Raw genomic sequence first — 115343 nt, 5'->3', positions numbered from 1 at the left:
TCGCGCTGCTGGCCGACCGCTCGATCACCCGCGCCGAGGCGATGGCCCGGGTCGGGCGGATGGCCCTGGACGCCGAGACCGGCGAGGAGGACGAGCACGTACGGCGGCTGGGCGCCCAGCTGCCGGTGGCCGAGTGGCCGGAGCGCGACCTGCGCATCACCGCCGTGGACACGGCCGGCGGCGAGCCGGCGGTGTTCGACCGGGCTTCGGGTGTACCGCTGGCGCTGGCTGTTGCGGCGAGTTGCGCGGTGCCGTGCGTCTTCCCGCCGGTGACCATCGACGGACGGCGGTTCATGGACGGCGGCGTGCGCTCCGGCACCAACGCCGACCTGGCCGCGGGCGCCGAGGCGATCGTGGTGATCGCCCCGATGGGCGCGCTGCTGCGCCCGGTGATCGAGCGCGAGATCGCCACCGTGGGCGCCGCGCGCAGCCTGGTGATCGAGCCCGACGACGGCGCGGTGGAGGCGATCGGGCCCAACGTGCTGGACCCGTCGCGGCGGGCCGCGGCGGCCGACGCCGGCCTGCGCCAGGGCGAGGCCCTCGCCGCCGCGGTCCGCGAGATCTGGAGTCAATAACCGATGCGGAAGGTGGCGTCCTGCTTGTCGGTCGCCGAGGAGCTCGACGAGATCGGGTCGATGCGCAGGACGTAGTTGGAGTGGCGGACGTAGCGGGTCGGGTAGTTGTACGACCGCAGCGAGGTCCATGCCGAGTCGGCGAAGCCCGCCGCCTTGTAGAACGTGGCGTCGGCGGCGAACGTGCTCGTTTCGTCGTTGGCGTTGAGGACCAGCGCGTAGTTGGAGTGGCGCAGGTAGCGGTCGGGGTAGTTGACCGAGCGCAGCGACACGCCCGCGGCGTCGGCCAGGCCCGGCACCACGGTCCACAGCTGGTCCTGGTACGGGTCGAACGGGTAGGCGTCGATGCGCCCGACGTTGTTGGAGTGCCGCACGTAGCGGTCCGGGAAGTTGTACGACTTGATCCGGTTCCAGGCCGGCGCGCCCCACTTCGACGTCATCGCCGACATCTCCGCCGAGGTGATCGGCGTGATGCCCGGGTGCTTGGAGTTGAGCGGCTGCGTGTAGGCGCGGTCGCCCAGCAGGCTCCACGAGCCGCCGGCCACGTCCGAGGTCTGCCAGCAGAAGAAGCGGCCGTTGGGGCTCCAGGTGTCGCCCCACATGTACCACGTGTTCGCGGTGTTGGACTTGACGATCTGCGGCGCCTCGACGCCGCGGCCGGGGCCGATCGCGCCGGTGTAGATCGAGAAGCTGCCCGGGTTGAGCGAGCTCGACCGGGTGCCGAGCAGCGTGCTGTTGGTGTTGTTCTTGAAGTACAGGTAGTTGACGCCGTTGACGCTGACGAAGTCGCCGTCGATGGCGTCGTATCCGGGGTCGAAGAACGTCTGCGGCGCCGAGGCGGTCACGAAGTCGCTGGTGTAGTTGACCATCAGCACGTTGTGGCCGCCGGTGACGGCCGAGTAGACGACCGCGTACTGCCCGCGTGAGGCGTCCCAGTAGGCCTCCGGCGCCCACGCGTGCGTCGCGAGGGAGTGCACCTTGAGCAGCCGGTAGCCGGTGAAGGTGCGCAGGTCGGCGGAGTCCCACACGTGGATGTACTGGCTCTGGTACGACCAGTCGGTGCCGTTGAGGTCGGTGGCGAGCACGACGAAGCCGCCGGCCTGCTTGCGCAGGATGAACGGGTCGCGCAGGCCCTTGCTGCCCAGCGTGGGCGTGGCGACGGCATTGTTCTGGTTGAGCGGGGTCCAGTTGAGCCCGTCGGCGCTCACCGCCAGGTGCAGGCCGTAGTTGGCGGCGGCCATCGTCGGGGACTCGGTGAAGTACGCCATGGCGTAGCCGTTGTAGGTGGCCGCGGCGGCGGTGCCGGGCCGGACGAGCGCTGCGCCGATGCCGGCCGCGCCGACAGCGGACAGGAGAGTGCGACGCTTCAAGAGGTCACCTCAGGCGTGTTATCGCTCACATAGCCGTCCCGCGGGGTCGCTGCCGATCCCTGTGAGGCTGAGCGGCGAGCTTTGGCGGAGATAATGCTGCCGGAGAGATGAGCGGGTGTTGGCGATGTTATCGCTCACATCGACGATGTCAAGAGTCCACCAGGCGGCGAACGGAGTCGAACATTCCCGGTCGGCGCACCAGGGACATCGACGAGCGGCGGACCACCAGCTCGGGCGCGACGAGCACTCGCTGGGACGGGCGGCGCTCGCCGTCGATCAGGCGGGAGACCATGAGCTCGACCGCGAGCCGGCCGACGTGGTGCTTCGGCGGGCGCACCGCGGTCAGCGCGGGCTCGGCCAGGTGCGCGACCTCGTCGTCGTAGGAGACCAGCGCCAGGTCGTCGGGCACGGCCACGCCGTGCTCGGCGCAGTACTGCGCGACCGACATGGCGTCGGGGTCGCTGTGCACGATCAGCGCGGTGACCCCCGAGCGGCGGCACTCGGCCAGGACGTCGCGGATGATCCGCCGGTGCCCGCGCGGCGCCAGCGCGACGGACTCGCGCACCACCGTCGCGTCGGAGATGCCCAGCTCCGCGCAGGCGCCGCGCCAGCCCTGCAGCAGGTGGGCCGAGGTCGGGCTGCCGCGCGACAGCACCAGCCCGATGCGGCGGTGGCCCTGCTGGTGCAGGTGGTGTACGGCGATCTCGCAGCCCAGCGCGTGGTCGCTGCGCACGCACTCGATCGGCCGCGGCGCCGCGGTCCACCGCGGCGGCTGGCGCTCGACGAGGATCGTCGGCACCGGCAGCCGGCCGATCCAGTCGATCATCTCGGCGCCGCGCTCCCCGTCGAGGCTCGGCGCGAGCAGCAGCCCCTGGACCTGGTTGGCCTCCACGAGCCGGCCGATCTGGCGGCGGTCCTCGTCGGGGTCGTAGGAGGAGCCGCGCAGCTGCAGCGTCACCCCGAGCGCCGCGGCGGCGGCCCGCGCGCCGGCCACGATCGGCGGCCAGTAGAAGTCCAGCGACGGCACGACGATGCCGATCGTGAACCGCCCGGCGCCGGCCGGCCGGGCGGGTGCGGCGCGTCGCGGCGCCGCGGCCGGACCGCCCTGGCTGGGCAGCGTGGCGCCGCCGTGCACGCGGGTGACGAGGTTGCGCTCGGCGAGCGCGGCGATGTCGCGGCGGATCGTCAGCTCGCTCACGCCGAGCTCGCGGGCCAGATCGCTGACCCGCACGGCGCCGCTGCGGCGCAGCTCGCTCAGCACGCGCTCGTGCCGCTGCACGCCGAACATGCGCCGCGTCATGGGCATTTCCGATCACACCGATGTTTCGTGTCCGTAAACATAGGCGGGTGACGATGGGTCGTCAACCGGGTGCGCCGCTCGTCAGCGCGGCGGCGCCGACGAGCCGCGCACCCGCAGGGCCGGGCTGATGACGACCCGGTGCGCGGGCCGGTCGGGGTCGGCGAGCCGGTCGGCGACGAGGCGCACGGCGGCCCGGCCGATGGAGCGCCGGGGCGGGCGCACCGCGGTCAGCGCCGGGCTGAACAGGCCCGCCACCTCGTCGTCGTAGGCGACCACCGACAGGTCGCCCGGCACCGCCAGGCCGCGCTCCTCGCACCGCTGCACCAGCGCGATCGCCTCGGCGTCGGCGTGCACGAGCATCGCCGTGGTGCCGGTGGACAGGCACCGGTCGAGGACGGCCCGCGAGCCCGGCTCCAACGCCCTGCTGCTGCACGGCGTCTACGACAAGCCGAAGGGCGTCGGCGTGGACGAGGGCAACCTGTGGGGCGACTACTTCTACCTCGAGGCCCTGACCCGCGCCGCCCGCCCAGGCTGGACGGCACCCTGGCTTCCTTGAGGTCGCCCCGGTCGCGCCTGGCCGATAACATCGACGCTGCGGATCATGCTTACGAAATTCCTCGAAAATCTCGGCAGAGCGTGTCGGATCGAGGCAGGGTCGCTCGTAGGAGGGGTGAACGGCGGCCCGAGGGGCCGGCCACACGACGACTGGAGATGATTCCGATGGCGCAGTACCTGATGTCCGTGCTCTTCGACACCGCGCCCTACTCCGCCACCGCGGAGGAGATGGCCGCGATCGACGCCTTCAACGAGCAGATGCAGGCCGACGGCCAGTGGGTCTTCGCCGGCGGCCTCGGGGCGCCCAGCACCGCCACCGTCGTGGACGGCCGGGACGGTGAGGCGGTGTTCACCGACGGGCCCTACGTGGAGTCGAAGGAGTTCGCCGGCGGCCTCTGGATCATCGAGGCCCCCGACCTCGACGTGGCGCTCCGGCTCGCCGCCCAGGGTTCGAAGGCCTGCAACCGCAAGATCGAGCTCCGGCCGTTCCTGAGCGAATGACCGACGCCGGCGAAGCGATCACCCGGGCCCACCGCGAGGAGTGGGCCCAGGTGGTCGCCACCCTGGCCAGGCGCGTCGGCGACCTCGACATCGCCGAGGAGATGACCGCCGAGGCGTTCGCGACCGCCGTCGAGCGCTGGCCGGCCGACGGCGTGCCTCCCAACCCCGGCGCGTGGCTCACCACCACCGCGTACCGCAAGGCCATCGACCGCCACCGGCGCGAGGCCAGGCGCGAGAAGAAGCACAAGGAGGCGCTGATGCTGTCCGACCCCCCGGAGCCGCTCGGCGCCATCGACGACGACCGGCTCCGCCTCGTCTTCACCTGCTGCCACCCAGCCCTGGCCATGGAGGCGCGCATCGCGCTGACCCTGCGGATGGTCGGCGGCCTCACCGTGCCCGAGATCGCCCGCGCGTTCCTGGTGCAGGAGACCGCGATGGGCCAGCGCATCACCCGCGCGAAGGGCAAGATCAAGGCGGCGAAGATCCCCTATCGCGTGCCGTCACGCGAGGACCTCCCCGCCCGCGTCACCGGCGTGCTCGCCGTCCTCTACCTGATCTTCAACGAGGGCTACCTGCCCTCGGACCCCGAGAAGGAGGCGCTCCGCAGCGACCTGACCGCCGAGGCGATCCGGCTGACCCGCCTGGTCCGCGCCTTGATGCCGGCGGACGGCGAGGTCGCCGGACTCCTGGCGCTGATGCTCCTGACGGAGGCCCGCCGCGCCGCCCGGGTGTCGGCGAGCGGTGAGCTCGTCGCCCTCGACGAGCAGGACCGCGGCGCCTGGAACCGCGAACTGATCGCCGAGGGCCACGCCTTGGTCCGCGCGCGCCTCGCCTCCGGCCAGGCTCCGGGCCGCTACCAGATCCTGGCCGCGATCAACGCCGTGCACACCGACGCCCGCGACATCCGCGACACCGACTGGTCGCAGGTCCTTGCGCTGTACAACCAGCTGCTCCGCCTCGACCCGTCGCCGATCGTGCGCCTCAACCGGGCGATCGCGGTCGCCGAGATCGACGGGCCGGAGGTCGCGCTGGCGGAGGTCGAGCGCCTCCCGCTGGAGGGCTACCACGCCTTCCACGCCACCCACGCCGACCTGTTGCGCCGGTTGGGCCGCAGCGAGGAGTCGCGGGCGGCGTACGACCGGGCCATCGCGCTGGCCGGCAACACCGCCGAGACGGCATACCTGACTCGTCGCCGCGACCAGTTGGCCCGCCCCTGAACCCGCACCACCCACCCCCGCCACCTCAGCCACATCCCCCAGCGCGGACCTTCCCTTACGCGAGGCCCGCCGCACGCCGCTCGCCCGTCGGTCCGCGTTCGCGACGAACATGTTCGCCAGCTCGCCCGCGCGGCCCGTCCAGCCGCGTTCGTAACGAACATGTTCGCCAGCGTCATCGCCTCCACCGCCCGGCCGCGTTCGTCGCGAACGTGTTCGCTAGCGCCCTGGGGGGCGCTCGCCCGGCCGCGTTCGTAACGAACATGTTCGCTAGCGCCCGGGATCGCTCGTCCGGCCGTGTTCGTGACGAACGTGTTCGGCAGTGCGGTGGCGTCGTCCGTCGGGTCGTGTTCGTGACGAACGTGTTCGCTAGCGCGCTCGTGTCGTGCGTCCGGCCGTGTTCGTGACGAACGTGTTCGGCAGCGCGGCGGCGTCATCCGTCGGGTCGTGTTCGTGACGAACGTGTTCGCTAGCGCGCTCGCGTCGCCTGTCCGGCCGTGTTCGTAGCGAACGTGTTCGGCAGCGCGGGCGGGTCTGTTGTTGGGCCGTGTTCGTGACGAACGTGTTCGGCAGTGCGTGCCGGGGGCGGCGCTGGTGAGGGCGGGGCTTGGTCGAAAGCGATGGTGCCGGCCGTCAAGCGGCGAGCAGGGCGGCGCCGGTCAGGACCGCGGCCTGGCCGAAAGCGGTGGTGTGCAGTGGGACGTCGGGCGCGCCGGGCAGAGAGGCGGCTCGCATGGCCGCGGTGACCGAGGCGACGAACGGCTCGCCCAGGCCGAGTACGCCGCCGCCGAGCACGACGACGTCGGGGTCCAGCAACGTCGCGGCCGCGGCGAGGCACGCGCCCAGGACCCGGGCGGCGAGGGCGATTGCCTCCCGCGCGGCCGCGTCGCCGCTGCGGGCCGCGGTTGCCGTTGCCTCCAGCGTCGGTACTTCGCCCAGGCCCGCCGCCCGCGCATACAGCGCCGCGATCGCGGGGCCCGCGGCGTAGGACTCGACGTGGTCGACGGCGCCGCAGCCGCAGGGACGGCCGAGGGCGGCCGCTGCGGGCAGGTGGCCGACGCTGCCGGCCAGGCCGTGGCGGCCGCGGACGAGGGCGCCGGACGCGACTACGGCCCCGCCGATGCCGGTGCCGGCGGCGACGACCAGCGCGTCGCGGGCGCCGGCGGCGGCGCCGTGCCGGGTCTCGGCGACCGCCATCGCGTGGACGTCGTTGTGGACGGTGACCGGCATGAAGAGGGCGGCCTCGAGCGCCGCGCGGACGTCGGTGCCCCGCCAGCCGGGCAGCGAACCCGTGGCATGTGTGACACGGCCGTCGGCGTCGACCGCGCCTGCTGTGCCGACACCGCAGGCGACCGGCGTGGCGCCGGGGGAAGACGAGGCCGCGCGGCGGGCGAGGTCGGCCGCGGCCTGCAGGACCGCGGCCGGGCCCTCGGCGGCCGGCGTCGGGCAGCGCAGCACCGGCCCGGCAAGGGCGCCGTCCGCCGCGACGAGCGCCGCCGCGATCTTCGTCCCGCCGATGTCGACCCCGACGACGCTCATCGCGCGACCGCCGCGACGGCAGCGACGGCCGGATCAGAGGCGACCCCGAGGACGCTCATCGCACGACCGCCACAACGGAAGCGACGGCCGGCCGAGGGGTGACCCCGACGGCGGTCATCGCGCGACCGGCGACGGCCGGCCCTGGGGCGAGGACGACGGCGTTCATCGCGCGGACGCCGCGACGGAAGCGACGGCCGGCCCAGGGGCGAGGACGACGAGCGTCATCGCGCGGACGCCGGGGTGGCGGCGTAAAGGCGGCGGGTCAGGGCGAGCGGGTCGGTGATGGCGGTGCCGACCACGACCGCGTGCGCGCCGGCCGCGAACGCGGCCCGCACGTGCGAGTCGGTGGCCAGGCGCCCCTCGGCGACCGTGCGCACCCCGGCAAGAGCCAGCCGGGCCACCAGATCCAGGTCGGGCTCGGTCGATTGTGGACTGTCCATCGTGTACCCGGAAAGCGTCGTCGCCACCAGGTCCGCGCCCGCCGACCAGGCGGCCGTCCCCTGCTCGAAGGTGGCGACGTCGGCCATGAGCGGCAGGCCGAGCTCGTCGTGCACGCGAGCGGCGAGCTCGGCGATCGGGAGGTCGCCGCGGCCGGTGGCCTCGGCGGCGATGACGTCGGCGCCGGCGTCGGCCAGGGCGGCGGCGAGGTCCCAGGCGGGCGTGATGAGGTAGCGGTCGGCGGCGCGGACCTTGTGCAGGCCGATCACCGGCAGGTCGACCGCCGAACGAGCCGCGCGCACGTCCTCGGGGGAGTTCACCCGCACCGCGACCGCGCCGCCCAGGGCCGCGCACTCGGCGAGCCGCGCGATGGCGTCCGGTGAGCGCAACGGGTGCCCCTCGGGGGCCTGGCACGACACCACCAGGCCGCCGGCCGTTGCCTCCAGCACCGATCCCATGCCGCCTCCACGTTTACGATTGGTCTAGACCACCGTAGCATCCAAGTGGTCTAGACCAAAGAGACCAAAGAAAGAGACCAAAGAAGGACCGAGGTGGCATGACCGAGACCAAGCACGAGGTGCTGCGCGCGCATCTCGAAGGGCTCATCGACGCCGAGCTCGGGCCGGACGAGAGGCTGCCAGCGGAGCGGGACCTCGCGCTGCAGTTCGGCGTGAGCCGGATGACGGTGCGGCAGGCGCTCGACCGGCTCGAGCGGGAGCGGCGGGTGTACCGGGTGCGCGGCGCCGGCACGTTCGTGGCCCGGCCGCCGATCACCAAGGGGATCGAGCTCACCTCGTTCAGTGAGGACATGCGCCGGCGCGGGCTGCGGCCGGGGTCGCTGCTGCGGGCGGCCGAGGCGGTCGCGGCGGGTGCCGAGGTCGGGGTGGCGCTGGGGTTGAGGCCGGGCGACGAGGTGTACCACGTGGCGCGGGTGCGCACCGCGGACGGGGCGCCGATGTGCATCGAGGACGTCTACCTGCCGGCGGGCGCGGTGCCCGGGCTACTGGAGCTGCCGTTGGACGGTTCGCTGTATGAGGCGCTGTATCTGCGGTACCACATCCGCCTGATCCGCGCCGACCAGTCCATCCGCGCCGTGGTGCTCGACCGCGACGCCGCCGCACTGCTGGACGTGCCCGCGTTCAGCCCGGCCCTGCTGGTGGAGCGGACGGCGTTCGACCAGCGCGACCGGGCCGTCGAGCGGGCGGTGTCGACGTACCGCGCCGACCGCTACGCCTTCGAGGCCGAGATCGTGCGGCCAGCGGAGCGCGGCTAAGGCCCGAGCGAGCCGAGGATCGCCACGCCGACCGCGGTGAGGTGGTCCACCAGGGGCTCCGTCGGGTCGGTCATGCCGCGCGACACCCAGTCGATGACGACCTCGGTGACGCCGGCGACGAGGGTGAGCAGCGTGCGCTCGTAGCGCATCGGGTCCTGCGGGCCCAGCACCACCGGCCGCACCAGGCGGCCGAACAGCTCGGCGTCCTTGCGCAGCAGGCCCCGGCGGCGCAGCTCCATCCGCGGCGCGTTGATGTAGATGACCCGGGCGCGCTGCGGATGTTCGGCGAGCAGGCGCACCAGGGTTTCGAGCATCGGGCGCAGCACCTCCTCGGCGCTGGCCGGGCGGCGGGGCGCGGCCGCGGCGACGCCGTCGAGGAGCCAGTCGTTGAGCTCGCGGTGCACCGACAGCAGCAGGGCCTCGCGGTCGGCGAAGTCGTCGTAGAAGTACCGCTTCGAGACCCGCGCGAGGGTGCAGACGTCGGCGACGGTGACGTCGTCGTAGCTGCGGGCGGCGAAGAGCTCGACGGCGGCGGCGACGAGGCGCTCGCGGCGGTCGGCCGCGCGCTCCTGGCGGGACTGCCCGCCGTAGGTCTCGCCGCGCCGGGAGCCGACGGACGCGACATCGGTCATCGTCCACCCCCCGCCCCGACGCGAATGCCGACACGGTACCGCGAAAAAAGTTTCGAAAGACCCCGGCAAGATTTCCGGCCGTGGAAGTTTCACGCCGGCGGGGGTGCGGTGCTGTCCCGGACGACCAGCGAGGTGACCAGTTCGACCCGGGCCGGCTCGACCGGCTGGCCGGCGGCGAGGGCGAGCACCATCTGGGCCGCGGCGTTGCCCATGCCGGCGAACGGCTGGCGGACCGTGGTCAGCGGCGGGCCGCACCAGCGGGCCGGCTCGATGTCGTCGAAGCCCACCACGCTGAGCTCGTCGGGGATGCGCAGGCCGGCCCGGCGCGCGGCCTCGTACACGCCGAAGGCCTGCAGGTCGTTGCCGCACAGCACCGCCGTCGGGCGTTTCGGCAGGCCGAGCAGCTGCCGGCCGAGCTCGAGGCCGTCGTCGAAGGAGAACGCGCCGCTGCGCACGAGCGCCGGGTCCAGGGTGAGCCCGGCCGTCTCCAGCGCGGCGCGGGCGGCCTCCAGGCGGGCCCGCACGCACATGAACCCGGGCGGCCCGGTGATGACCCCGATCCGCCGGTGGCCGAGGTCGAGCAGGTGGCGGGCGGCGGCGATCCCGCCGCTCCAGTTCGTGGTGCCCACCGACGGGGTGTCGTGCACCGGCTCGCCGGTCGGGTCGAGCACGACGAGCGGTACGCCGCTGGCCGTGAGCTGCTGGTAGTACGTGCCGCGGTACGCCGAGTGGACCGCGATGACGCCGGTCGGGCGGCGGCTGAGCAGCAGGTCGGCGGTGCGCCGCCCGGCCCGCGGCGCGCGGCCCTGCAGGTCGGTGAAGCCGACGGTCAGGCCGCGGTCGCGCACGACCTCCTCGACCCCGCGCATGATCTCGATCGCCAGGTGGCTCTCCAGGCCGGAGAACGCGACCTCGACGATCGGCGTCGCGCTGGTGTTGTCGGTGCGGCGGTACCCGTGCTCGCGCAGCAGCGCCTCGACCCGCTCGCGGGTGTCGACGGCGATCCCGGACCGACCGTTCAGAACTTTCGAAACGGTCGGCGACGAGACCCCGGCGAGGCGGGCGATGGTCGCCACGGTCACCGTCCCGCGGGGTCGCCGACCTGCCTTCTCATCCGGTTTCGCATCGGTCACCAGCGCATTCTAGGCAGATCGTCGATGCGACCAGGAGCCTCGAACGGCGTCGACGGGCTCGCCGGAGGGCATTGACGAAGTTCGGTGGCGATCGTAGCCTCAGGAAACATTTCCGAATGAGTTCGGAATGTTTCGAAACGTCTCCCCGACGGTCGACCGCCGGACCAGATGGAGTGCACGGTGTCCAATCCGGACGAGATCACCAGGAACTGGCGCTCACCGGTGCGTGTGGCGATCGTCGGCACCGGCGGCATCGCCCGCATCCACCTGGAGGCGCTGCGTGAGCTGAACGACCGGGCGCTGGTCGTGGCGGCCGTCGACATCGACGGAGACCGCGCCCGGTCGTTCGCAAACCGCCACGGCATCGCGCACGCGGGCACCGACCTGCGCCGCGCGATGGCGCAGACCGCGCCGGACCTGGTCCACGTGTGTACCCCGCCGGGTGCGCACGCGGACCCGGCGCGGGAGGCCCTGGCCGCGGGCGCGCACGTGCTCGTCGAGAAGCCGCCGGCGCTGAGCCTGCGTGAGCTCGACGAGCTCGCCACGGCCGGCGCCTTCGGCACCGTGTTCCAGCACCGCTTCGGCTCAGGCGCCCGACGGCTGCGGGCGCTGCTGGCCGCCGGCGTGCTCGGCCGCCCGCTGCTCGCCGTGTGCGAGACCAGCTGGTACCGCACGCAGGAGTACTACGACGTGCCCTGGCGCGGCCGCTGGGACACCGAGGGCGGCGGCCCGACGATGGGGCACGGCATCCACCAGATGGACCTGATGCTCGCGGTGCTCGGCGACTGGGCCGAGGTCCGCGCGGTCGCCCGCCGCCAGGCCCGCCGCGTCGACACCGAGGACGTGTCCCTGGCACACGTCACCTTCGACAGCGGCGCCGTGGCCACCGTCGTCAACAGCGTCGTCTCGCCGCGGGAGGAGAGCCGGCTGCGCTTCGACTTCGAGCACGCCACGGTCGAGGTGACGCACCTGTACGGCTACGGCGACGACGACTGGCGCATCGCGCCCGCGCCCGGCCACGAGGAGCGCGTCGCCCTCGCCTGGAAGGCCGGCGCTGCCGGCGTCGCCAGCGGCCACCGCGCCCAGTTCGACGAGGTCCTCGCCGCCGTCGCCGGCGGCGCGCCGCCGCCCGTCGAGGTCGCCGAGGCGCGCCGCACCCTGAGCCTCGTCGCCGGGATCTACGCCTCCGCGTTCACCGGCCGGCCCGTCACGCCGGCCGACCTCGGCCCCGGATCCGTTTTCTACGACCGCATGCAGGGCTCCGGCCCGCCCTGGGAGATGGCATGAGCAACGCACCCGGCACCGTGACCGCGCCCGCCGGCCTCGACTTCGCGCTGCAGCAGGACTCCTCGCTGCGCGTGACGTGGCGGGGCCGCGAGCTGTTCCGCTACGTCTACCGGCCGCGGGAGTCGCAGGTGGAGTCGCCGCGGCCGTACCTGCACCCGATCCGCACCATCGGCGGGCGCCTGGTGACCATCTACCGGCCGCACGACCACGTCTGGCACAAGGGCCTGTCGCTGGCGCTGAGCAACGCCGGCCCCGACAACTTCTGGGGCGGCCCGACGTACCTGCGGGCCCTCGGCGGCTACGCGCAGCTGCCCAACAACGGCAGCCAGCGCCACGAGCGCTTCGAGGTGCTCAACGCCGGCGACAGCAGCCTGCGCTGCGTCCAGCGGCTGCGCTGGCTGGCACAGGACGGCCGGGAGGTCTTCACCGAGCGGCGCGGGCTTTCGGTGACGGTGCTGCCGCACCGATCGGCCTGGCGCCTCGACTTCGCCACCGACCTGCGCAACACCGGCGGCGAAGCGGTCGAGATCGGCAGCCCGCAGACCGAGGGCCGCGAGGGCGCCGCCTACAGTGGACTGTTCTGGCGCGGCCCGCGCAGCTTCAGCGGCGGCGTCGTGCGGGTCCCCGACGCCACCGGCGCCGACGACCTCAACAACGCCCGCGCGCCCTGGCTCGCGTTCGTCGGCCGCCACGACGGGGACGGCAGCGCCTCGACCGTGCTGTTCGTCGACGACGGCGCCAACCCCACCCACCCGACGAGCTGGTTCGTGCGCAGCGAGGCCTACGCGGTGGTGTGCCCGGCGGTCTTTTCGCAGCAGGTGTACACCCTGAGCTCCGGCGACGAGCTCCAGCTGCGCTACGGCGTCGTCATCGCCGACGGCGACCTCGACACCGCGGCGTGCGCCGAACTGGCGGCGTCGTGACACCCGGCTTAGCGTGCACCGGCCACGTCGCCCTGACCTTCGACGACGGCCCGGTCCCGTCGGGCACGGCCGCCCTGCTCGACGCCCTGCGTTCCTGCGACGCGCGCGCCACGCTGTTCAACATCGGCCGCAACGCGCGCGACGAACCGGGCCTGGTGCTCGCACAGCGGGCCGCCGGCATGTGGCTGGGCAACCACAGCTGGAGCCACCCGCGCCCGACCACGCTGCCGGAGGGCGAGGCCGAGGACGAACTGCGCCGCACCGGCCGGATGCTGCGACGCATCACCGGCACCGCGCCACGCCTGTTCCGCCCGCCGTACGGCGACACCAGCCCTTCGGTGCACGCCCTCGCGAGCCGCCTGGGCCTGACCGAGGTCCTGTGGGACGTCGACGCGCGCGACTGGGCCGGCGCGACCACAGACGAGATCGTGGCCGCAGCCGATTCCCTGACCGCCGGCCAGGTGATGCTGATGCACGACGGCTACCCGTCGACGGTGGCAGCGGTACCGCACATCGTGGCCCGCCTGCGCGAGCGCGGCCTGTGCCCGGGCATGATCTCGCCCTCCACCGGAAGGGCGGTCGCTCCGCGGGGTTGAGGGCGGTTCGCCCCGGCGCCTCAGTTCGTGAGGAAGGTCCGGCTGTCCGGACTCAGCAGCGCCGCCCGCCCGCGCCGCGTCAGCGTGATCTCCTCCCGCACGTGCTCGCTGCCGGCGTACCGCCACAGCACGAGCCGGTTGTGCTCCAGCACCTGCACGGCCTCGTAGAGGATCTCCCGCACCGGCGCCGCGTGCGGCGAGGCCTGCAGCAACGAGATCCGCTGCAGCTCCGGAACCCCTTGCGCAATCTGGCGGTACACGCTGTCGACCGACAACAGCGACGGATGCAGGTGGTAGTTCTTCGCACACCCGACCCACAACACCGCAGCCGCGATGTCGCGCAGGTCCGACTCGTAGATCGCACGAAGCCCCGCGATGCACGCGAGGCCGGGCTGCCGGGGAGCGGTCATGGCGCACAGCGTAGGTCGTCGCGTCAGCCCTGCCTTTCCGGATGGCGGAAGGATTGCGCCCGCGGTCGACCCATCGCCGCGCATCCATAGATCCTTGACGCACCCGGCGGGGGTGCCTAACGTTGGGGAAAGGGCCGGGGGGACGCCGCCATGACCACCGGAAACGCCGCCCGGACCGTCACCAGCCGGGTGCTGAGCGTCCTCGACGCATTCAACGGCGAGCACCGCCGCCTCACACTTTCCGAGATCAGCCGCCGCGCCGGCATGCCCCTGGCCACCGCACACCGCCTGGTCGGCGAGCTCGCGACGTGGGGCGCTCTGGAGCGCGACGCCGACGGCCGCTACCAGATCGGCCTGCATCTCTGGGAGGTCGCGGCTCTCGCCCCACGGGGCCTGGGCCTGCGCGAGGCCGCGATGCCCTACCTGGAGGACCTGTACGAGGCCACGCACCAGCACGTCCAGCTGGCGGTCTTGGATGGCGTCGACGTCGTCTACGTGGAGCGCCTGTCGGCCCGCGGCGCCGTGCTGGTCCGCAGCCGCGTGGGCGGCCGCCTCCCCGCCCACACCACCGGCGTCGGCCTGGTGCTGCTGGCCCACTGCCCGGTGGACGTGCTTGAGCAGTACCTGTCGCGCCCGTTGGTCGCTTTCACGCCGCTGACGATCGCCGACCCTTTACGCCTGCGCGCAACTCTGGACAAGGTGCGGCGATCGGGCCACGCGGTGAGCGACCGCCAGGTCCAGATGGACGCGGTCTCGGTAGCCGCCCCGGTACGCGACGTCGAGGGCCGCGTGACGGCCGCCCTGTCGGTGATCGTCCCCTTCGACGGCATGCAGCCGGCGGCCCTCGTCCCCGCCGTGGTGGCAGCGGCACACGGCATCTCCCGCTCGCTACTGCGCCGAGCAGCCGCCGCGTAACACACCAGCCACAGCCCATCTCGTCCTCCATCTATCCGCCCACCGAACGCGTCCGCGACGAACGCGTCGGGCGGCGTTCGTGCGCGGGCTTGCCGGATGTGTTCGTGACGAATGTGGTCAGAGGGCGGGTGGGTTGGTGCTGCCGAACGTGTTCGTGACGAACGCGTTGGGCGGTGTTGGTGCGCGGGGTTGGCGAACGTGTTCGTGACGAATGTGGTCGGACGGCGGGTGGGGCGGTGCTGCCGAACGTGTTCGTGACGAACGTGTCCAAGTGGTTGTCGGTGTGCCGTCTGCGAACGTGATCGTGACGAACGTGTTCGTTACGAATGTGATCGGGGACGCAGGTGCTGGAGGTTGGGGGTTAACGAACGCGTTCGTTACGATCGTGTTCATGAGTCCTCGTCGGGTTCCTGTTAGTCGGCGTGATCGGCCTGCCAAGGCGCCGTTGAGTCGGGACGGTGTTGTTGCGGTGGCGTTTGCGATCATGCGGGAGGAGGGGGTTGAGAAGGTCACCATGCGGCGGCTGGCCAATGAGCTTGATACCGGGCCGGCCTCGATTTACGTGTACGTGCAGAACACGGCTGAGCTGCATGGGGCGTTGCTCGACGAGTTGCTGTTCGGGCTGGTGTTGCCGGCCGAAGGGGCCGATGCGCAGTGGCGGGAGCGGCTCATCGAGCTGCTCGAGAGTTACACCTCGCTGTTGTTCAGGTATCCCAGCCTTGCCCGGTCCGTGTTGACGTTGCGGCCTTCGGGGGCGAACTACCTGCGGCTCATCGAGACCGTGTTGCAGCTGCTCCAGGTCGGCGGCGTGACCGGGCGGCGGGCCGCCTGGGGAGTCGATCTGCTGCTGCAGCATGCGACCGCCATGGCCGCCGAGCAGGGGACCCGCAGCGAAGAGGGGGACCTCGACGACGGGCCGCAGTTGCAGGTCATGGCGATCCGGGAAGCCGACGCTGAGGGCTATCCGGGCATCGATCAGGTGCGGGACGAACTGTTCTCCGGGACTGGGGAGCAGCGCATGCGATGGGCGTTCGACGCGATCATCGAGGGCGTCGCGGCCGTCGAACCGGCTGCGTAAAGCGGCTGCCGCTCGACCGCGGTCCTGCGACGCGCCACCGCTCGGAGCGTCCGGCTGGCTGGTGAAGGGTGTTGGTGTCCTGGTTGACGTAAGTGAGCCGGCCAAAGTATGGCCTCGACGAACGCGTTCGTGACGAACACGTTCGTTAAGGTGAGAAGAATTCACAACCTGCCGCCTCCGGTGAGGGGCGAGGAGAGGGGATCGTCGTGAAGGAACGTACCGAGATTGCGATTGTCGGGGGTGGGCTCGGAGGGCTCACGCTCGCGCGGGTGCTGCATGTTCATGGGATTCGTGCCGTTGTGTACGAAGGCGACGCGTCGCGTGAAGCCCGTGGGCAAGGGGGGATGCTCGACATCCACGACTACAACGGGCAGGTTGCGCTGCGTGATGCCGAGCTGTACGAGGAGTTTCGGCGCATCGTGCATCCCGGTGGGGAGAGCATGCGGGTGCTCGACCGGCACGGGAACGTGCTCATGGAGGAGCGCGACGACGGCGCCGGCGGGCGGCCCGAAGTCGACCGCGGGGATCTGCGGCGCATGCTGCTCGACTCGCTGCCCGACGGAACCGTGCGGTGGGGGAGCAAGGTGACCGGGGTGCGTGCGCTGGGCGACGGGCGGCACGAGATTGCGCTGGGTGACGGGGAGACGACCACCGCGGACCTGGTCGTGGGGGCCGATGGGGCCTGGTCGCGGGTGCGAGGGCTGCTCACCGATGCGCTGCCGGCCTACGCGGGCGTGACCTTCTTCGAGCTCGACCTGCACGACGCGGACCGGCGGCATCCCGAAGCCGCGCGGGTCGTGGGTGAAGGGATGCTGTTCGCGCTCGGGTCGGGGAAGGGGTTCCTGGCGCACCGGGAGACCGACGGTAGCCTCCACGTGTACGTTGCGCTACGCGTTGCCGAGGGCTGGGCGGCCGAGGCGGGGGTGTGGGCCGAAGGCGGAGCGGCCGGCTCGGGGAGTCCCGACAAGAAGGGCTCGGGGCGTCGCGACAAGAAGGGCTCGGGGCGTCCCGGCCTCGAGATGGGCTCGGGGCGTACCGATGAGGAGAAGTCGGCGCTGTTGGAGCATTTCGGCGGGTGGGCGCCCGAGCTGCGCGCGCTCATTGCCGAGGCGGATGGTGGGCTCGTGCCGCGCGCGATCAACGTGCTGCCCGTCGGGCTGCGTTGGGAGCGGGTGCCAGGAGTGACGCTGCTCGGGGACGCTGCCCACCTCATGTCGCCGTTCGCGGGGGAAGGGGCCAACCTCGCGATGTTCGATGGGGGCGAGTTGGGCAAGAGCATCGCCGCGCATCCGGGGGACGTCGAGGCGGCGCTGCGGGAGTACGAGGCGGCGTTGTTCCCGCGCAGTGAGCAGGCCGCCGCCGAAGCCGCGGCCAACCTGGAGCTGTGTTTCCGCGATGACGCTCCGCAAGGGCTGGTCGACCAGTTCGCGACCTATGCCGCGGCGGGCTGACCACGGTCACGGGGAGTTACTGCGCACGTTGCCGCGGGTCGGGCGTGCTGGCGGGAGAGGTTGACGTGCACGCTGCGGCGGGCTCGCCGCGCTGGCGGGGAGGTTGCCGCGCACGTTGCCGCGGGCCGGCCCGCTGGCGGGGAGGTCGCCGGGGACGCGCTGACAGGGTGACAGGGCGGCGCGGGCTGACAGGGGTGGCGCAGCGAACTGTCAGGGTTTGTCACAGGTGCGTCGCTAGCGTCGCGAGACATGCGGGTTCTGCTGCTTGTGCTGGTCGCGCTGGGGCTCCTCGGGGCGTCCGCGGAGCCCCAGTCGCGGTTCGACAACGGGCTTGCGCTGGCGCCGCCGATGGGGTGGAACGACTACAACGCGTACGGGCTGCAGGTCAACGAGCAAGTCATCCGGGACGCGGCCGACCGGCTCGTGGGCTCTGGGCTGCGCGACGCCGGATACGTGTACGTCAACATCGACGACGCCTGGATGGCCGCCGACCGGGACGCGAACGGGAACCTGCAGGCGGATCCCGACAGGTTCCCGCATGGCATCCGGGCGCTCGCCGACTACGTGCACGCCCGAAGGCTGCGGCTCGGCATCTACGAAGACGCCGGCGTGAAGACCTGTGCAGGGCTGCCGGGCAGTCTCGGGCACGAGCGGCAGGACGCGCGGCAGTTCGCGGCGTGGGGCGTCGACTACCTCAAGTACGACTCCTGCTACGCCGGGGAAGGGTGCGGGCAGACGACATGTGCACCCGTCCGTGAGCACTACGCTGCGATGCGTGACGCGCTGACGGCGACCGGGCGGCCGATCGTGTTCAGCATCTGCAGTTGGGGTGCGGACCGTGTGTGGGCGTGGGGCGCCGGGTACGGCAACCTGTGGCGCACCACGCCCGACATCGCGCCGACGTTCGCGAGCCTGCTCTCCGTGTTCCATGCGAACGTCGGGCTCGCCGGGTACGCCAGGCCCGGCGGATGGAACGACCCGGACATGCTCGAGGTCGGCAACGGCATGACCGAGACCGAGGACCGCGCGGAGCTCAGCCTGTGGGCGGCGATGGCGGCACCGCTCATCGCCGGTGCCGATCTGACCACGGCGAGTCAGCAGACGATCGCCGACCTCGCCAACCGGGACGTCATCGCCGTCGACCAGGACCCGCTCGGCCGGCCCGCCCGCCTGCTGTCCGCGGATGGCGGGCTCGACGTGCTGGTGCGGCCGCTCACGAACGGTGACGTCGCCGTGGTGCTGTTCAACGAGACCGACGCCGCGGCGGACGTCTCGACTACCGTCGGGCACGGAAGGTACACCATGCGCAATCTGTGGGAAGGAACCACGGCCGTCACCGATGGGACGGTCGGCGCGCACCTGCCCGCGCACGGCGCTGCGATGTTCCGTCTTGCGAAGGGGTAGAGGACATCCCACGTTCTACGTAGGATGTCCGGCATGCGACGACGCATCGAAGGTGTTCTCCTCCTGGCCGCCGCGCTAGCCGCCGCGGCGCCACCACAAGCAGCGCACGCCGCGGCGGCACCGCAATCAGCGCAGGCTCAAGCAGCGCACGCTCAAACAGCGCACGCCGCGGCGCCACCGCTAGCGGCGCAGGCTCAAGCGGCGCAGGCTCAAGCAGGGCACGCTCAAACAGCGAACGCGCGAACAGGGCAGGCGCAGACGGCGCTCGCGCAAACGACGCAATCCGGCGCGGTGCCGTTCGTCGACGAGCAGGTGCTCTTCAAGCAGCAGACGAACGGGTACGCCTGCTTCCGCATCCCGGCCGTGGTCCGCGCGGTCGACGGCACGGTCCTCGCGTTCGCCGAGGGCCGCGTCGCCGACTGCGGCGACGACGGCGACATCGACCTGGTCGTGCGCCGCTCCGCCGACGGCGGCCGCACCTGGGGGCCACTGCAGGTCGTCGCCGAGGGCAACGGCGACACGCTCGGCAACCCCTCGCCCGTGGTGGACGGGCGCACCGGGCGGATCGTGGTCGTCGGCACCCGCAACGGGCCGGCGCCCTGCCCGAACGGGTGCGACCGCGACCCGTACGTCGTGACCAGCGACGACGACGGCGCGACCTGGACCGCGCCGCGCGAGCTCACCGACGCCAAGCGGCCCGACTGGAACTTCTGGTACGCCACCGGGCCCATGCACGGCATCCAGCTGCAGCGCGGGCCGCACGCCGGCCGGCTGGTCGTCGGCGCCAACTTCGAGCACTACGACGGCGTCGGCGCGCACGTCTACGGCACGCACCTGCTCTACAGCGACGACGCCGGCGAGACCTGGCACATCGGCGCCGAGACCGCGCGCGACGACGGCACGATCATCGCCCAGGAGGTGACGGTGCTCGAGCGGCTCGACGGGTCGATCTACGCGCTCGCCCGGGAGCGCGGCACCGACCCGGGGCACCGCGCGTTCGCCGTCAGCCGCGACGGCGGCGAGAGCTTCGCGGCGCCGTTCCGGGCGATCCCGGAGCTGGAGGTGCCCGACGTCGAGGGTTCGCTGCTGCGGTACTCCGACCGCCGCATCCTCTTCTCCGCACCCGCGCACCCGGTGGCCCGCGAGGCGATGGCCGTGCGCTCCTCGTTCGACGACGCGCGCACCTTCGGCCCGTGGCAGCAGGGCAAGGTCTTCAACTGGGGCCCGAGCGGCTACTCCGACCTGGTCCGCCTCGAGGGCGACGAGGCCGGGTTGCTGTACGAGAACGGTGTGACCTCGCCGTACGAGTCGATCCGGTGGGCGCGGTTCAACGAGGCCTACCTGTCGACCCCGAACGGCTCGCCGCCGAACGTCCCGCCGCCCCCCGCGCCGGGGCCGCTCACGCCGGACCGCTCGCCGGCGCACAACCCGGCGTACGTGCGCGGCGGCGCGCAGGCCGCGCCCGGGCGGTTCGGCGAAGGGCTGGCGCTCGACGGCGTCGACGACCGCGTCGAGGTGCCGTTCGACCGCTCGATCGACGTCGCCGGCGGCGACTTCACGATGGCGGCCTGGATCAACTACACGGCCACGACCGGATCGCACGCGATCCTGTGGGCGTACCGCACCGGCTCCGGCACCACGCCGCAGGTCTGGCTGCGCGCCGAGCCCGCGAGCAACCGCATCCGGGCGCTCATCATGGTCGACCGGTTCAACATCACGGTGCAGTCGGCGAGCGCGTACAACGACGGGCAGTGGCACCACGTGGTGCTGCAGCGCGACGGCGGCACGCTGCGGCTGGCGGTCGACGGCGGCACGGTCGCCGAGGCGGCGGCGCCGCCCGGGTCGGTCACGGCGGGCAAGGAGTTCGGCGTGTACGGCATCCACATCGGACAGCGCGTCGACGGCGCGGACCGGTTCGTGGGCACGGTCGACGACGTGCGCGTCTACCGCCGCGCCCTGTCGGCGGCCGAGCTGACGCTGGTCCGCGAGCGCAATCTACCGATCGGCGGCGAGCTCGGGCTGCGGCTGACGTTCGACTGACGAGGACAGCCCGCGGGCGATGCGCTGCTTGACATCCCGGAAGTGCAGCCGCATCGCCTCGCGGGCCGTGTCGCGGTCCCTGGACCGCAGCGCGTCGACGATGCGCCGATGGTTGGCCACCGTCTGCGCGGTGCGGTCCTCGGGCGGGGCGAGGACGCCGCCGACCTCGTGGTACACGTCCCAGAACATCCCGATCAGCTGCAGGACCAGCTCGTTGCCGCAGCCCTCGTACAACAGCGCGTGGAAGGCCCGGTCCGCGCCCGGGTCGTGCGCCATGCCGTTGACGAGCGCGTCGAGGGCGGCGAAGCGGGCCTCGCTCACGGTGCCGACGACGTCGCCGATGAGCCCGGTCTCCAGCAGCTCGCGCACCTCGACGAGGTCGTGCAGGGCCCGGATCCCGCCGCCGGGGCCGGTGCGCACCCGGAAGGTGAGGGAGGGGGTGAGCACGTCGAGGGAGGCGCGGCCGACGAAGGTGCCGTAGCCGTGGCGGATCTCGACGATGCCCAGCGCCTGCAGCGCCCGGATCGCCTCGCGGACGCTGTTGCGGCTGGCGCCGAGCAGGTCCATCAGCTGCGGCTCGGTCGGCATCGGCGCGCCCGGCAACAGCTCACGGTCGTGGATCAGCTCGACGATGCGGTCCTGCACCGTCGTACCCGCGCGCCTGGCCATGCTCAACTCCCTTGACGGTACTGACCCGCCGAACATCCCACGTCCGCACTGACGCTGGTACCGGCTTTCTGACGAATTTACGTGTCCGACACACTTGACGCCCTCCGGCCGCCCTCCTACGGTTCCGAAAGGCATAGGACGTCCCACGTCCTACGATGGGAAGAGGGAACGATGACGATGCCCGGGCTCATGTTCGGCGGCGACTACAACCCTGAGCAATGGCCCGAACCGGTATGGGACGACGACGTGCGGCTCATGGGCGAGGCCGGCGTGACGCTCGTATCGGTCGGCATCTTCTCGTGGGCGTCGGTGGAGCCGCGGCCGGGGGAGTACGACTTCGGCTGGTTCGACCGCGTCATGGACCGCCTCGCCGCGGCCGGCGTGGGCGCGAGCCTGGCCACGATGACCGCCTCGCCGCCGCCGTGGCTGGCTGCGCGGCACCCGGAGACGCTGCCGCAGCGCGCCGACGGGGTGCGGCTGTGGCCGGGCGGGCGGCAGCAGTACTGCCCGTCGAGCCCGGTGTACCGCGACCACGCCGCCCGGCTCGTCGAGCGCCTCGCCGAGCGCTACGCCGAGCACCCGGCGCTGCGGCTGTGGCACATCGGCAACGAGTTCGGCTGCCACGTGCGGCAGTGCTTCTGCGACGTGTCCGCGGCCGACTTCCGCCGCTGGCTGCGCGAGCGCTACGGCGACCTCGACGCGCTCAACGCCGCCTGGTCGACCACCTTCTGGTCGCAGCGCTACGGCGACTGGGACGAGATCCTGCCGCCGCGCACCGCCCCGACGTTCGCCAACCCGGCGCAGAAGCTGGACTTCGCCCGGTTCAGCAACGACGCGATCCTGGCCTGCTACGCCATGGAGCGCGACATCGTGCGCCGGCACACCCCGCAGGTGCCGGTCACCACGAACTTCATCGGCCTGGTGCACAAGCCGATCGACTCCTTCCGCTGGGCCCGCGAGCAGGACGTCGTGAGCCTCGACAGCTACCCCGACCCGTACGACCCGCGCGCGCACGTCGAGGCCGCGTTCGGCTACGACCTGGTGCGCGCCGCCCGCGGCGGGCAGCCGTGGCTGCTCATGGAGCAGGCGCCGGGCGCGGTGAACTGGCGGGAGCGCAACGCGCCGAAGCCGGCGGGGGTGATGCGGCTGTGGACGTGGCAGGCGATCGCGCAGGGCGCCGACGCCGCGCTGTTCTTCCAGTGGCGGCAGTCCGCGGGCGGCGCGGAGAAGTTCCACTCGGCGATGGTCCCGCACGCCGGCCCCGAGTCCCGCGGCTTCCGCGACGTGCGGGCCCTGGGCGCCGAACTCGGCCGCCTCGGCGAGATCGCCGGCACGCGGGTGGACGCCGACGTGGCGATCGTGCACGACTGGGACAGCTGGTGGGCGCTGGAGTCCGACGCCCACCCGGCGGTGCTCGACCTGCTCGAGACGCACCGCGCCCACTATGCGCCGCTGTTCGACGCGCACGTGAGTGTGGATGTGGTACCCCCGGACGCCGACCTGCGGCGCTACAAGCTCGTCGTGGTCCCGAACCTGTACCTCATGACGCAGGCGACCGCCGAGCGCCTGACCCGCTACGTGGAGGCCGGCGGCCACCTCGTCGTGTCGTTCTTCACCGGCATCGTCGACGACTGCGACCGGGTGCACCTGGGCGGGTACCCGGCGCCGCTGCGGCGCCTACTCGGCCTCACCGTCGAGGAGTTCCATCCCCTTGCGCCGGGCGGCTCGGCCGGCTTCGACGGCGGGCGCGGCACGGTGTGGTCGGAGTGGGTGTCGCTCGAGGGCGCCGAGACCGTCGCGGCGTTTCGCGGCGGCGCGCTCGACGGCCGCCCCGCCGTGACCCGGCACGCGTTCGGCGCGGGCGTGGCCTGGTACCTCGCGACCCGGCCCGACCCGCCCGCGATGCGCGCCCTGTTCGACCGCGTCCGGTCCGAGGCCGGCGCGGGTGCGGTGCTCGAGGGCCTGCCGGGTGGCGTGCAGGCCGTCGTGCGCCGGGGCGGCGCCCGCCGCTACCTGTTCCTGCTCAACCACGCCGCCGAGCCGGCAACGGTGACGTTGCCCGAGCCCGGCCCCGACCTCCTGTCCGAAGCAGACAGTCCACTGTCGACGGTCGTGCTGCCGCCGCGCGGCGTTGCCGTCATCCGCACGCAAGAAGTAGACAGTCCATTGTCGACGGTTGCGCTGCCGCCGCGCGGCGTTGCCGTCAACCGCACGGAAGAGGTGACCCCTTGAAACACCGCAATCTCGCCCTGGCCGCGACCGGCGTGGGCCTGCTGGGCCTGCTCGGCGCCGCGCCGGCCGGCGCCGACGCGCAGCAGGGCCGGCCCGGCGGCTGCGAATCGTCCGTCCCGTACCGCGCGAACACCGAGGGCTACTCCGCGTTCCGCATCCCGGCGGTCGTGGCGGCCCGCTCCGGGGTGCTGCTCGCCTTCGCCGAGGGGCGCAAGGGCGGGCTGTCCGACGCCGGCGACATCGACCTGGTGCTGAAGCGCTCGACCGACGGCGGGTGCACGTGGGGGCCGCTGCAAGTGGTGTACGACAGCGGGCCGAACACGTCGGGCAACCCGGCGCCGGTGGTGACCGCGTCGGGGCGTGTGGTGCTGCTGTCGACGTACAACGCGGGCACCTCGACGGAGGCGCAGATCATGCGCGGCGAGGTGCCGGCCGAGCAGAGCCGCCGCGTGTTCGTGCAGCACAGCGACGACGCGGGCGTCACGTGGAGCGCGCCGGCGGAGATCACGGCGGACGCGAAGCGGGCGGACTGGCGCTGGTACGCCACCGGGCCCGGGCACGCGCTGCGTCTCACGCGCGGGGCGCACAAGGACCGGCTGGTCGTGCCGGCCAACCACTCCGCCGCGCCGCCGGCCGGGTCAGCCGACGTGGGGACCGAGGCGAAGTACTACGGCGCGCACGATCTCATCAGCGACGACGGCGGCGCGACGTGGCGCATCGGGTTCGTCGACGGGACCTATGACGGCTACCTGAACTCCAACGAGTCCACGGCGGCCGAGCTTCCCGACGGGCGGGTGTACTTCAACGCGCGCGAGCACAACGGTACCGCGCCCGGGAATCGGGCCGATGCCTACAGCGCGGACGGCGGGGAGACGCTCGTCGGCGGGCACTACCGGCCGCAGGCCACCATCGCCGGGCCGGTGGTCGAGGGCAGTGTCCTGCAGGTGGGAGCGGCGCTGGTCTACTGCGGGCCGGCCGACCCGGCCGCGCGGGCGGCGATGACGCTGCGGGTCAGTTTCGACGGCGGGGCGACGTTCACGCCGGGGGCGGCGCTGTCGGGGCTTCCGGCCGCGTACTCCGATCTCGTGCAGGTCGACGGCGGGACCCTCGGCGTCCTCTACGAGACGGGCGACCTCGGGGCCAATGAGACGATCACGTTCCGACGGGTGTCGCTGGCGGCGGTACCGATCTATCCATCACGGTAGCACACCTGACCTAATTGTCGGCGGACCCGCTTGCGGAGCGTAGTTTTACGCTACTCATTGTACTGTGCTCTGCAGGCGGGCCAGGCGGGACCGGACGCCGGCGAAGTGGGCGCGCATCGCGGTTGCCGCGGCGGTCTTGTCGCCGGCGACGACCGCGTTGCGGATGTCGCGGTGCTTGCGCGCCACGTCGGCGGGGGCCTCGTCCGGCTCGCCGAGCTCGTCGCGCAGCTGGTGGTACACGTCCCAGAACGCCCCGAGCAGCTGGCCCACGAGCGGGTTGTTCAGCGGGTGGTACAGCACGTCGTGGAACAGCTTGTCGGTCTCCGGCGACACCATGCCGACCGCGGCCTCGGCCTCCATCCGGGCCATCACCTCGTCGACCGCGGCCGTGCCCTGGCTCGAAGGGCCGTCGATGAGCAGCTGCACCAGGCCGCTCTCGAGGGCCTCGCGGATCTCGATGAGGTAGCCGAGGTGGCTGCGCTCGTCGAACATCGTGATCCGGCTGTGGAAGGCCAGCTCGTCGACGAGGCCGTTGAGCGACATCCGGCCGACGAACATGCCGAAGCCGTGGCGGATGTCGACGATGCCGACGGCCTGCAGCGCCTTCAGGGCCTCGCGGATCGCGTTGCGCCCGACGCCGAGCTCCTCGACCAGCTCCGACTCGGTCGGCAGGGGGTCGCCGGCCACGAGCCGCCGGCGCAGGATCAGCTCCTTGACCTCGTCCTGCACCTCGTGCGCCCGGCTGCGGCGCCGGTTTGCCGGTCGGTCACTGCGCGCCGTGGTCATGCCGCTCCCCAGGGTTGTTGTTGGTGGGACATCCTATGACGAGAGGACCCACTCTTGTGAAGGCCCTTGACCGACGTGCGACTCGGGACCTAGCCTCCACCCTACGACAGGACATGGGATGTGGGACGTCCAATGATACCGACCCCACAGCCACTGACATTGGAGGCACCGTGCACACCCCGGCTACACGGCACGCGTTCAGCCGCCGCGACTTCCTGCGGTACAGCGGCGCGCTCGGCGCCGCCGCGACCATCAGCTCCACGCTCGCCGCCTGTGGCGGCCCGGCCTCCACCTCCTCCACGGGCGGGGGTGGCGACAAGGATCTCATCACGGCCGTCATCGGCTACGGCAACGACCAGAGCTGGGACCCGACGATGACGGCCTCGGCGTTCTCGATGGCCGCCAACGTCCACATCTACGAGGGTCTGCTCGACACCGACCCGATCACCCGCCAGCCCTACCCGGCCCTGGCGACCGCGCTGCCCGCCGACGTCAACGCGACCACGTGGCGCTTCACGCTGCGCGAGGGCGCCAAGTGGCACGACGACCAGCCGGTCACCGTCGACGACGTGCTCTTCACCTACGAGCGGGTGCTCGACCCGAAGGCCAACGTGCTCATCGGCTCGTTCTTCCGCTCCTGGCTCGACACCGTGCGCAAGGTCGACGAGCGCACCGTCGAGCTGGTGTTCAAGTTCCCGTTCCCCGACGCCGTGCAGCGGCTCACCATCGCCAAGATCATGCCGAAGCACATCTTCGGCGTCGCCGGCGGCTGGGACGCGGCCAAGGGCGGCAAGGCCGTCGGGTCCGGGCCCTACAAGCAGACCTCGCACCAGCCGAAGTCGAACACGACCCTCGAGGCCTACGCCGGGTACAACGGGCCCCGCCCCGCCACGGTCAAGAAGATGAACTGGCTGAGCATCGTCGACGCCTCCGCCCGCGTCGCGAAGATCTCCGGCAGCGCCGCCGAGGCGCAGATCGCCGACAACGTGCCCTACGCCAACATCGACCAGCTCACCAAGTCCGGGCTGCAGGTCGAGGGCGGCAAGGGCATGAACCACATGTTCATCATGTTCAACACCGCCCAGAAGCCGTTCGACGACGTGCGGGTGCGCCAGGCCCTGCTGTACGCCATCGACACCCGCAAGATGATCGACGTCGCGCTCAAGGGCCACGGCGCCGCCTCGACGAGCTTCCTCAACCAGGACAACCCGTCCTACCAGCGGGCCGCCACCGTGTACGAGTACAACGTGGACAAGGCCAAGCAGCTGCTCGCCCAGGCCGGCGTCACCGGGCTCACCATCACCCTGATGGCGGTCAACGTCAGCTGGATCGCCGACTGCCTGCCCACGATCGCCAACTCGTGGGAGGCCATCGGCATCAAGACGACGCTGCAGCCGCAGGACACCAGCGCCCTGTTCACGAAGATGGACCAGTCGCAGGGCTACCAGGTGGTGGCGGCGGCGTCCAACCCCAACCAGTTCGGCCTCGACGCCGACCTGATCATGCGGTACAACTACACGTCCGGCGGCACCTGGATGAAGTACACCAAGTGGGACTCCAGCCCCGCGGCCAAGGACCTCTTCGCGAAGATGGACGCGGCCACCGCCGAGCCCGACGCGAAGAAGAAGCTCGAGCTCACCCACGCCTACCTCGACATCATCGCCGAGCAGGCCGTGCTCTACCCCGTGGTACACACCGAGCTCATGACGGCGTGGGACGCCAAGAAGCTCACCGGGGTCCGCGCGCAGGGCTACCCGGGCATCAACCTGCTGCAGGCCAAGCGGACCTGATCCAAAAGGGGGAACCACCGTGGGCATGGTCGTGCGAATGCTGGTCCGCCGGCTGCTGATCCTGGTGCCGCTGCTGCTGGGCGTCATCGCCTTCGTGTTCGTCGTCATGCGCTTCTCCGACAACAAGCCGGAGTACGCGTACTTCCAGGGCGCCAACCCGACCCCGGAGCAGATCCACCAGTTCCAGGTCGACAACGGCCTGCTGGACCCGCTGCCGGTGCGCTACGTGCGCTTCGTCGGCGAGCTGCTGCACGGCGACATGGGCACGAGCGTGCTGACGAAGGCGCCGGTCGTCGACTCGGTCTCGACGGCGCTGCCGCTGACCGTGCAGCTGACGCTGCTCGGGCTGCTCATCGCGGTGGTGCTGGCGCTGCTGTTCGGCGTCACCGCGGCGATCTTCCGGGACCGCTGGCCCGACCAGCTGATCCGGCTGGTCTCGCTGATCGGCGTGGCCGCGCCCGCCTTCTGGCTGGCGCTGCTGATGATCCAGTACCTCGCCGTCGACCGCGGCTGGTTCCCCACCGGCGGGTACATCAACCCCGCCGACTCGTTCTCCGGCTGGCTGCGCTCGATGACGCTGCCCGCGCTGTCGCTGTCGCTGCCGGTCGCCGCGCAGCTCACCCGCATCATCCGCACCTCGATGGTCGAGGAGCTCGACAAGGACTACGTGCGCACCGCGATCGGCAGCGGCCTGCCGCCGGTCGTGGTCGTCGGGCGCAATGTGCTGCGCAACGCCCTCATCAACCCGCTCACCGTTCTCGGCCTGCGGGTCGGCTACCTGCTCGGCGGCGCCGTCGTCATCGAACAGATCTACTCGCTGCCCGGCATGGGCCAGCTGATGATCAACGCGGTGCGCGACGGCGACCCCGCCGTGGTGCAGGGCGTCGTGCTCACCATCGCCGTCGGCTTCGTCGTGGTGAACCTCGTCGTCGACGTGCTCTACCTGCTCGTCAACCCCCGCTTGAGGAGCGCCGCCTGATGGGCCGCCTACGGGCCTCCGCCTGGTTCTGCATCGCCGTGCTGGCCGTCGTCATCGTCGCGGCACTGGCGGCGCCGATCGTCGCGCCGCACTCGCCCTTCGTGCAGGAGGCCGCCGGCGGCGGGCCGTCCGGCTCGCACTGGATGGGCCTGGACAGCGCCAACCGCGACATCCTGAGCCGGCTCATGTACGGCGCCCGCTGGTCGCTGCTCATCGGGCTCGGCGCCACCGCGCTCGCCCTGCTGGCGGGCGCGCTCATCGGCGCCGTGGCGGCCACCTCCCGCCGCGGCGTCGACGAGACCCTCATGCGGGTCCTCGACGTCGTCATGGCGTTCCCGGGCATCGCCCTGGCCGCGGTGCTCGTCGCGGTCTTCGGCGGCAGCGTGCTCGTGCTGGTGCTCGCCATCGCCTTCCTCTACATGCCGTCCGTCGCCCGGGTGGTGCGGGCCAACGTCCTGGCGCAGTACGAGGAGGACTACGTCGCGGCCGAGCGCACCATCGGCGCCCGCACCGCGTTCATCCTCGTGCGCCACGTCGCGGTGAACTGCGCCGCGCCGGTGCTCGTCTTCTGTACCGTCATGGTCGCCGACGCGATCGTGTTCGAGGCGTCGCTGTCGTTCATCGGCGCCGGCGTCCGCCCGCCGAACCCGTCCTGGGGCAGCGTCATCGCCGACGGCCGCAACATGGTGCTGCTCGGCGGCTGGTGGGCGACGGTCTTCCCCGGACTGCTCATCCTCGTCACCGTCCTCGCCCTGAACATCCTCGCCGAGCGCGTCGCCGACGCCTGGGCGGCGCCCGCCGCACGGCCGGCGCCGAAGACCGCCGAGGCCGACCGGATCGAGCAGGCCCACCCGGGCTCGGGTGAGATCACCGAGCTGCCGGGCCTGGCCGAGGCGGCCCGCCGCATCGGCGAGCGCGCCCGGCCGCTGCCAAGCGGCGAGCCGGTCCTGCGGGTCGCGGGCCTGGCCATCGGCTTCCCCGGCCGCCACGACGACGTCGACATCGTCGACGGCATCTCCTTCGACGTCCGGCCCGGCGAGGTCCTCGGCCTCGTCGGCGAGTCCGGATGCGGCAAGTCGCTGACCGCGCTCACCGTCATGGGCCTGCAGCCGCGCGGCGCCCGCATCCGCGGCACCGTCGAGTTCGCCGGCCGCGACCTGCTGAAGCTGCGGGCGAAGGAGCGGCGGCGGCTGCTCGGCCACGACATGGCGATGATCTACCAGGACGCACTGTCCTCGCTCAACCCGGCGATGACGATCCGCGCGCAGCTCAAGCAGCTGGTGCGCCGCGGCGGCAAGCGCAGCGCCGCCGAGCTGCTCGAGCTCGTCGGGCTCGACCCGGCGCGGACCCTGTCCGCGTACCCGCACGAGCTGTCCGGCGGCCAGCGCCAGCGCGTCCTCATCGCCATGGCGCTGTCGCGAGACCCGAAGCTCATCGTCGCCGACGAGCCCACCACCGCCCTCGACGTGACGGTGCAGGCGCAGGTGATCGAGCTGCTGCTGCGGCTGCGCGCCGAGCTCGGCTTCGCGCTCATCCTCGTCTCGCACGACCTGGCGCTCGTCTCCGACGTGACCGACCGGATCGTCGTGATGTACGGCGGCCAGATCGTCGAGTCCGGGGTCACCGCCGCCCTCATCGGCGAACCCGCGCACCACTACACCCGCGGCCTGCTCGGCTCGGTGCTGTCCCTCGAGGCCGGCGCCGAGCGGCTCACCCAGATCCGCGGCGTCGTGCCCTCGCCCGCCGACTTCCCGGCCGGCTGCCGCTTCGCCGACCGCTGCCCGATGGCCGACGAGCTGTGCCGCAGCACCGCGCCGGAGCTGGGCGGCGAACGGCACGCCGTCGCCTGCCACCATCCCGCCCTCGACCTCGCCGAGGTGGCCCGATGAGCGACCTGCTCGACCTGCTCGACCTGCGCGACGTCCACGTCGTGCACAAGGCCCGCACCGGCGGGCTGCTGCGCCGCGACCGCGTCTACGCCCTCACCGGCGCCGACCTGACCGTCCGGGCCGGCGAGACCGTCGGCGTCGTCGGCGAGTCCGGCTGCGGCAAGTCCACCCTGGCCCGCGTCCTCGTCGGGCTGCAGCGCCCGACCGCAGGCACCGTGCGCTTCCGCGGCGAGGACCTCTGGACGCTGCCGCCGAACCGCCGCCGCGCGATGGTCGGCTCCAGCACCGGCATGGTGTTCCAGGACCCGTCGACTGCCCTGAACCGCCGCCTGCCCGTGCGGCGCATCCTGCGCGACCCCCTCGACGTCCACCGCCGCGGCACGGCCCACGAACGCGATGCCCGCGTCCGCGAGCTGCTCGGCCTCGTCGGCCTGCCGGCCAGCGCCCTCGACGTGCTGCCCGGCCAGCTCTCCGGCGGCCAGCGGCAGCGGGTCGCGATCGCCCGCGCCCTGGCGCTCGGCCCCGACCTGCTCATCGCCGACGAGCCGACCAGCGCACTGGACGTCTCCGTGCGGGCCCAGATCCTCAACCTGCTGCTCGACCTGAAGGCGCAGCTCGGCCTGGCCCTGGTGTTCGTGTCGCACGACATCCAGACGGTACGCCGGATGAGCGACCGGGTCGTCACGATGTACCTCGGCCGGATCGTCGAACAGGCGCCCGCCGCCGCGGTGCCCACCGGCGCCCGCCACCCCTACACCCGGGCGCTGTTCTCGGCCACGCCGGGCCTGCTCGACCCCATCGACCCGATCCCGCTCGCCGGCCCGGTGCCATCCGCGACGCGGCCGCCGAGCGGCTGCCCGTTCCGCACCCGCTGCTGGAAGGCCGACGACGTCTGCGCCACCGAGATGCCTCTCGCGCAGGACGACGGCGACGGGCACTTGTTCCGCTGTTACCACCCGGTGCGCGACGGCGCCACCGACCGAGAACTGATCAGCCAAGCACAGGAGCGCGCATGACCACCGCCACCGCACTGACCGGCGTCATTCCCCCGGTGTGTACCCCGCTCACGCCGGACTTCGAGGTCGACACCGCGTCCCTGGTCCGGCTGGTGGACCACCTGATGGCCGGCGGCGTCGACGGCCTGTTCGTCCTCGGCTCCACCTCCGAGGCGGCGTTCCTGCCCGACGGGCACCGCCGGGTCGTCCTCGACACCGTCGTCGGCCACGTCGCCGGCCAGGTGCCCGTCCTCGCCGGCGCCATCGACATGACCACCCTGCGCGTGCTCGACCACGCCCTCGCCGCCGTCGTCGCCGGCGTCGACGGCCTCGTCGCGACTGCGCCCTTCTACGCCCGCACCCACCCGGCCGAGATCGACCTGCACTTCCGCACCATCGCGGCCCGCACCGGTGTCCCGTTGTACGCCTACGACCTGCCCGTCTCCGTGCACAGCAAGCTCCCCGCGGACCTGCTGCTCGACCTGGCCGCCGACGGCGTGCTGGCCGGGCTCAAGGACTCCAGCGGCGACGACGCCGGGCTGCGCAACGTCCTGCTCGGCCGCCGCGACCGCACCGGCCTCGACGGCTTCGCGGTGCTCACCGGCTCCGAGCTGACCGTCGACTCGGCGCTGTGGATGGGGGCCGACGGCGTCGTGCCGGGGCTGGGCAACGTCGACCCGCACGGCTACGCGCGGCTCTACCGCGCCGCCCGCGACGGCGACTGGGCCGCCGCCCGCACCGAGCAGGAGCGCCTGGTGCGCCTGTTCGAGCTCATCGTCGTCGGCCGGTCCCGGATGGGGCACGGCTCTTCGGCCCTCGGCGCGTTCAAGGCCGCCCTGTACCTGCGCGGCGTCATCGCGCACCCGACGACGGCGGTGCCGCAGATCCCCCTCGACGAGTCGGAGATCGCCGCGGTGGGCAAGTACCTCGCCGCCGCCGACCTGCTCTGAGGAGAGACCCGCTACGGTCGAGGCATGATCGAGGTCGATGAGCACGGCGCCGTGCGCGTCGTGCGGCTGCACCACGGCAAGGTCAACGCGCTGGACCTGGAGCTGCTGCTGGCGCTGCGGGACACGTTCGCCGGGCTGCGCGACGCGCCCGTCGTGCTCACCGGCGCCGGCCGCTGCTTCAGCGCCGGCGTCGACCTGCGCCGCGTGCTGCAGGAGGGTGAGAACCCGGCCTATGCCGCGGCGTTCCTGGCGGCGCTCGGCGGCGCCTGCCGGGCCGTGTTCGAGCACCCCCGCCCGGTCGTCGCCGCCGTCAACGGGCACGCCATCGCCGGCGGCTGCATCCTCGCCCTCGCCTGCGACCGGCGGTTCATGGCCGGCGGGACGATCGGCGTCACCGAGCTCGCCGTCGGCGTGCCGTATCCGGCCGTGCCGATGGAGGTCCTGCGCTTCGCCGCCGGGCCCGCCGCGAGCGACCTCGCCCTGTCGGCGCGCACCATGGGCCCCGAGGAGGCGGCCCGCATCGGGCTCGTCGACGCCGTCGTGCCCGCCGGGGAGCTGCTCGACCGGGCGCTCGGCGAGGCCGGGCGGCTGGCACGAGTACCGGCGGCAACCTATGCGCTGACCAAGCGGCAGCTGCGGCGCGATGCGGTCGCCCGGATGGACGCCGGCGCCGCCGACGACGCGCAGGTGCTCGCCGGCTGGGCCACCCCCGAGGCGCGGGCCGCGATCGCCGCGTTCTTCGAGGCGCTCTAGCCTCGCGGCAGCCAGGGCGGCTGCCACGGCGGATGCCCGGACAACAACGCATCGGCCCCGGGCGGTCCCCACGACCCGACCGGGTACCGGTGGACGGGGGGCGGATAGGCCACCAGCGGTTGCAAGATCCGCCAGCTCTCCCGCGCTGCGTCCTGCCGGGCGAACAGCCGGTCGTCGCCGGTCAGCGCGTCGTACAGCAGCCGTTCGTAGGGTGCCTGCGGCACCCCGAGCTCCTGCGCGAACAGCGAGTCCAGGCGCACCGGGCGCCACGCGTGGTGCTCGTCCAGCGCCGCCAGCTGCAGCCGCAGCCCGGGTTCGGGGGTGATGCGCAGTACGACCTGGTTGGCCTCCACCCTGGCCGCGTTGGGCAGGAACCGCAGGCGGGGGGTGTTCCGCAGCACCAGCCGCACCTCGGTTGCCCGCACCGGCAGCTGCTTGCCGGCCCGTATGAAGATCGGCACCCCGGCCCACCGCCAGCTGTCGATCCCCAACCGAAGCGCGACGAACGTCTCGGTGTCCGACTCCGGGTCTACCCCGGGCAGCTGTGTGTAGCCGTCGTACTGGCCCCGGACGCAGTGCCGTGCGTCCGCCGGTGGCATCGCCTTGAGCACCTCGGCCTTCTTGTCTCGCAGGTCATCGGCCGAGGCTCCGATCGGCGGGTCCATCGCGACCAGCGCGAGCACCTGCAGCAGATGGTTCTGCACAACGTCGCGAAGCGTCCCCACCGCGTCGTAGAACGGGCCGCGACCCTCAACCCCGAAGTTCTCCGCCATCGTGATCTGCACGACCTCGACGCTGTCGCGGTCCCACAACTGCGCCATGGCGAAGTTCGCGAACCGCAGATACTCGATCTCGATCACCGGTTCCTTGCCCAGGAAGTGATCCACGAGCAGGAGCTGCCGATCGTCGAGCACCTGGTGCAGGCGATCGCTGAGCTCCCGCGCCGAGGCCAGGTCGTGCCCGAACGGCTTCTCCACCGCCACGCGCCCGTCCCCGACGAGGCCGGCCGCATCCAACCTGTCCACGATCGGCGCAGCCAGTGATGGCGGCATTTCGAGGTAGTACAGCGGCCGGCGGGCCCTGGCCAGCTGCGCCGCCAACACCTTGTACAGCTGCGGGTCGGTCACGTCGCCGGCCAGGTAGGTCAACCGCCGGGCCAGCCGGGCGAACACCGCCTCGTCCACCGGTTCGCCGGACTCCTCGATCGCCGTGCGCGCCCGCACCAGCAACTCCTGTGTGCTCAGCGCCGTGGCCGCGACGCCGACCACCGGGCAGGTCAGCGCGCCGCGCCGTTCCAGCCGGTACAGCGCCGGGAAGGTCATCTTCCGCGCCAGGTCGCCGGTGATCCCGAAGATCACCAATGCGTCCGCGATCCATCCGGCCACCGTCAGACCACCGCGCTCCCGACCTTGCCGACCCTCACTCCAGGACCCTCCCCACGCAGCCCGCCGGGCATCACTGTTCGCCGGGCTTCTCGTTACCCGGCATTGCGAGCCCAAACAACGGCGACGACTCGCCGGACTCGGGTGGCCAGGCGCGACAGACAACAGCCGGAAAGCCATACAGCATGGCGGGAAGGCTGTCCGGGCAGGTCGTGCCCCCTGACGAGGAGCTAGGACAGCGCCTGCGCCAGGACCGCGGTGTGGGCGTGCTCGAGGTCGCGGGTGGCGGTCAGCAGGGTGAGCGTCCCCGCCTCGGCCTGCTCCCGCAGCTCCCGCAGCGCCTCGGCGTGCTCGGCGTCACCCAGCTCGGCCCGGTAGCGCTGCGCGAACTCGGCGAAGCGGTCCGGGTCGTGCCCGTACCACTTGCGCAGCGGCGCCGACGGTGCGACCGCGCGCAGCCACTCGTCGACCGCGGCGGCCTCCTTCCTGAGCCCTCGCGGCCACAGCCGGTCGACCAGCACCCGCCGGCCGTCGTCCGCGTCGGGCGGGTCGTATGCCCGCTTCACGTGTACCACCCCTCAACCCTGCCACGCCATGAAACGCGAGGTCATCGACAGCCGGGCCGGCGGCGGGGGATCGTGCGGGGTATGACCGAGACGACCGGCGCCGCCGCCAACCGGCGGCGCTTCCTGGACGCCTTCTCCCGCTTCGCGGGTGGCGACGTCGATGTCCTGTACTCCGTGCTGCGCGAGGACTTCGTCGAGCACAGCCCCGGCAACCCGTCCGGCCGCGACGCGTTCGTCGACTTCATCCGCACCGCACCCGTCGCGGGCGCCCGGCTGGACCTCAAGCGGGTGGTCGCCGACGACGAGTACGTCGTCGCGCACTACCTCATGACCGAGCCGGGCGGCGCCGGCACGGCCGTCGTGGACATCTGGCGCTTCGAGGCCGGTCTGATCGCCGAGCACTGGGATGTGGTACAGCCCGTGGCCGACGGCATGTTCTGAACGCCCGCCGCCGGGTATCACCGCCCACTGTCCGATGCGCGTCGCGTCGGATCGCCGACGGCGGGAACATCCGCACGGCGACGGCGCGGGCGGCCCGGCGGGGCGAGACTCGGCGACCATGACCATGCCCAACCCGCCCTTCCAGGGCGTTCCACATAGTCCGGTACCGAAGAAGAAGTCCCGTCTCGGCCTCGTGCTCGGCATCGCCGGCGGCGTGCTCGCGCTCTGCTGCGGCGGCGGGATCGTCGCGGCGCTGACCGTCGACACCGGCAAGAAGGCCGACACCGGCAAGAAGGCGGCCGCACCCGCGGCCGTCTCCACCTACAAACAGCCCGGCGACCCCTGCGCGCTGGGCGACCTGAAGCTGCTCGGCCCCCGCGTCGGCGAGGGCAAGGGGGAGTCGACGCAGGAGACGGGCGACCTGCCGCTCACCGGCTGCGACTACTTCCTCGCCGCCGACGACGGCGCACAGGAGGTCAAGGCCTTCGCCGCCGCCGACGACAAGACCGCCGCGCGCTACGAGCAGGCGTGGAAGCTGTACCCCAACATGACCGGCTTCAGCGGCGAGAAGGTCGGCGGCTGCGGCGCGCAGGCGTTCTTCACCAAGCGGCTGAGCTACGGCGACAAGCGCATCGAGGCGCAGCTGGTGTGCTCGCAGGACAACCTCTACGTCGAGGTGCGCTTCAACGCCGGCGGCAACGAGCCGTGGGACGCCGCGGCCATGCGGGGCAATCTGGTCGCATTCGCCAACGCGATGATCGCCGCGACGCCGAAGGCCTGATGCCACAACGGTTTTCGAAAACCCAGGATATGGGCCGGCGGCCGTGCCGGCCCTTACCATCGGGCGGTGAACCTGACCCGCGGCCCCGGTCCGGCGCCGGTCCTGCTGTCCTACGCGGCGTTCGTCCTCGTCGGGCTCGGCGCCGGCGTCGGCGGCATCCTCATCCCGGCGCAGATCGCGGACTACGGGGTCGACGAGGCCACCATCGGCATCACGTTCTTCACGTCCTCGGCCGGGTTCATGGTCGCCGGCGCCACCGCCGGCGCGCTGCTGCACCGGGTCAGCATCCGCGTCGCCCTCGCCATCGGCGGCGTCGCGTACATCGCGGCCGCGTTCGCGATGGCGGCCCGCCCGCCGTTCGCGGTGCTGGTCGCCGTGCAGCTGCTCGCCGGGTACGGCACCGGCATCCTCGAGTCGATCCTCAACGTGTACCTGACGCAACTGCCGCGCCCGGCCACCCTGCTCAACCGGCTGCACGCCTTCTTCGGCGTCGGCGCGCTGCTCGGCCCGCTGCTGGCCGCCGGCCTGCTGCAGTACCTGCCGTGGACCGCCGTCTGGCTCGTCCTCGGCGCCGTCGCCGTGCCGCTGACGGCGGGCTTCCTCATCGTGTACCCCCGGACGACCCCGCCGGCGGCGCACCCGGACACGCCGCGGCCCAGCGGCGTGCTCGGCGAGGCGCTGCGCCGGCCCGTGATCGTGCTCGCCTCGGTGTTCCTGTCGGTGTACGTCGGGCTGGAGATCGGCGTCGGCAACTGGGGCTTCACGTTCCTCGTGCAGGAGCACGGCGAGCCGTCGCTGGTTGCCGGGTACACCATCAGCGGCTACTGGCTGGGCCTGACCCTCGGCCGGTTCCTCATCAGCCCGGCCGCGACCCGCGCCGGGATGTCCCCGGCGGCGATGGCCACGGCGTGCCTGGCCGGGGTCACGGCCGGCGCCGCGCTCATCTGGGCCGCCCCGATCGCCGCGGTCGCCACGGCGGGTTTCGTGCTCCTGGGCTTCTTCCTCGCGCCGCTGTTCCCGACCGCGATGGCCGTCGTGCCGGACCTCGTCGAGCCGCGCCTGGTCGCCACCGCCATCGGCGTCATGAACGGCGTGTCCGTCATCGGCGGCGCCGGCCTGCCCTGGCTGGCCGGCTGGCTCGCGCAGCACGTCGGCATCTGGACGCTGATGCCGTTCGCGCTGACCCTGTCGGTGCTGCAGCTCATCGTGTGGCGCCTCATGGTCGCCCGCGGCGGCCGGCCCGCCGCCCTGGAGGTCACCGGCCCACGTGCGTGAAGCCGGCCCACGACGCGGTGCCGAACACCGTCCCCGGTGCGCAGTGCCGCCGCAGCTCGGCCGGCATCCGCTCCGGCAGTGCCCGGCCCGGGTCGAGCATCCACAGCTGCGCGCGGTGCAGCGCGTCGGCCGGCCGGCAGCCGCCGGCGCGCAGGAAGTGATGCACCATGTACATCAGCACCGACGTGTCGCCGTCCAGCACCGGCCACAGCGAGCCGAACACCGTGCGCGCCCCCGCCGCGAGGAACGACGTGGCCAGGCTGAGCGCCTCGTCGTGGTCGTCGCCGGTGACCCCGGTGGTGCAGGCGGCCAGGAACACCTCCCCGATGTCGAGCTCCTGCCGCCGGGCCCGGTCCAGCAGGTCGTTCGCCGCCAGCGGCGCCCCGCCGGCGAGCACCAGGTGCGCCAGCGCCGGCCGCGCCGGGTCGATCGCGCCGTGGCAGGCGAAGTGCAGCATCAGCGGGCCGGCCGGCGCCGCGTCGATCCAGCCGAGCACGCCCTGCGGCGTGCCCTCGGCCCGCCCGAGGTACGTGCCGCCCGGGTAGAACTGCCGGTGTATCGCCCCCGCCTCGACGCCGGCGAAGTACAGGTCGCCGCCCGGGTCCCCGACGACGAGCGCGGCGCCGACGCCCGCGGCCGGCGCGGCGCCCGCGCTCGCGCACAGGTGCCGCGCCGACGGCGTGTACGAGAAGACCGCCTCGCGCACGGCGTGCCCTGACCCGCGGGCCGCGTGCCATGGCACGACCCCGAGGACACCCAGCGGCGCGAGCACCAGGCGGGCCGGGCGGCCGAGGCACCAGCCCGCGGCGACGTCGAGGAGGTCGGCCATCGCGGCCCGCCACGCCCAGGCGCACACCTCGTCGAGCTCGTCGCCCGCCGGTGCCGCCGCGGCGGACGGGCTCGGCCCAGCGTCGCGCGCCTGCGCCCGGCGCCGGGCGTAGCGGCGCACCGGGGCGTCGTCGCCGACGTGCAGGCGCGGCAGCCAGCGCACCGTCGCCGGTCCGTGCGCGGGCACGATCACCGCGGCGCCGGGCTCGCCGTCGTCGCCGGCCCGCAGGTACACCAGCGCGTCGGCCTCCAGCCCGGCGAGGGCCGCCCGGATCGCCGCCGGGGCGACCGGCTCGAAGCCCGCGACCCCCGCGCCGCCGTCGCCGAGCGCCCGCAGCGCCGTCAGCCGCAGCTCGTCCGGCACCGCTCGGTCCTCGTCGGCCTCGGACAGCGGTCGACCGCTGACGAGGTCGTGCCCGTCGCCGGCGGTCCGGCGCCAGTGCGCGGCCAGGACGCCCTGACCGGCGAGCTCGAGGCGGTCCGCGATCTGCCGGGCGCTCGCCGCGGCCTGCAGCACCAGCGCCCGCCCGGCGTCGAGGGCCGCGATGAGCTCGTCGTCGACGCCGTCCTCGCGCTCCCGGTCCGCCAGGCACCAGCCCGCCACCGTCCGCGCGATGCCGGCGGCGGTGCGGGCCGCGGCGATGGCGTAGTCCGTGCCGGCCTTCACGGCCACCTGCCAGGCGACGCCCTGCAGCGCGGACATGCCGATCGAGCGCGCCGCGGCCGCGTCGCCGCAGATCCGCACCGCCTCCGCGCGCCCGACGGCGAGGGACGACCACATCGGATACTCGCGGCCCCCGGCGAGTCGCATCGCCGCCGCGTAGTGCTCGCCGGCGGCCCGCGCCTGAGCCACGTCCTCTCCCCACTGGGCGAGCCGCAGCCGCGCGGCACCGGCGACGAGGTGGGTGACGATGGCCAGCCGCGGCTCGTCGGGGCCGATGAGGCCCAGCGCGGACTCCGCGTATGCGGCCGCCCGCCGCAGGACGGCCGCGTCCCGCTCTGCGGTGCCCTGGTCGACCAGGGCACCGCAGAGCGTGATGTCGTGCGCGATCTCCATGTCGCCGGCCAGGCCGGGCTCGCGGCGCAGCGGCCGCAGCTCGATCGGCGGCGCCGCCGGCGGATCGGCCAGCAGATGCACCATCCGCAGCGTCCGAGCCATGGCTGTGTAGCCGAGGTGCGGCGCGTCCTGCGCCTCGAGGGCCGGGGCGTACCGCTCGGCGAGCGCGAGCAGGCCGGCCCGGTCGTTGCGCGCGTTCAGCTCGACGAACTCGTGGTAGGCAGCCACCGAGGCGTCGGAGGGCCCGGTGAAGCGCAGCCCGCCGGGGCGGCGGAACCCGGTGTACTCCGATCGGTGGTCCATGACGAGGCGCAGTACGGCGCCGATGGGTGAGCTTGCGGCGTCGGGGTGCGCGGCCGCCGCCCGGGCCAACCGGCCTATGCCGCCGTCCGAGGCCGCATGGGGGTCGGCCAGGTACTCGCGGTACTCCAGCGCGCCCAGCCCCAGGTCCACGTAGGCCGCCCACTCCGGCCTCGCGCTGCGCGCCGTGGCGGCGACGGCGAACAGGCCGCGGATACGTGCGGAGTCGGCCGGCCGGAGGCCGTGCGGTGTGAGTACCAACTCCGCCAGGCCGAGGAGGGCGCAGGACATGGCCACCTGGTCGGCGCCGGCCCGCTCGGCGCGCAGCAGGGCCTGGTGGCCGCGATCGATCAGCTCGCGCCACGCCGCGGCGACGCCGGGCAGCGCGGGATCGTCCTCCAGCGCGCTCTGCACCGTGAGGCGCTCCCGCATGGTCGCCAGCAGCTCGTCGTGGTCGGGGATGTCGCAGGCGAGCGCGGCGTCGAAGTGGCGGGCCGCGGCGCGCAGGGCGTCCTGGTCGCCTTCGAGCTCGCCGGCGAGAGCCTCGGCGCGGGCCAGGCCGCGGTACTCGTCCCACGGCTGCGGATCGGCCGACTCCCGCACCACCCGCTCGAGCAGCTCGACCGCCCGGCGGGCCTGTGGCGCGGACGCGTCCTGCTCGGCCCGGACCCGCAGCATCTCGGCCAGGAGGGCGGCGGTCCACGGGTCCCATCTGCGGTCGAGGAGCTCGGTGCGCGCCGCGATCGCCGCGTCGAGGTCGGCGCGGGCCCCTACGTCGTCGCCGGCGTCCGCGCGGGCGAGGCAGCGGCCCAGGTGCCCGTCGGCGAGCTGTCCCACGAGGTCGTCCGGCAGCGGCGCCTCCGGGTCGCCCGCACGGAAGAGCTCCTGCGCCGTGCGCGCCGCCGAGACCGCCCGGTCGTGGTCGTCCCGGCTGTCGTGTGCCAGGGACAGCAGGCCGGCGACGTAGGCGAGCCGGCCGTCGCCGACCCAGTCGGCGACCTCGTCCGGAAGGGTCGCGCGGACCGCCAGCAGGGAGGTCATCGCCGGATCCGCGGCCGCCAGCCCGGCGTCGAGGTGAGCCCGGTCGGGCGGGTCGTCGACGTAGGCGGACGCCTCGATGTGTGCCGCGCCGGACAGCAGCCGCACGTAGTGCGTCGCCACCGGGTTCGCGCCGCTGAGCCGCAACGCCTCGAGGGCCGCGATGAGGCGACCGGACTCGGCCGCCGCCTCCTCGATGCCGGGCGAGTCCGCGCCGCGGTAGCGCACCGTCCGGGAGCGGCTCCACAGGCAGTCGGCGAGCGCGACGGCGATCTCGTCGCGGCCGGGGTGGTCGGCGGGCATGTCGGCGTAGAGCCATCGCAGCCACCGCGCCGCCTCGTCGTAGTCGGGCACGCTGTCGTCGAGGCCGGCTCGCTCGTCGTGGAGGCGGCCGAGCCACCATCGCCAGACGAGGGCATCGGGGTGATCGGGCTCGCCTCCGTGTGCGATGCCGAGCAACACGATTGCGGACTCCAGGTCCGCGCGGTGCTGCGTCTCGCCGTAGCGCTCGGTGTAGGCGCGGCCGAGATCGCCGAACGCCGTCGGTCCGTCCAGGCCGGCGTCGTTGCGTTCCAACATTGCCTCCAAGGCGACGATGCGCTCTGCGGCGGTGGTCATGGCAGCACCGCCGTGACGACCGGGATCACGGTGGCGGACCATTCGTGCGCACCCCAGCCGGCGGCGGGCCGGGTGTCGCGGTTCGGCGACGGGCCGCCGAGGCGGGGCAGTTCGAAGGCGCGGGCGTCGAACTCGTCCTCGGCGACGATCAGGACCAGCCAGTCGCGCGCCGATCGGCCGGGCGCCGGATCTCGCCCCGCGGGCAGGCTGAACGCGACCGGGCGGCCGTCCAGCGCCGCTCCCGCGCGGCCCGGAGCGATCACGGCGCCGGGGAACAGGCCGGCGTGGATGCGGAACGTGTCGGTGAGGTCGAGCAGGGCGCAGTACAGGGGGCGCGGCGAGCGGTTGTGCAGCCGGATGAAGACCTCGGGCGGCGCCGGGCAGTAGCGCAGCTCGAAGCCGCCGCCGGCGTCCGGGGTCAGGCCCGGGCGGTCCGCCGGCGCGCTCGCCTCGCCCGGATGCGGCTCCACCAGCTCGACGCTGACCGCGCCGGCGAGGCGGGACAGCGGGTTGCGCAGGTCGCGGACCTGTCGCCAGCGCGCGATGTGCTCCAGCGCCGCCACCACGCGGCACGGGTCGGTCTCGCGGTGCAGCGGCCGGCCCTCGGCGTCGAGGATGCCGAGCGCGCCGTCCGCGAGGGGGCGGACCCGCAGCTCGGCCGGCTCCGCCGCGCGGACGAAGCGGATGTGGGCCGACGGGCCGGCCGGCAGCGCGGGGACGCCGTCGTCCACGGCGACGGTCGTGGCGGGGGCCGGCACCCGGCTCAGCGCCGCGCGGTAGGTCCGGCCGGGGTCGGGTGCCCAGCCCAGCGGCGTGACCACGGTGCGGCCGGTCAGCACGCGGCGCGCCTCGGCCTCGCGCACGGGCGGCGGCCCGTCCACCGCGAACCGGGCCGGGTCGCCGGCAACGGCGGGCACGCCGTGGCAGAGGCCGGCGTTGACCTCCCAGCCGTCGCGGCCCTCGCGCATGGTCAGGCCGGCGGCGGGAGCGATCCGGCCGCCCAGGAACGGCTGGTCGGCCGGGCCGGGGCCGGTCGGGATCAGCTCGGGGCGCTGCGCGACCGACCAGCGCTCCACCTCGCCCCGCGCGACGGCAAGGAGGTCCCGGTAGGTCGTCGCCGGCGGGCAACGGCGCAGTGCGGCCGTCAGCGACCAGCTGAACAGGCCGCGGTCCCGGCCGTCGAGGCGGCGCTCGCGGGCCTGCTCGGTGGCGCGGCACGCGGCCAGCGTGAGCGCGCGCGGTTCGGGGACGCCCTGGCGGTACCGCTGCCAGAGACCGGGCAGCAGGAAACGCTCGTGCGGCAGGGTGCGCGGCGCGGCGGTGCGCAGGCGGAGGCCCTCGGGGCCGCGGCTCGCGCCGCCGGAGTGGCAGCAGTCGAGGACCGCGACGACGTGTGCGCCGCGCTCGGCCACCTCGTCGAGGAGCACGGCCAGCTCCTTGTCGAGCAGGTCGGGGTGGTCGTCCGTGCGGCTGTCCGCGCAGACCAGGGTCTGCAGGAGGCCGGTCGGCTCCAGGTGCCACAGGGCGTCGGGGACAGGGACCGCCGAGCCATGGCCGCTGAACCAGAACAGGGCGGTGTCGCCGGCGCGGGCCCGGGCCAGGTGGGTCCGGAAGCCGGCGACGATCGCCGAACGGGTCGCCTCGTCGTTGAGCAGGCGGCGGACGTGCAGGTCGGTGCCGGGCGCGCGGCGGTGCTCCAGCAGGGATCGGGCGTCGGCCACGTCGTTGGCGCAGCCGGCCAGGGCGGGCACCGACGGCGACCGGTAGCGGTCGATGCCGACCAGCAGGGCGTACAGCGTGCTCACACTGCTTCCTGACGGACGGCGCCCGGGTACGGTGTGATCAACGGCGGCGACGGACCAGGACGAGGAGCGGATCATGCGGCCCGCAGAACCGGCATCGGCCGCCGCGCTCGGCGTGCGGCGGCGCGCCTGGGCGGGGCCTGCGGTGGCCGCGCCGATGCCGGCGGCCCGCGACGCGCGGGCGGGGCTGGCGCTCACCGACCGGCACCTACTGCGCGACGGGCGGCCGTGGGTCCCGGTCTCCGGCGAGCTGCACTACAGCCGGGTGCCGCGGGAGCGCTGGGCCGAGCGCCTCGAGCTGATGCGCTCGGGCGGGGTGACGGTCGTGTCGACGTACGTGCCGTGGATCCACCACGAGGCCGAACGGGGCGCCGTGCGTTTCGACGGGCGGCTCGACCTGGGGGCCTTCCTCGACGGCTGCCGGGCGGCGGGGCTCGAGGTCGTGCTGCGCATCGGGCCGTGGGTGCACGGTGAGCTGCGGGGCGGCGGCTTCCCGGACTGGGTGCGGGCGGCGCCGGTGGTGCACCGAAGCGACGATCCGGGCTACCTCGCGCTCGTGCGCGCCTGGTTCGGGCGGATCGGCGCGGCCGTCGGCGGGCGGAAGCTGCTCGCCGTCCAGCTCGAGAACGAGCTGCTCGACCGGCCCGGGCACCTGGTCACCCTCAAGGGGCTCGCCCGCGCGGCCGGGCTCGCGGCGCCGCTGTGGACGGCGACCGCCTGGGACGGCGCGGTGCTGCCGCCGCGCGAGGTCATGCCGGTGTACAGCGGCTACGCCGACGGCTTCTGGACCGACGCCGACGCGCCGTGGGACCCCGCGTTCCGGGCACACTTCTTCTTCTCCGACGCCTGGGACCCGCCCCGCCCGGCCGCCGCGCCGGGGCCGTTCCCGCCGGCCACGTGCGAGCTCGGCGGCGGGATGGCGACCGCGTACCACCGCCGGCCGCGCCCGAGCGGACGGGACGTGGCCGCGGTCGCGCTATGCAAGATCGGCAGCGGGTCGGTCTGGCAGGGGTTCTACATGTACGCCGGCGGCACCAACCCGCCCGGTCCCGGCGGCACGCAGGAGTCGCACGCCACCGGCTACCCCAACGACGTGCCCCGGCTCGGGTACGACTTCCACGCGCCGATCGGCGAGGCCGGCACGCTCTCGCCCGGCCACGCCGAGCTGCGCCGGCAGCACGCGTTCCTGGCCGCGTTCGGCGCCGACCTCGCGGCCGCGCCGGCGAGCCTGCCCGACGAGCGGCCGGACGGGGTCGAGGACGGCGCGACGCTGCGCTGGGCGGTGCGCGGGCCGTTCCTGTTCCTCGCCTGGCACCAGCCGCACGTGCCCCTCGCCCCCTATCGCGGCGCCCGCTTCGCCGTCGACGGCGCGCTGCTGCCCTCGCGGCCCGTCGACATCCCGCCCGGCACCCTCGCCGCCTGGCCGGTCGGGCTCGACGTGCACGGCGTGCGCCTGGACTGGGCGACCGCCTCCGCGCTCACCGTCCTGCCCGGGCCGGGCGGGCCGACGCTCGTGCTGTGCGCCGAGGAGGGCGTGCCGGTGGAGGTGGCGGCCGGGGGAGCGGTCCTCGCCGCCGAGCCGGGGCGGGCCCCGCTGCGGCTGCTCGACCGGCTCGACGTGCTGGTGCTGACGCCCCGCGACGCCGCGACCGCCTGGGTGTGCGACGGGCGGCTGCTGCTGTCCGCGGCCGACCTGCGGTGGGGAGCCGACAGGCGGGTCGTGGCGAGCGGGCCCGATGTGTACGTGTACGACCCGGCGCTGCGGGCGTTCCGGCGACTGGCGCTGCGCCCGGACGGCGACGGCGGGGCCGGCGAGGCCGAGGATGTCGAGGTCCGGTTGGTGCGGGCCGCGGGGGAGGTGCCGGCGCAGTACGGGCGGCGCGACGGCAGGCCGTCGGCGCCGTCGCCGGAGGTGTTCGACGAGCTGGCCGCCGTGTACGAGGTCGCGCTCCCGGCGTGGGCGGTTGCGCCGGATGCCGACGCGCTGCTGCACATCGACTGGGCCGGGGACGTCGCCGAGCTGCGCGTGGACGGCCGGGCCGCCACCGACCGGTTCTGGGACGGGTCGCGCTGGGTGGTGAGCCTCCGCGACGCCGGGTGCGCGCCGGGCTCGGCGGTGACGCTGCACGTGCTGCCGCTCGCGGCCGGCTCACCGGTGCACCTGCCGGCCGACGCCCGCCGGCGCGCCGATGCCGCGACCGGGCCGCTGCTGGCCGTCGACCGCGTCCTGGCGCAGTGGCGGCGGGCCTGGCGCGAGGTCGCATAGAGGCACATGGAACCGGCCGCCGGGGCCGCCGAGGCCCGCGGCCGCGACCGCGCCGGAATGGGTACGCTTGCCGCGTCCCTGCCGGTCGGGACCGAACTCCACGCGGCCCCGACCGGCGGGGACGCCTCAGTCGGTGACGGGTTCCTTGGCCGGCAGTCCGGTCAGGTGGCTGACCCGCCCGCCGGTCACGTGCAGCTCGTACGCGCTCTCCGCGTGCACCACCAGATCGAGCCCGGCCCGCTCGTCCTCGGCGCGCACCCGGAAGCCCACGAGCCGCTCGACACCCTTGGCCAGCAGCCAGGTGACCCCGAACGCGTAGCCGCCGACGACCACGGCCGCGAGCGCCTGCCGGCTGAGCAGGTCCACGCCGCCGCCGAAGAACAGGCCGCGCTGGCCGCCGGTGACCGCCGCGGTGGCGAGCAGGCCGATGAGCAGCGTGCCGAGCAGGCCGCCGACGCCGTGCACGCCGGCCACGTCGAGCGAGTCGTCGTAGCCGAGGCGGTACTTGAGCCCGACCGCGAAGGCGCACGCCACGCCGGCCAGGGCGCCGATCGCGAGCGCGCCGAGCGGGTTCACCGAGCCGCACGCCGGCGTGATCGCGACCAGCCCGGCCACCGCGCCGGACGCGGCGCCCAGCGTGGTCGGGTGCCCGTCGCGGAAGCGCTCGACGAGCAGCCAGCCGCAGACCGCGGCCGCGCCGGCGACCTGGGTGTTGAGGAACGCCATCGCGGCGCCGCCGCCGGCCGTCAGCGCCGAGCCGGCGTTGAAGCCGAACCAGCCGAACCACAGCAGGCCGGCGCCGAGCACCACCAGCGGCAGGCTGTGCGGGCGCATCGGGTCGGCCCGGAAGCCCAGCCGCGGTCCGAGCACGAGCGCGAGGGCCAGGCCCGAGGCGCCCGAGTTGATCTCGACGACCGTGCCGCCGGCGAGGTCGAGGATGTGCAGGTGGGTGGCGATCCAGCCGCCGCCGAAGACCCAGTGCGCGATCGGCACGTAGACGACGAGCACCCACAGCGCCACGAAGCCGATCCACGAACCGAACTTCGCCCGGTCGGCGATCGCGCCGCTGAGCAGTGCGGCGGTGATGACGGCGAACATCAGCTGGAAGGACGCGAAGGCCGCGGTCGGCACCGAGCCGGTCAGGTCCTGCAGCCCGACGCCGGCCATGCCGACGTGGCTCAGGTCGCCGATGAGGCCGCCGCCGGCGTCCGGGCCGAACGCGAGGCTGTACCCGGCGAGCACCCACACGACGGTGACCACGGCCAGGCAGGCGAAGGACATCATGAGCATGTTGAGCGCGCTCTTCACGCGGACCATGCCGCCGTAGAACAGCGCCAGGCCGGGCACCATGAGCAGCACCAGCGCGGCGCTGACGAGCAGCCACGCGGTGTCCCCGGCGCTGAACCCCTCCGGCATGCGTCCCCCTGTCGGTCCGTCGGCCACGTGGCCGTCCCTCGCGGCGATGGGCAAGCCTGACCGGCCGCGATTTCACCGGAGGTACCGGCGCGTTTCCGACTTGTTACGCACGACGCAGGCCGGTTACCGGCCGGACATCGGGGCACGTGGTGAGTCCGGCCGAATCGCGACACGCGGGAGGTATGCGACATGTGTGGAATCGCCGGCTGGGTCGACCTGCGCCGTGACCTGCTCGTCGAGAGCGCCGGGGCGCGGGCCATGACCGGCACGATGGTGCTGCGCGGCCCGGACGCGGAGGGCCTGTGGGTGCGCGAGCATGTGGCGTTCGGCCATCGGCGCCTGGCGATCATCGACCTCGCCGGCGGCGAGCAGCCGATGGTCGCCGACGACGACGGTCGCGAGATCGCCGCGCTGACCTACAGCGGGGAGCTGTACAACTACCGGGAGCTGCGCCGCGAGCTGATCTCGCGCGGTCACCGCTTCCGCACCGAGAGCGACACCGAGGTGGTGCTGCGGGCGTACGTCGAGTGGGGTGAGGACTTCGTCGACCGGCTCAACGGGATGTACGCCTTCGGGATCTGGGACGTGCGCCGCGAACGGCTGGTGCTGGTGCGCGACCGGATGGGGGTCAAGCCGCTGTTCTACTACACCGGCGAGCCCGGCTCGGTGCTCTTCGCCTCGGAGCCCAAGGCCATCTTCGCCCACCCCCTCGCCGAGGCCGTCGTGGACCTCGACGGGCTGCGGGAGCTCTTCGCCTTCGTCAAGACGCCCGGGCACGCGATCTACCGCGACCTGTACGAGGTCGTCCCCGGCGAGGTGGTGAGCGTCGACCGCGACGGGCTGCGCCGCCGGCAGTACTGGGCGCCCGGCTACGTCGAGCACCGCGACGACGTCGAGACCACCGTGCGCACCGTGCGCGGGCTGCTCGAGGACATCGTGGATCGCCAGACCGTCGCCGACGTGCCGATGTGTGCGCTGCTGTCCGGCGGGCTGGACTCCTCGGCGGTCACCGCCCTGGCGCACGCCGCGCTGATGCGCCGCCACGAGGGCCCGCTGCGCTCCTTCGCCGTGGACTTCGTCGGCCAGGCCGAGCACTTCCGGCCCGACGCGCTGCGGCCCACCCCGGACGCGCCGTTCGTGCACGACGTGGTCAAGCACGTCGGCGTGCACCACGAGGACATCGTGCTCGACGCGGCGTCGCTCATCGACCCGCTCGCCCGCACCGCCGTTGTGGCCGCGGCCGACCAGCCGCCGTTCGGCGGCGACATCTACACGTCGCTGTACCTGCTGTTCCGGGCGGTGCGCGAGTACTCGACGGTGGCCCTGTCCGGCGAGGCGGCCGACGAGGTGTTCGGCGGCTACCTGTGGTTCCACCAGCCGGAGGTGGTCCGGGCCGACACGTTCCCGTGGATGGTCGTCGGCGGTCCCGGCACCGGCGCCCTGGACCCCGGCCTGCTGTCGTCGCTGCGCCTTGCCGACTACCGGGCGGCGGCCTACCGCGAAGCCCTCGCCGAGGTCGAGCACGGCGACGACGCCGACCCGTACAACCGGCGCATGCGCGAGATCAGCTACCTGCACCTGACCCGCTTCGTGCGGATCCTGCTCGACCGCAAGGACCGCATGAGCATGGCGCACGGCCTCGAGGTGCGGGTGCCGTTCTGCGACCACCGGCTCGTCGAGTACGTCTACAACACGCCGTGGGCGATGAAGACCTTCGACGGGCGCGAGAAGAGCCTGCTGCGCGCGGCCGCCGCCGACGTGCTGCCCACCTCGGTCGTGGAGCGGACCAAGAGCCCCTACCCGGCGACGCAGGACCCGCAGTACGAACGCGTGCTGCGCGACACCCTCGCCCGGATCGCCGCCGACTCGCCGGCCGCGCCGCTGCTCGACCCGCGCCGGGTGTCCGAGCTCGTCGAGTCGCCCTACGAGAACGACGGCTTCGGCGAGGCCCGGCGCTCCATCGAGCAGGCGCTGAGCCTCGACACCTGGCTGCGCCACACACCCGCGCGCCTGGTCTAGCGCTGTCGCCCGAACAGCGGGTGAGGGCTAACCTTCACCCGCGGGGCGGCGCCGGCGAACCACGGCGCGTCGCGGATCGCGCGCATCGCGGCCCGCCGGCGCCCGGTGTCCATGCGATCGATGAACAGCACGCCGTCGAGGTGGTCGGTCTCGTGCTGCAGGCACCGGGCCAGCTCGCCGTCGCCGACCACCTGGACCGGGTCGCCGCGGTCGGTGTAGCCCTTCGCCACCACGTGCCGGCGGCGCACCGTGTCGAAGTAGAGGCCCGGCATCGACAGGCAGCCCTCCGGGCCGTCCTGCGTCTGCTCGTCCGGGAAGCTCAGCACCGGGTTGACCAGGTGCCCGGCGACGCCGTCGACGTGGAACACGAACGCGCGCAGGCCCACGCCGAGCTGCGGCGCGGCCAGCCCCGCGCCCTGCTCGGAGCGCAGCGTGTCGGTCAGGTCGCGCACCAGCCGGCGCAGCTGCGCGTCGAAGGTCGTCACCTCCTCCGCCGGGGTCGCCAGCACGGGGTCCCCGAACACGCGGACGGGAAGCACGGTCATCGCGTCCTCCTTGCAAAGCACTTTGCAAACCACCATACTTTGCAAAGTGATCGAGCAACAGTCCGCCGCCGCGCTGGGACACCCCGTCCGGGCCGCCCTGCTGGAGCTGCTGCGCGCCCGCGGCACGGTGACCTCCACCGAGGCGGCCCGCGAGCTCGGCGGCTCGTCCGGGCTGCACTCGTTCCACCTGCGGCAGCTGGCGCGCTACGGCCTGGTCGAGGAGGCGCCGGCGCGCGGCCGTGCGAAGCCGTGGCGGCTGACCGGCGCGGAGCCGCCCGCCGAGCCGGGTGCACCGGACCTCGACGCGCTCGCCCGGGGCCTGGAGGACGAGAGCTACCAGCGCTGGCTCGCCATGCGTGACGCCGCACCCGCGCGGTGGCGGCGTGACGACGCGTTCAGCCAGGTCGTGTACCTCACGCCGAAGGAGATGGCCGAGCTGGCCGGCGCCGTGCGGGCACTCATCGCCGGCTTCCAGCACCGTGCGGACCGGCCCGGCACCGGCCCGGTCGCCGCCGTTGCCCGGTTCTTCCCGCTGATCGGTCCCGACCAGCACGGCTAGCAGCGGGGCAGCGGGCGCGCGATCAATCCGTCACAATCATCGATGGATGGGGGAGGGCCCGACATGACGCGACCGGACTGGGCGCCGGACGAGGTGGACATCGACGTGCCCAACGCCGCCCGGATGTACGACTACTCGCTCGGCGGGTTCCACAACTTCGCGGTCGACCGCGAGATGGTCGAGCGCATCGTCGCGATGGCGCCGGATGCCCGCCAGATCGCCGTGGCCAACCGCGCGTTCCTCGGCCGGCTGGTGCGCCGGCTGGTGTCGGACGGGGTGCGCCAGTTCCTCGACGTCGGCTCCGGGATCCCCGCCCTGGCCAGCACGCACGAGGTGGCGCAGCAGGCCGACCCGGGCGCCCGGGTCGTCTACGTCGACGTCGACCCGGTCGCGGTGGCGCACGGCCGCGCGATCCTGGCCGGCAACCCGCGCGCCGAGGCCGTGCTCGGCGACGCCCGCCGCCCGCACGACATCCTGCGCGACACCGCGGTGACCGGGCTGATCGACCTCGCCGAGCCGGTCGCGGTGCTGCTCATCGCGGTGCTGCACTTCGTGCCGGACGCCGACGACCCGCCCGGGATCGTGCGCCGCTTCCGCGATGCGGTCGCACCGGGCAGCGTGATCGCGATCTCGCACGGCTCGCCACCGCCGCGGCGCGAGCGCGACGCCGAGGCGGTCACCGGGGTCTATCAGCGCACCTCGACGCCGCTGCACCTGCGTAGCGCGGCGCAGATCGCCGGCCTGCTCGACGGCCTCGACCTGCTCGAGCCGGGCGTCGTGCCGGTCACCGGCTGGCATCCCGACCCGCAGGACGCCGAGACCGAGCCCCGCCCCGAGGTCCTCGCCGCCGTCGGCCGCAAGCCCGCCACCCGGTAGGAGGCGTTCGGGCGCTCAGCGGCGGATGCCCTCCATGAGGGCGCACTGCAGGCGGTTGGTCGCCTCGACGTCGGGCGGCGAGCACGTCGGCGTAGCGCCGCCGCGCCGGCCTTCAGTGTGAGCCGCGCGCCACGCGGTCGCCGCTGGCGCCGAGCAGGAAGTCCTGGTCGGCGCCGGTGTTCGCCTGCTGCACCGTGTCGACGTAGAGCCGCTCCCAGCCCCGGCTCGGCCGGGCCAGCGCGGCCAGGAACTCCGGCGACGGCTCCCGCGCGTCGAGGTCCGCGTCCACGTGCAGGGTGCGGGCCTCGATGTCGAGGGTGACCAGGTCACCGGTGCGCACCCGGGCGAGCGGGCCGCCGGCGGCGGCCTCCGGCGCGACGTGCAGGACCACGGTGCCGTAGGCGGTGCCGCTCATCCGCCCGTCGCAGACCCGCACCATGTCGCGCACGCCCTGCGCCAGCAGCTTGGCCGGCAGCGGCATGTTCGACACCTCGGGCATGCCCGGGTACCCCTTCGGGCCGCACCCGCGCAGCACGAGCACCGAGTCGGCGGTCACGTCCAGGTCCGGGTCGTCGAGGCGGGCGTGCAGGTCCTCGACGGAGTCGAAGACGACGGCCGGGCCGCGGTGGCGCAGCAGGTGCGCGGACGCGGCGGCCGGTTTGATGACGGCGCCGTCGGGCGCCAGGTTGCCGCGCAGCACGGCGATGCCCGCGCGCGGCTGCAGCGGCATCTCGCGGGGGCGGATCACCTCGCGGTCGTAGACGGCCGCGGCGTCGAGGTGCTCGGCGAGCGGCCGGCCCGTGACCGTCGGCGCCAGCGGGTCGAGCAGGTCGCGCACCTCGGCGAGGACGGCGTGCAGGCCGCCGGCGCGGTGCAGGTCCTCCATGAGGTACCGCCCGGCGGGCTGCAGGTCGACCAGCAGCGGCACGTCGGCGCCGATGCGGTCGAAGTCGTCGAGGCTCAGCTCGATCCCGGCCCGGCCGGCGATCGCCAGCAGGTGCACGACGGCGTTGGTGGAGCCGCCGAGCGCGGCCAGGGCGACGATCGCGTTGCGGAACGAGCCCGGGCCGAGCACCGTGCTCGGCCGTCGGCCCGCGTCGACCAGCTCGACGGCGAGGGCGCCGGTGGCGTGCGCGGCCTCCAGCAGCCGGCTGTCGGCGGCCGGGATGCCGGCAACGCCCGGCAGGGTCATGCCGAGCGCCTCGGCGAGCAGGCCCATCGTCGAGGCGGTGCCCATCGTGTTGCAGTGCCCGCGGCTGCGGATCATCGAGGACTCGGAGCGGGCGAAGTCGGCGGCGCTGAGCGTGCCGGCCCGCACCTCCTCCGACAGCTTCCACACGTCGGTGCCGCAGCCGAGCGGCACGCCGCGGAACGTGCCGGTGAGCATCGGCCCGCCGGGCACGACCACGGCCGGCAGGTCGACCGAGCAGGCGGCCATGAGCAGCGCCGGGATGGTCTTGTCGCAGCCGCCAAGCAGCACCACGCCGTCGATCGGGTTGGCCCGCAGCATCTCCTCGGTGGCCATCGCCGCCATGTTGCGCCACAGCATCGCCGTCGGGCGCACCTGCGTCTCGCCGAGCGACACCACCGGCAGGTCCAGCGGGATGCCGCCGGCCTCGTACACGCCGTTGGCCACGCTGCGCGCCACCTCGCCGAGGTGCGCGTTGCAGGGGGTCAGGTCGGAGGCGCTGTTGGCGATCGCGATGTGCGGCCGGCCCTCGAACGCATCCGACGGCAGGCCCCGGCGCATCCAGGCGCGGTGGATGTAGCTGTTGCGGTCGTCGCCCGCATACCACTGCGCGCTGCGTCGCGGTGCCATCGCGCCTCCTCGAGGACGGGTTCCGACACCGTACCGCCGGGCCGCCGGTCGATCTACCATCCGGACATGACACCTCCGGCGCGGTACACCGCCCGACCGGCCGCCGCCGGCGTGCACGCTCTCGGCGAGGGACCGGTCTGGGACCCGGCCCGCGAGCGGCTGCTCTGGGTCGACATCGTCGCCCACGCCGTGCACGAGGGCCGCCTCGACACCGCGACCGGCGCGATCGCCCGCACCGCGACCACCACCTTCGACACCACCGTCGGCGCAGTCGCCGTCGCCGCGGGCGGCGACCTGCTCGTCGCCGAGCGGCAGACCCTGACCCGGGTCGGCACCGGCGGCGAGCGCACCCCGGTCGCCCGGGTCCTGCCGGAGAGCCGGGCCAGCCGCCTCAACGACGGCGCCGTCGACCCGGCCGGGCGCTTCCTCGTCGGCAGCCTCGCGCAGGACCGCCGCCGCGGCGGGGAGATCCTCGCCCGCCTCGACGCCGGCGGCGTCACCGTGCTGGACCGCGACCTGGACCTGTCCAACGGCCTCGCCTGGAGCCCGGCCGGCGACCTGATGTACAGCGTCGACACCATCCCCGGCCTCGTCCGCGTCCGCGACTACGACCCGGACACCGGCGCCGTCGGCGAGCGGCGCGACTGGCTCGAGATCGGCGACGGCCACCCCGACGGCATGTGCGCCGACGCCGAGGGCAACCTGTGGATCGCCGTCTGGGGCGGCTCGCGGGTCGAGTGCCGCGGCCCCGACGGCGAGCTGCTCGCCGTCGTCGACGTCGATGCGCCGCACACCTCCAGCGTCGCCTTCGCCGGGCCGGACCTCGACGTCCTCGTCATCACCACCGCCACCCGCGACCTGTCGCCGGCCGACCTGGCCCGCCATCCGGACTCCGGCCGGCTGTTCACCGCCCGGGTCGGCGTCGCCGGGCTGCCCGTCGCCTACTGGGACCCGGCGTGCGCGCCCTCGTCCTGACCGGCCCGGGCCGGGCCGAGGTCCGCGAGGTGCCCGAGCCCGCGCCCGCCGCCGGGCAGGTCGTCGTCGACGTCGAGCGGGCCGGGATCTGCGGCACCGACGTCGAGCTGTTCACCGGCGAGCTGTCCTACCTGCAGACCGGGGTCACGGCGTACCCGGTGCGGCCGGGACACGAATGGTGCGGCGTCGTCACCGCCGTCGCGCCCGACGTCGACCGGGCGTGGCTGGGCCGGCGGGTCACCGGCGACACGATGGTCGGCTGCGGCGCCTGCCCGCGCTGCCGGGCCGGGCGTCACCACGTCTGCGCCGACCGGCACGAGATCGGCATCGTGGGCGCGCTGCCCGGCGCCCTCGCCGAGCGGGTCGCGGTGCCCGCCCGGGCCCTGCACGCGCTGCCGCCGGCCGCCGACGCCGCGCTCGGCGCCCTCGTCGAGCCCGGCGGCAACGCCCTGCGCTGCGTCGAGGCCGCCGCCCTGGCGCCCGGCGAGCGGCTGCTGGTGCTCGGCACCGGCACCATCGGGCTGCTCGCCGCCCTCTTCGCCCGCGCGCGGGGCGCCGAGGTGCACCTGCTCGGGCTGCAGCAGGAGCAGCTGTACCTCGCCCGCACGCTCGGCCTCCAGCACGCCTGGACCCGCGAGACCCTGCCGGAGCGCCCCTGGGACGCGGTCGTCGACGCCACCAATGACCCGGCGATGCCCGCCCTCGCCGCGCGGCTCGTCGAGCCGGGGCGCCGCATCGTCTTGATCGGCCTGTCCGGCACCCCGAGCGGCGTCGACACCCGCGAGATCGCCCTCAAGGACGTCACCGCCGTCGGCATCCTCGGCGCCTCGGCCGGGCTGCCCGGCGCGATCGCCGCCTACGCCGACGGCTCCGTCGACCCGCGCCCCCTGGTCGCCGCCACCATCGGCCTCGCCGACGTCGCCGGCGCCCTCGCCGGTGAACGCCCGCCCGGCGCCGGCCCCGGGCCGAAGCTGCTCGTCGACCCCCGCGTGTGAGTCTTGCCCGCCGCGGCGCGGGCTGCCGATAATGCGCCGATGACCACCGTGCTGGCGATCGACCAGGGCACTTCCGGCACGAAGGCGGTCGTGGTCGACGGCGACGGGCGGGTGCGTGGCCTCGCCGAGCGCCCGGTGCACCCCGAGTACCTGCCCGGCGGCGGGGTCGAGCAGGACCCGGCCGAGCTGCTCGGCTCGGTGCTCGGCGCCGGCCGCGCCGCGGTCGCGCAGGCCGGGGTGCCCGTCGACGTGGTCACGCTCGCCAACCAGGGCGAGACCGTCCTCGCCTGGGACCCCGGCGACGGGCGGCCGTTGTCGAGCCTCGTCGTGTGGCAGGACCGGCGCGCGCAGGCGCTCTGCGACGGCCTCGACGCGCACCGCGACCTCTTCGCCGAGCGCACCGGCCTGGTGCTCGACCCGTACTTCTCGGCGCCGAAGCTCGCGTGGCTGCGCCGCAACGTCACCGGCGACGGGGTCGTCACCACCTCCGACAGCTGGCTCGTGCACCACCTCACCGGTGCCTTCGTCACCGACGCCAGCACCGCGAGCCGCTCCCTCGTCGCGGGCCTCGACACCGGCGCCTGGGACCCGCGGCTGCTCGAACTGTTCGGCCTCGGCGGCGAGCCGCTGCCGCGGATCGTGGCCTGCGACGAGATCGTGGGCTCCACCCGCGCGTTCGGCGCCGCCGCGGCCGTCGGCGGGCTCGTCGTCGACCAGCAGGCGGCACTGGCCGGCGAGGGCTGCCTGCGCCCCGGCGAGGCCAAGTGCACGTTCGGCACCGGCGCCTTCCTGCTCGCCAACACCGGCACCGCCGCCGCGCGCTCGGCCGCCGGGCTGTCCACCTCCGTCGCGTGGCGGCTGCGCGAGCGGACCAGCTACTGCCTCGACGGCCAGGTGTACACGGCCGCCTCCGCGGTGCGCTGGATGGAGAACCTCGGCTGGATCCGCGGCGCCGCCGACCTCGACGAGGTCGCCGACCCCGGCGGCGTCGGCGGCGTCCTCGCCGTGCCCGCCCTCGCCGGCCTCGGCGCGCCCCGGTGGCGGCCGGACGCGCGGGCGCTGCTGTCCGGCATGACCCTGGCCACCACGACCGGGCACCTCGTCGCCGCCGTCCTGCAGGGCATCGCCGCGCAGGTCGCCGAGCTCGGCGCGGCCGCCGAGCGCGACCTCGGCGCGCCCCTGACCCGGCTGCGCGTCGACGGCGGCCTCACCCGCTGCCGGACCCTCATGCAGGCCGTGGCCGACCTGATGCAGGTCCCGATCGAGGTGTACCCCTCGGAGCACGCCACCGCCCTCGGCGCCGTCGCGCTCGCCCGCGTCGCCGCCGACACCGGGCTGAGCCTCGCCGACGCCGTCGTCGGCTGGGCGCCCGGCCCCGTCTACGAGCCGGCCTGGCCGGCCGACCGGGCCACGGAGTTCCGCGCCCGCTGGTCGGCCGCCGCGGGGACGGCCTGACATGAGCGGGACCTTCGACGTGGCGGTGGTCGGCGCCGGGCTGGTCGGGTCGGCGATCGCGCGGGCGCTGTCGGGCCACCGGCTGTCGGTGGCGCTCGTCGAGGGCCGCGACGACGTCGGCGACGGCACCAGCAAGGCCAACACCGCGATCCTGCACACCGGCTTCGACGCCACGCCCGGCACGCTCGAGTCGCGGCTGGTGCGGCGCGGATACGAGCTGCTGTCACGCTACGCCGCGGACACCGGCATCCCGGTCGAGCGCGTCGGCGCCATCCTGGTCGCGTGGGACGACGAGCAACTGTCGGCGCTGCCCGGGCTGCTGGACAAGGCGGGGCGCAACGGCTACGAGCAGGCCTCGATCGTCGATTCTTCGCAGGTGTACCGCATGATGCCCCACATCGGCCCCGGCGCGCTCGGCGGCCTGGTCGTGCCCGGCGAGGCCGTCACGTGCACGTGGAGCACCAACCTGGCCCTCGCCACCGACGCGGTGCGCCGCGGCGCCGCGCTGCTGCTCGGCCGCCGGGTCGAGCGGGTCACCGCCGGCGCGGACGCGACCGTGCTGCACACCAGCGGCGGCGACGTGCGCGCCAGGTGGGTCGTCAACGCGGCCGGGCTCGGCGGCGACGTCCTCGACCGGCTGTTCGGCTACGAACGGTTCGCACTCACCCCGCGCCGCGGCGAGCTCATCGTCTTCGACAAGCAGGCCCGGCCGCTCGCCGGGCACATCCTGCTGCCCGTGCCCACCGCCCGCGGCAAGGGCGTGCTCATCAGCCCCACCGTCTACGGCAACGTGATGCTCGGCCCGACCGCCGAGGACCTGACCGACCGTGTCGACACCGCCACGTCCGAGGACGGGCTGGCGGGCCTGCTCGCGCAGGGCCGGCGGCTCTGCCCGGCGCTGCTGGACGAGGAGGTCACCGCCACCTACGCGGGGCTGCGCGCCGCCGCCGACCGCTCCGACTACCTCATCGAGGCCGACGCCGCACGGCGCTACCTGCTGGCCGGCGGCATCCGCTCCACCGGGCTGTCCGCCTGCCTGGCCATCGCCGAGCACGCCGAAGGGCTGCTGCGCGATGCCGGGCTGACGCTGGAGCCGCGCGCCGACCTGCCCGATCCGCCCCGGATGCCGAACCTCGGCGAGGCGTTCCCGCGGCCGTATCAGGACGCGGCGCTGATCGCGGCCGACCCGCAGTACGGCCGCATCGTCTGCTTCTGCGAGCGCGTCACCGCCGGCGAGATCCGCGACGCCCTCGCCACCCCGATCCCGCCGGCAACCCTGGAGGGCCTGCGCCGGCGGACCCGTGCCATGAACGGCCGGTGCCAGGGCTTCTACTGCGGCGCCGAGGTCGCGGCCCGCTTCGCCGCAGGGGGTGGCGCGTGACGCGGCCGGACGTCGTCATCGTCGGCGCCGGGCCGGCCGGGCTGCGCGCGGCCGCGGACCTGGCCGGTGCCGCCGAGGTGCTCGTGCTGGAGCGCGAGGCCGAGGCGGGCGGCATACCCCGGCACAGCGACCACACCGGCTACGGCGTGCGCGACCTGCGCCGCGTGCTCACCGGCCCGAAGTACGCGCGGCTCCTGCGCGAGCGGGCCGAGGCGGCGGGCGCCACCATCCTCACCGGCGCGACCGTGACCGGCTGGGCGGGGGAGCGCGCCCTGGAGGTCACGGCGCCGTCGGGCCGCATCACCGTCGAGGCCCGCGCCGTTGTGCTGGCGACCGGCGCCCGCGAGCGGCCGCGCCCGGCTCGGCTCATCCCCGGCGACCGGCCGTCCGGGGTGTTCACCACCGGGCAGCTGCAGCAGATCGTCCACGGTGGACAGCCGGGCGTGGGGGAGCGGGCGGTGGTGGTCGGGGGCGAGGCGGTGAGCTGGTCGGCGGTCCTCACGCTGCGCCACGCCGGGTGCCGGACCGTGCTGATGACGACCGAGTACCCGCGGCCGGACGCGTACCTGCTCTTCCATGGGCTCGGGCGGATCGCATTGCGTACGCGGGTCGCGACCCGCACGCGCGTGACCCGGATCGTGGGCCGCGGGCGGGTCGAGGCGGTCGAGGTGGAGGACCTTCGGACGGGGCGGCGGCGGACGGTCGGGTGCGACACCGTTGTCCTCACCGGTGACTGGATCCCCGACAACGAACTCGCCCGTGCGGCCGGGCTGCCGATCGACCCGGCCAGCCGCAGCCCCCTCGTCGACACCGCGCTGCGCACCCCGCGGCCCGGCGTGTTCGCGGCCGGCAACCTCGTGCACCCGGTCGACACCGCGGACGTCGCCGCGCTCGACGGCGCCGCGGTGGCCGGACACGTCCGCGCCTACCTCGACGGGCAGCCGTCTCCCGGCGAGGCGTTGCCGTTGCGGGCCGAGGCGCCCTTCCGGTGGGTGTCGCCGCAGCTGCTGCGGCCGGGCGATCCCGCGCCGGCCGGCGGCGGGCGACTGCTGCTGTGGAGCGACGAGCACGTCGCGGTGCCGTGCGTGGTGGTGCGCCAGGACGGCCGCACCGTCGCCGAACGCCGGCTGTGGTGGCCGGCCGCACCGGGCCGCGTGTTCCGTGTGCCGTCGGGCGTTCTGGACGGCGTGGACGCCACGGGCGGCCCGGTGACGATCGGGATCAGGCGGTGACGGGGGCCCAGGGGAGCGGGTCGCCCGCGTACTTCGCGGCGCGGACGTCGCCGGAGCGCGCGTGGCCCTCGAACAGCTCGACGCGGGCCGCGCGGCCGCACAGGCGGCCGAGCTCGGCGCTGGCCTCCGTCGAGGTCACCTCCTGGTAGGTGACGGTCTTGAGGTACTTGCCGACCCAGAGACCGCCCGTGTGCCGCGCCGCGCCCCGTGTCGGCAGGGTGTGGTTGGTACCGATGACCTTGTCGCCGTAGGAGACGCAGGTGCCCTCGCCCAGGAACAGGGCGCCGTAGTCGTGCATGAGGTCCAGTGCGCGGCGCGGTTCGGCGGTGAGGACCTGGACGTGCTCGCTGGCGAAGCCGTCGGCGACCGCAAACGCCTCCTGCGTCGTCTCGGTGACGATGACCTGGCCGTGGTCGCGCCAGGCCGGGCCGGCGTAGTCGGCGGTCGGCATGCCGGGCAGCAGCGCCTCCACGTGGGCCAGGGCCTCGCGGGCGACCCGCTCGGAGGAGCAGACGAGCACGGCGGGGGAGTCCGGGCCGTGCTCGGCCTGGCTGAGCAGGTCGACGGCGACGACGAACGGGTCGGCGGTGTCGTCGGCCACGATCAGGATCTCCGTCGGGCCGGCGAACAGGTCGATGCCGACCCGCCCGAAGAGCTGCCGCTTCGCCTCGGCGACGTAGTCGTTGCCCGGCCCGGCGAGCAGGTCGACCGCCGCGATGCTGGCCGTGCCGACCGCCATCGCGGCGACCGCCTGGACCCCGCCGAGCAGGTAGATCTCGTCGGCGCCGGCCAGGGACATCGCGGCGACGGTCGCCGCCGGGATCTCGCCGCGGATCGGCGGCGTGCACGCGGCCACCCGGGGCACGCCGGCCACCTTCGCCGTCACGACCGTCATGTGGGCGGAGGCGACGAGCGGGTAGCGGCCGCCGGGCACGTAGGCGCCGGCCGCGGAGACCGGGATGGAGCGCTGCCCGAGGTACACCCCGGGCATGGTCTCCACCTCGAAGTCGTGCAGCGACTCGAGCTGGCGCCGGGCGAAGTAGCCGACGTTGCGCTGCACGGTGCGGATGTCGTCGAGGACCTGCGCGTCGACGCCGGCGACGATGCGCTCGACGTCCTCTTCGGACAGCCGGAAGCTCGGCGGGGACCAGTGGTCGAAGCGCTCGGAGTACTCCCGCACCGCCTCGTCGCCGCGCTCCTGCACGTCGGCGATGACGGCCGCGACGGTCGCGGCGACGGCGGGATCGGTGCGGTGCCGTTCGACGGCCACGGCCGGGGCCTTGAGCTGCACGGGCATGTCAGTCTCCCAGGGTCGGGCGCAGCCCGGCGAGCACCTCGCGGGCCGCCTCCAGGGTGGCGTCGATCTCCTGCTCGGTGTGCGCGCCGCTGACGTGGTTGCGCTTGAGCGCCATCGGCAGCATCAGGAAGCCGCGCTCGGTCATGCCGCGGTGGAAGGCGACGTAGGCGGCGTCGTTGTTGCGCATCAGGTCGCGGTAGCCCAGCACCGGCGCCTTGGCGAAGTACAGCGCGAACACGCCGCCGAAGCCGGCGACGGTCGCCTCGATGCCCAGCTCCGCGGCGATGGCGGCGAGGCCGTCGCGCATCCGGGCGCCCAGCGCGTGGGTGCGGGTGTAGAAGTCCGGGTTGGCCTGCAGGTGGCCGATCGTGGCGAGCGCGGCGGCGCACCCGACCGGGTTGCCGTTGAACGTGCCGGCGAGCAGCACGTCGCCGGTGCGGCCGTTGAAGCGCTCCATGAGCTCGCGCCGCCCGGCCACGCCGCCGATCGGGAAGCCGTTGGCCATGCCCTTGCCGAACGTGGTCAGGTCCGGCGTGACGCCGACGACCTGCTGGTAGCCGCCGAGTGCGTGCCGGAAGCCGGTGATGACCTCGTCGAAGATGAGCACGGCGCCGCGCTCGCGGGTCAGCGCCCGCAGCCCCTCGACGAACTCCTGGGTGGGCAGCAGCGCGCCGACGTTGTGCGGGATCGGCTCCAGGATGACCGCGGCGACGCGCTCCGGGTGGCGGTCGAAGAGCTCGGCGACGGAGCCGAGGTCGTTGAACTCGGCGATGAGCGTGGCGTCGATCGCCTGGGCGAGGATGCCCTCGGAGAGCGGGTCGCGGCCGTAGGCCTTGTCCGGTGCGGAGATGACGTTGCGGGCGACGGCGTCGTGCCAGCCGTGGAAGCCGCCCTGGAACTTGACGATGAGCTCGCGGCCGGTCGCGGCGCGGGCCAGGCGGATCGCCTGCGCGGTCGCCTCCGAGCCGCTCATCGTGGCGATCATCGACTCGGCCGACGGGATGATGTCCACGATCCGCTCGGCGAGCTCGACCTCGGGCTCGGTGACGCCGATGCCGACGAGGTCGAGCCCGCCGAGGGCGGCCCGGACGGCGTCGTTGACGACCGGGGCGTTGTGGCCGAGCAGGATGGCGCCGAAGGCGGCGTGGTAGTCGAGGTAGCGGCGGCCGTCGGCGTCGGTGACGTACGCGCCGTCGGCGCCGGTGAAGGCGTAGGGCTCCCCGATGTACCGCGTTGAGGAGTTGACACCGCCGGGGATGACTCGGGCGGCCCGCTCCGCGATCGCCTGTCCGCGTGGGGCCTCGCGCCGTTGTGCAGATGGCATGCCGGGGACGCTAGAACACACCGCCGCAACATGGCAAGACGTTCCATGTTGTTCGCCGAGTGGCGTTGTGGACCTTGACAGCGTCCTCCGGTCGACCCACGATGGGGCAACATGAAACCGCGTTCCAAACGCAGTGTCTCGGAGGGAGGCCACGTGGCGACCGACACGATCGGCATCCTGCTGGTTGGCGCCGGCTTCATCGCCGACGCGCACAGCGCCGCGGTGTCGGCCACGCCGGGCGCCCGCATCGCCGGGATCGTCGACACCGACGCCGGCCGGGCGGCCGCGTTCGCCCGCTCGCAGGGCGGCATCCCGCACACCGGCGACCTCGCCGCCGCCCTGGCCTGGCCGGGCGTCGACGCGGTCATCGTGTGCACCCCCAACCACACGCACGCCGGGATCGGCGCCGCGATCGCCGCCGCCGGCAAGCACCTGCTCATCGAGAAGCCCCTGGCCACCACGGTGGCCGACGCGCGGGCGCTGCAGGCCGCGTTCGACGACAACGGCCTGGTCCTCGCGGCCGCGCACACCCACCGCGCCTACGACTACGGCCGCGCCGTCAAGGACGCCGTGGCCGGCATCGGCACCCCGTTCCTGGTTCGCCTGGCCATCCTCGGCGGCTGGATCTGGCCCGACTGGAGCGCCTGGGTCGCCGACCCGGCCCGCTCCGGCGGCCACGCCCTGCACAACGGCGTCCACCTGCTCGACCTCGCCACCTGGTGGCTGGGCGCCGAGCCGGTCGAGGTCCGCGCCCGCGGCCGCAAGCAGACCGCCGCCGAGCTGGGCATCTACGACTACCTGGAGATGGTGGTGACCTACGAGGGCGGCGCCACGGCCGTGTGCGAGATGAGCCGGGCGCACCGGCCCGGCTCGTTCAACCAGCGGGAGCTGTTCGTCGCCGGCACCGGCGGCGTCGTGCGCCAGGACTGGGACGGCGAGTCGGCCGTCCTCTTCGCCGAGGGCGGTCCCGCGCTCGTGCCCGCGGCCGGCGGCAACGGCTTCGCCGTGCAGCTGCGCGCGTGGCTGGACACCATAGCCGGCGCGCCGCCGCTCATGCCCGTCTCCGACGCCGTGCGCGCGGTCGCGATGGGCGTGGCCGCCGAGCGCTCCATCGCCACCGGCGAGGCCGTCCGCATCGAGGAGGTCCTGGCATGATCCGGGTCCGGCTCGTGGGCAACGCCGGCATCGGCACCCAGGACCACCAGCGCGACATGTACCGGCCGGCGTTCGAGCGCCACCCGGAGTTCACGGTCGTGGAGGACGACGACGCCGAGGTCGCCGCCGTCGCCGTCGCGCTCGAGGAGCGCGCCGATGCCATCGAGCGCGAGATCAAGGCCGGCCGGCACGTGCTGGCCGACAAGCCGCTGGCCGCGACGGCCGCCGAATGTGAGCGCATCGCGCAGCTCGCCGAGGAGCACGGCGTCGTCGTCGTGCCCGCGCACCACCAGCGCCTCGGCGGCGCCCTGCGCTCGGCGAAGGCGGCGATCCGGGCCGGCCGGGTCGGGCTGCCCTGGAACGTGCAGTGCGACTTCATCGTGGCCGGCGGCGACCCGGCGCCGAGCGGCTTGGAACTGCTGAACCTGGGCCTGTACCCGATCGACATCGTCTGCGACCTGCTCGGCCTGGCCGTGACCCGGGTGCAGGCGACCGGGCGCCCAGTCTGGCCCGACGCGCATTCGCAGGGTCGGCCCAGACCAGGCGCCGGCCCGCTCGACACGCTGCTGCTCGACCACGAGCACGGCGTCACCAGCACCATCGTCTGCGGCCGCGTGCCCGCACTGCGCGACGTGCCGCCCGGCGGTCTCGCCCTGCACCGGTACCGCATCAGCGGCTCGCACGGCGTGCTCGTCGTGGACGCCACGCGCCCGGCACTGCAGGTGCGCACCGCCGATCGTGCCGGACCCGCGTGGACCGGATCGGGCACCGTCGATGCGCTGCTCGACGTCCTCGCGGCCGGGGTGCGCACCGGGCGCGCCGAGCTCGGGCCGCGCGACGCGGCCCGCGCGCAGCGGGTGGTCGAGGCCGCCCTGCAGTCCATGACCGAGGGCCGGGGAGTGATGCTCGATGCGGTTCGTTAGCTACCTGCGCGACGGCGCCGTGCGCCACGGCCGGCTCGGGGAAGCCGGCGAAGGCGACGAGATCGCCGAGCTCGGCGACGGCGACCTGCACGCGCTCGTCCAACGTGGACTGTCCACGGCGGACGGAGCCGAGCCGGTGGCGCGGGTGCCGCTCGCGGGCGTGACGCTCCTGGCACCGCTGACCCGGCCCGGCAAGCTCCTCGCCGCTGCCGCGAACTACCAGGACCACGTCACCGAGACCGGCGGCGCACCCCTGGACAAGTCCCGCCTCTCGCCGCGGCTGTTCCTCAAGCCGCCGACGTCGATCGTCGGCCCCGGCGCCGTCATCCCGCTGCCGGACGTGAGCCGCGAGATCGACTGGGAGGCGGAGCTGGCCGTCGTCATCGGCCGGCCCGCCCGCAACGTGGCCGTCGCCGGCGCCCTGGACCACGTCGCGGGCTACATGGCGAGCAATGACGTGTCCGCCCGCAGCATGGACTACGGCTTCGAGCGCGACACCGACGACAAGGCCGTCTGGTTCTTCGACTGGCTCGCCGGCAAGTGGTGCGACGGCTTCGCCCCGCTCGGGCCGTGGCTGCTCTCCGCGGCTGCGGCCGGCGACCCCCAGGCGATCCCGGTGCGCCTCGACGTCAACGGCGTCACGAAGCAGCGCGGCTCGACCAAGGACATGATCTTCACCGTGGCCGAGCTGGTCGCACACGCGTCGCGGCTGATGACCCTGGAACCCGGTGACGTCATCCTCACCGGCACCCCCTCCGGGGTCGGCGCCGCGACGGGCGAGTACCTCAAGGCCGGCGACGAGATGACCGTCGACCTCGGCCCGTTGGGAATCCTGCGCAACACGGTGGCCTGAGGCCACGCCCCACCCCCCAACCGCAACTCTCGGCCTGTTTCTTGACCGAAAGAGGTTCCCCCATGAGACGGGTGTTCCTGGCCGGCGCCGCGGCGATGGCGTTGCTCGCCGTCGGCGCCTGCACCGGACCGAAGACGGACAACACCAACGCGCCCGGCAAGACCTCCCTCAACGTGTACCTCTACCAGGAGCCCGCCGGCGTCTTCAGCCCGCTCGCGCCGCTCAACGGCGCCGATTCGCAGGTGATGTCCTTCGTCTACGAGGGCCTGCTCGCCGTCGACCCCGACTACAAGCTCCAGCCGCGCCTGGCCGAGAGCTACCAGGTCTCCCCGGACGCGACCACGTTCACCTTCAAGCTGCGCCAGGGCCTGAAGTGGAGCGACGGGCAGCCCTTCACCTCCAAGGACGTGCTGTTCACCTACAACCTGCTGGCCAACCCGAAGACGACCAGCGCGACCGCCGGCAGCTACACCGGCGTCGCCGGGGTCGCCGACTTCGCGGCCGGCAAGGCGCAGACCATCAGCGGCTTCTCCGCGCCCGACGACAACACGTTCGTCATCAAGGCCGCCAAGCCCAACTTCGGCCTGCTCGCCCTCATCGGCAACCCGTGGATCCTGCCCGAGCACGTCCTGTCCAAGGACTCGCCGGAGACGGTGGCCAAGGACGAGTTCTTCCGCAAGCCGACGGTCGGCATGGGCCCGTACACGTTCGTGGAGTACAAGACCAACCAGTACGTCCACGTCACCGCGAACCCGAACTACCGCAACCCGGCGAAGATCAAGGACGTCTACCTCAAGCCGATGACCTCCGACGTCGCCACCGCCCAGCTGGGCAACGGCGGCATCGACATCGCCTCCTACTCGCCGACCGACCAGCAGACGGTCGCCGGGTTCTCGAACGTGGCGACGCAGGAGAAGCCGGGCGCCGGCTTCGTGCGCATCGCGCTCAACCAGTCCAAGCCGTACTTCTCCGACCCGCGGGTGCGCCAGGCGTTCCTCTACGCCGTGGACCGCCAGCAGATCGTCAAGACGGTGCTGTTCGGCAAGGCCGAGGTGCGCCTGTCGGACTTCGCCAAGGCCAACGAGCCGTCCGGGCTCAACGACTACGCCAAGAACGTCGACAAGGCCAAGCAGCTGCTCACCGAGGCCGGCTGGGACCCCAACCGGACCGTCAACCTGCAGTGGGTGCACGGCCAGCGCGACCGCGACGCCACCGCGACGATCGTGCAGAGCGAGCTCGCCGCGGTCGGCGTGAAGGTGAACCTGGTGAACATCCAGGCCGCCCAGATCGCCGGCACGTACAAGGACAAGTCCTACGACATGACCCTGTACGGCGGCGGCAACTACGCGGTCGACTCGTCCACGATCAACGTCATCACCGCGTGCGCGCAGCAGTATCCCGCGGGCGGCAACATCAACTTCTTCTGCGACGCGAAGCTCGACGAGCTGATGACCAAGGCCAACGAGACCGCGGACGACTCGGCGCGCAAGTCCCTCTACGACCAGGCGGCCGCCGAGGCCAACGCGCAGGCCGACCTGATGTGGCTGTACAACCCCTACGGCCTGTGGGCCGTGAACAAGAAGGTGCAGGGCTTCCGCGCACCCGGCTCCCAGGACGCGAACTTCTGGGACCCGGCGAGCTGGACCATCACCGGCTGACAACCACCCGGGCGGGCGGCGGCGACCCCGCCGCCCGCGCGGCCGTTCGTCCACGATGGGAGCGTGAGCACTTGGGGGCATACCTCGTCCGCCGGCTGCTGGTCAACGTGCTGGTCTTCTTCCTGATCACCGTCGCGATCTTCGGCCTGGTGCACAAGTCGCCGGGCGACCCGATCGCCATGCAGGTCCCGGCCGACCAGCTCAACTCCGGCAGCGCCGAGTTCATCGCGCAGAAGCGCCACGAGCTCGGCCTCGACCAGTCGGTGTTCGTGCAGTACTGGCACTGGCTCAGCGGCGCCGTGCGCGGCGACCTCGGCTACTCGCTGCTCAACGGCCGCCCGGTCACCGAGGTGCTCGGCGAGCGGATCGGGCCCACGATCGAGCTGATGGGCGTCGCGCTGGTCATCTCGCTGCTCGTGGCGATCCCGCTGGGCATCGTGGCGGCGCGCCGGCGCAACTCCCTCGTGGACTACTCCGCGACCGTGGTCAGCCTCGGCTCGGTGTCGATCCCGGTCTTCTTCGTGGCGCTCATCGCCATCTACCTGTTCACGCTGCAGCTGCAGTGGCTGCCCTCGTCGGGCATCTCCGACCCGTCCGCGCCGGGCCTGCTCGACTCGATCCGGCACCTGGTCCTGCCGGCGCTGATCCTCGGCTTCGGCAACTCGGGGCCGTTCATGCGGTATGTGCGCAGCTCGATGATCACCGAGCTGCAGGCCGACTACGTGCGCACCGCCGAGGCCAAGGGCGCGCCGCCGCGGCGGGTGGTGCTGCGCCACGCGTTCCGCAACTCCCTGATCCCGCTGCTGACGGTCATCGCCTCCAGCGTGCCGCAGCTGCTGGCCGGCGCCGTGGTCATCGAGCAGGTCTTCGCCTGGCCCGGCATGGGCCAGCTGGCGGTCAGCTCGGTCAACCAGCACGACTACTCGGTCATCATCGGCTTCGCGCTGCTCATCGCGATCCTGGTGCTGCTGTCGAACCTGGTGGCCGATGTCCTCTACACCCTCGTCGACCCCCGGGTGAGGCTGCATTGACAACCCTGGAGAGTCCCCGGCGCGGTGCGCTGCGGCGCTTCCGGCGCCACCCGGTCGCCGTCGGCAGCGTCGTGTTCCTGCTCCTCGTGGTGCTCGCCGCGCTGTTCGCCCGCCCGCTGGCCGGCCACGACCCCAACCAGATCGACCTGCTCGCCGCACGGCAGTCGCCCTCCGGCGCGCACTGGCTCGGCACCGACTCCACCGGCCGCGACGTGTTCTCCCGGCTGCTGTTCGCCGGGCGGGTCTCGCTCGGCGTCGGCATCGCCTCGGCCGCGCTCGCCGTCATCGTCGGCACCGTCTTCGGCGGCATCGCCGGGCTGCTCGGCGGCTGGGTCGACGGGCTCGTGATGCGCCTCGCCGACGTGTTCATGTCGTTCCCGTCGCTGGTCGTCATCGTCGTCATCGCCGGCATCCTCGGCCCGAGCGTGGTCACGATGGTCATCGCGATCGGGCTCTTCCAGTGGCCGGTGTGCGGGCGGATCGTGCGCGGCGTGACGCTGTCGCTGCGCGAGCAGGAGTACGTGCTCGCCTCCCGGGCCACCGGCGCCGGGCCGATGTGGCTGCTGCGCCGGCACATCATCCCGGCCGCGCTGCCGCCGGTCAGCGTCGCCGCCACCCTTGCCGTGGCGCAGGCGATCGCGCTGGAGGCGACGCTGTCCTTCCTCGGCCTCGGCGTGCAGCCGCCCGCGGCCAGCTGGGGCAACATGCTCACCGACGCGCAGAGCCTTACCGTCATCCGCACCGAGCCCTGGCTGTGGCTCTCGCCGGGCATCGCGGTCGCGCTCACGGTGCTTGCCGTCAACTTCATCGGCGACGGGCTGCGCGACGCCGTGGATCCGAGGCAGACATGAGCGAGCCGTTGCTGAAGATCGAGGACCTCAGCGTCGACTTCCACACCGACGGCGCCGTGGTGCACGCCGTCGCCGGGGTCGACCTGGAGGTACACCCGGGCGAGATCGTCGCCGTGGTCGGCGAGTCCGGCTCCGGCAAGACCGTCACCGCGATGTCGATCCTGCGCCTGCTGCGCGAGCCGCCGGCCCGGGTCGGCGCCGCGGCCCTGGCCTTCCGCGGCCAGGACCTGCGCGGGCTGTCCCCGCGGCAGCTGCGCGCGATCCGCGGCGGCCCGGTCGGCATGATCTTCCAGGACCCGATGACCGCGCTCAACCCGGTGCTCAGCGTCGGCGACCAGGTCGCCGAGGCCGTCCTGCTGCACCAGCCGAAGCGGGACCGGCGGGCCGCCCGCGCCCGCGCGATCGAGCTGCTGACGATGGTCGGCGTGCCCGACCCGGCGCACCGGGCCCGGCAGTACCCGCACGAGTTCTCCGGCGGCATGCGCCAGCGCGCGATGATCGCGATGGCGATCGCCAACGACCCGGACCTGATCATCGCCGACGAGCCGACCACCGCCCTGGACGTCACCATCCAGGCCCAGGTGCTGCAGCTCATCCAGCGCGCGCAGCGCGAGACCGGCGCCGCCACCGTGCTCATCACCCACGACCTCGGCATCGTCGCGGAGCTCGCCGACCGGGTCGTCGTCATGTACGCCGGGCGGGTCGTGGAGACCGCCGGCGTGCTCGAGCTGTTCGACCGGCCTCGGCATCCGTACACCCTCGGCCTGCTCGCGAGCCTGCCGCGGATGGACGCCGACACGGACCGGCTGGACCCCATCCCGGGCAACCCGCCCAACATGGCCGACCCGCCGCCCGGGTGCCCGTTCCACCCACGCTGCGCCATCGCCCGGGACCGCTGCCGGACCGAGCGCCCGGCGCTGCTGGAGATCGGCGACGGGCGCCGCAGCGCCTGTCACTTCCAGGAGGAGCTGGCATGAGCGAGCCGTTGCTCAAGGTGGAGGGGCTGAGCAAGCACTTCCCGATCCGCCGGGGCGTGCTGCGCCGCCAGGTCGGCGCCGTGCGGGCCGTCGACGACGTCGACCTGGAGCTGGCGGCGGGGGAGACGCTGAGCCTCGTCGGGGAGTCCGGCTGCGGCAAGTCGACCGCCGGCCGGCTGCTCGTGCGGCTGCTCGAGCCGACCGCCGGGCGGATCCTGTTCGAGGGCGAGGACCTGGCCCGGCTGCCGCAGTCGCGGCTGCGCCACATGCGCCGCGACATCCAGATCATGTTCCAGGACCCCTACGCGTCGCTGTCGCCGCGGATGACCGTCCACGAGATCGTCGCCGAGCCGCTGCGGGTGCAGGGCCGCTACCGCGACGGCGGGCCGGACCGCGTTGCCGAGCTGCTCGCGCTCGTCGGGCTGCGCCCCGAGCACGCCCGCCGCTACGCGCACGAGTTCTCCGGCGGCCAGCGCCAGCGCGTCGGCCTGGCCCGGGCCCTGGCCCTGCAGCCGCGGCTGCTGGTGCTCGACGAGCCGGTCAGCGCCCTGGACGTGTCCGTGCAGGCGCAGGTCGTCAACCAGCTGCGGGACCTGCAAGACCGGCTGGGGCTGGCGTACCTGTTCATCTCGCACAACCTGTCGGTGGTGCGCCACATCTCGCACCGCGTCGCGGTCATGTACCTCGGCACGATCGTGGAGACCGGCACCCGCGCCGACATCTTCACGCGCCCCAACCACCCCTACACGCAGGCGCTGCTGTCGGCGATCCCGGTGCCGACGCCGGTGGGGCGCAAGGGGCGTGAGCGCATCACGCTCACCGGCGATGTGCCGAGCCCGGCGGACCCGCCGTCGGGCTGCCGCTTCCGTACCCGATGCTGGAAGGCTCAGGATGTCTGTGCGCAGGAAGCACCGGCCCTGATCGACCGGATCGGATCCGGACACCCCAGCGCCTGCCACTTTCCCGAGTAGGAGTCCGCCATGGCCCGTGTCACCCGCCCGGTGCCCGTCGACGACGCCCGGCCCGCGTCGGCCAACTACCACGCCGCCGCGCTGGCGCGGGGCCTGGCGCTGCTGGAGATGCTCGCCGCGGAGCCGGAGCCGCTCACGGTCAACGACTTCAGCGAGAGCACCTCGCTGCCCAAGAGCACGCTGGTGCGGCTGCTGGCGGTGCTCGCCGAGATGGAGTACGTGGTGCGGGTCGACGACCGGCCCTCGTACCGCCTCGGCCACAAGGTGCAGCGCCTCGCCAGCGCCTACGTCTCCGCGCTCGACCTGACCGTCGTCGCCGAGGCGTACCTCGGGCCGGTCGCCCAGCGCACCGGCCAGACCGCCAACCTCGGCGTGCTCGACGGCGACCAGGTGCTGCACATCTGCGTCGCCGAGCCGGACCGCCCGCTGCGCTTCACCACCGCCCTCGGGGCCCGCGACCACACGTACTGCACGGGCCTGGGCAAGATGCTGCTCTCGGAGCTGCCGGAGGAGCGGGTGGCGGACATCCTGCCGGCCGAGCCGTTCCCGTCGTTCGCCGAGAACACCCTCACCACCCTCGCCGACCTGCGCAAGGACCTGCGGCGCACCGCCAAGCGCGGCTACGCTCTCGACGACAACGAGCGCAGCACCGGCCTGCGTTGCGTCGCCGTCGGCGTGCGCCTCGGCGGCGACCTCCTGGCCGCGGTGAGCGTCTCGGGGCCGGCGGGGGAGTTCACGGCCGGGCGGCAGCAGGAGTACGTGGCCGCGCTGGACGAGGTCGCCAAGGCCATGCCCGACGACCCCGACTTCGCCGCGGCGCTGCGCATCGTGCACCGCTCGCTGCGCGCCGCCGGGAAGACCGGCGGCGGCGCATGAGCGGGTGGCTACTCGCCGACGTAGGCGATGGCCTCGACCTCGACGCGCACGTCGGCGCGGCCGAAGTCGACCACCACGGTGGTGCGGGCCGGCGGCGCGGCGCCGAAGCGGCGGGCGTACACCTCGTTGAACTGCGCGAACAGGGTGGCGTTGGACAGGAACGCGCCGACCCTGACGATCTGGTCCACGCGGGCGCCGGCCGCGGCGAGGACCGTCTCGACGTTGTCGAGCGTCAGGTTGACCTCGTCGGCGAAGTCGCCGAGGCGGATGTTGCCCTCGGCGTCGGTGGCGACCTGGCCGGAGACGAAGACGAAGCCGCCGGCCTTCGTGGCGTGTGACAGCGGCACGGCGACGGGCGCGAAGGAGGCGGGATGGAAACGTTCGATCATGTCAGCATGGAACCACATTCCACGTTGCTGCTCCAGGGTGGCACGGTGCTCGACGGCACCGGCGCGCCCGGCGTCGTCGCCGACGTGCTGGTCCGTGACGGCGTCGTGGCCGCGATCGGGCCCGGGCTGCGCGCCGACGGCCCGGTCTTCGACGCCACCGGCCGGGTGGTGTGCCCCGGCTTCGTCGACATCCACACCCACTCCGACCTCACCCTGCTGTCCGACCCGCGGGCGCTGAGCAAGGTGCACCAGGGCGTCACCACCGAGGTCGTCGGCAACTGCGGCCTCGGCGTCGCGCCGCTGCCGCCCGGCGCCGACGTCGCCGCCATCCGGCAGGCCGTGAGCTACCTCGACCTCGACCTCGACCCCGCCGTCGCGCTGGACTGGCACGACCTGCCCGGCTACCTCGCCGCCGTCGCCGCGGCCCGCCCCTCGCTCAACGTCGCCGCGCTCGTCGGCCACGTCGCGCTGCACGCCGCCGTGTGCGGCTTCGACGACCGCCCGGCCGGATCCGACGAGCTCGACCGGATGTGCGGGCTGCTCGCCGACGCCCTCGACGCGGGCGCCCTGGGCCTGTCCACCGGCCTGGTGTACGCCCCGCTGACGTACGTGCGCGAGGAGGAGCTCACGGCGCTCGCCGGGGTGATCGCCGCCGCCGGCGCGGTGTTCACCTGGCACGTGCGCAGCTACGACGACGGCCTGCTCGACTCCGTCGCGCAGGCGCTGCGGGTCGCGCGCGCCACCGGCTGCCGCACCCAGATCTCGCACCTGGCCGCCGTCGGCCGGCGCAACTGGGGCACCGTGCGCCGCGCCCTCGACCTCGTCGAGGCGGCCAACGCCGACGGGCTGCGCGTCGGCGTGGACATCTACCCGTACCTGCACGGCAACGCGCCCCTGTCCCAGCTGCTGCCCGCCTGGGCGCAGGAGGGCGGCGCCTCGGCGTGGGCGCCCCGCCTGCGCGACGCCGGCGTGCGCGAGCGCATCGTGGCCGGCTGGGCCGACCGGCCCACCGGCTGGGAGGAGATCACCGTCAGCTGGACCAGCCGCGGCGACGCCGACCCGGTCGTCGGGCGCACGGTGGCCGACCTCGGCGGCGCGGGCGCGGCGTTGGACCTGCTGGCCGAGCTCGGCGCCGGCGTCATGATGACCGCGGGCGGGCGCAGCGAGGACGACCTGCGGGCGGTGCTCACCCACCCCGACGCCGTCGTCGCCTCCGACGGGCTGGCCCTCGACCCGGGCGGGGTCACCGGTGCCGGGATGCCGCACCCCCGTAGCTACGGGTGTTTCCCGCGGTACCTCGAGCGCTACGCCACAGACCTGCCCGACGCGATCCGCCGCTGCACCTCGGCACCGGCGAGCCTCATCGGCCTGCCCGACCGCGGCGTGCTGCGCACCGGCGCACCCGCCGACGTCGTCGTCTTCGACCCGGCCGCCATCGCCGGGCCCGCCACGTTCACCGCACCGCACCAGCTGGCCGCCGGCATCGACCTCGTGCTCGTCGGCGGCGCGCCGACCGTCGAGCGCGGCGCGCACACCGGCCGGCGGGCGGGCCGGGTTCTGCACCGCACGAGAGGAACCACTGGATGATCGACGTACACACTCACTGCCACCTGTCGGAGCACTGGGGCTGCGAGTGGCACCGCAACTGGCAGCCCGTCTACGGGCATGAGTACGCCGACCGCAGCCCCGAGCAGTACGACGAGGCGATGGCCGCGGCCGGCGTGGACCTCGCCTTCGTCTTCGGCATGCGCGCCACCCGCGCCGGCGTCATCACCCCGAACGAGTACGTGCAGCGCTTCTGCGAGCAGACCAGCACGAACACGGTCGGCTTCATGGCCCTGGACCTCTCGGACCCCGACGTCATGGACCAGCTCGCCGACGGCATCGCCCGCGGCCTGCGTGGCGTGAAGCTCTACCCGATCCTCGCCCACTTCGACCCGCGCGACGAGGCACACGACCCGTTCTTCACCGCCGCCGCCGAGGCCGGCCTCATCGTGCTGTGGCACATGGGCACCACCCCGAGCCCCGAGGGCCGCCTGGAGCTGTCCAACCCGCTGCTCGTCGACGACGTCGCCCGCCGCCACCCCGCCCTGCGCCAGATCATCGCCCACCTCGGCCACCCGTGGCAGCGCGAGACGATCGTCGTGCTGCGCAAGAACCGCAACGTCTTCGGCGACGTCTCCGCCAGCTGGGCCCGCCCGCTGGACGGCTTCATGGCCCTGGTCCGCGCGCAGGAATGGGGCGTGGTCCCGAAGCTGCTGTTCGGCTCCGACTATCCGATGTGGACGCCCGCCGACGCGGTGGCCGGCCTGCGCGCCCTCGGCGCCATGAACCCCGGCGGCCTGCCGCGCATCGAGCCCGCCACCATCGAGTGGCTGATCGACGGCGACCCCCGCGAGGCACTGGGGCTGACGGCATGACGTCCCTGCACGAGCTGCCCACCCCAGCCCTGGTCGTCGACCTCGACCGCCTGGAGCGCAACATCGCCCGCATGGCGGGCGCGTTCGCGGCCGCGGGCGTGGCACTGCGCCCGCACGCGAAGACCTCCAAATGCCTGGACGTGGTACAGCGCCAGCTCGCCGCCGGCGCCGGCGGCATGACGTGCTCGACCCCCGCCGAGGTCGCCTGGCTGCGCGCGGCCGGCGTCGCCGACCTCCTGTGGGCGCACGCCCCGGTCGGCCCGGCGAAGGTCGCCTTCGTCGTGGACATCGCCTCCGACGGCGGCGGCCTCACCGTCGCACTGGACTCCCTGGAGGCGGCCGCGCCCCTGTCGGCCGCGGCGGCCGCCGCCGGCGTCACCGTGCCGTTCGTGCTCGAGGTCAACACCGGCCACGCGCGCCTCGGCGTCGAGCCCGGGCGCGTCGTCGAGACCGCCACGGCCATCGCGGCACTGCCGGCACTGCGCCTGCGCGGCCTGCTGACCCACGAGGGCCACCTGGCCACCATGCCCGACCGCGCCTCGCTGGAGGAGGCCGGCCGGACCGCGGGCGCCCGCCTGGCCGAGCTCGCCGACGCCCTGCGTGCCGCCGGCCACGCGATCGACGTCGTCTCGGTCGGCTCGACCCCCGGCGCCACCTCGGCCCCGTTCGCACCGGGCGTGACGGAGGGCCGCCCCGGCACCTACGTCTACTACGACGCCAACCAGATCCGCCTCGGCAGCTGCACCCTCGACGACTGCGCCCTCACCGTCCTCGGCCGGGTGGTATCGGTGCAGCGCCCCGGCCGCGCCATCATCGACGCCGGCATCAAGGCGATGAGCTCCGACACGATCGCCGCCGCGGGCTCGGTCGGCCTGGTGTGCGACCTGTCCGGCGCCCTGCGCCCGTCGGTCGCCTTCGCCGAGGCGAACGAGGAGCACGGCTTCCTGCTCGACGAGGGCTCCGAGCGCCTCGCGGTCGGCGACCTGGTCCGCCTGGTCCCGAACCACGCCTGCGGCACCACGAACATGTGGAGCCACCTGTACGCGGTCCGCGGCACCGAGGTGGTCGCCCGCTGGGAGATCTCCGCCCGCTACTGAAGCGTTGGTGTGCGAGCTGCGCCGGGGCCACCCGCGCTGGGGGCCGCGTCGGCTGCGGGTTCGAGGTCGGCCGTCAAGGCGTGTCCCCGCTGCCGGCCAGGGCGACGGTGTATCGGTTCCGGCGGTCTGCTGGTGCCACAGCTCGACGAACAGAACCAGCATCCACATCACGGCGTGACGAGAGTGGCCACCGACGCGCATTGCTCCTAACCGGGTGACCAGCCCGGGCTGGCCTCACGCCGCATCCCACACCACCAGCCGAAGCAGGCACAATGAAGCGTTTGGTCGCGACATGTCAGGCGCTGGCGCGCCCGACATGTCGGACTTATCAGCATTTAGCGGGGGTGCTCGATACGGCTGTTGACATGGAACGGCGTTTCACGTGAGGTGGTGCGCATGAAGGTCATGACCATCTACGCCCATCCGGCGGACACCATCACCAACTGCGGCGGCACCCTGGCGCGCCACGCCGACGTCGGCGACGAGGTCGTCGCGCTGATCCTCACCCATGGCGGCCGCATCCACGCCAACCGCTACGCCGAGGAGTGGCGCAAGGACGCACCGGACGCGGCGATCGCCGGAGCCGGGCTCGACGACATCGTCGCGTTCAAGAAGGGGGAACTGCAGCGCGCCGCCGACATCGTCGGGATCTCGCGGGTCATCACGCTCGACCGGGACGACCGCGACGCGGCGCTGCACGACGAGCTCGTCGAGACCGTCGCCGAGCAGATCGCGGCCGAGCGGCCCGACGTCATCATCTGCGACTACCCGCAGAACCCGGTGATGGCGGCCAACACCCACACCGTCGCCACGACGACGGTGCTGGCGGCGCTGGGGCGCGCCGGTGCGTACCTGCGAAACCTCGACGGTCGCGCCGAGTACCACGTCAAGCAGGTCTTCCTGACGTCACTGCCCGTCTTCCCGACCGACGGCCTGAGCCTGTTCGGCGTGCGCAACGACGTGTTCGTGGACATCACGCCGGTGGTCGGGCGCAAGGTCGCGGCGATGGACTGCTTCGACAGCCAGGGGTACTCGGGGCTGTTCGCGCGCAAGCTCATCGAGTCGGCCAACGGCGAGGCCGGACGGGCCGCCGGCGTGAACTTCGCCGAGGGCTTCTATCGCCTCTACAACGAGACGCACGCCGTCCTGCCGGTGACCCCGGCGGCGATGGCCGACGACCCGCTCACCCGGCACGTCTCCTACAGCCGGATCAACCTGCGCGCCGAGTACCCGATCGCGGAGTGACCCGCGGCCGCGGCGGCGACGGCGGCGATCACGGCGGCGGGCAGGAGCCACAGCAGGCGGCCGGACAGCATGTACCAGGCGAGGTTGGGCACGAGCAGGCCCGCGAGGGTGCCGGACAACCAGGCGGCGGCCCGCACGAGCCGGCCGGCCCCGCGCACCATCAGGCCCGCGGCGACGACGCCGGCCGCGGCACCGGCCACCGCGAGGAACAGGCTGACCCGGGCGTCGATCGGCCACGGCGCGTCGGGCCGGCCGACCCCCGCGACCACGGCCCACAGCGCCGCCGCCGCGAGCACCGAGGCGGCCAGGGCGCGCCGCGGCCGCGCGACGGGCAGCAGCCAGGCGGCGACGGCGAGCACCGCCGGCAGCGTGACGAGCGGTACCGTACGCGCGTCGAACATCATCGCGGCCAGTGCCGCCGGCGGCTCGGCGGCCAGCAGCCACGCCGTGAGCCGCCGCCGCCCCGGGCTCCACGCCGCGGCGGCCGCGAGCGCGAGCGCGACCGGCACGGCCGCGGCCACCACCGTGGGCCAGGCCGGCCCGCCCGGGTCGCCGACGGCCCACCGCCGGGGGCCGCCGATCCACATCACCGCGATCCCGGTGCTCGCCGCGACGAGCAGCCCGCAGAGCAGCAGCGCGAGGCCCTGTCCGAGCCGCAGCCACACCGCGAGCCCGACGACGCCGGCCGCCTGGCGCGGGCTCGGCCACGCGCGGCCGTCGTCGAGGTCGAGCAGCACCCCGAGCAGCTCCTCACCTCGTGCCGCGCGGTGATCGGCCGGCAGCAGCCGGACCAGAGCCCGATAGCGACGCTCGAGCGCGTCCATGCGATCCCCCCAAACGCTTGGCGACGAATCCTTATCCGGCGGTGCCCAGGCGTGGCGTGCGGCGGGCCAGGCGCTGGCGTGCGGCCCGGGCCTGCGCTGCCATCCGGGCCGACTCCTCCTCGACGGCCGCGGCGCCCGCGTCGGTGAGCCGGTAGTACCGGCGCAGGCGCCCGTTCTCCACCTCGTCGCGGTCGGGCTCGACGAGCCCGCGCCCGGTGAGGCGCTCGAGCGCCGCGTACAGCGTGCTGGCCCGCAGGTGGATTCGGTCGCCGGACAGCGCCGCGACCTCCGTCACCAGCGCGTAGCCGTGGCGGGGCCGGTCGGCGAGCGCGGCCAGGATCATGAACGACTGCTCACTCAACGACTCCACGCCGGGAGCATATACCACGCCGCGGTATATGTGCCAGGCCCGCATCGACGCGTCACGACACCTTGACGAAATCGATTTCACCACGTTGGCTCGGACGACATCCATATGCAGGGAGACGGAGCACCAGATGACCGACCGACCTTGGGTGCGTCCCGCGCCCGGCGACCCCCGATGGGGCCACGCCGAGGGGCTGCAGATCGGCCTCGCGCCGCTGCCCGGCCCGCGCGGGCTCATCCGCATCTATACGCCGTACCTCGGCCACCCGCACGGCCGCATGGTGAACTACGTGGCCGTGGAGCCGATCCCGGCCGGCACGAGCGAGCGCGGCTTCTCCGAGCTCGAGACCAGCGCCCTTAACAGCGAGCCGGGCAAGCGGTTCTGGGGCGCCGACGACCCGGCCGAGCCCGAGGGTCCGTGCGACGGCGTCGAGGACGTCGCCGGCGGCGTGCGCCGGCTCAGTGTGTACGTCATGTGCGAGCGCTTCGACAACGGCGCCGAGGTGTACGTCCGGGCCCGCTTCGACGAGCGCCGGCCGCACGAGGTGGCCCTTGCCGCGTTCGCCGCGCCCGGCTCGGTGCCGCTGTCGCGGGTCGTGCTGACCGCGACGATGGGCAACTGGGCGCGCCTGCGCCGGCTGCGCCTGCGCGAGCGGGTCGTCACGCCCGGTGAGCTCTGGCCGGGCCTGGCCGACGGGCTCACCGGCGACGTCCGCTTCGGCGAGGGCTTCGCCGCGCACGCCCGCTTCGGCCTCGACGACCTCGAGCGCGACGCCGCCGGCGCCGCGCTGCTCACCGCCGAGCCCGACGAGGCGGACCCCGCTGCGGCCGCGTACGCGCCCGGCACGAAGGAGCACTGGCACTTCGAGGGGCGCCCGGCCGCGCAGACCTGGCGCGTCGAGGACCCCGGTCCGGGCCTCGAGGCGTGGGTCAACGGGCGGTACACCTACTGGGCCAGCCGCTCGCCGATCCCCGGCGGCGTCGCCTACGAGAACGTCGAGGTGGTCCGGCCCTTCGAGCAGGGCCAGGAGGCGGTGTTCGCGGTCGAGCCCCTGGCCTGAGCCGGGGGTAACCTGCGTGTAATCGATTTGCAATGTGGGCGTCCGCGGCCCCGGGTACACCGGCGGCCACCTGGGCTTTTGCCCGTCCCCGAGGGGCCTGGTGGCCGGGCCGCGGCGCTCTGGGCAGGCCCGGAGAGTGGCCTCATGCAATCGGTTTCACGCACTCTTTACGCAGCTCAGTGCCTTGGAAGGCGCCGCGCGTTGGAACTCTTGACGAAACCGATTTCTTCAGGTTCACTGCTTCCCAACCGAGACCGACCGGGAGCGGCGATGGGTCCTCGAAAATGCATCGCCACCTGGGCGTTCGTGTTGGTCTCGGCCGTCCTGGCGGGCTGCTCGAAGGGGAGTGAGCCGATGATCGCGACCGGTGACGAGCCGCTGGTGCTCGCGGGCGTGACGCAGGTGCGGCAGGTCGCGCAGGTGACCGGGCCGGACTCGCCGAACCGCACGGACCGGTTCGAGATCGCCGGGCAGGACCTGGGCTCGATGTTCGAGGCCGGGGGCAGGACCTGGGTGGTCTTCGGTGACACGTTCGGACAGCGCGAGCCCGGCCTCACCGGCGGTGGTGGCACGCAGTGGCGGTCCAACACCCTGGCGTACACCACCGACGACAACCCCGCCGACGGTCTGCGCCTGGACGGCTACATCGTGGACGACATCGGCTGGGCCAAGGAGCTGATCGACTCCCGCAAGGCCGACGGCACCGAGATGACCACGATCCCGACCTACGGGTTCGAGGCCAACGGCGCCATGTACCTGGCGTACATGTCGGTGCGGCACTGGGGCGAGCCTGGCGAGTGGGAGACCAACTACTCGGGGTTCGCCAAGTCCACCGACGGCGGGCAGACCTGGAGCAAGCTCGACGCCCCGCGCTGGCCCGGCGACAGCCGGTTCATCCAGGTGAGCACGGCGAAGGTGGACGGGGACATCTACTTCTGGGGCGTCACGCACGGCCGCTTCGGCCCGGTGTCGCTCATGAAGGTCCGTGAGCGCGACGTCGAGAACCAGGCGGCGTACCGGTACTTCGCCGGGACCGACGCCGCCGGCGCGCCGCGCTGGAGCGCCGACCCCGCCGAGGCGCGCACCGTCGTTGAGGACACCGCCGGCGAGCTGTCGGTGGTCTGGAACCCATACCTGTCGCGATGGCTGATGACGTACACCCGCGGCGCGGCCGAGGACGCGGTCATCCGCGAGGGCGTCACGCCGTGGGGCCCGTGGGGCGAGGCGATCACGCTCGTCTCGCAGTCGGACGCCCCCGGGCTGTACGCGCCGTTCCTGTCGCCGCGCGTGAGCGGCGACGGACGCACCGTCTACTTCGCGCTGTCGCTGTGGGGTCCCTACAACGTGTTCTGGTACCGGGCCGACCTGGTGCGATCCGACCGCAAATAGTTCCGCCGCTGTTTTGATTGAATCGCGCATTGAGGAGGAGTGGCACGTGACTCGCACGAAGTTTACGGCCGCGCTGACCGCCGTTGTCCTTGCCGCCGCCGCACTCGCCGGCTGCGGCGACAGCGGCGGCGGGGCGAGCAGCGACGGCAAGGCCGTGGTGACGTTCTGGCAGCAGAAGTTCGAGGACTACCAGCAGGCCTGGTTCAAGAAGTACGTGGACCAGTACAACGCGTCGCAGAGCAAGGTAAAGATCGACTACCAGGTCGTGCCGGCCGACACCTGGCAGCAGAAGCTCAAGGCCGCGCAGGCCGCGGGCAAGGCGCCGGACGTCGCCACGACCAGCTACGGCAACATCGCCGCCGGTGCGGCGCAGGGCCAGTTCTCCGAGCTCGACGGGCTGCTGCCGGCCGAGGCGTGGTCCGACATCAAGGACAACGTCAAGAGCTTCGTGACCATCAACGGCAAGCACTACGCCTACCCGATGCTGGTCGAGCCCTCCACGGTGCTGTACTACCGCACCGACCTGGTGAAGGCCGCCGGCCTCGACCCGGCCAGCCCGCCCAAGACGTGGGCCGACCTCGTCACCTGGGCCACCAAGCTCACCTCCGGCAACGTCAAGGGCATGACCATCGCCTCGACCGCGGCGGACATCGCCTGGTCGAGCTGGGGCCTGCAGTACAACGCCTGCGGCTACCTGCCGATCGCCGACGACTGGTCGAAGGCCCGCGCCACCGACCCGTGCTTCGCCAAGGTCGCCGAGTTCTACAAGTCGCTGTTCCAGGGCAACACGATGCCCCGCCAGCCGAAGGTCGGCTACCCCGACGCCCAGCCCTACGGTCAGGGCGAGGTCGCGATGATGGCCAACGGCTCGTGGGCCGTCGGGCAGCTCAAGGCCGACTACGCCGCGATGATCCCGAAGACCGCGGTGGCGCCGTTCCCGTCGCTGGATGGTGACCCGAGCAAGCCCACCGCCACGCTCGGCGGCTGGACGCTCACCGTCGACGGCAAGACCAAGGTCAAGCAGCAGGCGGCGGACTTCATCAAGTACCTGCTGGCCGGCGACCCCGCCATCATGGCCGACTTCTTCAAGACGAGCGGCTTCTCGAAGTACACCGTGCGGACCTCCGTCGACACCGCGCTCGCCGGCACCCCCGAGGCGACGTCGGACCCGTTCATGAAGATCATCTCCGAGCAGGTCGTCGCGCACGGCAAGCAGGAGCCGGCATACCCGTTCGACATTGCGCTGGCCTTCGGCACCGCCGTCGAGGCGTCGATGAAGAACACCGCCGACGTGCCCAAGGCGATGAAGACCGCCGACGACGCGATCAACGACGTCATCCAGAAGCAGCAGCTCAAGGGCACCGCCCCCAAGAGCTGACCGTCATCGCCCCGGCGTCCCGGGAGCGCGCCCGCCGCGCTCCCGGGGCGCCCGTATTCCAAGGGGGTCGACCGTGTCGACTTTGAGCCCGGCGAGCATCGCGCAGGCGGCGCCCGCCCCCGAGGCGCCGGCCGAGCGGGCCGGTCGCCGCTCGCGCGGCCGGCTGGGCCGCGGCCGGGACGGCGTCACCGCCTACCTGATGATCGCGCCGATGGTGGTCCTGCTCGGCATCTTCGTGGTGTGGCCGCTGTGCTACTCGTTCTACCTGAGCACGTTCAAGATCAGCTTCTACCAGCCGTCGGAGTTCGTCGGGCTGGACTTCTACAAGTACGTGCTCACCAGCAGCGGCTTCTGGAAGGCCCTCGGCGTCGGCCTCTACTACACGTTCCTGACCGTCCCCGCCGAGCTGGTGCTGTCGCTGCTGCTGGCGACGTTCATCAAGACACTCAGCGGCAAGGTGGCCGCGTTCGTGAAGACCACCGTCTACCTGCCGGCCGTCGTGTCGACGGTCATCGCCGCGGTCATCTTCGTGTTCATGTACCAGGACCAGGGCGTCACGAACTGGCTCATCGGCTTCGTCAGCGCCGGGCCGGTCGACTGGCTCAACGACCCCGACACGGCACTGCCGTCGATCGCGGTCGCCGGCATCTGGCTGCGCTTCGGCCTCACCACGCTCATCCTGCTCGCCGGCCTGCTCGACATCCCGCAGGCGTACTACGAGGCGGCCGCGCTCGACGGCGCCGGCTACCTGCGCCGCACGTTCTCCATCACCATCCCGCTGCTGAAGAACGTGGTGCTGTACCTGCTGGTGACCGAGTGCACCCTGGCGATCCAGATGTTCGACCTGCCGCTGGTGATGACCAACGGCGGCCCGGTCGACGCGACGGTCACGCCCAACCTGTACATCTTCAACCGGTTCCGTGACTTCACCCCGTATGCGACGAGCTTCTCCCTGGCGGCCTCGCTGCTGCTGTTCATCGTCCTCGGGCTGATCTCGCTGGTCATCTTCCGGCTGGTCAACTCCGACAAGTCCGTCGACGGCTGAGGGGCGTGCGATGAAGAAGACTCCGGTGCAGCGCACCGCCTCCGCGGTGCTGGTCGCGCTCATCGCGCTGAGCGTGCTGTTCCCCATGGCGTGGATGGCGATCGCCGGCTTCAAGGGCAAGACCGAGGTGCTGCGCTCGCCGTTCCAGTTCTTCCCCGACATGTGGCGCTTCGACAACTACCTCGACATCGCCAAGGACCCGCAGTTCTCCAAGGCCATGGCGGTCACGTTCATCGGCGCGCTCATCTTCACCGCGCTGAGCCTCATTGTGAACTCGATGGCCGCCTACGCCTTCGCGCGGCTGGAGTTCCCCGGCAAGAGGCTCTGGTGGCTGTACTGCATCCTGCCCATGTTCATCCCGATGATGGCCATCCTGCTCACATCGTTCATGGTCGTCAGCAAGCTCGGGATGCTCAACACGATGGCGGTGCTCATCATCCCCGGCGTCGCCTCGGCGGCCCAGATGTTCTTCCTTCGCCAGTTCTACCTCGGCGTCCCGATCGCCATCGAGGAGGCGGCCCGCATCGACGGCGCCTCCGCCTGGCAGATCTTCGTGCGCATCTTCCTGCCGCAGTCCGGCGCGCCGTTCGCGGTCATGGGCATCACGGCGTACCTCGCGTACTGGAACGCCTACGTGTGGCCGATCCTCACCATCACCGACCCCAACCTCATGCAGATCATGCAGTTCCTCGGCACGTTCCGCTCGGAGCGCGGCAACGACTGGGGCCTGCTCATGGCCGGCTCGGCGCTCGCGTCGCTGCCGACCATCCTGCTGCTGCTGTTCTTCCAGCGCTTCATCGTCAACGGCGTGCGCATCTCGGGCATCAAATAGATCCGAGCTACCGCGACGTCCGCCGTGGTCCGGGTCCGTGACTCCCGGGCCACGCCAGGTCCGCGCACAGACCCGCTCCGGTACGAGCGGCGATGGCCACGTCCATTGTGGACGTGGCCATCGTCGTGCTCAGGATCAGACCTTCACGAGCGAGTAGTCGTCGAGCTGGATCCAGATGTCACCGTGGTCGGTCCACACCCCGCCGTAGACCACGACGGCGGTGCGGTTGCCGCTGTTGAAGTTCACCACGAACCTCGTCCACGGCCCGACCGACACGAAGTGCGCCTCGGAGATGACGACGTCGTCGGTGCCCCGCGCGCCGAAGAACCCGTTGTCGCTGTTCGGCGACGTGCGCAGCCACCCGGTCAGCCGGTAGCTGGTGTCGGCGGTCACCGGCACCGTCTGGTGCACGTCCTGCCAGCCGTGGTTGTACCGCGCGAAGCCGTTGCGGTCGCCCGAGTAGCCCCAGTGCGCGTTGTCGATGCCGCAGTTGCCGTTGCACGCCCAGAACCCGCCGGTGCCCGTGCCGTTGAGCGCGCCCCGCTCGAAGCTCGGGTCACCCATGAGGTTCGGGTTGACGATCTGCGCCGCCGCGTTGATCTGGACCTTCATCAGGTACACGTTGTAGGGGTCCCACTGCGACATGGTGAAGTAGATCGTGCCGCCGGAGCTCCACGGGTGCATGAAGCCGCCGTACAGGCCCGGGTAGTCGGCCGAGCTGACCACCACCTGAGCGCCGCTCCACGGACCCTGCGGGCTGGTGGCGCTGCGCAGGATGATGTCCTCGCCCTGCAGGTACATCATGAGCCACTTGCCGCTCCAGCCGTCGTAGCGCACCGACAGCTCCGAGACCGGCGCGCCGACGATCGCGACCGCGGCGGACTCGTTGGCCGTGACCCAGGTGCTGCCGTTCCAGTACTGGTACGCGCTCTGGGTCAGCATCTGCGCCTCGGGCACGCGGGCCACGTAGGCGCTGCCGAGCCGGCCGCTCGGCGTGCCGTAGACGTAGACGTAGCCGCCGTTGCGCGCGAACGCCTGCATCTGGAAGCGGTCGGCGAACCCCGGGTTGTTCCACGTCGGCGTGCCGGCCGTGGACCAGGTGGTGCCGTTGTCGTCGGAGTACGCGATCCGGGCGTAGTTGGTGTCCCACTGCCCGGGCGCGCCCCAGTGGCGCACCGACATGAACGACATGTACTGCCGCGTGCCGACCGAGATGCCCGCCGTCGGGATCTTGGTCACCTCGCCGGTGCCGTCGGGCTGGTGCAGGCCCGGCACGACCTCCCGGGCCCGGCCGTCGGCCCAGGTGACCGCGCTGTCGAAGTGCATGCCGTCGGCCAGGTCGGTGTCGCCCGAGCGCAGCAGGACGTTGCTGCGCCAGTTGGCGTCGCCGGGGCCGAGGGCGCCGCCGCCCGGTCCGACCCACGCGTCGCCGAAGGTGTCGCCGAACGCCGACAGCACCTGCCCGGCGCCGTTGTCCCACAGGATGCCGAGGTCGGTGGCCTTGACGTTCCACCGGCCCCAGGTGTTGTTCGGGCCGTCGGGCCCCGTGAGCTTCTCGACGAGGCTCGCCGGCGTGTGCGCCGACGTGGCCAGGGCCGGTGCCGCGGCGATTGCGACGAGGCCGGCGGTGGTGAGGGCGAGAACCACCGTGGCGGCGGCGGTCCTGCGCAGCTTGCTTGGTAGGGACACTGCGGGCTCCTTACCTCGGGTCCCGCCGCGCCGCCTTGTGCGGCACGGTTGTCCGGACCCGCGATCGTGGGGCGCGCTGTTGGTGTCGTGCCTCGGTCAGGACGGCGGCCGGGGCGGCTGTGCGCCGAGGTCGGGCACCGGTGCGGCGCCTAAATGAATCTCCAGGTCGTCGGCGCTCGGCGTCGGCGGGCGGTTGGTCGCCGGCCGGTCGAGGTAGAACACCGACGTGGACGCGATGTCGTCGCGCAGCGGCAGGTAGCGCCAGCCGGAGCGCCAGCCCAGCGCCTGCACCTCGACGCGCAGACGGGTCGCGAAGTGGATCGGGTCGGGCACGTGCCAGCGGTACAGCCCGAAGCGCTGCTGGCTGACGTAGAGCCCGTCGGGGCGGATGACCTGCGGCATGCCCAGGTACGGGGTGGAGAACTCGGTGTAGCCCTTGCCGGGGATGTCGAAGTTCCAGGCACCGCCGAAGTAGTCCTCGGTGCCGGTGCCGCAGATGGTGGGGAACTCCTCGTCGTCGTCGAGGTAGAACTTCATCTCGCCCTCGCCCCACCAGCCGTTGCTGTTGACGCCCCAGGCCAGATACGTGCCGACGTAGTGCCCAGCGCCGGCGACGTCGTCGAGCAGGACGTGGGTCTTGAGGTACTCCAGCGGGTTGCTGCGCCGCCACTGGGCGTGGAAGTAGCCCTCGCCGTCGTAGTCGCCGCCGATCTCGTAGCTGATCTGGTAGTACACCCGGACGGTCTGCTCGGAGAGGTTCTCGATCGTGAACCGCGCGCCGGTCTGGAACGGCATCGGCCAGTAGGAGTTGAAGCCGCCGTGCGGGTTGGCGGCGATCATCTGCGAGTTGACCTGAGTGAACTCGCCCCAGCCGTTGCAGAAGAAGTCGCCGTAGGGCACCTCGACGGCGGGCTCCTGCGAGCCGTCCCAGTAGGCGCGCAGCAGCAGGGTGCGCCAGTTGTCCTTGTGCGTGGTGATCCAGAAGTGCGTGACCTTGCCGGCCCCCTGGATCTCCCCGAGCGTGAACGTGGCGCCCGGCTCGACGTCGACGCTCGGCGAGATCTTCCAGCCCGGCCCGAGGTCGCGGGCGCACAAGGCCCCGGTGCCGTCGGTGGCGCGCCCTCCGCCACCCGCCGATCCGTCGAAGTTCTCCGGGCTGATCGAGCGCGTCCGTACGGCCCGCAACCGCGAAATAGGCTTCATGAGGTTCGAGACTCCCTTGCCAGAGCGGCCCGTCCGCCGCGCCGTAGGCGTATGGGTGATCACAATAGCGTGCAATCGATTTCATCGGACTGTAGGCTCCCGCGGGTAGCGTGTCAATCGCGGCGGCGGGCAACGGATAAACTCGCAGGTACGGTGGCACCGGGCCCGGACAGGGGAGTCATGTCGACGATTTACGAGGTTGCCCGCTTGGCCGGCGTCTCCCCGGCGACCGTCTCGCGCGTCATGAACGGGATGAACGTGAGTCCCGAGCGCTCCAAGCGCGTGCGCGAGGCCGCCGAAGCCTTGTCGTTTCGCCCGAGCCGCACCGCGAGGACCCTGCGGAGGCAGAACTCCGAGGTCATAGCGCTGGTCATCCCGGACATCGAAAACCCGTTCTTCACCTCGCTGGCCCGCGGCGTGGAGGACGTGGCCCAGGCCGCCGGCTACTCGGTCGTGCTGTGCAACACGGACGAAGACCATGACAAAGAGGCGCGGTACCTCGACATCGCCATCGGCGCAAACATGGCCGGCGTCATCCTCGCCGCCGCAGGCGACCACAGCGACGTCAGCGAGCTGATCGAACGCGGCCGCCCGGTCGTCGCGGTGGACCGCGGCCCGCACGGCTTCGACATCGACGCGGTCACCGTCGACAACCGCGCGGGCGGCCGCTCGGCCACGAAGGCCCTGCTCGAGGCGGGCCACCGCCGCATCGCCTGCATCACCGGCCCCCAGGACGTCGAGACGGCAACGGGCCGCGCGGACGGCTGGGCCGACGCCCTGACCGCAGCCGGCGCCCCCGTCGACCCGTCCCTCCTGCGCTACGCCAACTTCCGCGTCGACGGCGGCGAGCAGGCGATGGCCGAGCTGCTGGAGCTCCCCGAACCCCCGGACGCGGTCTTCGTGGCGAACAACCTCATGAGCGTCGGCGCCCTGCAGGTCCTTGCCGAGCGCGGCATCCTCCCCCCGCGCACGGGCCTGGCCATCTTCGGCGACCTCCCGTTCGTCCCGCTGGTCCCCCTGCCCATCACGGTCGTCCACCTCCCGGCAAGGCTGATCGGCACGACGGCGGCCAACCTGCTACTGGAACGGATCAACGGCGACGACCAGCCGGCCCGCACGATCGTCCTACGTAACCGCATCGCCCCTCGCTAGCCCCGCCCCGCCCCCGCCCTGCCGTCCCCCGGCCCCCCGTCCCCGCCGAGGCCCGCTCAGCCCCGCCCAGGCCCAGGCTCAGCCCCGCCCAGGCCCAGGCTCAGCCCCGCCCAGGCCCAGCCAGCCCGCCCAGGCCCCGCCTCGCCCCCCGCCGCGTCACGGCCCGCCTCGCCCAGCTTCGTCACGGCCCGCCCTGCCCCGCTCCGCTGCATCACGCCTCGCTCTGCCCCGTCACGCCTTCACGCCTCGCCCGCCGTCGTCACGGCCCAGCCCGGCGCCGTCACGCCTTGCCTGGCGTCGTCGCGGCACGGCCTGGCAGCGCACCTGCGGAGTGCGGTAGCGCATGCAGGGTGCGTGCCAGGCCGTAGGCGGCGTTTTGTTCGTGGCGAACGTGTGTTGTGGGCCTTCCGCGAAGGTGTTCGTGACGAACGTGTGTTGTGGGCCTTCCGCGAACGTGTTCGTGACGAACGGGGGCGGACGGGGGCGTTCGCGGGTGGCTGTGGTGCGGGTGCGGTGGGCGTCGGGGCGCGATGTGGCTGGTGGTAAGGGAATCCGGGGGCTGGTGCGGGAGCGTGGGGGTTCCCCGAGGGGCGTCGGGCGGGGGGCGGCATTGACGGTGAAATCGATTTCTGCCATCTTGGCTCCATGACGAACAGCGCCGCGGTCGTCGGCATCGACGTCGGGACCTCGAGCACCAAAGGCGTGCTCGTCTCGTTGCAGGGGGCGATCCTCGCTACCGCGACCCGCGGGCATGACGTGAGCCGGCCCCGTAATGGGCAGGTGGAGATGGATGCGGGCACCTGGTGGGACGAAGCCGTGTCCATCGTCCGGGAGCTGCTCGCTGCCGAAGGGGCGCCGGACGTCGTGGCCGTCGGGGTCAGCGGGATGGGGCCGTGCGTTGTCGTGGCCGATGAAGCGGGGGCGCCGCTGCGGGCCGGGATCCTCTACGGCGTTGACACCCGCGCCACGGCGCAGATTGCGCGGCTGACCGAAGAGCTGGGTGGCGGGGACGCCATCCGCGAGCGAAGCGGGTCCGCGCTGTCGACGCAGAGTGTGGGGCCCAAGCTCGCGTGGCTGGCCGAGCACGAACCCGAGGTCTGGGGGCGTAGCCGGCGGCTGTTCATGCCGTCCAACTGGCTGGGGTGGAAGCTCACCGGGAGCTACTACCTCGACCAGCACTCCGCCAGTCAGTGCACGCCGATGTACGACGCCGAAAGGCTCGAGTGGTATCGGGACTGGGCGGATCTGGTGCGTGGGGGCGTCGAGCTGCCGCCGCTCGTGTGGCCGGGGGACGTCGTCGGTGGTGTCAGCGGCGAGGCCGCCGCGGTCACCGGGCTCAAGGCGGGCACGCCCGTCATCGGGGGGACGATCGACGCCTGGTCGGAGGCGGTCAGCGTCGGGGCGCATCGGGTCGGGGACCTGATGCTGATGTACGGCACGACGATGTTCCTCATCCACACCACCGAAGTGCGCAACGCCTCGGGAGTGCTGTGGGGGACCACGGGGGCGTTTCCGGGGACGCGCAACCTCGCGGCCGGGATGGCGACCTCGGGGGCCATCACATCGTGGCTGCACGACCTGTTCGCCCGGCCGGGCTACCCGCAGCTGCTCGCCGAAGCCGAACGTTCGGGGGTGGGGGCGCGCGGGCTGCTGATGCTGCCGTACTTCGCGGGGGAGCGCACGCCGATCGCCGATCCGGATGCGCGCGGTGTCATCGCGGGGCTGACGGTCGAGCACGGGCGCGGGGAACTGTACCGGGCCGCGCTCGAAGCCACGGCGTTCGGGGTGCGGCACAACATCGAGGCGATCGAGGCGGCCGGCGGGCGGATCGAGCGGATCGTCGCCGTCGGCGGCGGGACGCAGGGCGGGCTGTGGGCGCGGATCGTCTCCGACGTCACCGGGCGGGCGCAGCTCATCCCGGACAAGACCATCGGGGCCAGCTACGGGGCAGCGTTCCTGGCCGCCAAGGCGGGGCACGACGTGGCGATCGGGGACTGGAACCCCGTCGTGGAGACGGTCGAACCGGACCCGGCGGCCACCGCGAAGTACGACGAGCTCTACCGGCTGTACCTCGAGCTGTACCCGGCGACCGAGCGCATCGCGCACGCCCTCGCCTCCGAGGCGGGGCGTTCATGAGCCGGGTGCTGGACGGCGGGGCCGCCGCGGCGGCGTTTCCGCTCGGGGGGATCGGGACCGGCAACGTGTCGGTCGGGGCGCGCGGGGAGCTGCGGGACTGGGAGCTGGCCAACGCGCCGGACAAGGGTGCGAGCCTGCCGTTCACGTTCTTCGCCATCCGGGTTGCCGCAGACAACCGCGAAGCCGTCACCCGCGTGCTCGAAGGCAAGCTCCGGCCGCCGCACGAGGGGGACCAAGGGTACGACGCGGGGAGGCTCGCGGGGCTGCCGCGGCTGGCCGGCAGCGCCATGCGCGGTGAGTATCCGCTGCTGCGTGTCGAGCTCGGGGATCCGGTCCTCGGCGTCGAGGTCGCGCTGAGCGCGTTCACGCCGTTCGTGCCGCTCGACGCGGATGCCTCCGGGCTGCCGGGCGCCGTCCTGCGGTACACCGTGAAGAACACGTCGGACGAAGCGGCCGACGTGACCGTGGTCGGGTCGATGGCCAACCCCGTCGGGATCGTGCGGCGCAACGTCTTCAACTTTCCGGAGTTCGAAGGGCATCCGCGCAACGAGTGGGTCGACGACGGGCTGCTGCGCGGCATCCGGTTCGGGACCGATCTCGACGAAGGCGACCTGCGCTTCGGCAGCGCGGCGCTCAGCACCACCGATGCGGACGTGACGGCGAAGCCGCAGTGGCTCAGCGGGTTCTGGCAGGACGGCGTCCAGGTGTTCTGGGACGACCTGCGCGCCGACGGGCGGCTGGACGTGGAGGACGTGGAGAGCCTCGACCCGCCGCCGCACCCGGATTGGTTCACGCGGCTGCGCGTCGGGTCGCTCGGGATCGTCGCCCGCCTCGAACCGGGGGCCGAGCGGGACTTCGAGTTCCTGCTCACCTGGCATTTCCCGAACCGGGCGCGGGCCTGGCAGGGCAACATCGGGCTGGACAACGCCGGCGCCGGTGACGTGGTGCGCAACCACTACGCGACGCGGTTCGCCGACGCGTGGGCGGTGGCGCGGCACCTCGCGGCCGAGCTGCCGGAGCTGGAGGGCGCGACCCGCGCCTTCCACCGCGCGCTGCACGGCGGCACCCTGCCCACCGAGGTCGTCGACGCCGCGGCGGCCAACCTCGCGGCGCTGCGCAGCACCACGTGCTTCCGGCTCGAAGGCGGGGTGTTCGCCGCCTGGGAGGGCAGCTTCGACCATGCGGGCAGCTGCGAAGGCACCTGCACGCACGTGTGGAACTACGCGCAGTCGATGGCGTTTCTCTTCCCGGAGCTGGAGCGCAGCGCGCGCACGACCGAGTTCCTGCACGAGACGCGCGAGGACGGGCGGATGAACTTCCGCGCCAACAGCGTGTTCGGTAACGCGGCGTGGGACTTCCACCCCGCCGTCGACGGGCAGCTCGGCGCCGTCGTGCGGCTTTACCGCGAGTGGCGGTTCGGTGGCGGTGACGAGTGGCTCGCACGGCTGTTCCCGGGCGCGAAGCGGGCCCTGGACTTCGCGTTCACCGAGTGGGACGCCGACGGTGACGGGGTGCTCGACAGCAAGCAGCACAACACGTACGACATCGAGTTCTTCGGGCCCAACTCCCTCGCCAACTCGATGTTCGTGGCGGCGCTGCACGCGGGCGCTCGCATGGCCGCGCACCTCGGTGAGGACGCCGTCGCCGATCGCTACCGGGCGGCCGCGACACACTGCGCCGAACGGATGGACGCGCTGCTGTACAACGGCGAGTACTACGAGCAACGCATCGACGACGTCAACGAGCACCGCTATCAGTACGGGCGCGGGTGCCTCAGCGACCAGCTGCTCGGGCAGCAGCTGGCGCACATCGTCGGGCTCGGTCACGTACTGCCCGCCGACCATGTGCGCTCGGCGATCGGCGCCGTCTCGCGGTACAACTTCCGGGAAGATCTCTCGGAGCACCACAGCGTGCAGCGCACCTATGCGCTCGGTGACGAGGCCGGGCTGCTGCTGTGCACGTGGCCGCACGGCGGGCGGCCCCGCATCCCGTTCGTCTACTGCGACGAGGTGTGGACCGGCATCGAGTACCAGGTCGCCACCCATCTCATCTACGAGGGCCTCGCCGAGGAAGGGCTGCGCATCGTGCGCGCGGTGCGCGAGCGCCACGACGGCCGGCGCCGCAGCCCGTGGAACGAGGCCGAGTGCGGCAACCACTACGCACGGTCGCTGGCCAGCTGGGGGCCCGTGCTCGCGCTCAGCGGCGTCGACTACGACGCGCCCTCGGCCACCCTGACCGTCCGCCCCCGCCTCGACGCCACCGTGATGCGCTCCGTGTTCACCACCGGCCGCGGCTGGGGCGAGGTCGAGGTCGGCCCCGGCGGCGCCGCGCTGGCGCTGCACGGCGGGTCCCTCGACCTGGCCCGGCTCGTCGTCGAGCACCCGTCGCTCGGCCGCCTCGAGGCCACCGGCGTCTCCCTTCGCGCGGGCGACGCCTTCCCGCTCACTGCACCCGCACCCACGACTCCACCGGAGGAGAAATGACGAGTCCATATACGCTGCCGGTACCGCTGCGGCGGCCCGCGACCGAGCCCGCCACCGCCTACCTGGTGGCCAGCGGCGACCTCCGGCCGAGCGCCAACCTCCGCTGCTGGCCCACCCAGGAGAAGCTCGAGGCCGACGTCGCGGCGGCGCTGGGCCGGTTGAGCTGGCAGGCCCGGCGCACCCACCCGTTCGACGCGGGCAAGGGCCACGGCTTCATCGACAGCCAGCGCATGGGCATCGAGGTGTTCAAGACGATCCCGCGCGACGCGCCGCTGATCGTCGTGGAGGCGGTGTGGCAGTACAGCCACCACGTCCTGGCCGGCCTGCGCACCCACGAGGGCCCGATCCTCATCGTGGCCAACTGGTCCGGCGGCTTCCCGGGCCTGGTGGGCCTGCTCAACCTCACCGCCAGCCTCACCAAGGCCGGCGTGCACCACTCGGCGCTGTGGAGCGAGGACTTCACCGACGCGTGGGCGGTCGACGGGCTGCGGCAGTGGCTCGACACCGGCGAGGTGGTGCACGACCTGTCGCACGTGCGCGACCTGCCGCCGCTTCCCGAGCAGCAGCCCGAGGTGGTGCTCGGCGCGGCGCTGGCCCGGCAGCTGCGCGACGAGAAGGCCGTCATCGGCGTCTTCGACGAGGGCTGCATGGGCATGTACAACGCCATCTTCGACGACGAGCTGCTCAACCCGCTGGGCATCTACAAGGAGCGGCTGTCGCAGAGCGCCCTGGTGGCGGAGATGAACCGGGTCGGCGACGACGAGGCCGCCGCGGTGCGGGCCTGGCTCGACGAGCGCGGCTTCACGTTCCACTTCGGCACCGACGAGGCGAGCGAGCTCACCGAGGCGCAGGTGACGAGCCAGTTCAAGATGTACATCGCGGCGCTGCGCATGAGCGACGACTTCGGGCTCGACGCCGTGGGCATCCAGTACCAGCAGGGCCTGAAGGACACGGTGCCGGCCAGCGACCTCGCCGAGGGGCTGCTCAACAACGTGGAGCGCCCGCCGGTGCGCAGCCGCGACGGGTCCCGCGAGCTCTACGCGGGCGCGCCGCTGCCGCACTTCAACGAGGTCGACGAGGGCGTCGCCGTCGACGCGCTGGTCACCAACCGGCTGTGGAACGCCATGGGCTTCGACCCGGCGACCACGCTGCACGACATCCGGTGGGGCCAGGACTACGAGGGCGAGTTCGTCTGGGTCTTCGAGATCTCGGGCTCGGTGCCGGCCTCGCACAACGGCGGCTACGACAAGAGCTACAGCATGCGCCAGCCGCCGATGTTCTTCCCGCTCGGCGGCGGCACGCTCAGCGGCGTGTCCAAGCCCGGCGAGATCGTCTGGTCGCGGGTGTTCATCATGGACAGCGTCCTGCACGTCGACCTTGGCCGCGCGCACGTGCGCAGCCTGCCCGCGGAGGAGACGCAGCGGCGCCTCGACGCCACCGACCGGCAGTGGCCCATCATGCACGCCGTCCTGCACGGGGTCGGCCGCGACCAGCTGATGGCCCGGCACAAGGCCAACCACGTGCAGGTCGCCTACGCGCCGGACGCCGACGCGGCCGACCGGGCGCTGCTGGCCAAGGCGGCGCTGTTCCAGGAACTGGGCCTGGTCGTCCACCTGTGCGGCGACGTCAAGATCTGATGTTCACGTTGCCGTTGCCTGTTGCTGGCTGAGCGAAGCCTGTGAGTTTCCGGTTGTGCCGGGCAGACTTGCCCGGCGCAACCGATTTCGCACTCACGGAGCGTTCTCCTTGGCACAGCTCGGACGCCTCCTCGCGGGCACCCTCGCGCTGGCGGCCGTGCTCGTCGCACCCACGCCTGCCGCGGCGCACCCGTTCGGCGATCCCCAGACCGTCACCGTCTCGGCCGACGCCGCACGCCCCGAAGTCGTCCGGGTGCGCTGGAAGGTCGGCGGCCTCGACGACCTGACCCTCCTCGGCGTCTCGCTCGGCGTCCTGCCGCAGGACCGGGTGATGCTCGACGGCGCCGTGTTCTACCGCGACGCCGACGCGGCCGCGATCGGGCCGGCGCCGGCGTTCTCGGCCTACCTGCTGCGCCAGATCACCGTCGCGAACGGCGGGCGGGCCTGCGCCGGCACCGTCGAGCCGCCCGCCGACCTCGCGAAGGCCGGCGTCACCGTCGACTACGCCTGCCCCGCGCCGGTCGGCACCGCCTCGGTGGTCGTTCGGATGCTCACGGACCTGAACCCGGCGTACCAGACCCTGGCCACCGGCCCGGCGGGCGAGCGGGCCGTCTACCGCCAGGGCGCCGACTCGCACGACTGGGCGCTCGGCGCCGCGCCCGCGGCGTCCACCCCGGATCTCGGCCGCAGCGCCGCCGTGCAGCTCTCGGCGGTCGTCGCCGGCGTCCTGCTGGTCGCCGCCGGTGCGTTCCTCGTCACCCGGCGAGTCAGGCGGGCGCGGCGATGAGCCTCGCGGACCGGCTCCAGGACGTCCTGCACTCGCCGGGCGTGCCGGCGATCGCGTTCGTGCTCGCCTTCGCCGCCGGCGCCGGCCACGCGGTGACGCCCGGGCACGGCAAGAGCCTCGCCGCCGCCTACCTCGCCGGCTCCCGCGGCCGCATCCGTGACGCCGCATGGCTCGGCGGCTCGGTCGCCGTCATGCACACCCTGTCGGTCCTGGTGATCGGCCTGGCGTGGACGTTCCTCTCGCTGTCCGACGTGCTGCGGATGGAGCAGCTCACCACATGGTTGCAGCTGGCAGCGGGGCTCATCGTGCTCGGGACCGGGCTGTGGTTGACGAGAAGAAACCTCCACCGACACCACCACCATGAACACCACCATGAACACAAACGTCCAGGGCTGTTCCTGCTGGGCATCTCCGGCGGGCTGACACCGTCGCCGGCCGCGTTCCTCGTCCTCGCGACCGGGCTGTTCATCGGCCGCGCAGGCTTCGCGCTGCTGCTCGTGCTCACCTTCGGCATCGGCATGGCCGTCGTCCTTTTCGGCGTCGGCGCCCTCGCCGTCGCCGGCAGCTCCCTCGTCGAGCGCGGCGCCAGGTCGCGCTCGCTGCTGCGCCTGGCCACCCGCGTGGCCCCCGTGCTCGCCGCCGCCGGCATCACCCTCGTCGGCGCCGGCCTCGTCGCAGTGTCCGCGTTCCACTTGGTCACGCTCAGCTAAGGAGATACCGCACCATGAGGCACCGAATGCGGCGGGCGATAGCCTCCGCGCTCGCCGTCGCGCTGGTCGGCGCGACCAGCGCCGCGATCGGCCCGGACACCGCCGGCGCCGAGGGCGCGCCCGCGGGCGCCACCGGCGCGCCGGTCGTGAACCTGAGCGACGGGCAGACCCTCGAGGGCACGGCCCGCGTCGACGCCGAGCCGACCATCGAGAACGACTCGGTCGTGACGCTGAGCGTCGACGGCACGCCGGTGGCGGCAAAGCCCACGGCCGGCACCGCGCACTTCGCATTCGACATGGGCGGCAACGGTACCGAGGCCCGCTACCACAACTACATCACCGTCAACGACCACACCGCCGAGGCCGACCGGGTCTACTTCCCGGACATCCCCGGCGGCCGGGCGGGCTCCCTCGACTTCCCCGGCGAGTGGCTGCACCCCGGCGCCAACACGGTCACCGTGCACGCCGGCTGGAACTGGGTGGACACCACCAACACCGCCGCCGTCGGCGTGAACCAGCTGCCGTTCGGCGAGGGCCTGCGCTGCCCCAACTACGACGACTTCCCGCTCAGCAGCCTCAGCCTGAGCCTGCTCGGCGTCGTGGCCGACGGCGAGCAGAACACCTTCAGCTACAGCTTCGGCGACGGCACCTGCGGCAGCTCGCCGCACCTGCTGAACCAGGACCTGACCTTCGTCGTGTCCGGCACCCCCGGCGGCACCGCCGGCCTCGGCGCCGACCTCGACACCACGAAGCTCGCCAACGGCCCGCACACCGTCGCGGCGACCACGAAGTCCGGCGCCACCACCCGCGTCGCCGTCAGCGTGAACAACGCCCCGGCGGGCGCGCCGAAGGTGACCCCGGCCGACGGCGCGCTGGTGCGCGGCACCCGGCCCGTCATCGCCGCCCTGTCCGGCGGTACCAGCGGCGTGGAATCCCTGGCGATCGACGACCGCCCGGCCGAGAACGCCGAGACCCTGGCGGCCGGCACCGCCACGCTCGGGCTCACCCTCGAGGCCGGCAACTCCGCCGAGGCGAAGTACCACAACTACCTGCTCGTCAACGGCAACCGCGTCGACCTCGGCGGCGACTACGGCGTGGCCGGCCAGGAGACCGCGGCGGTCAAGTTCCCGAACCGCTTCCTGCGCCTCGGCGACAACGTCGTGCAGGTCAAGACCGGCGACTACAACGGCACGTCCGGCGGCGCCACCTGCGCCAACCACGACGACTTCAAGCTCACCCGGGCCGCGACGCTGCTCGCGCTCGGCACCGCCGGCACGGTGACGCCCGGCACGACATACCTGGTGACCACCAGCGGCACCACGGTCACCCGGACGCCGACCACCGACGCCTCCCTCGCCCTCGGCGACGGCACCTGCGGCCCCAACAAGGAGGCCGAGTTCCACTTCGACGTCGCCGGCGCACCGACGACGCGGACCATCGACACGCTCGCCGCGGCCGGCGACGCGCACCTGCGGGTCTTCATCGGCGGCAACGGCGCCGACAGCGGCTTCGACAACAAGGTGCTCATCAACGGCATCCCGCTCGACCTCGGCATCTGGGAGAAGGAGGTCGCCGACCTCTCCTTCCCGAACGAGTGGCTGGTGCCCGGCGTCAACACCGTCGAGTTCGTCGCCGGCAGCGACCACGGCAGCGCCAACGCCGGCGGCTGCGACAACTACGACGACTTCACCCTGCGCGACTTCCAGCTGGCGCCGGTCGGCGCGACCGCGACCCAGCTGACCAGGCAGATCGCCGAGAACACCGTCACCATCGGCTCGGCCAGCTACCCGGCCGGCCAGCCGGTGACCGTCTACATCGGCGACGGCACCTGCGGCAGCAGCTTCAACTCGGTGCTGGACAAGACCATCATGTTCGACGTCGCCGGCGCCGGCGCGCTCGGCCGCCGCGCCGACGTGGACACCACCACGCTCGCCGACGGCGCGCACACCATCAAGGCCGTCGTGGGCGACCTGGCGTCGACCCGCACGTTCAAGGTGGACAACACCGCGCCCGAGGTCGACAGCAGCGTCCCGGCCGAGGGGCAGAACCTCACCTCGACCGTCGCGCTCATGGTCAAGATCAAGGACGCCTCCGGCGTGGCCGGCAAGCCGGTCATCACGGTGGACGGCAAGGCGGTGGCGCAGGGCGACCAGATCGGCCGCGGCCTGCCCGCCGGCGCGCACACGCTCGCGGTGACGGCGACCGACACGCTCGGCAACACTGCCACCCGGCAGGTCCACTTCACCAGCGCCAACATCCCCGACGTCCCGACCGACCTCGCCGCCGCGGTGTCCGGCACCAACGTGCCGAGCGCCAACCTGTCGGCCAGGGTCCCGGGCGCGGCGGGCGTGGCGCTCACCGCCACGTTCACCAAGGCCGACGTCGTGCTGCCCTCCGGCGGGTACCAGGGCACGGCGACCGCGGTGCCGACCACGCTCGACGTCGCACACGACGGCGGCGTGAAGCTGGAGTCGCTGCGGCCCCTGGACGGGCAGAGCATCGACACGCCGTCCGGCCGGGACGTGGTCTTCCAGCGCTACGACCTGAGCATCGGCACCGCCGCGAGCCCGACGCTGCGCTGGGAGGGCACCATCGACCCCGAGCGGGTCGTCGCCCTGCGCGTGTGGGACCCGGCCGCCAAGCAGTGGGTCGTGCTCACCAGTTCGCGCGGCCAGGCGGAGCACAGCACCGTGCTCGCCGCGGCGCTCGCCGACGCCTACCGCGACGGCGGCACCGTGCACGTCCTCGTCACCGGCGAGGACCCGTTCGCCGACGACCTGTCGCCGCGCGACGCCACCGCACAGCAGGACAAGGACCACTTCGAGGACCCGGGCACGTACGACTTCGCGCTCGCCCACTTCACCGACACGCAGTACCTCACCGAGGGCGCGGCCGGCGGCACCTACGACGACTGGGACGGCAAGCAGGAGGCCTCCGACGTCGAGACGGCCGAGGAGCAGGCGATCTGGGCGGCAGCGTACAAGGACACCACCCAGTGGATCGCCGACAACTCGGACGGCCGCAAGATCGCCTACACGGCGCACACCGGCGACATCATCGAGAACGACTACTACGACCCCCTCGCGAAGAACGCCGACGGCTCGCTGCAGCGGCCGGGCCTCAACGAGGAGGTCGACCGGGAGCTCGCGCTCGCGTCGCAGTACCAGCAGACGCTCGACGACCACGGCGTGGTCAACCAGGTCATCGCCGGCAACCACGACGACCAGCTCGGCGCCGAGACCGGCCCGGACTCGCGGTTCTCCAGGACGTTCAGCGCCGACCGCTACTACCAGGTCGCCAAGGGCTGGCCGGCGGGCGCGGAGTACCACGCCTGGGACGAGCAGTTCGCCGCCGACGGCACCGTCACGCCCGGCAAGGACAACCAGAACAACTACGTGCTGTTCTCCGCCGGCGGGCTGGACTTCGTGGCGGTCGGGCTCTCCTACGGCGTCACGCCGCAGGAGGCCAAGTGGGCCGACTCGATCTTCAAGCGGTACAAGGACCGCAACGGCATCCTGCTGTCGCACGACTACCTGAAGCCCTCGACCAACCCCGACGGGCGCGGCGCGGACTTCTCGGCGCCGGACGGCTCGCCGCTGTACAAGCAGGTCGTCGAGGCCAACCCGAACGTCTTCCTGGTGCTGGCCGGCCACGAGCACGGCGTCGGCACCAACCTGAAGACGAACGTCGGGGTCACCGTGGCGCACGACGTGGTCGAGCTGCTCGCGGACTACCAGTTCTACACGGTCCCCGCCGGGCAGCTGTGGCCCGCGCTCGTCGACGCTAACGGCAACATCGACGTCAACGGCGACGGCACGCCCGATCACAAGGCGACCGACCGGCTGCAGTTCGGCGCGAGCTTCCTCCGGCTGCTGCAGTTCGACGTCAAGCGCGCCGAGATGCACATCGACACGTACTCGCCGTTCCTCAACAACTACGGCGCGACCGAGTACGACATCCGCCAGGACGGCAGCCAGACCAAGCCGCGCTACAACGGCGCGGAGGACAACCTGACCCTGCCGGTCGACCTCACCACCCGGCGCACCTCGTTCGCCACCGACTCCCTCGCCGCGTACGTGCCGGCGGGCACCATCGGCACCGACGAGCTGCGGGCCGGTGAGACGGCCACGGTCGCCTGGAACGGGCTGTCGCCGGCCACGTCGTACGCCTGGATCGTCACCGCGAAGAGCGCCGACGGCGGCGTGGCGGCGGCCCAGCCTGCGGTGTTCCGCACCGCCAAGGGCGCGCCGCGGCTCACGGCGACGACCGCGCCCGTCGACTGGGGCACGGCGGCGACGGTCACCGTCAAGGTCGACACCGACGGCGCGCCGGTCACCGGCACCGTCGAGCTGCGCGAGGGCGACAAGACGCGCGGCTCGGTGGCGCTGAGCGGCGACACGGCCACGTTCAAGCTCCCGCCGGGCCTGTCCGGCGGCGGCCACGCGCTGACCGCGGTGTACACCGGCAGCGACGCCTTCAACCCGGCCGAGGTGGCGGTCACCGTGACCGTGAACCTGCCGCCGGCGTGGAGCGCCGCCAAGCAGTACAACGGCAACGCGAAGGTCACCTACGACGGGCGTGTCTACGTCGCGGCGTGGTGGACCCAGAACCAGAAGCCGGGCGACCCGAACGGCCCCTGGCAGGAGCAGGCGATGACCGAGGACGGCGTCGCGCTGTGGACCGCGTCGCGCATCTTCAACTCGGGCGACATCGCGATCTACAAGGACAAGAAGTTCCGCGCCCGCTGGTGGACCCGCAACCAGGCCCCCGGCGACCCGAACGGCCCCTGGGAGGAGATCGCGCCGCCGTCACCCGGTGGTGGCCCGGCGGCCTGGACGCCCACGACGGTGTACAACGCCGGCGACCGGGCGACGTACAACAGCCACGTCTACGAGGCCAAGTGGTACACCCGCAACCAGGCACCCGGCGACCCCGGCGGACCCTGGAAGCAGATCAAGTAGCGGTACCCCCAAAGATGCCGGCCGGGCGGCCACGTGCCCGGCCGGCATCGCCGTGCTTGCGCCCACCGTCTACGCTGGCGCTCCCGTGCGCGGGCACGACGGGGAACGGGGAGGTGCCGCGGTGGAGCTGGGTGTCGATCTCGGTAGCTCCAGCACGGTCGCGTTCCTGCGCCGCCCCGACGGCACGATCGAGCCGGTCCTCTTCGACGGCGCCGCGCTGCTGCCCTCCGCCGTCTTCGCCGGCGACGCCGGCCTCGTCGTCGGCCGCGACGCGGTCCACTCCGCCCGGGCGCGGCCCGAGCGCTTCGAGGGCAACCCCAAGCGGCGCATCGACGACGGCACCGTCTTCCTCGGCACCGAGGTCACGGTCGAGGCGCTGCTCGGCGCGCTGCTGTGGCGGGCCGCCGGCGAGGCCTCCCGCATCGCCGGCGCGCCGGTGACCGCCGCGACCATCTGCCACCCGGCCGCCTGGGGGCCCAACCGCCGGGCCACCCTGCAGCGGGCCGCGGCCACCGCCGGGCTGCAGCGGGTGCGGCTGGTGCCCGAGCCCGTCGCCGCGGCCGCGTTCCACCTGCGCCGCCACCACCCCGGGCCGACGGACCTGCTCGTGTACGACCTGGGCGCCGGCACCTTCGACGTCGCCGTCGTGCGCTTCGCGCCCGGCACCGCCTCCCCGATGACGGTCCTGTGCGCCGCCGGGCTGGACGACACCGGCGGGCAGGACATCGACGCCGCGATCGTCGAGCTGCTGCGCTCCCGGTGCGGCACGCCGGAGGCCTGGGCGCGGCTGGACACCCCCGCCACCGTCGCCGACCGGGCCGCCCGCCGGCAGCTGTGGGACGACGTGCGCGCCGCCAAGGAGATGCTGTCGCGGTCGGACTCCACGACGCTGTACCTGCCGATCATCGAGGCCGACCAGGTGCTCACCCGCGCCGACGTCGAGCGGGTGGCCACGCCGCTGATCGGGCGCACCATCGACGCCGTCGCGACGACCATCGCCTCCAGCCCGGTGCCGCTGCGGCCCTTCCACGGCGTCGTCCTCGTCGGCGGTGCGAGCCGGATGCCGCTCGTGGGCCTGATGCTGCACCAGGCCCTCGGCATCGCGCCGAGCATCGTCGACCAGCCCGAGCTGGTCGTCGCGGCCGGCAGCCTCGAGCCCTTACTGACCCCACCCGCCGGGCCGGCCACGCCGTTCGCGCCGATCGTGCCGGTGGCGCCGGTCCCGCCGCGTCCAGTGGTGATTCCTCCTTCGCCACCGCCACCACCTACGCTGCTTGCGCTGCCTTCGGGGATGGCGCTCACGATGGTGGAGCTGATCGAGATCAACATGCCCGAGCACTCGGGCGTGACGCTGCGCGGCCAGCTGCACGGCAGCCACGGCGTGTTCGAGCACGTCTTCCTGGCCGACCCGGAGGGGAACCTGCTGCTGTTCCCCGACGCGCCGGCCCTGGCCCGCTACGCCGCGGCGGCCGGCGCCGGCGGCGACCCGCTGCTGGCCACACCGCCGTGGCTGGTGCGCAACACCGGCTCCGACGACGTCCGCTACGACCTGGACCTGCTGCTGGAGCACCTCGGCCGGCCGACGGACGCGTGGCTGCCGAGCTTCGTGTGCCGCTGCCGCGACCTGTGCGCGCAGCTGGCCATCTTCCTCGACCTCGACGGCGTCGAAGACCTCGTCGGCGAGCACTCCACGATCGACCAGGCCGACGACGCCCTGCGCCGGCACCTGCTCGACCCGACGGCCCGCGGCGCCCGCCGCCGCCTCGCCCGCCTCAACCTGGCCCAGCTGGTGGAGGACTACGCCGATCTGATCGCCACGATCGACGCGGCGACGCACATGCCGGGCTGAGGGCTCAGCTCAGCGCGGCGGTCACCTTCGGCAGCGCCGTGCGGGTGACGGCCACGAGCCGGTCGCGCAGGTCCTGTCTGTCCTTGTCGCTCCAGCCGGCGGCGTCGCTGCGGGTGAGGGTCAGCCGCAGCGTCCAGACGAGGTTGCTCTCCCGCACGCCCACGACGAGGGTGAGATCGGTGGCGAGCCGCTTCGAGGAGTCCTTCATGGCGAACACGACGGACTCGTCGCCCAGACCGGGCACCGCGGCCGGGGCGTCGTTGACCCGCGCCGTGTCGGCGACGATCTGGCGGTAGTCCACCGGCACGAGGGTGGGGTCGGCCCGCACGGAGACGGAGGCCCCGAAGATCGCGCGGATCGCACCCTTCTGGTGCACGCGGACGGCCTCGCAGCTGGCGGTGCCGAGCTGGCCGTTGACGTTGCGGCTCGGCACCGCCGGCCGCTCGGGCGTCTCGTACAGCGCCGCGAACGGCGTCAGGTCCAGGATCGCGCACAGGTCGTCCGGCGCCTTGGTGAGGTCGTACTTCGCCGGCGCGACGCTCGGGCCCGAAGCGCCGCCGCCGTCGTCCTCGTTCGTGGTGATCGTCATGTACGTGGCGAAGGCGGCGAACGCCACCGCGAGCGACACGACCGCGACGAGAACCGGGAGCAGCCCGCGCCGCCGCCGCGCCGGCACCACCCGAGGCAGCGGCTCGGGGTCCGGCTCCGCGGGGGCCGCCGGCGCCGGCTGCGCGGCCGGCGCCGGGTGCGCCGCCGGCGTCGCGAGGGGCGACGGCGGCTGCGAACGCAGGGCGCCGTTGGCGACGACCAGCTCGGGCTGCTCGGCGACGACCGGCGCGATGCCGAGCGCCTCGTGCAGCAGCGTGGCCACGAGCGGGGTCCGGCTCGAACCGCCGACGAGGAAGACCCCGCCGACCTGGGACGGGTGCACCCGCGCGGTGCGCAGCAGCTCCGCGGTCATCGCCACCGTCGGGCGCAGCACCGGCCGGGCCAGCTCCTCCAGCTGCTCCCGGCCGAGCGGCACCTCACGGCCGAGCGCCGGCACCATGACGACGGTGCCGCTGGCCCGCGACAGCATCTCCTTGGCCGAGCGCACGTCGTCCCACAGCCGCAGCCGGGACGCCGGGTCGGTCCACAGCCGGCCGTACACCGTCTCGAGGTGCGCGACGATCGCGGCGTCGACGTCGAGGCCGCCGATGTTGCCGAGGCCGGCGTCGGCGACGGGCTCCCAGCCGCTCGGTCCGCGGCGCAGCAGCGTGACGTCGCAGGTGCCGGCGCCCAGGTCGTACACGAGCAGGTGCCCGCCGCCGAAGTGGGCCTCGCCGTGCAGGGCGGCGAACGCGACCGCCGCGGCGACCGGCTCGGCGATGAGGTCGACGTCGGCGACCCCGGCCCGGTGCGCGGCGGCGGTGAGCACCGCCCGCCGGCCCGGGCCCCAGTCGACCGGGTGGGTGAGCGTCGCCGCGCGCACCGGCCCGGCGGCCCGGGCGGCCTCGGCGGCGACCCGGCCGAGCACGGCGGCGAGGAGGTCGGTGACGGGCACCTCGGCGTCGCCGAGCAGCACGGCGCGCTCGTCGATGCGCCGCTTCGGGTTGGGTTCGAGGCGCTCGGGCGCGCTGCGGGCCAGGTGCGCGGCGTCGCGGCCGGTGTACAGGCGGCCGTCGGTGCCCAGCAGCACCGCGGAGGGCAGCAGCGGCGAGCCGTCGAAGAGCAGCTGCTCGGCGCGCCCGTCGGCCCGGCGCAGCACCGCCACGGTCGTGGAGGTGCCGAAGTCGATCCCCAGCCGTGACCCAGGACCCGTCATGGACGGCGAGCGTAGCGGACTCCCGCGCGCCGCCCGTCACCCCGCCGGTCGCGCATATCGGGCCCGCCGGCGGGTAGCGGTTCATGAAATCGCCCATTTCTGGAGGACTCGTGACCCAGCGACCGCCGCTGCCGCCGTTCACCCTCGAGACCGCCCTCGACAAGGTCCGCGCGGCCGAGGACGCCTGGAACACCCGCGACCCCGAGCTGGTGGCGCAGGGGTACACCGAGGACTCGCGCTGGCGCAACCGCGACCGGTTCCTCACCGGGCGCGCCGAGATCGTCGAGTTCCTGCGCGGCAAGTGGGCGCGGGAGCTGGACTACGCGCTGCGCAAGGAGCTGTGGGCGTACCAGGGCGAGCGGATCGCGGTGCGGTTCGAGTACGAGTGCCACGACGCCGACGGGCAGTGGTGGCGCAGCTACGGCAACGAGCTGTGGCAGTTCAACGGCGACGGGCTCATGTCGCGCCGCGAGGCGAGCATCAACGACGTGCCCATCGACGTCTCCCAGCGGCGCATCTTCGGCCCCCGCGACCCGGCCACCAACTAGGGTGTCGGCGGCCTCAGCCCTCGACGGTCATCTCGCCGAGCACGGACCAGTCGTCCTGCGGCACGGTGACGTTCACGATCCGCGGGGTTTCCCGGAGGTACTGCGGCAGGCTGCGCTGCGCCTCCTTGAAGTGCTCGGAGGAGACGTGCGCGGCGCCGGCGTCGTCGCGGAACGCCTCGACGAGCACGTACTCGTTCGGGTCGTCCAAGCTGCGCGACCAGTCGAACCACAGGTTCCCCGGCTCGGCGCGCGTCGCCGCGGTGAACGCGGCCGTGATCTCGGGCCACTGCTCGGCGTGCTCGGGCTTCACCCGGAACTTGACGGTGATGAAGATCATTTGGTACCTCCCGTCGACGATGCCTGCCGTCCTACCCCAGCATCGCGGAATCCACCCGCGGACGGCTCCGGAAAAGATATATATCTGCGAACATGCCCCGGAAACAGGGCGTTCCTAGCGTGTTCGCATGGCCGATACCATCGCAGGCTCGCAGGAAGCCACGGCACAGCATCAGGATCTCGTCGAGGCCGCCGGCATGCCGGTCGGCAGCGGCGAGGCCGGGCCCGGATACGATCCGCGGCTCACCAACGAGGACCTCGCGCCGCTTCGCAAGCAGACGTGGGGCGCCTACAACATCTTCGCGTTCTGGATGTCCGACGTGCACAGCGTCGGCGGCTACGTCACCGCCGGCAGCCTCTTCGCCCTCGGGCTGTCCAGCTGGCAGGTGCTGGTCTCGCTCGTCGTCGGCATCGGCATCGTCTACGTGTTCTGCAACCTGGTCGCCAAGCCGAGCCAGGCGACCGGCGTGCCGTACCCGGTCATCAACCGCGTCGCCTTCGGCGTGCTCGGCGCGAACGTGCCGGCGATCATCCGCGGGTCGATCGCCGTCGCGTGGTACGGCATCCAGACCTACCTCGCCTCGGCCGCGCTCGACGTCGTCGTGCTCAAGCTGTGGCCCGGCCTGGCGCCGTACGCCGACGTCGACCGCTGGGGCTTCCTCGGCCTGCCGCTGCTGGGCTGGTGCTCCTACGCGCTGCTGTGGGTGCTGCAGGCGGCGGTGTTCTGGACCGGCATGGAGACCATCCGCAAGTTCATCGACTTCTGCGGCCCGGCCGTCTACGTGGTCATGGTCGTGCTCGCGGGCTACCTCATCTACAAGGCGGGCTGGGGCGGCATCGACCTGAAGCTCGGCGACGTGAAGTACCACGGCTTCGACGCGCTGCCGGTCATGCTCGGCGCGATCGCGCTCGTCGTGTCGTACTTCTCCGGCCCGATGCTGAACTTCGGCGACTTCTCCCGCTACGGCCGCTCGTTCGGCGCCGTGCGGACCGGCAACCTGCTCGGCCTGCCGGTGAACTTCCTCGCCTTCTCGATCCTCGTCGTGGTCACCTCGTCGTTGACGATCCCGATCTTCGGCGAGCTCATCACCGACCCGGTGCAGACGGTCGCCCGCATCGACAGCACGTTTGCGATCGTGCTCGGCGCGCTCACGTTCACCATCGCCACCATCGGCATCAACATCGTCGCGAACTTCATCTCCCCGGCGTTCGACTTCTCCAACGTCAGCCCGCAGCGCATCAGCTGGCGGGCCGGCGGGATGATCGCCGCGGTCGGCTCGGTGCTCATCACCCCCTGGAACCTGTACAACAACCCGGACGTCATCCACTACACCCTCGAGATCCTCGGCGCGGCGATCGGGCCGCTGTTCGGGGTGCTCATCGCCGACTACTACCTGGTGCGCCGGCAGCGGGTCGACGTCGACGCCATGTTCAGCATGTCGCCGGACGGCCCGTACTGGTACCGCCGCGGATACAACCCGCCGGCCCTGATCGCGACCGGCATCGGCGCCGTCGTCGCCGTCGTGCCGGTGCTGTGGACGCACGGGCCGGGCATGCACACCACCGCGCAGTACAGCTGGTTCATCGGCATGGGCGTCGGCCTCGCCGGCTACCTCGCGCTGGCCCGCCGCTTCGGCGCGGCGGCCGCGTGACGACGATGCGCATCCGGCTCGTCAACCCCAACACGACGGCGGCGATGACCGCCAGGATCGAGGCGAACGCCCGGGCCGTGGCCGGCCCGGGCGTCGTCGTCGAGGCGGTCACCTCGTCGATGGGCCCGGCGTCGATCGAGAGCCACTACGACGAGGCGCTCAGCGTGCCCGGCCTGCTCGCCGCCGTCGCGGACGGCGAGGCGCTGCGCGTCGACGGGTACGTCGTGGCCTGCTTCGGCGACCCCGGCCTGGAGGCCGCCCGCGAGCTGGCCCGCGGCCCGGTCGTCGGCATCGCCGAGGCCGCCATGCACGCCGCGATGCTGCTCGGGCGCGGCTTCAGCGTGGTGACGACCCTGGAGCGCACCGCGGGCCGAGCCTGGGACCTGGCGGCGCGCTACAGCGCGGCCGGCGCGTGCCGTGGCGTGCACGCCTGCGACATCCCGGTGCTGGACCTCGACCGCGACCCGGACCTCGCCGACCGGGTCGCCGCCGTGGCCGGGGCGGCGCTTGCGCGCGACGGCTCGGACGTGATCGTCCTGGGCTGCGCCGGCCTGGCCGACCTGGCCGCGGCGCTGTCGGACCGCCTCGGCGTCCCGGTCGTCGACGGCGTCGCCGCGGCGACCCTGTTCGTGCGGGCGCTGGTGACCATGGGCCTGCGCACGTCGACGCGCTGCGAGTTCGCGCCGCCGCCCCCGAAGCCGTACGCGGGCGCGCTGGCCGGCTTCGCCGTTCAGGCCGGCTCGGCGAACAGCCCGGTGTCGCGGGGCAGCAGCGCGATGTAGGACTGCAGCCGGTGGTGGTGCGCCGCGCACGTCGCGACGAGCGCGTCGGCGTCGCGGGCGGCGAACGCGGCCAGCATGGCGGCGTGGTCGCGGTGCAGCAGCTCCCGGTCGGCGTCGCCCAGGTGGGTCATCGGCTGCAGCGGCTCGGTCAGGTTCCATGCGGTCCCGAGCATGTGCAGCAGCCGGCGCATCCGGCACGGGCGGATCAGCGCCAGGTGGAAGCGGCGGCTCTCGCGGTGGTAGGCGCGCCCGTCGCCGGCCCGCACCGCCGCCTCGAGGGCCGCGTGCGCGGCGCCGGCCCGCTCGTCGTCCGCGGCGCCGGCCTGGGCCACCGCGACCCGCAGCGCCGCCGTCTCCAGGGCCTCGCGCACGAGGTAGACCTCGGCGAACTCCTCGGCGGTCAGTTTCGCCACGCGGTACCCCAGGTGCGGCCGGTGATCGACGAGGCCCTCGCCGATGAGCGTCATCAGCGCCTCCCGAACCGGGATCCGCGACACCCCGAACGCGGCGGCGACCGCGTCGACCGGGATCGGCGAGCCCGGGGGCACCTCGCCGTCGAGGATGCAGGAGCGCAGGTCCGAAAGAATTGCGCCGGGCGGCGCGCCGGGCGAGCGCGCCCGCAGCCGCGCCACCAGCACCGACCGTCGCCGGGAACCGGGCATGGGCGCCTCCGGGGAGCCGAACGTCGCCCGAGCGTAGTCCGCCCTGGTTATCGGCACGTTTCCGCACCGCTAGGATTTCGCCGTGTCCACATCCCCCCAGGTCACGCCCGGTGTGGTGCTCGATGCGGTGCTGGAGCGCATCACGTACGTCAGCGAGGAGACCGGCTACACGATCGCCCGCGTCGCGACCGAGCGCGCAGGCCCCGACCTGCTGACCGTCGTCGGCTCGCTGCTGGGCGCCCAGCCGGGGGAGAGCCTGCGGCTGGTCGGGCGGTGGGGCTCGCACCCGAAGTACGGGCGGCAGTTCGAGGTGCACTCGTTCACCACCGTGCTGCCGGCCACGATCCAGGGCATCGAGCGGTACCTCGGCTCCGGCCTCATCAAGGGCATCGGCCCGCGGATGGCGGCCCGCATCGTCGGGCACTTCGGCGTCGAGACGCTGCGCGTCATCGAGGAGGAGCCGGGCCGGCTCGTCGAGGTGCCCGGCCTCGGGCCGAAGCGCACCAACATGATCGGCGCCGCATGGGAGGAGCAGAAGGCCGTCAAGGAGGTGATGGTCTTCCTGCAGGGCGTCGGCGTGTCCACGTCCCTGGCCGTGCGCATCTACAAGCAGTACGGCGACGCCTCGATCTCGGTGGTGCGCAACGAGCCCTACCGCCTCGCCGCCGACGTGTGGGGCATCGGCTTCCGCACCGCCGACACCATCGCCCGGGCCGTCGGCATCCCCGCCGACAGCCCGCAGCGGGTGCAGGCCGGCATCCAGTACACGCTGTCGGAGGCCGCCGACAACGGGCACTGCTACCTGCCGGAGCCCAACCTCGTCGCCGACGCCGCGCAGATCCTGTCGGTGCCGGCCGAGCTGGTCCGCTCCGCCCTGGCCGAGCTGGTCGCCGCCGAGGGCGTCGTGCGCGAGCTCGTGCCGAACCCGAGCGTGGAGGGGGCGAAGATCCCGGCGGTGTACCTCGTGCCCTTCCACCGCGCCGAGACCGCCCTCGCCGCGAGCCTGCTGCGGCTGCTGTCCACCCGCGCCGACCGGATGCCCGCCTTCGCCGGCGTGGACTGGGCGAAGGCCGTGCAGTGGCTGCGCGCCCGGACCGGGGTGGACCTCGCCGAGGAGCAGGAGTCGGCGGTACGCCTGGCGCTCACCGCCAAGGTGGCCGTGCTCACCGGCGGCCCCGGCTGCGGCAAGTCGTTCACCGTCAAGTCGATCATCACGCTCGCGGCGGCGAAGCGGGCGAAGATCGTGCTCGCGGCGCCGACGGGGCGCGCCGCCAAGCGGCTCACCGAGCTGTCCGGGCACCCGGCCACCACCGTGCACCGGCTCCTGCAGCTGCGCCCCGGCGGCGACCCGTCCTACGACCGCGACAACCCGCTCGATGCCGACCTGGTCGTGGTCGACGAGTCCAGCATGCTCGACCTGATCCTGGCCAACAAGCTCGTCAAGGCGATCCCGCCGGGCGCGCACCTGCTCCTCGTCGGCGACGTGGACCAGCTGCCCTCGGTCGGCGCCGGCGAGGTGCTGCGCGACATCCTCGGCGCCGAGAGCATCCCGCGGGTGCGGCTGACCAAGGTGTTCCGCCAGGCCGCCCAGTCCGGCGTCGTCGTCAACGCGCACCGCATCAACGCCGGTCAGGCGCCCGTCTTCGGAGAGCACCCCGACTTCTTCCTGTTCCCCGTCGAGGACCCCGAGGCCACCGCCGGCACGGTCGTCGACATCGTGGCCCGGCGGGTGCCGCGCCGTTTCGGCATCAAACCCCGCGACATCCAGGTGCTCACCCCGATGCACCGCGGCCCGGCCGGCGCCGGCAGCCTCAACGCGCTGCTGCAGGAGGCGATCGCGCCGCACCGCGACGGCGCGCCCGAGCGCCGCCACGGCGCCCGCGTGTTCCGCCCCGGTGACAAGGTCATCCAGATCCGCAACAACTACGACAAGGGCGCCGCCGGGGTCTTCAACGGCACCGTCGGCGTCGTCACGGCCCTGGACCCGACCGACCGGCGGCTGAGCGTGCGCACCGACGAGGACGAGGACATCGAGTACGACTTCGACGAGCTCGACGAGCTGCAGCACGCCTACGCGATCACCGTGCACCGCTCGCAGGGCAGCGAGTACCCGGCGGTCGTCATCCCGGTCACCATGAGCGCGTACACGCTGCTGCAGCGCAACCTGCTCTACACGGCGGTGACCCGGGCCAAGCGGCTCGTCGTGCTCGCGGGCAGCCGCAAGGCCCTCTCGATCGCGGTGCGCACCGCCGGCACCGGGCGGCGCCACACCGCGCTCACCCACCGGCTGGGCGGCCGCTAGGGAGGCGAATTGGGCGCCGCGGGCCCCCGTGAACCCGCGGCGCCCCGCCCCCCACGGCGTCAGTCGGGGTGCTTGGTGGCGCGCGGGACGCCATCGACGGTGATCGGGCCCGGCTCGAGGCTGCGGCAGGCGGTGTCGGCGCGCTGCCAGCGCGGGTCGTCGTCGGCGGGCGGGGCCGGCCGCGGGCGGAAGATGCCGTCGGCGTCCGGGTCGGGCCAGTCGGGCAGGCCGTTGGCGCGGATGCACTCGCCCCACTTGCGCAGCTTCGCCAGCTCGTCGGGGGTCACCGGGCGGCGCGTGTCGGCCGGCAGCGCGCCCGCCCGGCGGAACAGGTCCGTGCACTCCGGCGCCGGCTTCTGCGCCATCTGTTCGGCCGACGGCGGGAACGCCCAGGCGCCGTTGGTCTGGACCGGGTCGGGGTAGTCGGGGAACCCGTTGGCGCGCATGCACCTGGCGGCCTCGGCCAGCGCCTCGCGGTTGCCGCCGGCCGCGGTGGTCGGCGCGCCGCCGGGTGAGCCGCCGTTGCATCCGGCGAGGGCCGGCGCCGAGAAGGCAAGGGCGACCGTCGTGGCCAGCAGGCGGATCCTCATGCCGCATACGGTCCGCGATTCGCGGCGGTGGCGATTCCCCCAAAAGGTGAGCCCCGCCCGCCCCCTTTCGGAGGGGCCTTCAGAGGCCGCGATACCAGGACGTGAGCTCCTTGGCGATGGCCTCCGGCTGGTCCTCGGGCGCGTGGTGGCCGGCGGGGCCGCAGTGGCGCACCTCGAGGGCCGCGATGTTGTCCGCGCACCACCTCGCCATCTCCGGGCCGATGGACAGCGTCGGCGAGGTGTCGAACGTCAGCAGCAGCTTCGGCACGCCGGCGCTGGCGGCCAGCCAGCGGCCGTAGGCCTCGACGCGCTCGGTGACGTCGGCGGGCTCGCCGCCCAGGGGGAGAGAGCGGGCCCACTGCAGGATCGGGCGGCGGCTCTCGCGGGTCGGGTAGGGCGCGAGGTAGGCGCGGAGGTCCTCGTCGCCGAGCGGGTTGAGGACGCCGCCGGTGTAGGCGGACTCGATGAAGTAGTCGCCGTCGAGCACCAGGGCCTCGCCCTTCGGGCCGCGCATGGCCTCGGACCGGGCGCGCGGGCCGTCGGCGAGCTCGCCCCAGGACATCGGGCGCACGATCGTCTCCAGGAAGGCGACGGCGCGGACCCGTCCGGGGTGGCGGGCGGCCCAGTCGAACGCGAGCGCGCCGCCCCAGTCGTGGCCGACCAGCGTGACGTCGTCGAGGCCGAGCCGGTCGAACCACGCGTCCAGGTATCGCGCGTGGTCGCCGAAGCGGTACTCGATGTCCGGCTTGCCGGAGCGCCCCATCCCGATCAGGTCGGGCGCGAGGCGGCGCACGCCGGCGTCGACGGCGGGCAGCACGTTGCGCCACAGCCGCGACGAGCCGGGGTTGCCGTGCAGGAACACCATCGGCGGCCCGTCGCCCTGCTCCTCGTGGTACATCGTCGAGCCCAGGATCTCGGTCGTGGTCATCGTCGCGTCTCCCATCGTTTGTGATCCTAACGTTAGGACGTCAAACGAACCGGGGCAAGGCGGCGTGAGCGGGGACACGCCGGGTGGATACCCTGGTGGCCGGCGGAGGGAGGCACGATGGCCGACGCGGACGACGTGCGCCGGCTGGCGCTCGCGCTGCCGCACGTGGAGGAGATCGACAGCGAGGGCTTCGACTTCCGGGTGGGCAACAAGGGCTTCGTCTGGTCCTACCCGGAGCGCCTGCCGGGCAAGCCGCGCGTCATCCGGACCGACGTCGCCGTGCTCTACGTGGGCGACGAGGCGGAGAAGCAGGCGCTGCTGCTGGGGGAGCCGGAGCGGTTCTTCACCACACCCGCCTACGACGGCCTGCCCCTGGTGATGCTCCGCCTGGAGACCGTGGACGCCGAGCGGCTGTCGGAGCTGGTGGTCGACGCCTGGCGCATGCGGGCCCCGGAGGATCTCGACGCGTAGCGAGCCTGCCCCGGCCGGGCGGACCCGGCCGGGGCAGGGGCGTCAGTGGTGGGTGAAGGGCGCCATGATGTGGGTGAACTGGTACGGGGACTGTTGCACGCCGGAGCAGTCGTCGGAGCCTGCGGTGCCGGGGCAGTTGCCGTTGTCGCGGCCCAGGGCCCAGAACGAGAGTTCGCCGATGTTGTGGTCTTTTGCCCACTGTGTCACGTCGCGGGCGGCGGACGGGGTGAAGATCTCCAGGGGGCCGGGCTCGCCGCCCGAGCCGTAGTCGTCGATGCCGGCCATCTCGGTGATGCCGACCATCGACCACAGGTCGCGGGTGGAGCGGTGCGGGTACAGGCGGTGCAGCGTCTGCACGAGGCCCGCTGCGGCGGTCTTCGTGTCGGCGGCCATGTCGTGCGGCTGGTCGTCGTAATAGTCGAAGGTCATGATGTTGACGACGTCGACGCGGGCGCCGTAGCGGATGGCGCTGTCCAGCACGTTGATCGCGTTCGGCTCCAGGCCGTGCGGGGTCGTCGGCAGGGTGTAAACGATCTGCAGGGGGCGGTGCTCCCGGTCGGCCCAGCGCTGTACCAGATGAATGGCCTGGTTGCGGCGGTCCACCGCCGCGGTGTTGTCCAGGGACAGGTCCTCGATGTCCATGTCCAGGCGGGTCACGCCGTAGGTGGTGATCACCTTCTGGTAGGCGGCGGCGATCCGGGACACGTCCGCGCAGCTGTCGGCGATCTCGGTGGCGGTGCTGTCGGCGCTGTACCCGCCGAACGACGGGACCACGTCGCCGCCCGTGGCGCGGATCCGGGCGATGTCGGCGCCGAACGTGGACCTGGACACCGGCTTGGCCGGGTCGCCGTTCCACAGGATCTCGCACGAGCCGGTGGTTTCCGTCTGCAGGAACGCCATCGTGAGGTAGCGGGCGCCCGATGCGCGGCTGACCGCCGCGGGGCTCGCGTCGGTGTAGGACTGGAAGTACGGGGCGAACACGTGGTCGGGCAGCGTGCGGCGGGTTTCCCCGGCGCTGGCCGCGGTGGCGGGGGCCAGGGCGGCGAGCAGGGCAGCGGCGCCGGCCACGGCCCTGGTGAGGGTGCGGGATCTGGGCATGGACCACCTTCTCGGTACCGAACAATTAACAGGAAAGCTGACTGACAGTTTGGCCGATTGTCAAGGGGTGGCGGCTTTCGCTGGAACGTATTGACAGACTCCTCCGTCGCCGGGATTCTTCTATCGAATTTGACGAAAGTTAGGGTCACTGCAAACAATTCGGAGCGGCGGCGCGCTCCCCCCGAGAGGGCAAGGGAGTCCGCCAATGCGCAGGCGCACCGCCGCCGTCACCGTGCTCGCCGCCACCGGCCTCGTCGCGGCCGACCTGCTCGTCCAACCCGCGGCGGCGTACGCCGCCGACGTGCTGCAGGAGGTCACCCTCGCCAAGGGGCCGACCGCCATGGGCGAGCCGATGTCGCTCGCCGTGCTGCCCGACCGGACCGTCCTGCACGCCTCGCGGGACGGGCGGGTCTTCGCCACCGACGCGGCGGGCAACACGAAGCTCGCCGCGACGATCCCGGTGTACACGCACGACGAGGAGGGGCTGCAGGGCATCGCGGCGGACCCGTCGTTCGCCGCCAACCGCTGGATCTACCTGTACTACGCCCCGCCGCTCAGCACGCCAGCCGGCGACGCCCCGTCGACCGGCACCGACGCGGACTTCGCGCGCTGGCAGGGCTACAACCAGCTGTCCCGCTTCACCGTGCGCGCCGACGGGACGGTGGACCTCGCCAGCGAGAAGCGGATGCTGCAGGTGGGCACCGACCGCGGGATGTGCTGCCACGTCGGCGGCGACATCGACTTCGACGCGCAGGGCAACCTGTACCTGACCACCGGCGACGACACCCAGCCGTGGTCGTCCGGCGGCTACACCCCGATCGACGAGCGGCCCGGCTGGAGCTGGGACTTCGACGCGCAGCGCACCGCCGGCAACACCAACGACCTGCGCGGCAAGCTGCTGCGCATCCGGCCGCAGGCCGACGGGACGTACACCGTCCCGGCCGGCAACCTGTTCCCGCCGGGCACGGCGAAGACCCGCCCCGAGATCTACTCGATGGGCTTGCGCAACCCGTTCCGCATGTCGGTCGACAAGGCGACCGGGGTCGTCTACGTCGGCAACTACGCCGCCGACGCCGACACCAACGACCCGAACCGCGGCGAGGGCGGGCACCAGGAGTTCGACCGGATCACCGGGCCCGGCAACGAGGGCTGGCCGTACTGCCAGGGGTACAACAGCCCCTACAACGACTACGACTTCGCCACCGGCACATCGGGGCCGAAGTTCAACTGCAACGCCCCGGTCAACAACTCGCCGCACAACACCGGCCTGACGAACCTGCCGGCGGCCAAGCCCGCGTGGCTGTCCTACGACAACCAGCCCGGCTCGCCGCTCGGCGAGACCGGCGGCGGCCCGATGGCCGGCCCGGTATACCACTACGACGCCAGCCTCAACTCGCCCGCCAAGCTGCCGGCGAGCTTCGACAACGCGTTCTTCGCCGGCGAGTTCTCCCTCGACTGGATCAAGACGGTGACCGTCAACGCCGACGGCAGCCCCGGCCCGGTCGCGAACTTCGGCTGGACGCACAAGCACATCATGGACATGGCGATCGGGCCGGAGGGCGCGCTGTACGTGCTCGACTACGGCGCCGGGTGGTTCAACGGCGACGAGAACTCGGCGCTGTACCGCTTCGAGGGCGTCCCCGGCGGCAACCGCGCGCCGACGGCGGTGGTGAGCGCGAACCGGACCTCGGGCCAGCCGCCGCTCGCGGTCGCGTTCAGCTCGGCCGGCTCCAGCGACCCGGAGGGCGGTGCGCTGAGCTACCAGTGGGCGTTCGGCGACGGCGGCACGTCCACCCAGGCGAACCCCTCGCACACGTACTCCGCCAACGGCACCTACACGGCCCGGCTCACCGTCGCCGACCCGGCCGGCAACTCCGGCAGCGCCTCGACGACGGTCACGGTCGGCAACACCGCACCGACGGTGACGATCGCCGGGCCGGGCAACGGCGGGCTGTTCGACTTCGGCGACGCGGTGCCGTTCCAGGTGAGCGTGACCGACCCCGAGGACGGGGCGATCGACTGCTCGAAGGTGAGCGTCAACTTCATCCTCGGCCACGACCAGCACGGCCACCCGATCACCAGCGCCACCGGCTGCACCGGGGTGCTGCAGACGTCGGCGAACAGCGAGCACAACCCGAGCGACAACATCTTCGGGGTCATCGACGCCGCATACACCGACAAGGGCGGGCTGAGCGCGCACGCCCAGATCGTGCTGCAGCCGCGGCACCGCCAGGCCGAGCACTTCGGCGCCTCCAGCGGGAATCTTACGGTGTACAACACGACGACCGCCGAGGGCTCCTACGTGGGCGCCATCGACAACGGCGACTGGCTGTCGTTCAACCCGTACAACCTCGCCGGCGCCACCGGCGTGACGGCCCGGGTCGCGTCGGCCAACGCCGGCGGGACGCTGGAGCTGCGTACCGACTCGCCGGCGGGCCCGCTCGCCGGGTCGGTGGCGATCCCGGGCACGGGCGGCTGGGAGAACTGGGTCACCGTCAGCACGGCGATCACACCGCCGGCGGGGACGCATCAGCTGTACCTCACGTTCAAGGGCGGCAGCGGCGCGCTGTTCAACGTGGACACGTTCACGTTCACCGGCGGCACCGGGCCGGTCGACGTCGCCCGCGGCAGGCCCGTGACGGTGTCGTCGACCGATGACCCCGGCCGGCCCGGGAGCCTGGCCGTGGACGGCAGCTCGTCCACGCGCTGGTCCAGCGCCTACAGCGATCCGCAGTGGATCGCCGTCGACCTGGGCGCGACCTACAGCCTGAGCCGGGTGCGGCTCAACTGGGAGGCCGCGTACGGCCGGGCGTACCAGATCCAGACCTCGCCGGACAACGCCACCTGGACGACCGTGTACGCCACGACGAGCGGCGACGGCGGCGTGGACGACGTGGCCCTGTCCGGCTCGGGGCGCTACGTGCGGGTCTACGGCACGCAGCGGGCCACGCAGTGGGGCTACTCCCTTTGGGACCTGAACGTTTATGCGGCGAACAATCTCGCCCTGGGCCGGCCGGTGACGACGTCGTCGGTCGAGACCGGCAACGTCCTCCTCGGCGCCAACGCCGTGGACGGCAGCTCGTCCACGCGATGGGG

At 73.1% G+C, this 115343-nt stretch carries 95 protein-coding genes (2 of these 95 cut by a window edge); 65 read left to right on the top strand and 30 right to left on the bottom strand.

Annotated features, from left to right (window positions below; translation table 11 throughout):
* Positions 1-575: the 3' portion of a patatin-like phospholipase family protein gene (locus ABD901_RS16600; RefSeq protein ID WP_345127733.1), read on the top strand. 253 nt of this gene lie to the left of the window's left edge; only the last 575 of its 828 coding nucleotides appear in the window; its start codon lies beyond the left edge, outside the window; it ends in the stop codon at positions 573-575.
* Here the strand turns inward: ABD901_RS16600 and ABD901_RS16595 are convergent.
* The 3 genes from ABD901_RS16595 to ABD901_RS16585 all read right to left on the bottom strand — a co-directional run bounded on the left by ABD901_RS16595 (position 569) and on the right by ABD901_RS16585 (position 3602).
* The gene (locus tag ABD901_RS16595; RefSeq protein WP_345127732.1) at positions 569-1942 is read right to left on the bottom strand and encodes a glycoside hydrolase family 43 protein; all 1374 of its coding nucleotides are present in this window, start codon (positions 1940-1942) and stop codon (positions 569-571) included. The genes ABD901_RS16600 and ABD901_RS16595 overlap by 7 nt on opposite strands.
* Before the next feature lie 148 nt (positions 1943-2090).
* A complete protein-coding gene (locus tag ABD901_RS16590; protein ID WP_345127731.1) occupies positions 2091-3242 on the bottom strand; it encodes a substrate-binding domain-containing protein in 1152 nt (383 codons plus the stop codon).
* Positions 3243-3323: 81 nt separating this feature from the next.
* Entirely contained in the window at positions 3324-3602 is a 279-nt protein-coding gene (locus tag ABD901_RS16585) for a substrate-binding domain-containing protein (protein WP_345127730.1), read from the bottom strand.
* A gap of 7 nt (positions 3603-3609) precedes the next feature.
* Between ABD901_RS16585 and ABD901_RS16580 the strand changes: the two genes are divergently transcribed.
* From ABD901_RS16580 to ABD901_RS16570, 3 genes are all read left to right on the top strand, one after another.
* Positions 3610-3798 (top strand): hypothetical protein, encoded by a 189-nt coding sequence (locus tag ABD901_RS16580; RefSeq protein ID WP_345127729.1) that lies wholly within the window; start codon positions 3610-3612, stop codon positions 3796-3798.
* A 164-nt stretch (positions 3799-3962) separates the two neighbouring features.
* Positions 3963-4298 (top strand): YciI family protein, encoded by a 336-nt coding sequence (locus ABD901_RS16575; RefSeq protein ID WP_345127727.1) that lies wholly within the window; start codon positions 3963-3965, stop codon positions 4296-4298.
* Positions 4295-5515, top strand: coding sequence for an RNA polymerase sigma factor (locus tag ABD901_RS16570; protein ID WP_345127726.1), 1221 nt, complete (start codon positions 4295-4297; stop codon positions 5513-5515). The genes ABD901_RS16575 and ABD901_RS16570 overlap by 4 nt, the downstream gene beginning before the upstream one ends.
* Positions 5516-6145: 630 nt before the next feature.
* Here ABD901_RS16570 and ABD901_RS16565 read toward each other — a convergent pair.
* Positions 6146-7051, bottom strand: a complete 906-nt coding sequence (locus tag ABD901_RS16565) for an ROK family protein (protein WP_345127725.1) — start codon at positions 7049-7051, stop codon at positions 6146-6148.
* 221 nt (positions 7052-7272) lie between these two features.
* Entirely contained in the window at positions 7273-7947 is a 675-nt protein-coding gene (locus ABD901_RS16560; RefSeq protein ID WP_345127724.1) for an N-acetylmannosamine-6-phosphate 2-epimerase, read from the bottom strand.
* 98 nt (positions 7948-8045) lie between these two features.
* Between ABD901_RS16560 and ABD901_RS16555 the strand changes: the two genes are divergently transcribed.
* Positions 8046-8762 (top strand): GntR family transcriptional regulator, encoded by a 717-nt coding sequence (locus tag ABD901_RS16555; protein ID WP_345127723.1) that lies wholly within the window; start codon positions 8046-8048, stop codon positions 8760-8762.
* Here ABD901_RS16555 and ABD901_RS16550 read toward each other — a convergent pair.
* The gene (locus ABD901_RS16550; RefSeq protein WP_345127721.1) at positions 8759-9394 is read right to left on the bottom strand and encodes a TetR/AcrR family transcriptional regulator; all 636 of its coding nucleotides are present in this window, start codon (positions 9392-9394) and stop codon (positions 8759-8761) included. The two genes, ABD901_RS16555 and ABD901_RS16550, sit on opposite strands and share 4 nt — an antisense overlap.
* 89 nt (positions 9395-9483) lie before the next feature.
* Complete coding sequence (locus tag ABD901_RS16545; protein ID WP_345127719.1) at positions 9484-10527, bottom strand: LacI family DNA-binding transcriptional regulator; 1044 nt, start codon at positions 10525-10527, stop codon at positions 9484-9486.
* A 180-nt stretch (positions 10528-10707) separates the two neighbouring features.
* On the opposite strand from ABD901_RS16545, the gene ABD901_RS16540 reads away from it, so the two are divergent.
* The 3 genes from ABD901_RS16540 to ABD901_RS16530 are packed head-to-tail and all read left to right on the top strand — an operon-like array spanning position 10708 to position 13333.
* A complete protein-coding gene (locus ABD901_RS16540) occupies positions 10708-11814 on the top strand; it encodes a Gfo/Idh/MocA family protein (protein WP_345127717.1) in 1107 nt (368 codons plus the stop codon).
* Positions 11811-12737: a DUF6807 domain-containing protein gene (locus ABD901_RS16535; protein WP_345127714.1), complete on the top strand. Its 927-nt coding sequence runs from the start codon at positions 11811-11813 to the stop codon at positions 12735-12737. The genes ABD901_RS16540 and ABD901_RS16535 overlap by 4 nt, the downstream gene beginning before the upstream one ends.
* Complete coding sequence (locus ABD901_RS16530) at positions 12734-13333, top strand: polysaccharide deacetylase family protein (protein WP_345127712.1); 600 nt, start codon at positions 12734-12736, stop codon at positions 13331-13333. The genes ABD901_RS16535 and ABD901_RS16530 overlap by 4 nt, the downstream gene beginning before the upstream one ends.
* Positions 13334-13353: 20 nt before the next feature.
* On the opposite strand, the gene ABD901_RS16525 is transcribed toward ABD901_RS16530, so the two are convergent.
* A complete protein-coding gene (locus ABD901_RS16525) occupies positions 13354-13743 on the bottom strand; it encodes a hypothetical protein (RefSeq protein WP_345127709.1) in 390 nt (129 codons plus the stop codon).
* A 150-nt stretch (positions 13744-13893) separates the two neighbouring features.
* On the opposite strand from ABD901_RS16525, the gene ABD901_RS16520 reads away from it, so the two are divergent.
* From ABD901_RS16520 to ABD901_RS16500, 5 genes are all read left to right on the top strand, one after another.
* On the top strand, positions 13894-14658 hold the full coding sequence (locus tag ABD901_RS16520) for an IclR family transcriptional regulator (protein WP_345127707.1): 765 nt from the start codon (positions 13894-13896) through the stop codon (positions 14656-14658).
* Positions 14659-15127: 469 nt separating this feature from the next.
* Positions 15128-15736 (top strand): TetR/AcrR family transcriptional regulator, encoded by a 609-nt coding sequence (locus tag ABD901_RS16515; RefSeq protein ID WP_345127704.1) that lies wholly within the window; start codon positions 15128-15130, stop codon positions 15734-15736.
* A gap of 206 nt (positions 15737-15942) precedes the next feature.
* Positions 15943-17187, top strand: a complete 1245-nt coding sequence (locus tag ABD901_RS16510) for an FAD-dependent oxidoreductase (protein WP_345127700.1) — start codon at positions 15943-15945, stop codon at positions 17185-17187.
* Positions 17188-17436: 249 nt separating this feature from the next.
* Positions 17437-18591 carry a glycoside hydrolase family 27 protein gene (locus ABD901_RS16505; protein WP_345127698.1) on the top strand — a complete coding sequence of 385 codons (1155 nt, stop codon included), beginning with the start codon at positions 17437-17439 and terminating at the stop codon, positions 18589-18591.
* Positions 18592-18882: 291 nt separating this feature from the next.
* Positions 18883-20631, top strand: coding sequence for an exo-alpha-sialidase (locus tag ABD901_RS16500; protein WP_345127695.1), 1749 nt, complete (start codon positions 18883-18885; stop codon positions 20629-20631).
* On the opposite strand, the gene ABD901_RS16495 is transcribed toward ABD901_RS16500, so the two are convergent.
* Positions 20587-21300 carry a FadR/GntR family transcriptional regulator gene (locus ABD901_RS16495; RefSeq protein WP_345127693.1) on the bottom strand — a complete coding sequence of 238 codons (714 nt, stop codon included), beginning with the start codon at positions 21298-21300 and terminating at the stop codon, positions 20587-20589. The genes ABD901_RS16500 and ABD901_RS16495 overlap by 45 nt on opposite strands.
* A gap of 171 nt (positions 21301-21471) precedes the next feature.
* Between ABD901_RS16495 and ABD901_RS16490 the strand changes: the two genes are divergently transcribed.
* Both ABD901_RS16490 and ABD901_RS16485 read left to right on the top strand, forming a co-directional pair.
* Positions 21472-23532 carry a beta-galactosidase gene (locus ABD901_RS16490; RefSeq protein WP_345127691.1) on the top strand — a complete coding sequence of 687 codons (2061 nt, stop codon included), beginning with the start codon at positions 21472-21474 and terminating at the stop codon, positions 23530-23532.
* Entirely contained in the window at positions 23529-24737 is a 1209-nt protein-coding gene (locus ABD901_RS16485; RefSeq protein WP_345127689.1) for a sialidase family protein, read from the top strand. The genes ABD901_RS16490 and ABD901_RS16485 overlap by 4 nt, the downstream gene beginning before the upstream one ends.
* Positions 24738-24791: 54 nt before the next feature.
* On the opposite strand, the gene ABD901_RS16480 is transcribed toward ABD901_RS16485, so the two are convergent.
* Positions 24792-25523, bottom strand: a complete 732-nt coding sequence (locus ABD901_RS16480; protein ID WP_345127685.1) for a FadR/GntR family transcriptional regulator — start codon at positions 25521-25523, stop codon at positions 24792-24794.
* A gap of 170 nt (positions 25524-25693) precedes the next feature.
* On the opposite strand from ABD901_RS16480, the gene ABD901_RS16475 reads away from it, so the two are divergent.
* Genes ABD901_RS16475 through ABD901_RS16450 form a run of 6 tightly spaced genes read left to right on the top strand, consistent with a single transcriptional unit; the run spans position 25694 to position 32879 of the window.
* Positions 25694-27313: an ABC transporter substrate-binding protein gene (locus ABD901_RS16475; protein ID WP_345127682.1), complete on the top strand. Its 1620-nt coding sequence runs from the start codon at positions 25694-25696 to the stop codon at positions 27311-27313.
* A 25-nt stretch (positions 27314-27338) separates the two neighbouring features.
* Positions 27339-28292 (top strand): ABC transporter permease, encoded by a 954-nt coding sequence (locus ABD901_RS16470; RefSeq protein ID WP_345127680.1) that lies wholly within the window; start codon positions 27339-27341, stop codon positions 28290-28292.
* Positions 28292-30181: a dipeptide/oligopeptide/nickel ABC transporter permease/ATP-binding protein gene (locus tag ABD901_RS16465; protein WP_345127678.1), complete on the top strand. Its 1890-nt coding sequence runs from the start codon at positions 28292-28294 to the stop codon at positions 30179-30181. The genes ABD901_RS16470 and ABD901_RS16465 overlap by 1 nt, the downstream gene beginning before the upstream one ends.
* A complete protein-coding gene (locus ABD901_RS16460) occupies positions 30178-31197 on the top strand; it encodes an oligopeptide/dipeptide ABC transporter ATP-binding protein (RefSeq protein ID WP_345127675.1) in 1020 nt (339 codons plus the stop codon). Before ABD901_RS16465 ends, ABD901_RS16460 begins: the two co-directional genes overlap by 4 nt.
* Positions 31194-32126 carry a dihydrodipicolinate synthase family protein gene (locus ABD901_RS16455; RefSeq protein WP_345127673.1) on the top strand — a complete coding sequence of 311 codons (933 nt, stop codon included), beginning with the start codon at positions 31194-31196 and terminating at the stop codon, positions 32124-32126. The genes ABD901_RS16460 and ABD901_RS16455 overlap by 4 nt, the downstream gene beginning before the upstream one ends.
* A gap of 24 nt (positions 32127-32150) precedes the next feature.
* The gene (locus ABD901_RS16450; protein WP_345127670.1) at positions 32151-32879 is read left to right on the top strand and encodes an enoyl-CoA hydratase/isomerase family protein; all 729 of its coding nucleotides are present in this window, start codon (positions 32151-32153) and stop codon (positions 32877-32879) included.
* Here the strand turns inward: ABD901_RS16450 and ABD901_RS16445 are convergent.
* Together ABD901_RS16445 and ABD901_RS16440 are read right to left on the bottom strand one after the other, a co-directional pair.
* A complete protein-coding gene (locus tag ABD901_RS16445) occupies positions 32876-34264 on the bottom strand; it encodes a glucose-6-phosphate dehydrogenase (RefSeq protein WP_345127666.1) in 1389 nt (462 codons plus the stop codon). The two genes, ABD901_RS16450 and ABD901_RS16445, sit on opposite strands and share 4 nt — an antisense overlap.
* Before the next feature lie 227 nt (positions 34265-34491).
* The gene (locus tag ABD901_RS16440; RefSeq protein WP_345127663.1) at positions 34492-34827 is read right to left on the bottom strand and encodes a DUF488 domain-containing protein; all 336 of its coding nucleotides are present in this window, start codon (positions 34825-34827) and stop codon (positions 34492-34494) included.
* A gap of 81 nt (positions 34828-34908) precedes the next feature.
* Between ABD901_RS16440 and ABD901_RS16435 the strand changes: the two genes are divergently transcribed.
* From ABD901_RS16435 to ABD901_RS16425, 3 genes are all read left to right on the top strand, one after another.
* Complete coding sequence (locus ABD901_RS16435) at positions 34909-35268, top strand: nuclear transport factor 2 family protein (RefSeq protein WP_345127659.1); 360 nt, start codon at positions 34909-34911, stop codon at positions 35266-35268.
* A 118-nt stretch (positions 35269-35386) separates the two neighbouring features.
* Positions 35387-36049 (top strand): hypothetical protein, encoded by a 663-nt coding sequence (locus ABD901_RS16430; protein WP_345127657.1) that lies wholly within the window; start codon positions 35387-35389, stop codon positions 36047-36049.
* Positions 36050-36115: 66 nt separating this feature from the next.
* Entirely contained in the window at positions 36116-37324 is a 1209-nt protein-coding gene (locus ABD901_RS16425; protein ID WP_345127655.1) for an MFS transporter, read from the top strand.
* On the opposite strand, the gene ABD901_RS16420 is transcribed toward ABD901_RS16425, so the two are convergent.
* Together ABD901_RS16420 and ABD901_RS16415 are read right to left on the bottom strand one after the other, a co-directional pair.
* Positions 37305-41165 (bottom strand): CHAT domain-containing protein, encoded by a 3861-nt coding sequence (locus ABD901_RS16420; protein ID WP_345127653.1) that lies wholly within the window; start codon positions 41163-41165, stop codon positions 37305-37307. The genes ABD901_RS16425 and ABD901_RS16420 overlap by 20 nt on opposite strands.
* On the bottom strand, positions 41162-42970 hold the full coding sequence (locus ABD901_RS16415; protein WP_345127651.1) for a caspase family protein: 1809 nt from the start codon (positions 42968-42970) through the stop codon (positions 41162-41164). The genes ABD901_RS16420 and ABD901_RS16415 overlap by 4 nt, the downstream gene beginning before the upstream one ends.
* A 73-nt stretch (positions 42971-43043) precedes the next feature.
* On the opposite strand from ABD901_RS16415, the gene ABD901_RS16410 reads away from it, so the two are divergent.
* Entirely contained in the window at positions 43044-45233 is a 2190-nt protein-coding gene (locus ABD901_RS16410; RefSeq protein WP_345127647.1) for a beta-galactosidase, read from the top strand.
* 126 nt (positions 45234-45359) lie between these two features.
* On the opposite strand, the gene ABD901_RS16405 is transcribed toward ABD901_RS16410, so the two are convergent.
* Positions 45360-46649, bottom strand: coding sequence for an ammonium transporter (locus ABD901_RS16405; RefSeq protein WP_345127644.1), 1290 nt, complete (start codon positions 46647-46649; stop codon positions 45360-45362).
* A 189-nt stretch (positions 46650-46838) separates the two neighbouring features.
* On the opposite strand from ABD901_RS16405, the gene asnB reads away from it, so the two are divergent.
* Positions 46839-48668 carry an asparagine synthase (glutamine-hydrolyzing) gene (gene asnB, locus ABD901_RS16400; RefSeq protein WP_345127642.1) on the top strand — a complete coding sequence of 610 codons (1830 nt, stop codon included), beginning with the start codon at positions 46839-46841 and terminating at the stop codon, positions 48666-48668.
* On the opposite strand, the gene def is transcribed toward asnB, so the two are convergent.
* Complete coding sequence (gene def, locus ABD901_RS16395) at positions 48665-49213, bottom strand: peptide deformylase (RefSeq protein WP_345127639.1); 549 nt, start codon at positions 49211-49213, stop codon at positions 48665-48667. The two genes, asnB and def, sit on opposite strands and share 4 nt — an antisense overlap.
* Positions 49214-49259: 46 nt before the next feature.
* Between def and ABD901_RS16390 the strand changes: the two genes are divergently transcribed.
* The gene (locus ABD901_RS16390) at positions 49260-49772 is read left to right on the top strand and encodes a helix-turn-helix domain-containing protein (protein ID WP_345127636.1); all 513 of its coding nucleotides are present in this window, start codon (positions 49260-49262) and stop codon (positions 49770-49772) included.
* A gap of 63 nt (positions 49773-49835) precedes the next feature.
* Positions 49836-50648, top strand: coding sequence for an SAM-dependent methyltransferase (locus ABD901_RS16385; RefSeq protein ID WP_345127633.1), 813 nt, complete (start codon positions 49836-49838; stop codon positions 50646-50648).
* Positions 50649-50760: 112 nt separating this feature from the next.
* On the opposite strand, the gene ABD901_RS16380 is transcribed toward ABD901_RS16385, so the two are convergent.
* Positions 50761-52467, bottom strand: coding sequence for an IlvD/Edd family dehydratase (locus tag ABD901_RS16380; protein WP_345127631.1), 1707 nt, complete (start codon positions 52465-52467; stop codon positions 50761-50763).
* Positions 52468-52533: 66 nt separating this feature from the next.
* Here ABD901_RS16380 and ABD901_RS16375 point away from each other — a divergent pair, with 66 nt between their 5' ends.
* Genes ABD901_RS16375 through ABD901_RS16355 form a run of 5 tightly spaced genes read left to right on the top strand, consistent with a single transcriptional unit; the run spans position 52534 to position 58505 of the window.
* Entirely contained in the window at positions 52534-53442 is a 909-nt protein-coding gene (locus tag ABD901_RS16375; protein ID WP_345127626.1) for an SMP-30/gluconolactonase/LRE family protein, read from the top strand.
* On the top strand, positions 53424-54437 hold the full coding sequence (locus tag ABD901_RS16370; protein ID WP_345127623.1) for a zinc-dependent alcohol dehydrogenase: 1014 nt from the start codon (positions 53424-53426) through the stop codon (positions 54435-54437). The genes ABD901_RS16375 and ABD901_RS16370 overlap by 19 nt, the downstream gene beginning before the upstream one ends.
* A gap of 39 nt (positions 54438-54476) precedes the next feature.
* The gene (locus ABD901_RS16365; RefSeq protein ID WP_345127620.1) at positions 54477-55892 is read left to right on the top strand and encodes an FGGY family carbohydrate kinase; all 1416 of its coding nucleotides are present in this window, start codon (positions 54477-54479) and stop codon (positions 55890-55892) included.
* A gap of 1 nt (position 55893) precedes the next feature.
* Positions 55894-57273, top strand: a complete 1380-nt coding sequence (locus ABD901_RS16360) for an NAD(P)/FAD-dependent oxidoreductase (protein WP_345127618.1) — start codon at positions 55894-55896, stop codon at positions 57271-57273.
* On the top strand, positions 57270-58505 hold the full coding sequence (locus ABD901_RS16355; protein WP_345127615.1) for an NAD(P)/FAD-dependent oxidoreductase: 1236 nt from the start codon (positions 57270-57272) through the stop codon (positions 58503-58505). Before ABD901_RS16360 ends, ABD901_RS16355 begins: the two co-directional genes overlap by 4 nt.
* Here the strand turns inward: ABD901_RS16355 and hisD are convergent.
* On the bottom strand, positions 58495-59802 hold the full coding sequence (hisD, locus tag ABD901_RS16350) for a histidinol dehydrogenase (RefSeq protein WP_345127611.1): 1308 nt from the start codon (positions 59800-59802) through the stop codon (positions 58495-58497). The genes ABD901_RS16355 and hisD overlap by 11 nt on opposite strands.
* 1 nt (position 59803) lies before the next feature.
* Positions 59804-61126, bottom strand: a complete 1323-nt coding sequence (locus tag ABD901_RS16345) for an aspartate aminotransferase family protein (protein WP_345127609.1) — start codon at positions 61124-61126, stop codon at positions 59804-59806.
* Between the two features lie 153 nt (positions 61127-61279).
* Between ABD901_RS16345 and ABD901_RS16340 the strand changes: the two genes are divergently transcribed.
* From ABD901_RS16340 to ABD901_RS16300, 9 genes are all read left to right on the top strand, one after another.
* Entirely contained in the window at positions 61280-62281 is a 1002-nt protein-coding gene (locus ABD901_RS16340) for a Gfo/Idh/MocA family protein (protein WP_345127607.1), read from the top strand.
* Entirely contained in the window at positions 62278-63204 is a 927-nt protein-coding gene (locus ABD901_RS16335) for a Gfo/Idh/MocA family protein (RefSeq protein ID WP_345127605.1), read from the top strand. The genes ABD901_RS16340 and ABD901_RS16335 overlap by 4 nt, the downstream gene beginning before the upstream one ends.
* Positions 63191-64057, top strand: a complete 867-nt coding sequence (locus tag ABD901_RS16330) for a fumarylacetoacetate hydrolase family protein (RefSeq protein ID WP_345127603.1) — start codon at positions 63191-63193, stop codon at positions 64055-64057. The genes ABD901_RS16335 and ABD901_RS16330 overlap by 14 nt, the downstream gene beginning before the upstream one ends.
* Positions 64058-64119: 62 nt before the next feature.
* The gene (locus ABD901_RS16325) at positions 64120-65715 is read left to right on the top strand and encodes an ABC transporter substrate-binding protein (protein ID WP_345127600.1); all 1596 of its coding nucleotides are present in this window, start codon (positions 64120-64122) and stop codon (positions 65713-65715) included.
* Between the two features lie 71 nt (positions 65716-65786).
* Positions 65787-66746: an ABC transporter permease gene (locus ABD901_RS16320; RefSeq protein WP_345127598.1), complete on the top strand. Its 960-nt coding sequence runs from the start codon at positions 65787-65789 to the stop codon at positions 66744-66746.
* On the top strand, positions 66743-67597 hold the full coding sequence (locus ABD901_RS16315; RefSeq protein WP_345127595.1) for an ABC transporter permease: 855 nt from the start codon (positions 66743-66745) through the stop codon (positions 67595-67597). The genes ABD901_RS16320 and ABD901_RS16315 overlap by 4 nt, the downstream gene beginning before the upstream one ends.
* Positions 67594-68574, top strand: a complete 981-nt coding sequence (locus ABD901_RS16310) for an ABC transporter ATP-binding protein (protein WP_345127592.1) — start codon at positions 67594-67596, stop codon at positions 68572-68574. Before ABD901_RS16315 ends, ABD901_RS16310 begins: the two co-directional genes overlap by 4 nt.
* Positions 68571-69545: an ABC transporter ATP-binding protein gene (locus ABD901_RS16305; RefSeq protein ID WP_345127589.1), complete on the top strand. Its 975-nt coding sequence runs from the start codon at positions 68571-68573 to the stop codon at positions 69543-69545. Before ABD901_RS16310 ends, ABD901_RS16305 begins: the two co-directional genes overlap by 4 nt.
* Positions 69546-69554: 9 nt before the next feature.
* Entirely contained in the window at positions 69555-70421 is an 867-nt protein-coding gene (locus tag ABD901_RS16300) for an IclR family transcriptional regulator (RefSeq protein WP_345127587.1), read from the top strand.
* Between the two features lie 8 nt (positions 70422-70429).
* On the opposite strand, the gene ABD901_RS16295 is transcribed toward ABD901_RS16300, so the two are convergent.
* Positions 70430-70810 carry a RidA family protein gene (locus tag ABD901_RS16295; protein WP_345127584.1) on the bottom strand — a complete coding sequence of 127 codons (381 nt, stop codon included), beginning with the start codon at positions 70808-70810 and terminating at the stop codon, positions 70430-70432.
* 6 nt (positions 70811-70816) lie between these two features.
* Between ABD901_RS16295 and ABD901_RS16290 the strand changes: the two genes are divergently transcribed.
* From ABD901_RS16290 to ABD901_RS16275, 4 genes are all read left to right on the top strand, one after another.
* On the top strand, positions 70817-72397 hold the full coding sequence (locus tag ABD901_RS16290) for an N-acyl-D-amino-acid deacylase family protein (RefSeq protein ID WP_345127581.1): 1581 nt from the start codon (positions 70817-70819) through the stop codon (positions 72395-72397).
* A complete protein-coding gene (locus ABD901_RS16285; protein WP_345127579.1) occupies positions 72394-73230 on the top strand; it encodes an amidohydrolase family protein in 837 nt (278 codons plus the stop codon). The genes ABD901_RS16290 and ABD901_RS16285 overlap by 4 nt, the downstream gene beginning before the upstream one ends.
* Positions 73227-74327, top strand: coding sequence for an alanine racemase (locus tag ABD901_RS16280; RefSeq protein WP_345127577.1), 1101 nt, complete (start codon positions 73227-73229; stop codon positions 74325-74327). Before ABD901_RS16285 ends, ABD901_RS16280 begins: the two co-directional genes overlap by 4 nt.
* 396 nt (positions 74328-74723) lie before the next feature.
* Positions 74724-75572, top strand: coding sequence for a PIG-L deacetylase family protein (locus tag ABD901_RS16275; RefSeq protein ID WP_345127575.1), 849 nt, complete (start codon positions 74724-74726; stop codon positions 75570-75572).
* On the opposite strand, the gene ABD901_RS16270 is transcribed toward ABD901_RS16275, so the two are convergent.
* Positions 75527-76396 carry a hypothetical protein gene (locus ABD901_RS16270; protein WP_345127571.1) on the bottom strand — a complete coding sequence of 290 codons (870 nt, stop codon included), beginning with the start codon at positions 76394-76396 and terminating at the stop codon, positions 75527-75529. The genes ABD901_RS16275 and ABD901_RS16270 overlap by 46 nt on opposite strands.
* A gap of 31 nt (positions 76397-76427) precedes the next feature.
* The gene (locus ABD901_RS16265; RefSeq protein ID WP_345127569.1) at positions 76428-76766 is read right to left on the bottom strand and encodes a PadR family transcriptional regulator; all 339 of its coding nucleotides are present in this window, start codon (positions 76764-76766) and stop codon (positions 76428-76430) included.
* Positions 76767-76893: 127 nt separating this feature from the next.
* Between ABD901_RS16265 and ABD901_RS16260 the strand changes: the two genes are divergently transcribed.
* The 5 genes from ABD901_RS16260 (at position 76894) to ABD901_RS16240 (ending at position 82467) form a co-directional block, all read left to right on the top strand.
* Complete coding sequence (locus ABD901_RS16260) at positions 76894-77823, top strand: hypothetical protein (protein ID WP_345127567.1); 930 nt, start codon at positions 76894-76896, stop codon at positions 77821-77823.
* 354 nt (positions 77824-78177) lie between these two features.
* Positions 78178-79212 carry a glycoside hydrolase family 183 protein gene (locus ABD901_RS16255; protein ID WP_345127565.1) on the top strand — a complete coding sequence of 345 codons (1035 nt, stop codon included), beginning with the start codon at positions 78178-78180 and terminating at the stop codon, positions 79210-79212.
* A 46-nt stretch (positions 79213-79258) separates the two neighbouring features.
* Complete coding sequence (locus ABD901_RS16250; protein ID WP_345127563.1) at positions 79259-80590, top strand: ABC transporter substrate-binding protein; 1332 nt, start codon at positions 79259-79261, stop codon at positions 80588-80590.
* Positions 80591-80663: 73 nt separating this feature from the next.
* Positions 80664-81635, top strand: coding sequence for a carbohydrate ABC transporter permease (locus ABD901_RS16245; RefSeq protein ID WP_345127561.1), 972 nt, complete (start codon positions 80664-80666; stop codon positions 81633-81635).
* A gap of 10 nt (positions 81636-81645) precedes the next feature.
* The gene (locus tag ABD901_RS16240; RefSeq protein ID WP_345127559.1) at positions 81646-82467 is read left to right on the top strand and encodes a carbohydrate ABC transporter permease; all 822 of its coding nucleotides are present in this window, start codon (positions 81646-81648) and stop codon (positions 82465-82467) included.
* 135 nt (positions 82468-82602) lie between these two features.
* Here ABD901_RS16240 and ABD901_RS16235 read toward each other — a convergent pair whose 3' ends face one another.
* Both ABD901_RS16235 and ABD901_RS16230 read right to left on the bottom strand, forming a co-directional pair.
* On the bottom strand, positions 82603-84156 hold the full coding sequence (locus tag ABD901_RS16235) for a glycoside hydrolase family 183 protein (RefSeq protein WP_345127556.1): 1554 nt from the start codon (positions 84154-84156) through the stop codon (positions 82603-82605).
* Positions 84157-84252: 96 nt separating this feature from the next.
* Complete coding sequence (locus ABD901_RS16230) at positions 84253-85359, bottom strand: glycoside hydrolase family 172 protein (protein WP_345127554.1); 1107 nt, start codon at positions 85357-85359, stop codon at positions 84253-84255.
* Positions 85360-85539: 180 nt separating this feature from the next.
* On the opposite strand from ABD901_RS16230, the gene ABD901_RS16225 reads away from it, so the two are divergent.
* The 8 genes from ABD901_RS16225 (at position 85540) to ABD901_RS16190 (ending at position 101074) form a co-directional block, all read left to right on the top strand.
* Positions 85540-86511 (top strand): LacI family DNA-binding transcriptional regulator, encoded by a 972-nt coding sequence (locus tag ABD901_RS16225; RefSeq protein WP_345127552.1) that lies wholly within the window; start codon positions 85540-85542, stop codon positions 86509-86511.
* Positions 86512-87156: 645 nt separating this feature from the next.
* The gene (locus ABD901_RS16220) at positions 87157-88647 is read left to right on the top strand and encodes an FGGY-family carbohydrate kinase (protein ID WP_345127550.1); all 1491 of its coding nucleotides are present in this window, start codon (positions 87157-87159) and stop codon (positions 88645-88647) included.
* On the top strand, positions 88644-91130 hold the full coding sequence (locus ABD901_RS16215) for a GH116 family glycosyl-hydrolase (protein ID WP_345127547.1): 2487 nt from the start codon (positions 88644-88646) through the stop codon (positions 91128-91130). The genes ABD901_RS16220 and ABD901_RS16215 overlap by 4 nt, the downstream gene beginning before the upstream one ends.
* Positions 91127-92767, top strand: coding sequence for a fucose isomerase (locus tag ABD901_RS16210; protein ID WP_345127543.1), 1641 nt, complete (start codon positions 91127-91129; stop codon positions 92765-92767). The genes ABD901_RS16215 and ABD901_RS16210 overlap by 4 nt, the downstream gene beginning before the upstream one ends.
* Before the next feature lie 109 nt (positions 92768-92876).
* On the top strand, positions 92877-93554 hold the full coding sequence (locus ABD901_RS16205; RefSeq protein ID WP_345127541.1) for a hypothetical protein: 678 nt from the start codon (positions 92877-92879) through the stop codon (positions 93552-93554).
* A complete protein-coding gene (locus ABD901_RS16200) occupies positions 93551-94264 on the top strand; it encodes a HoxN/HupN/NixA family nickel/cobalt transporter (protein ID WP_345127540.1) in 714 nt (237 codons plus the stop codon). Before ABD901_RS16205 ends, ABD901_RS16200 begins: the two co-directional genes overlap by 4 nt.
* A gap of 14 nt (positions 94265-94278) precedes the next feature.
* Complete coding sequence (locus tag ABD901_RS16195; RefSeq protein WP_345127539.1) at positions 94279-99225, top strand: carbohydrate-binding protein; 4947 nt, start codon at positions 94279-94281, stop codon at positions 99223-99225.
* Between the two features lie 121 nt (positions 99226-99346).
* Complete coding sequence (locus tag ABD901_RS16190) at positions 99347-101074, top strand: Hsp70 family protein (protein WP_345127537.1); 1728 nt, start codon at positions 99347-99349, stop codon at positions 101072-101074.
* A gap of 4 nt (positions 101075-101078) precedes the next feature.
* Here the strand turns inward: ABD901_RS16190 and ABD901_RS16185 are convergent, their stop codons facing one another.
* On the bottom strand, positions 101079-102878 hold the full coding sequence (locus ABD901_RS16185) for an Hsp70 family protein (RefSeq protein WP_345127535.1): 1800 nt from the start codon (positions 102876-102878) through the stop codon (positions 101079-101081).
* A gap of 110 nt (positions 102879-102988) precedes the next feature.
* Here ABD901_RS16185 and ABD901_RS16180 point away from each other — a divergent pair, with 110 nt between their 5' ends.
* The gene (locus tag ABD901_RS16180) at positions 102989-103426 is read left to right on the top strand and encodes a nuclear transport factor 2 family protein (protein ID WP_345127531.1); all 438 of its coding nucleotides are present in this window, start codon (positions 102989-102991) and stop codon (positions 103424-103426) included.
* A 13-nt stretch (positions 103427-103439) separates the two neighbouring features.
* Here ABD901_RS16180 and ABD901_RS16175 read toward each other — a convergent pair whose 3' ends face one another.
* Positions 103440-103763 carry a putative quinol monooxygenase gene (locus ABD901_RS16175; RefSeq protein ID WP_345127529.1) on the bottom strand — a complete coding sequence of 108 codons (324 nt, stop codon included), beginning with the start codon at positions 103761-103763 and terminating at the stop codon, positions 103440-103442.
* Between the two features lie 127 nt (positions 103764-103890).
* On the opposite strand from ABD901_RS16175, the gene ABD901_RS16170 reads away from it, so the two are divergent.
* Both ABD901_RS16170 and ABD901_RS16165 read left to right on the top strand, forming a co-directional pair.
* The gene (locus ABD901_RS16170) at positions 103891-105414 is read left to right on the top strand and encodes an NCS1 family nucleobase:cation symporter-1 (protein WP_345127527.1); all 1524 of its coding nucleotides are present in this window, start codon (positions 103891-103893) and stop codon (positions 105412-105414) included.
* 5 nt (positions 105415-105419) lie between these two features.
* Positions 105420-106196 carry an aspartate/glutamate racemase family protein gene (locus tag ABD901_RS16165; RefSeq protein WP_345127834.1) on the top strand — a complete coding sequence of 259 codons (777 nt, stop codon included), beginning with the start codon at positions 105420-105422 and terminating at the stop codon, positions 106194-106196.
* Here the strand turns inward: ABD901_RS16165 and ABD901_RS16160 are convergent.
* Positions 106145-106915 carry a GntR family transcriptional regulator gene (locus ABD901_RS16160; protein ID WP_345127525.1) on the bottom strand — a complete coding sequence of 257 codons (771 nt, stop codon included), beginning with the start codon at positions 106913-106915 and terminating at the stop codon, positions 106145-106147. The genes ABD901_RS16165 and ABD901_RS16160 overlap by 52 nt on opposite strands.
* Positions 106916-106940: 25 nt before the next feature.
* Between ABD901_RS16160 and recD2 the strand changes: the two genes are divergently transcribed.
* Positions 106941-109160 (top strand): SF1B family DNA helicase RecD2, encoded by a 2220-nt coding sequence (recD2, locus tag ABD901_RS16155; RefSeq protein ID WP_345127523.1) that lies wholly within the window; start codon positions 106941-106943, stop codon positions 109158-109160.
* Between the two features lie 59 nt (positions 109161-109219).
* Here recD2 and ABD901_RS16150 read toward each other — a convergent pair whose 3' ends face one another.
* Together ABD901_RS16150 and ABD901_RS16145 are read right to left on the bottom strand one after the other, a co-directional pair.
* The gene (locus ABD901_RS16150) at positions 109220-109750 is read right to left on the bottom strand and encodes a hypothetical protein (protein WP_345127520.1); all 531 of its coding nucleotides are present in this window, start codon (positions 109748-109750) and stop codon (positions 109220-109222) included.
* Between the two features lie 79 nt (positions 109751-109829).
* Positions 109830-110693, bottom strand: coding sequence for a haloalkane dehalogenase (locus ABD901_RS16145; RefSeq protein WP_345127517.1), 864 nt, complete (start codon positions 110691-110693; stop codon positions 109830-109832).
* A gap of 102 nt (positions 110694-110795) precedes the next feature.
* Here ABD901_RS16145 and ABD901_RS16140 point away from each other — a divergent pair, with 102 nt between their 5' ends.
* Positions 110796-111149 carry an MmcQ/YjbR family DNA-binding protein gene (locus tag ABD901_RS16140; RefSeq protein WP_345127514.1) on the top strand — a complete coding sequence of 118 codons (354 nt, stop codon included), beginning with the start codon at positions 110796-110798 and terminating at the stop codon, positions 111147-111149.
* 42 nt (positions 111150-111191) lie between these two features.
* On the opposite strand, the gene ABD901_RS16135 is transcribed toward ABD901_RS16140, so the two are convergent.
* Positions 111192-112247 carry a chitinase gene (locus ABD901_RS16135; protein ID WP_345127512.1) on the bottom strand — a complete coding sequence of 352 codons (1056 nt, stop codon included), beginning with the start codon at positions 112245-112247 and terminating at the stop codon, positions 111192-111194.
* A gap of 205 nt (positions 112248-112452) precedes the next feature.
* On the opposite strand from ABD901_RS16135, the gene ABD901_RS16130 reads away from it, so the two are divergent.
* Positions 112453-115343, top strand: the 5' portion of a protein-coding gene (locus ABD901_RS16130) for a galactose-binding domain-containing protein (protein WP_345127510.1). The gene runs 283 nt beyond the window's last position; only the first 2891 of its 3174 coding nucleotides appear in the window; the start codon lies at positions 112453-112455; its stop codon lies beyond the right edge, outside the window.

This window comes from Dactylosporangium darangshiense, assembly GCF_039537565.1.
Taxonomy (GTDB): Bacteria; Actinomycetota; Actinomycetes; order Mycobacteriales; family Micromonosporaceae; genus Dactylosporangium; species Dactylosporangium darangshiense.
Note: the sequence above shows the minus strand (reverse complement) of the source record. Positions and strands in the feature narration are given on the sequence as shown.

What these genes read in the sequence shown, in the direction of transcription:
- ABD901_RS16165 (WP_345127834.1), top strand. Translation starts at nt 105,420, where the DNA reads ATGCGCATCCGGCTCGTCAACCCCAACACGACGGCGGCGATGACCGCC.
- ABD901_RS16175 (WP_345127529.1), bottom strand. Translation starts at nt 103,763, where the DNA reads ATGATCTTCATCACCGTCAAGTTCCGGGTGAAGCCCGAGCACGCCGAG.
- ABD901_RS16225 (WP_345127552.1), top strand. Translation starts at nt 85,540, where the DNA reads ATGTCGACGATTTACGAGGTTGCCCGCTTGGCCGGCGTCTCCCCGGCG.
- ABD901_RS16255 (WP_345127565.1), top strand. Translation starts at nt 78,178, where the DNA reads ATGATCGCGACCGGTGACGAGCCGCTGGTGCTCGCGGGCGTGACGCAG.
- ABD901_RS16305 (WP_345127589.1), top strand. Translation starts at nt 68,571, where the DNA reads ATGAGCGAGCCGTTGCTCAAGGTGGAGGGGCTGAGCAAGCACTTCCCG.
- ABD901_RS16505 (WP_345127698.1), top strand. Translation starts at nt 17,437, where the DNA reads ATGCGGGTTCTGCTGCTTGTGCTGGTCGCGCTGGGGCTCCTCGGGGCG.
- ABD901_RS16140 (WP_345127514.1), top strand. Translation starts at nt 110,796, where the DNA reads ATGGCCGACGCGGACGACGTGCGCCGGCTGGCGCTCGCGCTGCCGCAC.
- ABD901_RS16215 (WP_345127547.1), top strand. Translation starts at nt 88,644, where the DNA reads ATGAGCCGGGTGCTGGACGGCGGGGCCGCCGCGGCGGCGTTTCCGCTC.
- ABD901_RS16200 (WP_345127540.1), top strand. Translation starts at nt 93,551, where the DNA reads ATGAGCCTCGCGGACCGGCTCCAGGACGTCCTGCACTCGCCGGGCGTG.
- ABD901_RS16420 (WP_345127653.1), bottom strand. Translation starts at nt 41,165, where the DNA reads ATGACCACCGCCGCAGAGCGCATCGTCGCCTTGGAGGCAATGTTGGAA.
- ABD901_RS16380 (WP_345127631.1), bottom strand. Translation starts at nt 52,467, where the DNA reads ATGGCACCGCGACGCAGCGCGCAGTGGTATGCGGGCGACGACCGCAAC.
- ABD901_RS16185 (WP_345127535.1), bottom strand. Translation starts at nt 102,878, where the DNA reads ATGACGGGTCCTGGGTCACGGCTGGGGATCGACTTCGGCACCTCCACG.
- ABD901_RS16470 (WP_345127680.1), top strand. Translation starts at nt 27,339, where the DNA reads ATGGTCGTGCGAATGCTGGTCCGCCGGCTGCTGATCCTGGTGCCGCTG.
- ABD901_RS16210 (WP_345127543.1), top strand. Translation starts at nt 91,127, where the DNA reads ATGACGAGTCCATATACGCTGCCGGTACCGCTGCGGCGGCCCGCGACC.
- ABD901_RS16260 (WP_345127567.1), top strand. Translation starts at nt 76,894, where the DNA reads ATGACCGACCGACCTTGGGTGCGTCCCGCGCCCGGCGACCCCCGATGG.
- ABD901_RS16220 (WP_345127550.1), top strand. Translation starts at nt 87,157, where the DNA reads ATGACGAACAGCGCCGCGGTCGTCGGCATCGACGTCGGGACCTCGAGC.
- ABD901_RS16555 (WP_345127723.1), top strand. Translation starts at nt 8,046, where the DNA reads ATGACCGAGACCAAGCACGAGGTGCTGCGCGCGCATCTCGAAGGGCTC.
- ABD901_RS16170 (WP_345127527.1), top strand. Translation starts at nt 103,891, where the DNA reads ATGGCCGATACCATCGCAGGCTCGCAGGAAGCCACGGCACAGCATCAG.
- ABD901_RS16310 (WP_345127592.1), top strand. Translation starts at nt 67,594, where the DNA reads ATGAGCGAGCCGTTGCTGAAGATCGAGGACCTCAGCGTCGACTTCCAC.
- ABD901_RS16365 (WP_345127620.1), top strand. Translation starts at nt 54,477, where the DNA reads ATGACCACCGTGCTGGCGATCGACCAGGGCACTTCCGGCACGAAGGCG.
- ABD901_RS16300 (WP_345127587.1), top strand. Translation starts at nt 69,555, where the DNA reads ATGGCCCGTGTCACCCGCCCGGTGCCCGTCGACGACGCCCGGCCCGCG.
- ABD901_RS16550 (WP_345127721.1), bottom strand. Translation starts at nt 9,394, where the DNA reads ATGACCGATGTCGCGTCCGTCGGCTCCCGGCGCGGCGAGACCTACGGC.
- def (WP_345127639.1), bottom strand. Translation starts at nt 49,213, where the DNA reads ATGACCGTGCTTCCCGTCCGCGTGTTCGGGGACCCCGTGCTGGCGACC.
- ABD901_RS16465 (WP_345127678.1), top strand. Translation starts at nt 28,292, where the DNA reads ATGGGCCGCCTACGGGCCTCCGCCTGGTTCTGCATCGCCGTGCTGGCC.
- ABD901_RS16295 (WP_345127584.1), bottom strand. Translation starts at nt 70,810, where the DNA reads ATGATCGAACGTTTCCATCCCGCCTCCTTCGCGCCCGTCGCCGTGCCG.
- ABD901_RS16460 (WP_345127675.1), top strand. Translation starts at nt 30,178, where the DNA reads ATGAGCGACCTGCTCGACCTGCTCGACCTGCGCGACGTCCACGTCGTG.
- ABD901_RS16150 (WP_345127520.1), bottom strand. Translation starts at nt 109,750, where the DNA reads ATGAGGATCCGCCTGCTGGCCACGACGGTCGCCCTTGCCTTCTCGGCG.
- ABD901_RS16135 (WP_345127512.1), bottom strand. Translation starts at nt 112,247, where the DNA reads ATGCCCAGATCCCGCACCCTCACCAGGGCCGTGGCCGGCGCCGCTGCC.
- ABD901_RS16345 (WP_345127609.1), bottom strand. Translation starts at nt 61,126, where the DNA reads ATGCCATCTGCACAACGGCGCGAGGCCCCACGCGGACAGGCGATCGCG.
- ABD901_RS16570 (WP_345127726.1), top strand. Translation starts at nt 4,295, where the DNA reads ATGACCGACGCCGGCGAAGCGATCACCCGGGCCCACCGCGAGGAGTGG.
- ABD901_RS16535 (WP_345127714.1), top strand. Translation starts at nt 11,811, where the DNA reads ATGAGCAACGCACCCGGCACCGTGACCGCGCCCGCCGGCCTCGACTTC.
- ABD901_RS16585 (WP_345127730.1), bottom strand. Translation starts at nt 3,602, where the DNA reads ATGCTCGTGCACGCCGACGCCGAGGCGATCGCGCTGGTGCAGCGGTGC.
- ABD901_RS16335 (WP_345127605.1), top strand. Translation starts at nt 62,278, where the DNA reads ATGATCCGGGTCCGGCTCGTGGGCAACGCCGGCATCGGCACCCAGGAC.
- ABD901_RS16430 (WP_345127657.1), top strand. Translation starts at nt 35,387, where the DNA reads ATGACCATGCCCAACCCGCCCTTCCAGGGCGTTCCACATAGTCCGGTA.
- ABD901_RS16575 (WP_345127727.1), top strand. Translation starts at nt 3,963, where the DNA reads ATGGCGCAGTACCTGATGTCCGTGCTCTTCGACACCGCGCCCTACTCC.
- ABD901_RS16455 (WP_345127673.1), top strand. Translation starts at nt 31,194, where the DNA reads ATGACCACCGCCACCGCACTGACCGGCGTCATTCCCCCGGTGTGTACC.
- ABD901_RS16450 (WP_345127670.1), top strand. Translation starts at nt 32,151, where the DNA reads ATGATCGAGGTCGATGAGCACGGCGCCGTGCGCGTCGTGCGGCTGCAC.
- asnB (WP_345127642.1), top strand. Translation starts at nt 46,839, where the DNA reads ATGTGTGGAATCGCCGGCTGGGTCGACCTGCGCCGTGACCTGCTCGTC.
- ABD901_RS16385 (WP_345127633.1), top strand. Translation starts at nt 49,836, where the DNA reads ATGACGCGACCGGACTGGGCGCCGGACGAGGTGGACATCGACGTGCCC.
- ABD901_RS16480 (WP_345127685.1), bottom strand. Translation starts at nt 25,523, where the DNA reads ATGACCACGGCGCGCAGTGACCGACCGGCAAACCGGCGCCGCAGCCGG.
- hisD (WP_345127611.1), bottom strand. Translation starts at nt 59,802, where the DNA reads ATGCCCGTGCAGCTCAAGGCCCCGGCCGTGGCCGTCGAACGGCACCGC.
- ABD901_RS16560 (WP_345127724.1), bottom strand. Translation starts at nt 7,947, where the DNA reads ATGGGATCGGTGCTGGAGGCAACGGCCGGCGGCCTGGTGGTGTCGTGC.
- ABD901_RS16590 (WP_345127731.1), bottom strand. Translation starts at nt 3,242, where the DNA reads ATGACGCGGCGCATGTTCGGCGTGCAGCGGCACGAGCGCGTGCTGAGC.
- ABD901_RS16145 (WP_345127517.1), bottom strand. Translation starts at nt 110,693, where the DNA reads ATGGGAGACGCGACGATGACCACGACCGAGATCCTGGGCTCGACGATG.
- ABD901_RS16360 (WP_345127618.1), top strand. Translation starts at nt 55,894, where the DNA reads ATGAGCGGGACCTTCGACGTGGCGGTGGTCGGCGCCGGGCTGGTCGGG.
- ABD901_RS16270 (WP_345127571.1), bottom strand. Translation starts at nt 76,396, where the DNA reads ATGGACGCGCTCGAGCGTCGCTATCGGGCTCTGGTCCGGCTGCTGCCG.
- ABD901_RS16410 (WP_345127647.1), top strand. Translation starts at nt 43,044, where the DNA reads ATGCGGCCCGCAGAACCGGCATCGGCCGCCGCGCTCGGCGTGCGGCGG.
- ABD901_RS16520 (WP_345127707.1), top strand. Translation starts at nt 13,894, where the DNA reads ATGACCACCGGAAACGCCGCCCGGACCGTCACCAGCCGGGTGCTGAGC.
- ABD901_RS16405 (WP_345127644.1), bottom strand. Translation starts at nt 46,649, where the DNA reads ATGCCGGAGGGGTTCAGCGCCGGGGACACCGCGTGGCTGCTCGTCAGC.
- ABD901_RS16285 (WP_345127579.1), top strand. Translation starts at nt 72,394, where the DNA reads ATGATCGACGTACACACTCACTGCCACCTGTCGGAGCACTGGGGCTGC.
- ABD901_RS16435 (WP_345127659.1), top strand. Translation starts at nt 34,909, where the DNA reads ATGACCGAGACGACCGGCGCCGCCGCCAACCGGCGGCGCTTCCTGGAC.
- ABD901_RS16330 (WP_345127603.1), top strand. Translation starts at nt 63,191, where the DNA reads ATGCGGTTCGTTAGCTACCTGCGCGACGGCGCCGTGCGCCACGGCCGG.
- ABD901_RS16490 (WP_345127691.1), top strand. Translation starts at nt 21,472, where the DNA reads ATGACGATGCCCGGGCTCATGTTCGGCGGCGACTACAACCCTGAGCAA.
- ABD901_RS16240 (WP_345127559.1), top strand. Translation starts at nt 81,646, where the DNA reads ATGAAGAAGACTCCGGTGCAGCGCACCGCCTCCGCGGTGCTGGTCGCG.
- ABD901_RS16565 (WP_345127725.1), bottom strand. Translation starts at nt 7,051, where the DNA reads ATGAGCGTCGTCGGGGTCGACATCGGCGGGACGAAGATCGCGGCGGCG.
- ABD901_RS16525 (WP_345127709.1), bottom strand. Translation starts at nt 13,743, where the DNA reads ATGACCGCTCCCCGGCAGCCCGGCCTCGCGTGCATCGCGGGGCTTCGT.
- ABD901_RS16275 (WP_345127575.1), top strand. Translation starts at nt 74,724, where the DNA reads ATGAAGGTCATGACCATCTACGCCCATCCGGCGGACACCATCACCAAC.
- ABD901_RS16495 (WP_345127693.1), bottom strand. Translation starts at nt 21,300, where the DNA reads ATGGCCAGGCGCGCGGGTACGACGGTGCAGGACCGCATCGTCGAGCTG.
- ABD901_RS16230 (WP_345127554.1), bottom strand. Translation starts at nt 85,359, where the DNA reads ATGAAGCCTATTTCGCGGTTGCGGGCCGTACGGACGCGCTCGATCAGC.
- ABD901_RS16280 (WP_345127577.1), top strand. Translation starts at nt 73,227, where the DNA reads ATGACGTCCCTGCACGAGCTGCCCACCCCAGCCCTGGTCGTCGACCTC.
- ABD901_RS16195 (WP_345127539.1), top strand. Translation starts at nt 94,279, where the DNA reads ATGAGGCACCGAATGCGGCGGGCGATAGCCTCCGCGCTCGCCGTCGCG.
- ABD901_RS16325 (WP_345127600.1), top strand. Translation starts at nt 64,120, where the DNA reads ATGAGACGGGTGTTCCTGGCCGGCGCCGCGGCGATGGCGTTGCTCGCC.
- ABD901_RS16375 (WP_345127626.1), top strand. Translation starts at nt 52,534, where the DNA reads ATGACACCTCCGGCGCGGTACACCGCCCGACCGGCCGCCGCCGGCGTG.
- ABD901_RS16290 (WP_345127581.1), top strand. Translation starts at nt 70,817, where the DNA reads ATGGAACCACATTCCACGTTGCTGCTCCAGGGTGGCACGGTGCTCGAC.